This window comes from Robertmurraya sp. FSL W8-0741 (assembly GCF_038004005.1).
GTDB classification, from domain to species: Bacteria; Bacillota; Bacilli; order Bacillales; family Cytobacillaceae; genus Robertmurraya; species Robertmurraya siralis.
Genome location: NZ_JBBOQG010000001.1, coordinates 3418203 through 3533545 on the forward strand (window position 1 = coordinate 3418203; position 115343 = coordinate 3533545).

Here is a 115343-nt window from a genome sequence, read left to right on the forward strand (position 1 = left end):
CAAGGCTAATTCCTGATAGATAATGGCGATACCTGCTTTCACACTATCACTGATTTTATTAAATGTTTGAATTTTTCCTTCAAATATAATATCACCACTATATGTCCCGTATGGATGGACGCCGCTAAGCACTTTCATTAAGGTTGATTTGCCCGCACCATTCTCGCCAATTAAACAGTGAATCTCTCCCTTCTCCACTTTAAAATTGACATCACTAAGTGCCTTAACTCCACTAAACTCCTTGGAGATCTGGTTCATTTCTAAAATGTAGTTCTGCAACCTTAGGTCCCCTCCAATCAATTACAATTCTTGGAAACGGGAATAGTGATAGACGAATCTATCACTATTCCTCAAGCAACATTTATGGTCGAGCTTATAAACCTGTAAATTCACTTGCTTCATAATACTCGGAATCTATTAATTCCTCTTTTACATTTGCTTGATCGACAACAATTACATCTGTTTGTTTCGCTTTTACTTCAATTTCACCATTATCATAGGTACCAGTTGTCTCAGGCGTTTTACCATCAAGAATCTCAACCGCCATACCCATTGCATCCTTAACTAAAGTTCGCACATCTTTAAAGACTGTCATCGACTGTTTTCCGTCAATAATATATTGAATCGAAGCCTTCTCAGCATCTTGACCAGTAATGATATAACTTGAAATCTCAGAGTCTGCGGCAAAGGTATCAGCAATGGAACGAGACGTACCATCATTTGGTGCAAGGATTGCAACATCCCCTTTCATCTCTGCCCCTGCTGCAGTAAGATGTGTTTGTGCTTTATTAATCGCTTCATTAGGGTCCCAGTTAGTCGTGACCTGTCCGAGAATTTTACTCATCTCATCACGAGTCAGCTCAGACTTGTCTTGCAAAGCTGTCGCTTCACTTGAGTTGGCAATTTTAAATGTTCCATCAGCAATTTTCGGCTGAAGGACACTCCATGCTCCCTCAAAAAATAAAAATGCATTATTATCTGAGGCTGCACCGGCGTATAAATAGAGAGGTACACCTGAGCCGTTTGTATTGTCGACTAAGTACTGCGCTTGTGCAGCGCCAACAGCTACACTATCAAAGGTTACATAATAATCAACTGCATCTGTATTCGTAATTAAACGGTCATAGGCAATTACCGTTACACCATCTTTTTTTGCAGCTTCAACCGCAGCCCCTGCTGCCTCGCCATCATGCGGACTAATGATTAACACATCAATCCCTTTATTTAATAATGTTTCAACATTTTCTTTTTCTTTAGCAGAAGAACCTTGGCTGAACAAAATCTCCGTTGTATACTCAGAGTCAGCTAAAGCATCCTTGAAACGTTGTTCATCTTGGACCCATCTAGGCTCATCCTTTGTCGGCAAAACGATCCCTACGCTCACACCTTTGCTGCTGCCGCCAGTGCTACTGCTGTTACATGCAGCTAAAAAAGCCACAACAAAAAACGCAACAAATAAGAAAGAAATGACTTTAAACCCCTTTTTCATCATAAAACTCCTTTCATTTCCCAATATTTTTATTTGGCTTCGCTATTGGCTCATTGTTTGTGAAATCAGGGTATCGAATGAGCGAAACATCACTACTATGATTTAACAAAGCCTTTTTTAATTACAACTAGATTATATCCCTATAACCCAATTATGAAAGCGTTAACAAATGGTAATATTTTGATTACTTCCTATACTTTTTTAACCTTTTATTTAACAACCGCCCTTGAAAAGAGGTAATATAATACTGAAAGCAAAGGAAGGGATGAGGATATATGGAAAGATTAATGTTTATAGAAACTGGCATGGGAATTGATGTCCACGGTCAGGATATTACGACAGCAGCTGTAAGGGCAGTAAAAAATGCGATTCATTTTAACTCGATGCCAGGAATTCGCTCTGTTTTGCCAGATAACAGTCTTGATAATATGAAAGTGAACGTGAAGCTAGCTGTTCCATGTGATAAAGATAAGCTCAATATTGAAGATGTGAAAGCAACATTGCCATATGGACAAGTTACAGTGGAAATTATGGATGGTGGCATGCTTACTACTAGTGGAATCGTTCTTGAAGAAAAGGGCGATAAAAATGATTTAATGTACATAGTTGTCGCTTCCGTTGAAGTTGGTTATTAATTTTGGAAAAACCAAAAAGCAAGAGAAAAACACGTTATTTTCTCTTGCTTTTTTAAATGGATATTTTTTTGTTGAAAAGGTTTCACCCGAAATAAACGAAAAATCGGTAATCAACAATGTAATTTATCTAGGCCGCTGAAAAATCCGCCTTCAATACAAATGACAAAAAGTTGGAAATTCAGAGTGAGTTTGATGGATAAGTCTGACTTAATGGCCGAATGGTTCCTCTATTCGGACTGAAACTTGACAGTAAAACGGTCTTGGCGCAGAATAATCGCTCTATTCGGACTGAACGTACAAGCAAATCCCTCCAAACAGACAAATGTCCAAAACCATCTCTTGTTGCAACTCAAGATTTTGCTAAAAAATTGACTTTGGGTGCATTCTTGTCTGAATCGTCTTTCTTATACAGATGGCAAGCCACATAATGATCCTGCTCTATTTCCTGCCAATTAGGTTTTATTTGAGAGCAAACCTCCATAGCCTCAGGGCAACGGGTCCTAAATACACAACCGCTTGGCGGTTCAATTGGACTTGGAATATCACCTTCTAAAATAATACGCTCACGTGTATCCTCTATATCTGGATCAGGAATTGGAATAGCCGATAACAATGCTTTTGTATACGGATGAAGCGGGTTTTTGTAAAGTTGCTTACTTATTGTCTGTTCAACAAGATGGCCTAAATACATAACACCAATACGATCGCTAATTTGTTTAACCATTGACAGGTCGTGAGCAATAAATAAATATGTTAATCCTTTTTCTTTTTGCAGCCTTTTTAACAGATTGACAACTTGTGCTTGAACGGAAACATCTAAAGCAGAAATTGGTTCGTCTGCGATGATAAAGTCTGGATCCAAAGCCAAAGCGCGAGCAATCCCTATTCTTTGCCTCTGTCCACCACTAAACTCATGTGGATAACGATTGGCATGTTCGCGATTTAAGCCCACATCCTCCAGCAATTGATAAACTCGTTCTAGTCGTTCCAGCTTATTCGCATATAACCCATGAACCTCCATCGGCTCTGAAATGATTTCCTGTACAGTCGACCTCGGATTTAACGAAGCATATGGATCTTGAAAAATCATCTGCATTTTTTGATGCAATTTAAACTTTTCCATTTTAGTGAGCGTATGGACGTTTTGTCCGCTAAACTTAACCTCTCCATCTGTTTGTTCGTATAAACCAATAATTGTCCGTCCGGCAGTTGATTTGCCACAGCCTGATTCACCGACAACTCCAAAGGTCTCTCCTTTATGAATATGAAAAGAGACTCCGTCAACCGCTTTTAGAACTGTTCTTTTTGAAAGTGGAAAATACTTTTTCAGGTTTTTTACCTCAAGCAGAATCTCTTTTTTCATTTTTCATTCCTCCGCATCACCAATAGCGCCTTGCTGCACACAGTTCTTTTTCATAAAAAGTATCCTTCAGTTCAATGATTTCAATTACTTTTCCAGTCTTTGGCGAATGCAGCATCTTCCCATCACCATAATAGATGCCGACATGATGTATTTTTCCTTTTCCTTCTTCATAAGCAAAGAAAAGGAGATCCCCTGGCTCAAGCTCAGATAATTTCACCGGGACTCCATCCTGAGACTGATCCACTGCATCACGAGGGATTATGTATCCATTAGCTTTACACATATTGTAGGTAAAGCCAGAGCAATCATATCCAAAGCTGCTCATTCCACCCCAAAGATATGGTAAATGTAAAAATTTTTCCCCTTCTATAACGATGTCTCTGCCTGTGCGTTTTGTTTGTTCAGACTGGGGAGTGACCAGCGCTACATCAACCTTTTTTAACAAGCCTAACCCTATTGGTGTCCGTACCTTCACCCATTCCCCTTCATGACGAAGTAAAGGTAATCTTGTTTGGTAGCTTAATAGGGTGACACATCTCTCCTCAACATCGTAAAGCGTTGCTTTATTGCTTCTTACTACAGCGATTGCACCGTTTTCCACTTCCCAATCCTCAATCTGAACCAATTGTCCTTTTGGTATCCAGCCTGGATAACCTCGCTCGTCTTTCGATGTAGGCTGACTCGGCACCAATACCTTTAACCACTCAGCTTTCTCCTCTAGCACTTTTACTTTTTCACCAAATAAAACCTGTGTTTGCACTAGATTTGCCTGGTGAAGTTCCAATAATTCCCCATAGGATTGCCCTTCAATCCAGTCTTGGATATCTACTGGGTTCGTAATCGCCTTTTTATCAAGGGGACGAGGTGAACTAGGCAATGTCCATATTGTCGCAACTGGCACATTGACTACCCAATTGTTATTCATCTCAGCCATCTCCCTTCACCATTATTTGTGAAATGCCTAATCCAACTTCTTTTGGAAAAGTAATCCTCCTTCCATTGTAAATTAGGCCTCCTTTTACAATTTCTTTGGCAAGCATAAGCGGAGCATCAAAATCGTAGCGCGTAATATTCTTTTTACTTGCTGCAAAATGAGCAGCCGCTGTAATACCGAGACGGGTTTCAATCATACTTCCAACCATGCATTCTACACCACTGACTTCCGCCAATTGGTTAATAATAGTAGCTTGATAGATTCCCCCCGCTTTCATTAATTTAATATTAATTAAATCAGCACTTCTTGTTTTCACTACTTCCAATGCCTGTTTAGCCGTAAAAACACTTTCATCCGCCATAATCAATGTATCTACCGAATCTGTTACTTTTTTTAATCCTTCTAAATCATGGGCCTTTACTGGCTGCTCTACCAGTTCAATATTTAAATCCAAGTCTTCCATTTCGCGAATCGTTCTTATTGCATCCTTTGCTTTCCAGCCTTGATTGGCATCGAGTCGAATCTTAATGTCTTTTCCGATACGTTTTCTTATTTCAATGATTCTTCTGAGATCAGTTGCTGCATCATCCTTGCCAACTTTGACCTTTAAAACATTAAAACCTTGCTGAATGTAATGAACGGCATCTTCTCCCATTTCTTCCGGTCCGTTCACGCTTACGGTAAAATCCGTTTCAACTTCATCCCTATACCCTCCGAGAAATTGATAAAGGGGCATTTTGCAATATTGTGCTAAGCAATCATACATCGCCATATCAATTGCCGCTTTTGCACTTGAATTCCCGACGAGAATATCCTGTAACCCTTGAAAGAGAGCTTCATAGTTGAGGAGATTTTTATTTTGTAAAAACGGCTTCATGATATGTTCAATTGCCGCTTCAATACTCGCAAGGCTATCACCGGTAATGACATGAGTCGGAGGTGCTTCTCCCCATCCACTGATCCCATTGTCGCAAATCATTTCAACAATGATTGACTCAGCGACTGTAACCGTTCTTAGTGCCGTTTTAAAAGGTTTGTAGAGAGGGACGGCTACTTTAAACGTTTTTATCTCAACAATTTTCATCGCTACCATCCTTTTTTCTCGGACGTGATAGAAAAGGGATGCCTTGAAAGAACATCCCTTCTTATCATATTTATTGCTTATCTGCCCATTTGAATTCAATATACCCAACAGGATGACGAATAACACCTGTTACCGCATCATTCTGTAAATATGGTTGGTTATAATAATAGAGTGGAAAGATAGGCGCTTCTTCCATTAAAATTTGTTCTGCCTTATAGAGGAGCTCAAAACGCTTTTCTTCCTCTACCTCATTTTTCGCATCTGTGATTAATTGATCGTATTCAGCATTGCTCCAACCAGTACGATTCATCGAATGACCTGTTTGAAAACTTTCCAGAGAATTAATCGGATCGGCAAAATCGTTTAAGAATGAGCTTCTTGAAAGTTGGTACTTTAATTGTTTTTGCTCATCTAAAAATACGCTTGACTCTACACTTTCAAGCTTCACATCAACACCTAACGTCTCTTTAAACATCGGTTGAAGCGCTTCGGCAATCTTCTTGTGCTGTTCACTTGAACTATATGTTAAAACCACTTCTGGAAGGGTATCATAGCCCTCTTCTTCCATCCCTTTTTCAAGCAATGCCTTTGCTTCTTCAATATTTGTTTTAAGAAGGTCCCCGTTTGTCTCGCGAAAATCCTGACCGTTGGCATCTGTGAATCCTGGTGAAACAAAGCCATATGCTGGTTGTTCACGATTTTTCGTTACAAAATCAACAATTTGCTGTTGATCGACTGCCAGTGCAAAAGCTTTACGAATATTTTTATTTTGGAAAGGTTCCTGAGAAACATTAAACCTAAAAAAGTACAGTCCTGCCTGATCAACAATGTCGACTTCACCTTCTTCAAAGAGCTTTTCACTCAGTTCTGCGGGTACATCAGATGAATCTAACTCCCCTGATTGATACATTTGATATTCAGTATTTGAATCATCAACCATTGCCCAATGAATTTTATCGACTTTGACCGTTTCAGCATCCCAATATTGTTCATTCCTTTCCATAACAAGATGACTATCATGCTGCCATTCAGTTAGTTTAAATGGTCCATTCCCAACAAATGTCGCTGCTTCAGCAAACCATTGTGGATTATCTGCTGCAACTTTTTCGTTAATCGGAAAGAATGTTGGGAGTGAAATAATGTTTAAAAAATATGCTTGCGGACTTGTTAACGTTACCTCTAAAGTTTTTTCGTCTAATGCCTTAACAGCAACGTCCTCCGCTGATCCTTCTCCGCTATTGTAGCTTTCTGCCCCTTCGATTAAATAAGCCAAAAAAGCCGATGAAGCTGCTAGCTCCGGGTCTAATGCCCGCTTCCAAGCAAATTCAAAATCACCTGCCGTGACATCATCCCCATTCGACCATTTTGCATCATCACGAATATGAAATGTATAGGTTTTTCCATCTTCCGAGACATCCCAATTCTCCGCAATGGCAGGCTGTGGAAGATGTTCTTCATTTAAGCGGGTAAGTCCCTCCATAATGTTATTCAATGGACTCCATGACACAGCATTAAATCCCACTGGTGGATCAAATGTCGTTGGCTCCTCTCCATTATTCCAATAAATCACTTTTTCACTTGTTTCTTCCTGCCTGTTTTCATCAGAGTCACCATCGGTCTCAGTACCAGCATCTTCTCGTGCCGTACAGGCTGCAAGTAAGAAGATTAAAAGAATAGCCATTAAAAATTGTGACGAGCGTTTTTTCATTTGTTTTCCCCCTTACTTTCTATAAAAATATATAACTTCTAGAGAAAAACTAATTCTCCAAAAGAAGCTACCGTTGTGAAGCAAGCATCTGTTTTGCCCGTTCGTCCTGAAGCCAGCAATTTACGTGGTGTTCTTTCCCATATTTCGTTTTTAACGGATAAACTTTATCACACACTTCCATTGCATATTGACATCTGGCTACAAATGGACAGCCAGGCGGTGGAGCAAATAAATCGGGAGGTGAACCAGCAATTGGAATCAGCTCTGCATTTTCTAAATCCAAGCGAGGAACAGAATTTAACAATCCTTTCGTGTAGGGATGTTGAGGCTTATAAAAAATATCCCTTCTTGTTCCCGTCTCTACCACTTTTCCGGCATACATAACTGCTATTCGATCTGCAACTTGAGCAACTACACCTAAATCATGAGTAATGAGAATAATCGACACTCCTGTTTTCTTTTGAATATCTCTAAACAAATCAAGAATTTGAGCTTGAATGGTTACATCGAGCGCTGTCGTCGGTTCATCTGCAATCATCACTTCAGGTTCACAAACCAACGCCAGCGCTATGACAATTCTTTGTCTCATTCCCCCGCTAAACTGGTGAGGATACTGTTTTAGACGACTTTCCGTACTGGGTATTCCAACTAAGCGCATCATTTCCAGCGCCTTTTTCTGCGCTTCACTCCGTGAAATTTTCTGATGCTGAATGATTCCCTCAACCAGTTGAGTTCCGATCGTCAAAGTTGGATTCAAAGCAGTCATTGGATCTTGAAAGATCATCGAAATATCGGCCCCGCGAATTTTACGCAAATCCTTATCCTTCAATGCCGCTAAATTACTTCCTTTAAAAAGAATCTTTCCATCTGTTATTTTCCCTGGTGGATTTGGAATTAAGCCCATAATACTTTTGGCAGTCACACTTTTCCCACAACCGGATTCGCCAACAATCGCAAGCGTTTCCCCTTTATATAAATCAAAGCTAACACCGCGAACTGCTTGAACCTCTCCACCAAATGTTGTAAAGGAAACATGCAGTCCCTTTACTTCAAGAATTTTCCCCATGATGATTACCTCCTTAACTTCGGATCTAATGCGTCTTGTAATCCATCTCCCAAAACATTAAAAGAAAACATTGTTAAAGAGATGAAAAATGCAGGAAAAAACAGACGCCACCAATCTCCTGAAAGAATGACAGGCAATGCATCACTTGCCATTGAGCCCCAGCTCGCTAACGGAGGCTGGATACCAATTCCAAGGAAGCTAAGGAAAGCTTCAGCGAAAATAGCTGAAGGTACCGTCAATGTCATTTGAACGATAATCGGACCCATCGTATTCGGAAGAAGGTTTCTGCGAATGATTCTAGACGTTTTCGTACCAAAGGTTTGCGATGCAAGGACAAATTCATAGTTTTTGATTTGCAGAACTTGTCCTCTTACCATCCTGGCCATTCCTACCCAGCCTGTAATGGAAATGGCAAAAATGATCGAAAACAACCCGGGCTCCAGAACAACACTTACTAAAATAACTACTAATAAATAGGGAAGACCGTAAAGAATTTCTACAAAACGCATCATGTAATGGTCGATCTTTCCACCTTTATAGCCTGCAATTCCTCCATATGTAACGCCAATGATAAAGTCGATGAGCGCTGCAACAACACCAACAAAGAGTGAAATTCGCGCCCCTTCCCATGTTCTCGAAAAAACGTCACGTCCTAACTCATCGGTGCCAAACCAGTGCTCAGACGAAGGAGGCAAATTTTGTTGTTGAAGCACTTGATGGGTTGCGGAATGAGGCGAGATGATCGGTCCAAAAATAGCCATAAATACTAGTAAAATTAGACAAACCAAACCAACCATCGCCAGTTTGTTCTTGAGCAAACGACGCCACGCATCCTTCCAATATGACACACTTGGCCGAATGACAGTCTCCGCTTCTCCTAATGTTCTTTTTTTAGGTACGAACCACTCATCCATAACGCCGGCTCGTTGACTCTCTTGCTGCTTCGGTGCTTCCATCATTTCGCCTCCTTCTTGTGCAGCTTAATTCTAGGGTCGAGAAGACCGTAGGCAACATCCACTAAAAATAAGAGAAAAATTAATAATGTGCTGTAAAAGATCGTTGTTCCCATAATAACCGGATAATCGCGGTTATTAATGCTGTCAACAAAATACTTGCCCATTCCTGGGATCGCAAAAATCTTTTCAATTACGAAGGTCCCTGTTAATATTCCTGCAGCCAGTGAGCCGAGCACAGTGACAACTGGGAGCAGGGCGTTTTTCAAAGCATGCTTTAAGACAATTTTTGCAGGAGTCAACCCTTTCGCTTTTGCCGTTAAAATATAATCCTGAGTCAATACTTCCAACATACTTGAGCGGGTTAAGCGGGCAATAATGGCCATTGGACCAGTGGCGAGAGCTAAGGTCGGCAGCACCATATGCCTCCAGCTTTTCCACGTCGCAACAGGCAATAGTTCCCAATTGACGGCAACCTGTTGAATAAGTAAGGTTGCAAAAACAAAGTTTGGAATTGAGATCCCTAAAACGGCAATCGTCATCGCCATATAATCAATAAGCCCATTATGGCGAAGGGCAGCAAGGACTCCCAACGTTATTCCTGAAAGAATCGCTACCGTTAAAGTTACGAATCCAAGCTCAAATGAGACGGGAAAACCTCTGCCCAACAATTCATTAACCGTCTGCGAGGATTTTTTTATTGACGGACCAAAATCAAACTGAATAACAGATTTTAAATATTCTATGTATTGGACTGGAACAGGCTTGTCTAAATTAAAATGGGCTTCCAAATTCTTCTGAACTGCCTCGCTTGTGCTCCTTTCCTCATTAAAGGGAGAACCAGGAAGAGCGTGCATCAGAAAAAAGGTTAATGTAATAATAAGCCACAAAGTAATCAGCATAGCGATGAAGCGTTTTACTAAATATTTCGTCATTGTCTCACTCCCTAACAGAAATCGGTATGCATCGCTAACTCAGTCATAACAAGCATTGCTTGATAGGCTTCTAATATATTTTTTGCTTGATAACGCACAATGGTTGAATTTGCTTCAATTTCTGTTCCTGGCATTAAATGGGCCCATTCAGCCTGCCCGTAATTGGCGAATTCAATTCGTAATAAAGGAGCTTCTGGAGGGATGAGTGGTTTAACCAACGCTCTATTTTTCAAAGCGATTTCTGTCTTTTCTTTTAAAAGTTGGCCAGCCTTTGTTGGGGTAAGAGTTTTTACTGCAGAGCGTGTAATCGTTTCTTTCACTACGGCTGTCGTTACGTTAGGAATTAATTCTTCAGCTTCTTTCGCAGCCTGATCATCACCTGCGACCATTAAAACAGGAACACCGTAGTAACCGGCGACATAGGCATTAAAGCCCAGTTCACCAACAGGAATATCATTTATGTAAAAATGTCGAACGCCAAAAATCATCGAATGACTCATAACGCCTTTCATGGAAGCTCGGGCGTGATAACCGACAAAGATTGCCCCAGAAAAACTGTTATCTAAACCTTCAACCATTGAAAAAGGTTTAACACCACCATTGATTAACTGTGTTTCTGGATGAAGTTTTTCTACTAGTAAATTATTCATTTTGGAATGGCTATCATTAACGATTACTTCTTTACAGCCTTGCTCGAAAGCCGTAGTAATTACATAATTGGCTTCATCTGTCATGATTTGGCGCGAACGCTCATAATTATGGGCAGAGGAGTCAACATGAGTATAATCTACTAATCCCGTTATTCCTTCCATATCAACGGACATATAAAGTTTCATACACGAACCCCTTTTTAAAATTATTTTAATATTTTTAATTATTATAAATTATAGAATTATCTTATTCAATGAAATAAAAATAAAATAACTAATTTTTCTAAAAAATTTGAATATAAAGACCTATACTATAAGCTATAGGTCCTAACTTCTCGACAACTTTATAGTTTTCAACCAATGGATGAATGGGAAATCGATATTTGCTTCGCGATTCCCGTACTAACAATTTTGTTATAACTGGTATTTCTCTTCATCATTTTTATTTAGGCTTTGTTAAACAGAATTTTTTGATAAAAATCAATACCGACATTTAACAAAACTTGATTTTAATAAAAATGACCGCTGGCAAGCTTGAATTGATCGAGTTTGCCAACAGCCTAAGTTCTACAATGCTATAGGTCCACATTTTTTATAACTTTCTCTTTGGATAAGAAAGAATTAGTCTTAAAACACTGCCGAAGATAACAACGAGTACAGCAAGATTGACAAGTGTATTTACCCCAACTAAAATGTATGCAAAAACAAACAATAGTAATGGTTTCGTTAGTGTGAAAGCAATCATTTTCCATAATAATTGAAATTTTAATCTTCTCTTCATCAGTTTTCCTATAAGAACACTTAAAAAGGATAACAGAGAAATCCCAATTACAGCATAAAAAACGATAAAAAATGGATATAGAATAAGAATTTGGGCCTTGTAAACATAGGCTGGCACCTCATTCATTACTCTAGAACTTTCCTGCAATAAGATTATTTGCAGCGGTATAACCAGAATCAACAATAATATGAAAAAATAGCCTGCTGCTGCCTTTAGATCAATTCGATTTAAACGTACTACCGCTTCTTTTTTTGGCAACAATAAACAATCTCTAAAAATATCTAATGATTTCAATTTCCTTCCACCGTCTCCCCCTCATGGAACATTATTATGATTAATTAATGGCAAAATTTTTCCTGCTTCTAATTTATCTTTTTTCATTTGTTCAATTAACGGGTCCAAGCCTTGAAATTTAATTTCTTCCCGTAGGTAGTGAAGAAAGGAAACGGCAATTTTTCGTCCATAGAGGTCATCATTAAAATTTAAAAAATGAACTTCAATTAAATAGTGATCACCGTTAACAGTCGGGCGATAGCCCGCACTTATGAGAACATTCCACTTTTTTGAATAAGCATCCACTGTCGCCCGACCGACATAAATACCTGGTTTAGGAAGGACATAAGTATCTGTTAATTCCATATTCGCAGTAGGAAAACCAAGTTTTCTTCCAAGTGCCTGACCACTAATTACTGTTCCAATAATGGTAAACGGGCGATAGAGCAGAGCATTCGCTTCCTTAATCTTCCCTTTTCTAATAAAAGCTCGAATCAAACTGCTGCTCATTTTTGCCCCATTTTCTGTTTCAAGCGGAACGACAATAACTTGAATATTTAATTTTCTGCAATATGTACTGAGCTCCTTAGTCCCACCTTCTCTACCCTTCCCAAAAACAAATCCTTCTCCAACGATGATTCGCTTCACATTTAAGCGTGCAATATGCTCAAGGATAAATGTTTTTGCTGAAAGATTCGCATATTCCTTTGTGAATGGAATACGATAATATCGCTTTACTCCAAACTCTTGAAGAAAACGGATTTTCTCCGGCTCTGGCGTGAGCTTTTCCTTGTATGCAACATCACCTGTCAATATCCAAAGCGGATGCTCTGAAAAGCTCATGACAGCAAGAATTTCCTCTTTTTGTTTGTATAATTGAGCTGTTTCAAGGATTTTTTGATGACCTTTATGAATCCCATCAAATTTTCCAATCATCAATACAAGCGGTTGAGAATCATCTGGAGGCAGTGTTTCAACTTCGATTATCTTCATATAAAAAACTCCTTATTATTTTTTGAAACTTTTTATATAAATTAGTATAAAAATACCGTAAACTTGTTATCAATTAATTAGAACATATTTCTCTCTCTAAAAGCAACAATCTCAGTTAATATTCGTTTTCTCAAAAATAATGTTTAATAATGCATAGGTATAGAAAAATGCTTTGTTGTTTCAGCCAAGCTATTGTTCCTTTCTGAAAAAATAGTATCAATACAGAAGAAATGCTACAGGGATTAATATAAAGCCTTCCCCGTGTTTTAGGGCAACATAAACTATGAAATGCTGTTCTTTCAAGCCAAGAAACCAAGCATACGTAAGTAATTATGACTCTTCGGAAATGAGAAACTAAGATTTTTAGGGATTAATCGTAGTTACACCAATTTTAATGAGTGATCTAATCAAGAAAAAGCTTAGTATCCCAAACAAAAAAACAACCTAGAATTCATCACTGGAATTCTAGGCTCTAACATTATTTCTCAACAATCTCAGTTTGAATTTGCAGTCCTCTTCTTAGTGTATTCCCTATTGTACATGCACGTTCTGCCGAAACTACGAGCTTATTTTTATACTCTTGAGAAAAATGCTGAGGCAATGATATGTTCACATTGCATTGTTCAAAACGTGACGGACTGTCACTCGCCTTAATCGCATTCACTTCTATCGATATATCATCATCTTGCACTTCAACCCCATCTCTTTCAAGCATCCGATTAAGAACTATCGTAATACATAAACCTAACGATGCTTCAAATAATTCTTTCGGGTTTAATCCATCACGATTCGCGGAAAAACTTCCTTCTACTTGAAATCCTGCATTATTATAAATACCAACTTTACCTTGCTCCTTTTTAATAACAGTCACCCAGCTCACTCCTTCAATACTTGTCCAAAAATTATTCATATAAATGACATGCTACATAATGATCTTGTTTCATCTCTTTTCGCTGCGGCACTTCGATTCGGCATTTTTCCAGTGCAAATGGACAGCGAGTATGAAACATGCAGCCTGATGGAGGATTTAATGGAGAGGGAATTTCTCCTTTCAAAACAATTCGCTCCCTTTTTCCACCGCGATTCGTACGCGGTACAGCGGAAAATAATGCCTGGGTATAAGGATGAAGAGGCTTGGCAAAAATGTCTTCATTTCGACCCTCTTCAACGATATTTCCAAGATACATGACCCCAATTCGGTCTGATATATGCCTGACAACACTTATATCGTGGGTAATGAAAAGATAAGTTAAATGCAAATCATCCTGTAATTTCTGCAATAGATTAATTACTTGCGATTGAATTGATACATCGAGTGCAGATACCGGTTCATCGCAAATAACAATTTTCGGATTGACAACCAACGCCCTTGCTAACCCGATTCGTTGTCTTTGGCCACCGGAAAATTCATGAGGAAAGCGGTAATAATGCTCCATACCTAAGCCAACTTTTTCTAAAATATCAAAAACCCGTTCTCTTCTTTCGTTTTTACTGACATTGGTATGGATTATTAATGGCTCCTCTAATATTTTTCCAATTCGCTTTCTCGGATTTAAGGATGAGTATGGGTCCTGAAACACCATTTGTATATCTTTCCGCAAACGGCGAACTTCCTTCTTCGAAGCTTGAAAAATATCTTTATCTTGAAAAAGTACCTTCCCACCCGTTGGTTCAGTTAATCTCAAAATCGTACGCCCGGTTGTACTTTTACCGGATCCAGATTCTCCAACAAGGCCATAGGTCTCTCCCTCATATAGCTTAAGTGTCACATCATTTACAGCTTTTACCTGTCCTTTTATTCCCCCTAAACGTCCAAATGGACCGGTAACAGGAAAATATTTTTTCAGATTTTTAACTTCTAAAATGGGGTCGAGAGTTCTATTCGTTTGATGATTCATGAACAGCCTCCTTTTTGAGGATCTCTTTGTAATGCCAGCACCTAACCTTTTGAGTGGCACTATAGGCCTCCAATTCTGGAGCCTGTTCCTTGCAAAGCTCATCTGCATATGGACAGCGCGAGGCAAAACGACACCCGTGCGGAACTTTTTGCAAAGAGGGCACTGTTCCATCAATGGTATAAAGCTTTTGTAAACGCTCCCCTTCCAATTGTGGAATTGATTTAATCAAACCTCTTGTATATGGATGAAGCGGCTCTGAAAAAAGGCAATCCGTATCCGTCTCCTCCACAATCTGACCAAGGTACATGACCATCACTCGAGTACAGATTTCAGCAACAACTCCTAAATCATGCGTGATGAAAATAACCCCCATGCCAAGCTGAGCATTTAGCTCAGCGATTAAATCCAGTATTTGCGCTTGAATCGTAACATCCAATGCTGTTGTTGGTTCATCTGCTATTAATAATTTGGGCTGACACGAAAGGGCGATCGCGATCATAACCCGTTGCTGCATCCCTCCGGACAATTGATGCGGATATTCATTTATCCTTTTTTCTGGAGCAGGGATCCCGGTCAATCCAAGCATTTCAATTGCCTTTTGCTGCGCTTCTCGCTTATTGAGATTTTGGTGGATCATTAAAGATTCGCGAATTTGATCACCAATCGTGTACACAGGGTTTAAAGAGCTGAGCGGATCTTGAAAGATCATCGAAATATCATTGCCACGAATTTTCTGCATCATTGCTTTCGATAAGTTTAATAGATTTTCACCTTGAAAAAGAATTTCACCCTCATACTTAGCCGTGTATTTTTCATCGTATAGCCGCATTATCGACTGTGACATTACGCTCTTTCCACAGCCTGATTCTCCGACAACACCTACAATTTCGCCTTCATTCAGATGAAATGTGATTCCATCTACTGCAGTTATTTGGCCACGCTCGGTATGAAAATGAGTTTTTAAATTCTTTACTTCTAAAAGAGGCTTCTTCTCCATTCTTTACCTCCTTGCTTTCTAGAAATCATTTGGATTTTTTTCCTGAGCTGTGCGGATCAATAAAATCTCTCAGCCCGTCACCTAGTAGATTTAGTCCTAATACTGACAAAACGATCGCCAAACCTGGGAATACAACCATCCACCACGCCTTAAAAATAACTAATTTCCCAGCTTGTAAAATATTTCCCCAGCTTGGGTCTGGTGCCGCTATCCCTGCACCTAAAAAGCTGAGTGCCGCTTCTGAAATGATCGCTTCTGCAAACACAAACGTTGCTTGTACGATCAGTGGAGAAATTGTATTTGGTGCAATATGTTGCCAAATAATTCGTGTCGCACTTGCTCCCTGTGCATGCATCGCCTCAATAAATGTCTGTTCTCTAATTACTAATGCTGAAGAACGGACAATCCGTGCAATATTTGGAGTAAAAACAATGCTTAAAGCGATGATTACATTAAGGGGGGACGGACCTAAGGCAGCCATTAATGCGATCGCTAATAAAATTCCCGGAATAGCCATTAAACCATCACATATTCTCATTAAAATATGATCAAGAGCAGCATAATAACTAGCATATAAACCGATGACCAACCCTAAAATGGAGGAGATCAACGTTACGATTAAACCAATCCCCATAGAAACTTGGGCACCATAAACAATTCTTGTAAGCAAATCCCGACCGAATTCGTCGGTTCCGAGCCAGTGCTCTCCGCTCGGTGCATTCAACCTTTCCGCAACCTTCATTTCATATGGATCATATGACACGAGCATTGGACCAATTAAAGCAATGAGCCCTAATACGATGAATATGAAACAGCCCATCACCATTAATTTATTGGCAAAAAATCTACGAAAAAACAATTGACGTTCTTGTTTTTTGAGACTTGCTTTAATAGTGCGAACCCTGTCTACTTCTTTTACAGCGGCCACTCTCTCACCTCCTTGCTATTTGCGTTCGAGCCTTACCCTTGGATCGATCACACCATATAATAAATCCACGATCAAATTGATAAATACATATATTAAAGTCACAAACAGGACAACTCCTTGAATGACAGCAAAGTCTCTGCGTTCAATGGAATTAATAATCAACTGGCCTAAACCTGGTAAATTAAAAATCGTTTCAACAACAACAGCTCCTGTAACCAATGTACCAAAGGACTGGCCGATCACCGTTAAAATAGGGAGAAATGCGTTTCTCAAAGCATGCTTCGTTATGACTTTATGCTCTTTCACCCCTTTTGAACGTGCTGTTTTCACGTAATTTTTATTTAAAACCTCCAGCATTGAAGAGCGTGTCATTCTGGCGACAAGTGCAGCCTGTATGGCTCCTAAAGAAAGCGCAGGTAAAATTAAGTAGCGCAAATGTGTCCATAAGCCTTCAGTTAATGGCTTATATCCAGCAATAGGCAACCATTGCAAATAAACTCCAAATGATAACATTAGCAACAGTCCAAGTAAAAAGCTAGGGACAGCCATTCCTAATAAAGTTGCCACCATAAGGGTATGATCGGTGAAAGAGCCTCTCCGGTAAGCAGCAAAAATGCCAATTGGAATGGCAATAATTAACGCTACAATTTCAGCTAAAATGGCTAGAGAAATAGTCGGACCCAGATGGCTCAAAATCGAATCTAACACAGGTTCTTTCATGAAGTATGATTGGCCGAAGTCTCCTTGAAGAACGCCCCCAACCCAAAGCAGATATTGCTTAACTATTGGTTCATTCAACCCCATTTCTTCATTCAAGCTTGCTATTTGTTCTTCTGTAGCTTCCATTCCTAAAATAATCGCAGCGGGATCTCCAGGAGTAATATGTACGATTAGGAAGATAGCAACCGATACAACAAATAATACTGGGATAAGTGAGTAAATTCGTTTGAAAAGATAACTGAGCAAATGAATCCCCCCTTTATTAAAAATAAGGCTTTGTTATGCTGGTACTGATTTTTGGTCATTTTCTCTTCTTTCAGTCATACAAAAAAAGGTGTACGATATCAATGTCAAAAATCGTTATATCTTCAATTCCTTTTAAAAAGCAAAAATAAAAAAAGAATTAAGCATAGCATGAATCCTCCATCGCAAACAAGCAATGGAGGATTCATTCTATTCGATCACTTTCGTATTCCAAATTATAGGGGCTTCAAATACTTCTAATCCTTCAAGTTTATCAGTAGTCGCTAAAATGCTGTTATATTGACCAATAACCGTGGAAGAAAGAGTTTCATATAAATATCCTTGCAATTCATCCCACTTCGCCTTCGCTTCTTCTGGACTATCGGCTGCTCTAATTTGCGTCAATAACTCTGCAACATTTGCGTCATTTAATCCTGCCCAATCAGGATTAACAGCCAATAACTGCGGCGGTGTTAATTGGTAACCATTGCTTGTGATAAAAATATCCCATTTGCTCAAGTCATTCTTTGTTTCCAAGAAAGTTGGAAAATCATAGTTTTCTATTTTTACATTTAAGCCCAATTGTCTTAATTGTTCTTGCACAACAGTAGTGGCTGTATACATTTCAGCATAATCTTGCGTAGTTAATAAAGTAATTTCCTCACCATTGTAGCCAGCATCCGCTAGGAGTGTCTTAGCTTTCTCAAGATCAGCCTGATTATAGTACTCTTTACCAGCATCACTAGCCCACTGAATTTGATTTGGATTCATATAACTTGGATCTAAGCTGTACAATTCTTCATTGACAAAGCTCGCTAGCAGAATCTCATCCATATTAAATGCAGCATTTATCGCCTGACGAATATTTACATCTGCCAATACGCCTTCGTTAGTGTTAAAAAACATCGTCAGCGTTCCTCCAACAAATGTATATACCTTTATATCATCGATGCTATTTAATTGCTCGTAGCTTTCTGTTGGAATGTTATCAGCAATATCATATTCGCCAGTTTGAATTCCAGCAATGCGTGTAGAGTGGTCTGTCACAAAGTGATAAAACACATCTTCCACAAACGCTTCTTTTTTGCCTGCAAATCCACTTGCTTCTTCGTCGACTGCCTGATACTCATCATATTTACTCAACTTTATATATTGGTCTTGCTTCCATTCTTCAAATTGAAAAGGACCCGTTCCGATATACTCAGTTACGCCTTCAGCAGGAGCAGAATCAATAATTTCCTTAGGCATAATGGCTGGAAAATTAGCCTGAGATGCCATAATAATCAAAACATCTGACGCTGCGTTTTCTAAATTTAAAACTACCGTATACGGATCTTCAGCCACAAAATTAGCATTTTCTAATAGAGATTTTGCACGTGAAGATTTTTCTAACCAACGATTCATTGAAGCTACAACATCCTCGGAAGTCATCTCTTTTCCATTATGAAACAGTATTCCTTCCCGCAGCTTAAAGGTATATGTCTTTCCATCATCGCTAATGTCCACTGATTCAGCTAACATTGGCGTAGGTTCATAGTCTTCATTCAAAGTGTAAAGCGTTTCAAAAATATTACCTGCGATATCTAAGGCAACTTGCGATACAGTCATCGCCGAATCAAGTGTCGGCGGCTGAGCCGTTACTGCAATATTGATTTCATCTTTGTAGCTAACATTTGCGCTGGAATTATCATCTGACTTTCCAGCTTTGCTATCATTATTGCTGCAACCGATCGCTGTCAAGGCTAATAACGCCAGCAAAAATACAACCCCCAAAAATTTCCTATTCATATGTATTCCCTCCTGTTGATTATAATATTTTAGTTTTCTTATAATTCTTACCTTTTTAATAGGTTTTGTAGGTTAGAAGAATCATAACCTATTGCCTATGCAGTGTCAATGTATAAAAACTGGATATTCCTACTGTTTATTTTTATTTCACAGAGAGTTAATCGGATCTCAAAAAAAATTTTTTTATTGAAACTGCTTTAGATCAAACATGGTCGATGGCCTTAACTATTCTTCATCTAAAAAAATATTTTATTGTAATTTTGCATTTTTTTGAAAAACATATTATGTTAGGACGACATAGAACAAAATCTAATAATAACATGATTTATCATTTTGCTTAGCCGTCACCATAGCTTTTTTTGATACAAATAGTGAACAAACCATCGCAGCAATGGCGGCACGACAAAAAAGATAAAAAACAAGCGAAACAATTGATAACCAGCTACAATTGACAAATCTGCATGGATTTCAGCAGCGATAATTCCCATTTGATCCATCCCACCTGGCGCAAGACTAAGAGTGCTGGTAGAAAATGATATGTCTTTAACATAGGATAAGAGCAAACTCAATCCCCAAGAGCCAAACAGTAATAAAGCACCTGAAGCAATAGCTATAGTCAACATTTTAAATTTATCTTCTATTTGCTCTAAATCGATTAATAATCCAATGTATGCTCCGATCATTAATTGGGAAACGTCCAATAGCGAAGATGGAAGAGTCGGACCAATATAGCCGAACAGCCCTATAATAGCCGTTGCAAAAATTGGACCGACCAAAAACGGTGTAGGTAGTTTTATTTTCCTCGCGATAAAAATGGACAGGATCACGCCAGGAATAAATAGTAGGATATTGGGAAATAAATTTCCCCAGCGGATGGTTGAAGAGTGGATTAAATCTGCGGCTCCAGTTGTTCCCGTTCCCACAAAAGGACTAAATACGAACAAAGGAACAAAAATAATAATTAGAATCAGTCTGGACACTTGCAGAAATGTGACAATTGAAAGATTGATATTTTTAATCTCTTCGCCAAGAAGAAGCATTTGCGAAAGTCCACCGGGAATGCTGCCAATCAAAACTGAAGGAAAATGTAATTTAGTTATTTTTGAAATAACAAAAGCTAGACCGACACAAAAACAAATCACTACGATTGTACTTAGAAAAATCGCTGGAAGTTGAGACAGAATGAACATGATAGCTTCTTTTGTAAAAGATAATCCAATTGAATACCCAACAATAATGATCGCAATATCTCTGATTGCACTCGGCCAGTATAACTTTAATCCAAAACTAGAAGCAATTAAAACAGCAGTCATTGAACCAAGCAGCCATGGAATTGGAATATGGATTAAATATGCAATCACTCCACCAGTTATGGCAATAATCAACGTTTTTATAAAAACAAATGGTAAAGTATGATTCTTTTTAACCAAAACACGATGCACCTCTTTATTACTTATAGATGAATTACAGTTACTAGTATAGGGCAAACCAGTAACAGATACCACCAGCAATCCACAATTGAAATAATTTGCTTTAATCCCTCAACTTTTTGCGAATGTTAGGAAAAATTGTAAGTTTATTAGAGCTTTTGAAGGATTATATCTGTTATTGTAGAAATTAAGAACTATATAATCAGAAGCTTTGGTTGTTGAGGAGGTATTTCTATTTTGCTGGAAAATGTTGGGTATATACTCTATCATGTATTAATTGTAATATTTCCAATACTCTTATATTACTTTTTTGCTATCCTCAAGAACATTTATTTCAGTAAAGCTCATAAAGGCATATTATTGGCACTAACTTTTATAATTCTCCTATTAACCATCTCATTTCCAGTGTCTTATGCGAATGGCTTTGTTTATGACCTTCGCATTATCCCTATCATCATTGCCTTTATTTATATCGGTTTTTGGCAGGGAATCGCAGCTATTTTTATAATGCTGCTGTACTTACACTTTTTAGGGCAAACGAATTTATCGATCACTCTATTAAATTATGGCATCATTACCGTCATTTTTTATTTGACCAAAAAAAAATTAAGAACTTTTTCTTTTAAGAAAAGCCTTTTATACATTAGTGCACTCTATTGGCTTATAACTCTTACTCGAAGTTATTCCCTAATACATAATAAACAATATGACCATCTTCTAACAATGTTTCTTTTCTCAATCATTACTTGGATTACTCTAATCCTTGTCATCCTTCTTATCGAAACGTTTAAACAACATATTAAATTACATCAGGAACTACAACGCTCTGAAAAACTTAATATCATAAGTCAACTTGCCGCTTCTGTTGCACATGAAGTTCGAAATCCTATGACCACCATCAATGGATTTTTACAGTTAATGAAAAAAGACGACAACATTAATGAACAACAGCTTGCATATATTAATATTTCCCTATCTGAATTAAATCGTGCCCAGGACATCATTAACGACTATCTTTCATTAGCAAAACCAAACGATAAAACGATCCGTATTGTCAATATTAGTGAGGAGCTATTAAAAACGATTGAATTGATGACTTCCTATACGAATATACAAAATATTGAAGTGCAATCTATTATCGAACCATCCCTTTATATAAAAGGAAACGCCGATGAAATCAAGCAAGTTTTTATCAATATTATTAAAAATGGAATTGAAGCCATGAATAATAGTGGACTTTTAAAAATTGTCGCTTTTACTGACGATGATTATATTATTATCAAAATCTCAGATAACGGTGAAGGAATGTCAAAAGAACAGCTTTCCAGAGTAGGAACTCCTTTTTATTCCACTAAAGACAAAGGGACCGGTATCGGCTTAACCATTTCATTTCAGATAGTAGAACAATTAAAAGGAAAAATAACGGTTGAAAGCGAGGTTGGTTTTGGGACAACTTTTATTCTTTCAATCCCGATTTGCAAAATAGATGGGAATGGGCATCAGGCTGAACATCCTTTGTCAGCAAACTACTAAACTTTAGGCTTTGTTAAATAGAATTGTTGATAAAATGATTTTGGGCTCATTTCATGTGAAACCAAAGTTTCACATGCCTTTCAGTATAACTGAAAGGTCTAGAGAGAAAGTGAGCCAAAAGTCAAAACCAACATATAACAAAGCCAAACGTTAAAAATTAGGTTTTTTCAAACAATATGCTCGCTTATTTCCTAAATAATAAGAGAGTCCCCCAACATAATACTGCATTGGGGTCGCTCTCTTATTCTCTATAACCTACCTTGATGATGCCGTTTTAGCATAACTCTTTTTAAACTTGACATTAAACATTTCTTTCAACAGCAAACCGGGGCCACCAAGAACCAATAAATAGCGTGCTTCAATAACCTGCTTCATAAGAGACGCGAGACGTCCTGTTAATTTAACGCCAAAAACATTGCCAACCGCCGCACGGCTCCCAATTGATGCAACCGTACCTTTATGATGATAGATAAATGGTTTAAGAGCATTGCCACGAATAGCAGCCACTAGATTAGAACTACATACTTGTGCTTGTTGTATAGCCACTTGAGCAGTTGCTGGAAGAGGAGTATTTTCTTCAACTTCAAAATATGCTGCATCCCCTACACAAAATACATCCTCAAATGTTTTTACACGGAGATATTGATCTACAGGAATTCGTCCTTTCACAAGTTGTAAATTCCATCTTTCAAGAAGACGATTAGCTCTCACCCCTCCAGACCAAATAAGGGTTCTTGCTGGTACTTGGTAGCCGTTATCAAGGATAACGGCTTCCTTATTACATTCGACGATTTTAGTAGATGTTACTACCTCTACACGATTCTTTTTCAAGTAAGAGGTTGTAAAATCAATTAACTTTTGATCAAAAAATGGAAGAATGGAATCAGACGCCTCCACATTTACAATTCTAGTATTCTCTAAAGGAATTTCATATTTTTTGCAAAGCTTTGGCAATTGATCAATTAGCTCCCCGACCATCTCAATTCCTGTGAAACCAGCTCCTGCCACGATAAAAGTAAGACGAGATAAATCGCCGTCCTCATTATATTTGTTAAACTGTTCCTGTATATGCTGCTGAATTGCTTTGGAACTGCGAAAGCTTCTAATTTTAAATGCATTCTCCTCTACTCCAGGTATTCCAAAGGTATCGACGTCAAATCCGAGTGCGATTAACAAATAATCATATTCATATATTTCATTGTTTTCTAACATAACTTTTTTATTTACAAAATCGACATGGTCAACTATTCCCTTTTTAAAATTGACAACATTTTTCTTTAGTAAATCAGCTATATGTAAAGCAACTTTCTCATCAACTGCAGTTCCAGCACTCGTTTTATGCAACTGTGTCGAGATATAATGATAATCATGTTTATTAATTAAGGTTACTTCGGCCTCTCCTTTGTTTAAAATAGTTTCCAGTTCCTTACTGGTAATAATCCCACCATATCCAGCACCTAGAATAATCACTTTTGGCTTTCTCATCCTGCTTCATTCCCTCTTTGTACTATTTGTTCCATTTCTGAATTATCATTGTGATTATTTTCACATAATGTAACAAAAAAAGACTTCGTTAAACACTATAGTTATAAAAGCGATTTTTAGCTCATTTTGTGTGATCCCTTGGTTTCACATGCCTCTTTTTGTTGTGCTGAAAGAAAATAATTCAAAATCAGCAACAACATTTAACAAAGCCTCAAAAATAACTTTTTATATGTGAATAACTTCACAATAAATAAAACATAATATGATAGTACTTCACAATATTAAAAATTTCAAGGGAATTTTATATTTTATTGCTTAAAACTTCATAATGAACGTTTTTAGTTATAAGCGCAGTTTCATAAATTCCAAACATTTTCTCCCTGTTTCCTAATTTATATCTTGAGAAAGCCTTATCATATCTCGACACCAAATTTCATTCTCAAAAATAGTTTCTTCATAATGTCGAGTAAAAAAATCAAAATCAACTGCTACAATTCTGAAACCACATTTCTGATACAAAGCTAACTGTGCAATGCTTGAATTACCAGTACCTACTTCAATTGTTTTAAAGCCTTTTTCTTTCGCTTTCAATATGGCATCTTTGACAAGCAGCTTGCCTACCCCATTTCCCTGAGCATGTTCGGAAACGGCAACGTTTACCAACTCCACCGTCTCTGGTCTTGTTGGGAGCAGTACATACACACCTACTATTTCATCGTTATTCTCCGCGATATAGCATTCTCCTCGCATTAAATAATCGTTTATTATCTTTGTGGATGGATCAGCCAATCGCAGCAATTCCATCGGTGGCTCTTGCTCAACAGTTAATTTTCGAATATTCATAAATATCTCCTCCAACTAAAAAACTCAGCTCGTATTTATTATAATTGCTTTAAAGGAAACGGGGAAATTCATTGTTCCATCATATTTAACTCAGACTCTGAGAAAACATGACAAAAAAGCTGATTTGTCTGTCTATCATCTAAGACAATCAGCTTCTTTATTCGCATTCTCTCATTTGAAAATAATTTTTTCATTTGCTATTTTCTGATACAGAATTTACTAGCTCAACCATTTTTTCAACGAAGCTCTCCAATAATTTTTCACCCTTTGCTTTACTGGCCAATGTAGCATCACCGTAAACTCCACTTTTGCTCAGTTGCCCTAATGAAATGGAAGATTTTCCATATAAAGCAGGTTTTTCGGGATATTCCCTGACCGCTTTCGACATATTTACTAACTCCGGCTTAAGAGCAAGCATAAGGGATGTTTCTAATTCACAAGCGTGAATCATTCCATGCCATGTCTTTGATTCACAATGCTTTGCCATCATTGACTCAAGCTCCGGGTAAAATAAATAAACTACATTCATGTCTAATTCATCGGTTAATTCTCTAGTTGCATACTTCATACTAGCATTATTGGCATCATGACCATTAACAATAATTAGCGTCTTAACCCCATAACGATTGACACTGTGAGCAACATCTTTAATGATCGCTTCTACATGATGCTGTTGGAGAGAAATAGTACCGGGAATGTCACGCCAAACCCAAGAATAACCAAAGGGTAAAGCTGGTAAGAGCAGGGCTCCTGTCCTTTCACAGATTCTTTTTGATATCCCCTCTGCTAAATAAATATCAACACCTAATGGAAGATGATGTCCATGTTGTTCAGTAGCTCCGATAGGTAAAATAGCTACTGGATACTCTTCTATTGCTGCTTGTACTTCATCTCTAGTCATGTTAATAGCTTCTTTTACCTTTGACATATAATCAACTCCCTAATTCTTGGATGAGATTCGTATATTGTTGAGCTTTTTCTTCAATTTGTTGCAAATTATCCCTTGTTGCCCCCCTCGGAACTAGATCACTACCAATTGCAAATGAGGAGCATCCAGCTTCGTAGTAAGCTTTCAAATTTTTATCATCCACACCGCCAACTGCCATGATATGAACATTTGGAAAAGGGCCTCGAAGATTTTTAATATATGAAATACCTAAATCATTTGCTGGAAATAATTTGACTACATTAATATCATCTTGTACTGCTTGAAGAATTTCCCCCGGTGTGAATACGCCAGGGAAAATTTCTACATTTTTTGCCTTCGCATAACGAACCAATTCTCGCTCCCAGCCTGGAGTAATAATGTATTTCGCTCCTGCTTCAAGAACTTGATCGATCTGTTTTTGGGTGATGACTGTACCAGCTCCTAACTGAATGGTATTTTTAAATTTTGAATGGATTTTTTCAATACAGCGCAACCCTTTTGTTTCATCACTTAAAGATACTTCAACCCAAGTAATTCCATTTTTTTGCAATACTTCTACAATTGAACAAGCATCTTCTGGCTCAATACCGCGAAGTATAGCAATAATTGTTCCTTTACCAACTGACATGATTCCTCATCACCCTTCAAATTGTGCTAACCACCGTGCTGGATTTTCAACAAAAATTGTCTGGATGTCCTCTTCACTAATTCCTTCATTTCTTAATCTTGGAATATACTTTTTCAAAATATACTCAAATCCAGGTCCGCCACCATAAGCATGTAGATAGCTTTGTCTTCCCATATCTGCTGAAATCAAAAGCTGCTTGACAAATCCATTTTTTATCATATTCTTAATCAGTTCAATTCGAGTACTATCAGGGTAATACTTTATTTTACTTGCTCCATCAAATTGAACAAAAGCTCCTCTTTTTGCAAGCTGTAAATGATAATACGGATCGGCATTACGATCGCTATGCCCAACAGCAACCTTCGTTAAGTCAACTCCTTCTTCTTCTAAAATATCCAACATCTCCTCGCCCATTGTTCCAGCTTCTGTATGAAGCCAGACTGGTGCTCCTGTATCTTTTTGCGCACGAGCAACTGCTCTAGTAACCTTTTCTTCCAGTGGATGTATTAATTGCTCCCAAGAACCTGACTTAAGAAAGCCAGCTTTTGCATCTGTTCCATCCATTCCGATCGTAATATCTCTAACAAGTTTTTGTTGTATTTCCTCAATTGAAAGTGCATTAACCCATGCTGGAAAATATATATGTTTATTAAATCCAGTAGTTGCGATGACATGAACATTCGTTTCAATAGCCATTTGTTTCATTTTTGCAGCATTTCTTCCATAATCAAGTGTCGTTGCATCTACAAGCGCCTGCCCACCTGCTCTCTTAAATCTAAATAGTTCACTAACAGATGCTTCATAATCCGTTAATTCCAAGTCCCGATCTTTCTGACTCGGAGGCGGACACGTCCATAAATGTTCATGGCTATAAGTAAATCCTAAGTCCTTTGCATCAATATCTCCTAAAACAGTTCTGATTTTTCCCATCTTAAAGTTCCTCCTTTTTGAAAGAGCAGCTATAGCAAGTCCCTTGAGCATGACAGAAAATCGTAGTATACGACGAACTAAAATGCTAGACGTTATATAAATGTTTTTAGTCTATCATTATTGTTTTCATTAATCTTCGATACATATGAAAAGGCTGGCATTAAAGGGTATAGCTGCTCGATTCGCTCTAGTATATGCTTTATATGCCTATTCCGAATAATAAGCCGATTAAACGAATAATCACTACAACAATAATGGCATCTGGGGAAGCAAACCATAGACCTTCCACACCATAAGCATTCATATCCACTAACGGATACGCAAGGGCAACAAGAAGTGTCCATGAAACCCCTAGGAAAAATCCGGATATTATCGCACCACGTCTCCCTCCTGATGCATTACCAAATACACCAGCGGCACCGCCCATGAAAAATAATCCAATAACAGAAGGTAAAACAACAACTGGTAGCATTGTAGAAATAAAGGTTACTAGTAAGCTACCTACTAAAGCTGACAAGAAACCAAGAGTTACTGCGATTGGTGCAAAGGCGAAAAAAATTGGGACATCGAGAGCTGGCTTTGCACCTGGTACGATTTTTTCCCCTATTCCTTTAAATGCGGGAACAATTTCTCCAAGAAACATTCTTACCCCTTGAAGCAATACTAGTATCCCCGCAACGAATGTCAGTGCATTCATAATTGAAAATTGAATAATATCCTGTCCTCCTGAGATTTCAGCTAACACATTTTTATCAACAAATAATGCCGTGACCAAATAGATAACAATCATGACAATCCCCATGAGCACACTCATGTCTTTTAAAAAATCTAAAGTTTTGGGTACTTTTACATCTTCAGAAGATTTTTCCTTATTTCCCGCTAAGCCTCCTACCCATCCAGAAAGACTAATCCATGAACTGCCCCAGAAACCGAAAGCGATATCATCTTTACCCGTGATTTTACGGACAAATGGCTGCGATAACGCTGGAAATAATACCATTGAAACCCCTTGAATAATTGAACCTAAAACGATCGTCATCGTGCTTGATAACCCCATTTGGTTAAACACTATTGCCATTGTACCGGCAAATGAAAACATCATATGTCCTGTTAAGAAAATGTATTTCCATTTTGTTACTCTTGCAATTAATAAGTTGATTAAAAACGAAAATACTAGAATAAGAGCTGTCTCTTTACCTAATAAAGTTTGGACGGCAGCAACTAGAGCATTATCCTCTGCAACAATTCCTGTTAATCCGAAGGCTTCCGTAAACATCGTACTAAATGGAACTAGTGCTGAAACGATAATATTTGATCCTTGCTGTAAAATAATAAATCCAAAAATTGTCTTTAATGTTCCCTTTATTACATCAGATGTTGTTTTGCGCAAGGCTACTAATCCAACAAGTGCAATAATACCAAGAATAATAGCTGGATTGCTTAAAACGTTTACAATTATATCAAGCATATTTCCCTACCCCCTTTGATGCAGTTTTTGAATAACTGGCATTACCTTCGCTTCTATTTCATCCTTATCTAGTAAATTATTAATCGAGATTACTTCTACAGACTCATCACTAAGCTCTGCTGATATTTCACTTGAAGCAACCATAAAATCACAAACTTTTCCTTTAGCAGAACCTAAATCTACAGCTTCTCCCTGAACTTCATATCCATGGTTCTTGGCAATCGACTGAATATCCATAAGCAGCATTAGGCTCGTTCCAAATCCCATTCCACAAACTGTGACAACTTTCATAATAAACACTCCTTTTTATATAATTGATAGGATTTCTTCTTTTGAAGTCGCTGTATTCATAATTACATTTAGTTTTTCTTCATCTCTTAAAATATCTGCGAGAGCCTGTAACATTTGAATATGACTTGTACTATCAGTTCCACAAAGGGCGCAAACAAGTGTTATAGGATCATTAGTAGGGTGCCCGAATACGACTGGTTGACTTAATCTTATTAACGAAACACCCTTTTCTTTCGCACCAAGTTCTGGTCTTGCGTGTGGAAAGGCAATGTTAGGGGCCACTACAATATATGGCCCAACTTCTTTAAACCCCTTGACCATTGCGTCTACATAGCCTTGATCTGCTAATCCTTCATTTACTAATAACTGACCTGCTTTTCGTATTGAATCCTCTGCATCTTTTGCCTTTACATCCAATTCAATTAATCCTTCAGTTAATGTGAGCATGTTAACACCCCTTCTAAGTTAATCAATGGCCAAATGATACTCTTCAAAGTATCGAAGCAAATTATAAACTTAATTGATATGTTTTATTTTGTTTCTCCCATTCAGTTCAATATGATAGTGATATCGATCTCCGCGGTTCGACATTTCAACTAATTCGAATGGAGTTCCATCCTTTAAGTAAGACACCCTAGTTAAGTGGAGTAAGGCTGATTCCGGTGGAATTTGCAGTTCAACTGCTTCTAAGTCAGTAGCAACTCTTGCTTGAATTCGTTCATAAGCTTTCTCGAGTCGAATATTGTATTCTTCTTCTAAGGTTTCATACAATGATTCTCTTTGCAGACCTTTTTCTAGAAAGCCAGGAATAAACTTCCCACGCATATAATTAATCATGATCGCTATAGGTTCACCATCAGAATAGCGTGTACGCTTAAGGCAAATCACTTTCTCATTTGGGGATAGTTTTAACTCTTCTCTTATTTTTTGAGAAGGCTCCAATTCTAACAATAATGTATTATCAGTATGAATTTCTTTTCCCCTAAGTCGCATTTCTTCTGTCCAGCTCGTAATCGATCCCGCAGTCTGAACTATTTTTTTTGATTGAATAAAAGTTCCTTTTCCCTGAATTCTTTTTACTACACCTTCAGAAACTAATTCATCAATCGTTTTTCTAACAGTAGCCCTACTTACCCCGTAAAGCTTTTCGATTTCAGATTCAATCGGCAGAGAATCACCTTCGGAGAGATTTTCCTCTATATAGCGCATTAGCAAAATTTTCAATTGCTTATACAGCGGCAGCTTTGACTTTTTATCAATGAAACTTTTACTCATTTTACCATCACCCCTAAAATGAATACCTTTACATCATGATGTATTTATAATTACACCTTATATTTTCATAATACATCATAATGAATTCGATTACAAGTATCATTCTTCAAAAATTGATCATTATCTATATCACTATTCCAAACAATAAATAGATATATTATCATGATCTATTTATTACGTATTTCTTATGAAAGAGAACATGACCTTTATTAAAAGGCTTTGTTATTTGTTGATGTTGATTCTTGGCTCATTTTCTCTCTGATTTTATGAATCAGAAGACCTTTCAGTATAACTGAAAGGCGTGTGAAACTAAGGTTGCACACGAAATGAGTCAAAAATCGTTTATATTGTTTAACAAAGTTTATTTAAAAAAAGAAACCCCCCTTTTTGTTTTCAACGGTCAAATACCCATTTAACCTAAAAGAGAGATTTCTTTATATACACAAATTATATATCACAACCAATTTTTCCTACCCGTCTGTATTGAAGCCCTTATTTTGAAAGCTGTTGTCAAAAGAAGATGTTTCCTATACTATCAACAAAATTATTGAGCCCTCTTAATTCACTCTAATGACAATTTTCCCGAAGTGATTTCTGTTTTCTAATAAAGCTTCTGCTTCCGCGATTTTTTCCAATGGAAAAACAGCACTTACTTGAGGATTCAGCTTTCCTTGCCAAACTTGCTCGGTAACCTGTAAGAAATCTCCCCAATTTCCCATTGGCGCCCCTAATACTTGGCGATGCCATTGGTATATTTCACGAATGCTAATCTCAGGAAAATCACCTGCAGTTGCTCCAGATAACACTAGCTTCCCACCCATTTTTAGACTATTTAAGCTTTTAGTGAATGTAGGTTTCCCAACTGAATCGAATGCGATATCAACCCCTTCACCTCTTGTCCATTCCTTTACTTCCTTTAGCCAATCTCCATTGGAATCAAACATGGCTATGGCACCCAAATCAAGACATTTTCTTCTTTTCTCCTCACTACTTGCAATTCCAATAACTGTTGCCCCAGCGGCAACCGCTATATCTAATTGGGCAGAGCCGAGACCGCCCGATGCCCCAATTATCAGCACCGTATCAGAAGACTTTATTTGTCCAACATTGACCACTCCTCTCCAAGCTGTCGTATAGACGGCCGGAATAGCCGCTGCTGTCACTGAGGGGATATGCTCAGGAATGGGAATAATATTTTTTACAGGAACGACTACATACTCTGCTAAACCTCCCCATAAATGTTCACCAATGATTTTATAATCTGGACACATGCTCGGTTCACCAGCTCTACAAAACCGGCACTCTCCACAGCCAAAGGATGGGTTTATAAGAACGCGTTCTCCTTTTGCAAAGCTGTTCACTACATTTAATGTTGTTTGTCCAAATTCAACCACACGACCAACGATATCGACACCAGAAATATGTGGTAAAGTTAACTTCGGCACCCCTGGTCCTTTAAGCCCCTCTCGAGCAAATATATCAAGATGATTTAATGCCGTTGCTTCTACTTTAATCAAAACTTCATGTTCTCCCGGTTTTGGAGTGGGAATTTCTTCAATGTTGAGCTTCTCAGGTCCTCCATGCTCACGAATCACAGCTGCCTTCATCTTTAGAGGAATTTCAATTTCTTTCATGTAGACTCCTCCCTTTTATCACAGTTTTCCATAAAAACCTCTTTTCCCTAAACAAGCTATGATTATATGCTAAGGAAAATAGGCGCACATATTTAAGGAGGAAGAATAGAAGCTAGAGTATGGTTGGTTAGCTAAAAGCATTCTTCTCACTGCTTTCCAACGCTTACCGTTAACTCTAGCTTCTTTCTTGCTTCTTCCATCTTATTCAATTCATTTGCAGGAACTCTCGAACCAGTTTTAAATATTTCTCATTCTCCTCATTTTGCGGAGAATGCCCACTGTTTTCAAAGATTACAAGCTTTGAATTTGGAATTTTCTCAGCAATTAACTCAGAACAAACAACCGGCGTAATCCAATCGTGTCTCCCGACTGTAACAAGTGTAGGGACTGATATTTTGTGCAAATCTGGAACTAAGTTAAAGTTCGGCTTATTGTATCTAAAGGCATAGTTATGAGTTTCATAACGATAATAAATCGAATCGATTCTCTTTTTAACGGCCTCTTCATCAAATTTCACTGTATAAAGTGGTTGAATAGCGGCAAACATCTCTTTTAACTCTTCATTTGACTCTACTTTTCCATCGAAAAGACGGCGAATCCCAGCTTCTGTAATCCCAGGCAAATCGCTTTCCAGTGCTTGATCAACGGAAAGATGATCAAATTCACTATTGGCAGCAGTATCTCTTAGTAAAACATGGGTCACGCTGTCAGGGTATCTAAGGACATATTCAAGGGTAAGAAAGCCGCCATATGAACCTCCTAATATTTTGATTGGCGCGCCAACGAGCTCCTTTCTCAATGCCTCGATATCGGCAGTCCACTGTTCATGGGTAAAAGGTGGCTTTCCTTCAGAACGTCCCGAACCTCTCATATCCATAAAGATTAATCGATATTGATCACCAAGAGGTGAAAATGCTCTAATATCACTGCGACAATCCCCTAACCCAGGGGCACCATGAATAAAAAAGATTGTTTCACCATCAGGATTCCCATGAATTTCATAATATAATTGATTATCATTAATTGTTATAAACAAAATGTTTAGCTCCCCTCATTATTTCTTAACATATTTTGGATCAAGCGCATCACGCAGGCCGTCACCTAAGAAATTATAGGCAAGAACAACAATTGTTATCGCTGCTCCTGGTAATATTCCTAAAACAGGGGCAGTCCAAATATATTGCTGTGAATTTTGCAACATATTTCCCCACGTCGGGGTAGGTGGCTGAATCCCCAACCCTAAATAACTAATTGCACTTTCCGTCAAAATCGCCGCTGCAATTGTTAATGTACCTGAAACAATAATAGACGGTATGATTTGGGGAATAATGTATTTCGTTAAGATCCGAATACTTCTAGCCCCTGAAGCATTAGCCGCTTCTACAAACTCATATTCCTTCCATTTTAATGTCTCGCCGTATACAACCCTGGCAATTTCCATCCAGCCGCATAAGGCAATGACGACAACGACCATGACCGGGCTTGTACCTAGAACTGTTAATGCAACGAGGACAAAGAAAAAGTTAGGAATCGCCATCATTGCTTCCGTTATTCTCATTAAGACTGATTCAACAAATTTGCCAAAATAACCGGCACACGCTCCGACCAATGTCCCGATCAGTAAAGCAAATAACATAGCTGCCAATCCAACTAGCAATGTAACTCTTCCACCGTGAAGCATTCTTGCAAAAACATCTCTACTCAGATCATCAGTTCCAAAAGGATGCTGTAAAGACCAGCCCGCTAAAGAGCCAACCTCCTGCAACTCTTCTGGATTAATCGTCCAAAAAAATGGACCTAAAAAAACGATTAAGTGTAAGATAATGAGGAACCATAATGAAAAATAAGCGATTTTATTTTGTTTTAAACGTGCAAGGAGCGTGTCTTTTCTTTGTTTTACTTTTGTCATTGTTTTGCTTCCATAATCTTGATTTGTTGATACCTCCATTTTCTCACCCCCATTATTTATACATTTTTAACGCGTGGATCGATACGTGAATAAATAAGGTCTACAATCAAATTACAAAGCACAACAACAACTGTAATAACTACTGTAACCCCCATTACCAGTGGATAATCCCTTCCTCTTGCCGCCTCCAAAATAAGTGTCCCAATCCCTGTCCATCCAAAGATTGCTTCTGTAATAACAGCTCCGCTTAGAAGTCTTGGAATCAGAACGCCAATAATTGTAACTACTGGAATTAATGCATTCCTTAGCGCGTGTACATACAAAACGATTGATTCCTTTGCCCCTTTTGCGCGAGCAGTGCGAATATAATTTTGAGATATAACCTCCAGCATTGAAGAGCGGGTAAAGCGAACAATATTAGGTAGAACAGTAGTTGTTAAAATTAATACCGGCATAATTAAATGAGAAATCCAGCCCCAGAAATTAAAATCCGCCCCACGAGCGCCAACTCCAGAGGATGGCAGCCATCCAAGGTTAATAGAAAATAAAAGAATGAGCATGAGTCCAAGCCAAAACGCAGGAACTGATAAACCGAGGACACTAAAGAAATTAATGACATGATCCTGTGCCTTTCCTCGCTTTATGGCCGAAATAACCCCAAATAATATTCCAATCGTAATCGAGAGAATTATTGTAAATACGGTTAACTCAATCGTGTACGGAAGACGTTCTGCAATTCGTTGAACAACCGGTTCACTTGATGTAAACGAAACACCGAGGTCACCCTTAAGAGCATTCGTTATCCAATCAATATAGCGTATGTGGATGGGCTGATCTAAGCCTAACTTTTCCACCATGGCTTGCCTTTCCTCTGGAGATGCATCCATTCTCATCGTGCTTGCTGGACCACCAGGAGCTAGGTTGATTAGAAAAAAAGTGATGATCGTGACGATCAAAAGTAGAATCGCACTTTGTCCTAATCGATTTAGTAAAAATCTCAGCACTTCATCGCCCCCTGAATACTTCTTATTAGGAATAGAAGTGTGCTTTACGCACACCTCCACTCCTTCATTCGTTTATTTTATTCTTCAATGTACCACTCATGGATATAGTGAAGTGCATCTCCAAACGCTAAGTCTGGAACACCTTTAAGTTTGTCAATCCGCACTTGTGCTTCTTGTGGATACCAAAGGAAAATATACGGTAATTCCTCTGCCATTAGTTTCTGCGCTTCAATATAAATCTTTTTACGCTCTTCTACATCACTTGTTTGAGCTCCTTGATCTAATAGCTTATCTAACTCAGGATTTTGATAGTGTGGAATATTATTTCCCTTCACATTCGCTGAGTGCATATAGGCAGATAAATCAGGGTCCGCAGGATATCTCCACCAATTTAAGCTCATTTCATAATTACGATTGACAACAACATCCTGAATCATAGCGTTCCATTCCATCGCATTTAATTTGACATCAAGACCAACTTTGACAAGATATTGTTGCACCATTTGCGAAACAGCCTCTAAATCACCTTGAATCCCGATTTTAAAATCGATTGAAAACGGCTCTCCATCTTTGTCAACAATTCCGTCTCCATCTGTATCGGTCCAACCTGCTTCTGCAAGAAGCTCTTTCGCCTTTTCAGGATCATAATCATATCGTGCGACATCGTCTGTATAATACTCTTCAAGCGCTGGGGCAATTCCCGCATCAGCAATCGTTCCATATCCTTTAAGTACCGTATCAATAATATTTTGTCTGTCGATTGCATGAAGGATTGCTTGCTTCACTCGCTTATCTTGATATTTTTCTTCCTCATGATTAACAATAATCCAAAAGAATCTTGGAGTCTCTCTACCAAAGACACTTACTCCATCTGCTTGTTCAATACGCTCGATCGATGCCAAATCATCGAGAGCAAAGATGGAAAGCTCACCACTTAAAATTTGGGCTACATGTGTATTCACATCTGGTAATACCTTATATTCAATCTCATCAAGTAAACCAACATCTCCATAAAAATCATCGTTTCTCTCTAAAATTACACTTTGTCCTGAAGTATAACTCTTCAGTTTATATGCACCTGTTCCCACTGGATTCACTTTGTTGAAGGATGTTAATTCCCAAGGGTCCTGCCCTTCAAAAATATGTTTTGGGACGATCTCCGTGTTGAAGCTTAAATAAGCAGGTAGCGCTGCAACAGGACTTTCCATTATGAACTTAACCTCATAATCATTAACAACTTGAACCTCTTTCACCTTTTGGAAATAAGATGAATTATTCGCTCCAAGCTCAGCATTCAAGACAATTTCATTAAACGTATATGCAACGTCTTCAGCTGTAAACTTTTCTCCATCATGCCATAAAACATCATCACGTAAGTAAAAAGTCCATTCTAATTCGTCATCTGATGTTTCCCATTTAGTTGCTAAATCTGGAGAAGGTGCTAAATCCTTTCCAGGTTGTGTTAATCCAGAGAATAACACTCTGTTAACAACATTCGATTCTGCATAAGCATTTGGATGCCACGGGTTAAACGTTGGATCGGCCACGATCGGGATGGAAACTTTTCCACCTTTTTTAGGATCACTTCCTGTTCCTTCTCCCTCACTTTGATCACCGCTGCTATTCGAGCTATCTCCTCCGTAGGAACATCCTGCAAGAAGGAGGAAGAATACTAAAATAACACTCATAAATCTCCATTTTTTTGTTTTCATCTCTATCTATCCTCTCTAAAGAAAATTATTTTGCCCAAGTAGCTTCCAGCACTCTCAAAATATTCGCCCCTGCTACTTTTCGAATATCCTCGCGGCTGTAACCTTTATTAACTAACCAGCGAATAATATTCGGGAAGCATTCAGCAGGATTCTCAAGCCCTTTCACATACTCGACTTTCGGATAGCTGTTTGCTCCATGTGAACTTTTAATAGAAAGCTGGCCTGATAAAAGATCGTGAATTCCCACATGGTCACCGAAAAGAGTGTCAGGGCCAAATGCGACATGGTCAATCCCTACTAAGTTGGCAACATATTCAAAATGCTCCATGTAAGATTCAATGCTGTGAGTCAGGTTATTTGGCGTAATCGTTGTATGTGGTGCTGCTTCAATTGCGATTACCCCACCCTTTTCTGCACAAGCTTTTATAACATCATCTGGCTTTAGACGTTTCGTATCCCATAATGCTCTTGCACCAGCATGATTGATCGTAACTGGTTTTTCACTTGCTTCAATGGTGTCTAATGACGTCTTATCTCCAGCATGCGAAACGTCAATCGTAATTCCGAGCTGATTCATCCGTCTCACTGCTTGCTTTCCAAAAACGGTTAACCCTCCGTCGTTTGGTTCCCTTAAACCAGAACCCAATTGATTCGCCTCCGAGTAAACAACTCCCATCGTTCTAATACCAAAACCATATAAAATATCTAATCTATCAAGCTCATTTTCGATCATTGTGCAAGATTCTAACGCTCCAACAAAGGCAATTTTTCTCTCTTTTTTAGCGCGATATAAATCGGATATGCGCTCCGCTTTAATGACCATATCCTGATGAGCAATATCGCTGAAACGAATTCCAATATCGTGAATAACATCTGACCATTTCCAGCCCGCTTTCGACGTAATCATCGCTGTCCCATCCATAAAATTCTCAAAAATAACGTCCAATCCTGACTGGCTTAACGCCTCAAAGCCTGTCCAATCTCGACCATGATGTCTAAATTCATAAAATTCTTCTAGTTTTTCTGGCATTACAAATGTGTGCTCATGCATAGAAATGATATAGTCTTCCTCTAGTATTTGCTGTACCGTTTCTTCTTGAGTTTCTGATACAGGATATGTGTAAGGTTCTACACGATCGTTTTCTTTCGAAAGCTTGAACTCCTTATAGTCAATTCCTGGTTCTAAATATTGAAATGATTTATATCCATCATAGATTTTTTGATTTCCTTGTTTAATTGTCTTTGACATGTCATAAACCCCTTTACTTTTTTATAATCCGAAGATTCAATCAATTCAATTTGCAATTTTTTCTTTGTTTAATAACTCTATTGCTTCTTTTAACGATTGTCCCTTTTCTAAAGGAAAATGGCAGGCAACAAAATGTTCATCACGAATCTCCTTTAACGGTGGAGCTTCTTGCACGCAAAGCTCGGTAGCCAACGGGCATCTTGTCCTAAATCGACAACCGGATGGAGGATTGGCTGGAGATGGCACCTCCCCTTTTAAAACAATCCTTTCCTTTCTTAATTTAGGATCAGCCTCTGGAACTGTTGATAATAAAGCTGCTGTATAGGGGTGGGCAGGATGATCAAAGATATTATCTGTTTCGGACAGCTCTACCAGCTTTCCAAGATACATGACGCCAACCCGATCTGATATATGCCTGACCACATTAAGCCCATGGGCAATAAAGAGCATCGTTAAACCAAGTTCTTTTTTTAATTTCATAAGTAAATTAATGACCTGCGATTGTACAGAAACATCTAAAGCTGATACCGGTTCGTCCGCAACGACAAATTCTGGATTTAAAGCCAGTGCTCTCGCAATTCCTACCCTCTGCCTTTGCCCTCCAGAGAATTCATGGGGATAGCTATGGTATCGGCTCGGGTCTAGCCCAACAAGTTCAAGCATTTCTTTAACCTTTGCCTCTTTTTCCGGGCCACTTGCGATTCCATGAATTTCGTACATCTCACCAATAATCTGGCCAATTGTAAATCTAGGATTCAGGGAACCAAAAGGGTCCTGATAAATGATTTGAATCTCTCTCCGAAGTTTACGGAGTTCACGATTGTTTTGCTCTAATATATTCGTATCTTTATAGAATACCCTTCCCTCTGTCGGTTCCTGTAGCCGCAAAATATTTCTCCCTAAAGTAGACTTTCCACACCCTGATTCTCCGACAAGTCCCAACGTTTCTCCTTTATAAATATGAAAGGATACGTCATCTACGGCTTTGACGATTTTTCGTTTGCTATTAAACATTCCACCTCCTTTAATTGAAAAATGTTTTTTCAAGTTTTCTATTTTTAGAAGCGGTTCCTTCGTAGCAACAGATATTTCCTCTTGGCTATGATTCAATGGAAATCCCTCCTTCCTCTTCAACATCAAGCAGGCTATGTTCAAGAAGATAATCTACATGCCAGCAGGCAACCTGTCTATTTCCTCTTGTCTCCAATGCGGGAGCTTCCTGATGGCATTTTTCAGTAGCGAAAGGGCATCTTGGTGAAAATCGGCAGCCTTCTGGAATTTCATTCAGACTTGGAATGGAGCCATTGATCGATTTAAGAGGAACCCCTCTTTGCCCATCCATCTTAGGCACAGATTCTAGCAAACCTTTCGTGTAAGGATGTAAAGGCTGTTCAAATATATCAAACGTATTGGCAATTTCCATTATCTTTCCTGCGTACATAATAATGATTCGATTGGCCATTTCCGCTGCCACTCCAATATCATGAGTGATTAGCATGATTGACATCTTTTTTTCTTCCCTTAAATTTCGTAATAGCTCTAAAATTTGCGCCTCTATCGTAACATCAAGGGCCGTTGTTGGCTCATCTGCAATTAATAATTCGGGTTCGGATGCTAATGCCATCGCAATCATTACCCTTTGCCTCATTCCCCCAGACAATTCATGCGGATATTGTTTTAATCTCCCTACTGGATCTGATATTCCGACAAGGCGAACAAGCTTTTCTGCCTCTTTCCAAGCCTCTTCTTTACCAATTTTATGATGGAATAGAATCGCCTCGGAAATTTGCTTTCCTATGGTGAATACTGGATTAAGGGCCGTCAATGGTTCTTGGAAGATCATCGATATTTTTGAGCCTCTTATTTGCCTCATTTCGTCCGCTTTTTTAGTCGTTAAGCTTTCCCCTTTAAATGAAATTTCTCCATCTAAGATCTTCCCATTTTCAAATTCAACTAGTCGCATAATACTCATTGATGTAACACTTTTGCCACTTCCAGACTCTCCAACAATACAAATTGTTTCTCCTTTATTAATATCAAAGGATACACCATCGACTGCTCTGACAAATCCATTTTTTCCTTTATAACCAACAACAAGATCTTTTACTTCTAAAATCTTGTCCATGCAACTACCTCCTTCCACTTAAGATAGGGTATTCATTAAAAACTTTCTTCTCGATGGAAAAAAGGATTTTCTTAAAACAGAACTCAAAGATTGATAGTTTTCTTGTAAACTGATTAACATTCTATCTGTTTCCTCAATCGTTACTCTATATTTTGGTCCAGCAACAGAAATTGAGCCGAGAATATTCTTTTTATGATCGAATAGAGGAATGGAAATGGCGGCAACATCATTAAAGGTTTCTCCTGCAGTATAGTACCAGCCTTGGTGTTTGATTTTTTCAAGCACTTCAAAAAAGGCTTCTTTTGATTCAATGTGCTGCGCGTTATTACTTAATCCATCATCAATAATTCGATTCTGAATTTCTTCAGGCAGGTAAGCTAAAATCACTTTATGTGATGCACCAATATATAAAGGACTTCTCTTTCCCACTGACTCTGCAAACCTCACTTGCTGTTCACTCTCAACAATTTTCAAGAAAACTCCTTCTTCATTGTCTAAAATGGTAAACACAACACTTTCACCTGTTTGCAAAGCGATTTTTTTCATGATCGGCTCAATCAATTCAGCAAATTTCAGATGTTCCTCGACCACATTGCTCAGTTCAATTAACTTAATGCCAAGTTCATATTTTTGTGTATCTGGGTTATGAAATACGTACCCTTCCTCTTCTAATGTACTGAGCAAGCGATAAACAACCGTATGGTTCATATCTAAATGCCGTGCAAGTTCTCGCAGCCCCCAGGATGGGTTTTCAGAGGTGAAAGAATTTAGTACACTCAAAGCTTTACTTACTGTTTTTGATGTCATTTCATCTCCACTTCTTTCTGGTTCTATAATAGAACCACTGTTACGAATTTTGTAATTTGTTATAATAATACCACTTTTTGAATTAATATCAATAAAATTATTAGAATTTTTTATACTTTTTCAAAAACTTTGTTCGTTTTTTTCGACATAAAGCGGTTACATTTTGAGATTTTAAAAAATCGATAAAAAAAGAGCGTTCTAAAAGAACAGCATTTAGAACACTCTCGCACAAACGAACCACCTAATAAAATGAATTTAAATATCATGAGCTTATTTTCAAACGAGCTTGTTCGACAAAATAGGCAACAAAAGTTCCGATAAGAAGTGAAATAACAGGTGCGCTTATACTCATAATGGAAATGTTTGAAAATGCGATAATGAAAGCAAATGTGGTGCTCATTTTCATCGATTCCTTTGCAAAACTTTGATATAAACAATTTCCAAACACTCCAATAAGAGAGAAACCAACAACTATTGCAATAAACTCCTGCGGTAATACTTGAATCACAGGAATCAGTTTCCAAGAAAACAGACCGAATATAAGGATAAGTATTCCCGTGACTACTGCCCCCATATATCTTTTTTCTTTTGGACCAGCTTCCTCCCCTGCGCAGATAACTGTCGCCATTCCAGCCGCATTTGCTGATTGGCCGCCAAAAAAACTAGTCAAGATCGAAAAAACCCCACTTAATGAGACAAGTTTATTAATCGGAGTTTGATAGTTTTTTTGTCGTAATCCACCAATTGCAACTGCAGCATCGTTGCTTAATATAAGAAGGGCAGAAGACCTTTCAGTTATACTGAAAGGCATGTGAAACCAAAGTTTCACATGAATGAACCCAAAATCATTTTAACAACCATTCTATTTAACAAAACCAAAGGATAAAATAAAAGCAATATGACAAAACCAACCACAATCGACGCAATTACAGGCGGAATTCTTAATTTCCATTTACTAAAAGCAAAGAATGCGATTATTGATATACTTCCCACAAGCCATAATTGATTTACAGAAACAATGAAAAATTCACCATATATTTCATAATCATTCCTGCCAGCATAGCTGAAATGATTTCTTTAGGAATCAATTGTACAAATTTAGAAAGTTTGTGGGTTTAGATCATTGATAGGAAACCACGATTCCGAAAGTGTATTTTTCACATCTATTAATCTCCTTTTCATCATTGCCAGTTTGGTGATTTAGATAACTCTACTAAAGCCATCATCACATTGAGCATAAAGATAGCCAGAACAATAGGCACAGCAAGTAAGACATTTCTTCCTAATTTCATTCTTATAACAGCGGCATAATACCCACAAAAAAATAAAACAATGCCCGAAACAAGCAGCATAATCAATAAAATGATAAACATCGGCTCACTCCTATACTTATGAATCATCGTAATCTATTTCGCTCTCAATTTTGCCATTTAGTCCTCCCAATAAAAAATAGCATCCATAATGATATAATCTCCCGGTTCCTTGTATATGGTTGGAATTTTTGCTTGAAATGGCAATGGTGCGCTAATCTGTTCAAAATCAAGAAGAGCGTACTCATACTCTTCTAATGCTAGTTTTAATTGTCTTCCAAGTTCATGAAATTCTTCTCTTAAATACAATTGATTTGAAGCACTAATGATCGACCCGTATCCACCGCTTAATATTTCATTTGATTCGATCCGTATCGTTTTTGAACGATCATCTTCTCCCATGATCGCAACAGGCGCTAACCGACAGATATCAATGATAATTCCTTCTGTCTTTTCCTTTCGAATTCCGTATTTTTCACTCTCGACTGTTACATTTTTTTTCGTATAGCAAAAGAATTCAACAAAGGAAGCGTATCCACTTCCAAAATGATTCCACTCTGCTTCACAGATGATATGAGGAATTCGATTAATTCGATGGAATAACCTCCTTATATGCGCTTCAATTTCTTGCTCATTGCCAGTATCATAAGGAAATTTATCCCCAATCGCTTTCCCTGCAATTAAATCTTGCAATTGCTCATTCGTAAACATTTGATTATGCTCACCTCCATTTTTAATTTCCCTATTACTTTCACTTTTTTAAAGATGTAAGAGCTTCTGCAAATCTCCTAACACCTTCCCTAATCTCCTCTTCCCTCGCTCTCGCATATGTAAAGCGGACATAACCATTTCCCGATCCCATTACAGAACCTGGGACATAAATGACTCCTCTTTTAATGGCATTCTCTAGTAATTTCATTTCCTCTACATCTTTTTTCACTTTGCACCATAAATGTATTCCACCATGAGGGACAGTAAATTCCACTTTATCATGTAAATAATTGTTCAAGCTCGTGACCAACTGCTCACAGTGACTTTCTAACTTTTTCTGCAATTCATGTATATGAGTTTGAAAATACCCATAATCCAAAAACTCATTAGCTAGCCATTGCATAATTCTCCACTTGCTAAATTAATTAAATTCTTCTCTTCCATTTCTCTGCGCAATCTTTGCGTAACCGGTAAATTTGGCAAAAAAGGACCCGATTCAATATAACGATGCCACCTTGGAACACGCTTTTTCGTAATGCCCCAAATATCCTTGCTAATCATCGTACCGCTTCCTTAAATTCTTTGAATTAAGCCAACTGCTTGAAGTTCATCATAAGCAGCGACAACTGTACTCCTGTTTACCTTCAGCTCCTTTGCTAAAGCTCTTTCTGAAGGAAGCTGTTTTTCTGGTGGAAAAGCCCCATTCGCAATATTATTTTCAACATATTCAGTTATTTGTTTATATAGTGGCTTCTTCGATGCTCGATTTGGTTCCCAAGCCATTTGGCACCATTCCTTTGCAAAAACGTTGATACCGCAATCCCCAGTTAGCAATTATGAATAGATAGATATCCATGCCATTTAGTGAGAGATACTAATATATAGTCCTAAAGCGACTAACGAAAGAAGGATGACAACAGCATAAATAATGGTTAAATTCTTTGTATTCTTTTTTGTAGAGCCACGATAATCTTCATCGCTTCTTCTCGTTAGCCATAACGTTCCCAATAAAGCGGCAATCAAGAGCAGCAACACGATGGCAATAAGCATATTCATAGTTAACCCCCATTATTGAACAGAGTTTTTTTTTCAGCTCAATGATTCATTCAAATATTCAGTATAAATTAGAAAAAGCCTTTTTTCACCATCCATTTACCATTATTTTTCACCATCCACTTTGAAGCCGATAATTGTATTTAATCAAAAAGTTAAAAACACCTCTACAAATGTAGAAGTGTCTAACCCCCTCGTCAAATCAACCAATCTTCGCTTTCCGAAAACCATCGAAAATGCTCATTGCCGAAGATATAAGTAATATGAAAATCCCCCCACCAATAATTAAAGACATAAATTGAGTGGAAGTTATTGAAAATAACTCCGTCATATAGTCAATAAATTCTAAGGTTAGTAAATTTGGCGTTACAATTATGATGATAAATGCAACGGCCCCAACAAGTTCTTGTACTGTATTGAATATCGCCACTCTCTTTGTCCATTGCCCCTTAATTAATTTGTAAAGGACAAAAGTTAATTCAAGACCAATCACGATTATAATCAGTGGCCAATATCGCAACAAAATCTCTTGATTAAACATTGGAGCAACTAGTTTTAGACCTTCTAAACTACCAGTATAAACACCTAATAAACGTTCCGCATAGAAATAAAGTGTTGCCCATATACCAATCCACAGTAAACTGCCAAATATCTCAATTCTTGAAATTGTTTTTTTCTTAGGAATGTACGGAATATCCTTCAAATCTTCCGGCTTCCATTTTTTAAATGTTGCAGTTAATGGCTGCCCATTATTTCCTTTATCTGTTCTCTCTAAAATAACAAATACAAGAGTGATCCAAAATAAGAATTGAATTCCCACCTCGAATATAGTCAATATCCCTTTGCTTAATAGGCTCACCATTACTTTTATGAGCGATTCTTCACTGTATCCAGTCGTATATTCCGCAAAAATGGAAATAAACGATACGATTAAAGCAATTGGGAATATCATTTTTAATAGACTGACATACACATCAAAGTAACGAGGACCGATCAAATACATTGGTTTATCACGATATCCATACGCTAATGCTACCGGACTCCCTAGCTTTTCTAATACTGAGTTAACATCTTCATCACTATACTCATCAGGTAGCATATCCCCTATCGTGGAAGATAGCTCAAGGGCGATATCCTCACGATTTTTTTCGGGTAAGCGCCTAGTTACTTCCTGAATATATATTTTAATTAAATCCATCCTTCTCTCCCCCTTCCAATAAACTGTAGAGTTCTTTTGCGTTTTTCATCCATTCTTCTTTTAACTTTAAAAATATTTCTGCTCCATATGCGCTTAAAACATAATATTTCCGAGGTCTACTTTCTGATGTATCCCAGCTACTTGTCACCAATTCCTGCTTTTCTAGGCGTCGAAGTAAAGGATATAAAGTGCTTTGATCGATAATAATTCCTGAACCTTCTAATAACTGAACAAGCGAATACCCATACTGGGGTGTTCGCAATTGGCTTAAAACAGCCAAAGTCAAAGTTCCTCGCCTAAGTTCAGTTGTTAACGAATTTAATAACTGACTCACCTGTTCACCTCATCTTTAAAATACTATATAACGTACAGTATTTTTTATATACTATCTATCATACAGTATTGTTGCAACAAAATCAATTGCTCATGTTGATTTACTATGAATTAACCAAAAAATGGGTAGAATGTTGGAATGAGAACAGTTTAAAGCATCACTTGAATATCTTGTGATGCCTCATTTAAATTTTTCCACAACTATACTCACACTTCCAGTCATTTAAAGCAAAAAAGCTGAAATCCTCTATCATCAAGAATCTCAGCCTCTCTACCATATTCGTTTTTCACTTCGCTACAAGCAAATAGACATAAAATGGCTGGATGCTTTGCAAGCGCACATTCTTTTTCTCTGTAATTCAATCTTTTTCTGATCTTAACTTATCATTACGATAAAGAATTCTCATCCTCAACTTTTTCAATTTTGACCGCACAAGCTTTAAATTCTGCTGTTCCAGCTAGTGGATCGGTTGCGTGATTCGTAAGAAGATTCGTATTAGCCTGATCGGGAAAATGAAACGACATAAATACTAATCCCCTTGGTTGTTTTTTGCTGATTCTGATTTTGGTAACGACGCTTCCTCTACGCGAGGTGACTCGGACTGCTTCTCCATCATGAAATCCGAACAATGCTGCATCATCCGGATGAATTTCCAATGCTTCCTCAGCATTCTTCGCCTTTTTATAATAGCGGGTTTGTACGCCTGTATTATAATATTGTAGCCTCCGTCCTGTCGTCAATGTCAATGGATATTCTTGATCAGGAACCTCTGCTGGAGGCTGATAATGGCTTGGTACAAACCTGGCCTTCATTCCTACTTGATCAGACCAAAGGCGGCTATGAAGGTAGGGCGTGCCCGGATGACTTTCATCATAACATGGCCATTGCAGTCCACCCTCTTTGTCGATTCGCTTATACGTAATTCCGGCAAAATTAGGTGCGAGTATTCGAATTTCCTCCCATATTTCTTCGGCAGATTGATAGCTCCAGCTTGCTCCCATTTTATTGGCAATATCCTGAACAATGACATGGTCATGGCGCGCTAAACCTGGACCTTTTAAAGCAGGGCGTACTCGCTGAATGCGACGTTCAGAATTAGTGATTGTGCCATCATTTTCAGCCCAACCTGTAGCCGGAAGAACGACATCAGCAAGCATGGCTGTTTTCGTCATCAAAATGTCTTGAACAACTAGAAATTCAAGATTATTGAACACCCTTTGTACATAGTTTCCATCAGCATCGGATTGGACGGGATTTTCTCCGATAACATATAGCGCCTTAATTTCCTTCTTTTCCATTGCATCCAACATTAAAGTTTGATGCTTGCCTATTTTTTCCGGAACCGGATTTCCCCATACTCGCTGATGCCATTCTCTTCCTTGAGGGTCATCGTAATTCCAGCCGCCAACAAGGCGATTTGGCAATGCTCCCATATCTCCCCCGCCCTGAACATTATTTTGACCTCGAAGGGGATTTAAAGCAGAACCATATTTGCCAATATGCCCCGTCAATAATGCTAGATTAATTAACGAAAATACATTCTCTGTTCCATTATGATGTTCCGTAATTCCCAATGTCCAACAGATTGTTGCTTTCTCCGCGGTTGCATATAAACGAGCAATTTCTCGAATGTCATCTGCAGGCACTCCTGTAATTTTTTCAGCATATTCTGGTGTGTATTGTTTCACCGCATCTTTATACAACTCAAACTCCTTCGTAGCATGTTGAATGAATTTAAGATTGACTAACCCTTCGTCAATTATGACATTACCCATTGCATTCGCTAGAGCTATATCTGTTCCAACACGTACTGGCAAATACTTGTGAGCAAGCTTTGTTTGATCAATTTTACGCGGATCAATCACAACCATTTTGGCACCATTCTTAATTCCTCGGCGCATGTGATTAAAAATAATCGGGTGACATTCCTGGGTATTGCTTCCCCAAACAAGGATCACATCCGTATTTTCCAATTCATCATAGGAGCCCGTCGCTGCACCTGTACCAAACACCGTCACCAGACCGGTGACACTTGGGGCGTGTCATGTTCGGTTACAGCTATCAATATTGTTTGTTCCGATGACCGTACGCATAAATTTTCCAGCTAAATAGTTTAATTCATTGGTTGATCGCGAAGAACTGAAACAGCCGAAAGCATCTGGTCCATACTGTGCCTTTAAAGCAGAAAATTTCTCAGCTATTAAGGTTAGTGCTTCATCCCAGCTTGCAGGTGTAAGCTTGCCATTTTTCCGTATTAATGGTTCAGTTAACCTTCTCTCACTGTTGATATATCCCCAACCAAGAGCGCCCTTGACACAGGTTTCCCCATGGCTTGATGGATTTTCTTTATGACCCTTAACCTTGCTGATCTTTTCATTCGCGACTTCCACTGTCAGGCCGCAGCCTGTTCCACAAAAACTGCATATCGTTTCCACCTGTTTTGTTTGCACATCCATAACGAAACACCCCTTTTTTCAGTCAATGATTCTGTCACTTCGTGTATAAACATTTAACGATCTGCTTCGAATAAACCCCACTGTTGTAATTCCCAACTCTTCAGCGAGTTCAAGGGCAAGTTCAGTTGGAGCCGATTTAGACAAAACAATTTCACAACCAATTTTCGCTACTTTTGCTAGTATTTCAGACGATATTCGTCCGCTAAAAGCCAACACTTTATCCTTTAATGAAATATGGTTTCGTAAACAATAACCATATATCTTATCCAATGCATTATGCCTTCCGATATCAAGCCGCAAAAGAAGCAGCTGCTCTTTACTGCATAATGCGGCATTATGAACACCACCAGTCTCCGTAAATGTCTTCGAACCCTTGCCCATTTCTTCCATTATTCGAAAACAATCCTCATATGATAACTTTACGTTCACATCTTGAAATGAGTGCGACATTCTAGCATCATTAAAAAAAACAAAACTTTGCCTACTTTTGCCACAGCAAGAGGTTATATAGCGTTTGGAATGAAATTTCTCGTAAAAATGATTGATATAGTTTGTCTTGACATGAGCAAATCCTTCCTTTTCTTGAATCCATATATCATCAATATCTTCAAAACCTCTAATGACCCCTTCTGAGGCTAAAAAACCAATAACCATGTCTTCAACATATTCCGGTGTACAAACAAGTGTCGCAAACTCACTTTGATTCAATTTGATTGTAATAGGATGTTCAGTAACAATGGTATCTTCTATTTCTTCAATGCTTCCTTGCGTATAACGGGTGATGGTTCTTTTCGTTATGCTCTTCTTCACCTATTCATGCTCCCTCCCCGTATACCACTTCATAAATTTAGGTTTAGGCCGTTATACTGGATTCTTTTTGCTTACGAAGTTTAGATATATCCATTCTTATTAACAACGAAACGATCAGGGCGAAAATAAATAGACAGGCAAAAATATTTAAGCTGCCTGCATACGTCCCCGTTGTATCCTTGATATATGCAGCAAACATTGGTCCAACAAGACCAGCCGCGGCCCATGCAGTTAAAATGTAACCATGAATGGCACCGAGCTGTTTCGTTCCAAATAAATCGCCAATATAAGCAGGAATTGAAGCAAATCCACCGCCGTAACAGGTATAAATAATCGCTAGCATCACTTGGAATAACAGAACGTTGGTCGTTAAAGGAAGTAAGAAAAACAAGGCAATTTGCAAAATGAAGAAGGCAGTATACGTATTTGGTCGGCCAATATAATCTGAGATTGAAGCCCACCCGATTCGCCCTAAACCATTAAACACACCAATTGCACCAACAAGAGCAGCCGCGGCTACAGTATCAATTCCGATAGTCTCCATTGCTAATGGCTTCGCAACAGCTAAAATCGCAATTCCACAGGTTACGTTAATAAAGAGCATAATCCACAAATACCAAAAACGGCTCGTTTTTACGGCCTCATTTGCTGTTAATTGAGATAAATCAAGGCGAGGCTTTGCTGTACCTGCAGCGACCTTCTCCTCAAACCCCTTTGGCATCCATCCTTCAGGCGGCTTTTCTAAATATAATGATGAAGCCAGCATCACCAAAAAGTAAGCGCTTCCTAAAATAAAAAAGGTGTTTGCTACCCCTACATTTTCTATCAAACTATTCATAATTGGACTTGCTACTGCTGCTGCAAAGCCAAAACCCATAATCGCGAGACCTGTAGCAAGACCACGGCGATCCGGGAACCATTTAACCAAGGTTGAAACCGGTGCAATATATCCAACACCGAGCCCGATCCCGCCTAGGACCCCGTAAAATAAATAAAGCAATAACTTTGATCCTATTAATACAGCAACGCCAGAGCCAGCTATACCAATGCCAAAAAATGTTGCTGCCAACAATCCAGCTTTTCTAGGTCCGTGTTTTTCAACAAAATGACCTAAAAAGGCGGCCGACAGCCCTAAAAACAAAATAGCAATACTAAAGGTCAACGCCACTTCTGAATCAGACCAGCCGAACATATTTTTAAGGGGATTCGTGAAATTGCTCCAAGCGTATACGGAACCAATTGAGATGTGAATCCCAACAGCCGCCGCTGCAATAAGCCAGCGATTTTTCTTTGTTTGTACCATACCGTCAGACCTCCTTGGTGATCACTCGCTTTTTTGTTATTAATTTGCTACATATCCTAGGAGATACTTTTTTAAGGATTAAAGATTGATTATTTTGACTATTGAAATAATATTACCATGCAATTATTTCTATTTACAACATGAATATAGTTCTATCTTTAAATGACTCTCGGTTTAGTTTCGAGAAGTTATTCCACATCCCATTCAGAAATTCGCACTGCCGCTATTTTTATAAAGAAACATATTTCATTATCCAATAACAAAAGCATGGGACACCTTTGAAACAATCAGAAAGCAGATTGTTCCTGCGATGATCAGTCTAAGAAGCTTTTCTTAGTGCCCTCGCCGTACAAACAAAGGAAGGACCTTGTTCTTTCGATTAAGAAAATCTCTTGTTTTTCATTAACGATTGAGTTTGTTAGAAGCTAGAGCTAAACACACTCTTAAAAAAACCAAACAATCAATACCTCACATCCTAGAACTTAAAGAGATGTATACAAATAATAAAATGAAGCAAACTGAAAAATCATGAAATTTTAATTTAGGCTTTCGTTATATGTCAGAGTTGATTTTGACTCAATTTTATCAACAATACGATTAAACAAATAAATGAAAGATTTTATAGAGTTACTGGATAAATGATGGTGAGGAATAGGTTGACCACAAGCGACCTGAAAGTACCACTAAATCATTGGGACGGAAGCTCGGAGCAGCATTCAAATTTTTCGTTTCTTGCTCCATTGGTTGATAATGTATAAAAGAGGTAAAAGAATTAAATGTGCGTCATAAAGAGTCTTTGCCGCTGCAAAAAAAAAAGAGGTAGCATGAAATAGTAATGTTAGAGGTCTAAAAAACAAAGGCGATGGAGGTGCTGCTTGCTTTCAGTACAATGAATTCCTGTTAGACTTGGCATCTCCTTAAAAAAGCTCAAAAATTGATTGCAACTCTTACTGCCTTTTGTCAACAAACTGATGCAATTCAAATGTGAAATGCATCAGCTCGTCCAAGTGATTCCTGTATTTAATGATGATGGTGGTGATGGTGATGCTCATAACCATTTTCTTTTGCATATTGGCGAAAGTTTTCTAGATCTTGCATTCCTGTCGAAGTTCCCTCTAAAGCTTGATTCATTCTTTCCAATAAGACTTTTTTTAATTTCGGATGGTAACCAAAATATTCAGCAATATCAATTGACACATTTGGATAAGCTAGCCGAAATTGTTCAGCCATTTTATTCATTCGCTCCATTAAAATGCCCGTAAATAAAAAATAAGGAAGCATAATGATCTTTTTTGCACCTAATTTAATACAGCGATTCATTCCCTCTTCAACAGTTGGAGTAGTGACCCCCATGAAAGCACTCTCAACGATCGGTACGTCTAATTTTTCCCATAATAGTCTGCTAATTTTATAAAAATCTCCATTGGCATAAGGATCGCTTCCACCGCGCCCAATTAATAATATGGCAGTATCCTCATGCTTTTCATTCACATTTAAGCCAACTTCTGTAAGTCTTGTTTTTAATATCTCAAAAACTTCTTCATGTATTCCGATCGTTTGGCCATAAGTAAAGTGGACATCCGGAAAATGTTCCTTCGCATGTTCAATTTCTGCAGGAATATGCAGTTTAGAATGCCCTGCATGGAGAAGGATAATCGGTATTACATGAATCTCATCAGCCCCTTTTTCCACACATTTTTGAATCCCTTCTTCAATATTTGGTGCAGCAAACTCTAAGAAACAAGTTTCCACGAGAAGTGCAGGATCAATGTCCGCTTTTGTTTGTTCTACAAATTGTCGAACTTCTTCATTGCCCTCCTCCAGCCTGCTTCCATGGCCAACAAATAATATCGCTTTTTTCATTGCTCCATTTCCCTTCTTGTACTTATTAATTCCTTCGACACGATGAGTAGCACGTTTCCGTTCGCCGTTCTCGACAGAATATATAATCGCATCCTCATCTACCGTTTCATGAACAATGGCACGGGCTGTTTCTTCTTGTTGAACCGAGTACCATGTCCCTTTCGGATAATCAATAACCACACATTTGTCCTTACAGCGGCCGTTGCAGCGCGTCCGCGATGTATGGATTTTTTCATCAAGATGATTGCTGCGGATTTCATCGCGAATCTGCATAGTCACATCTTCCGCGCCAGCTCTCATACAAGTCGCTCCATTACAAATCAATAAGTGTCGTTCCATTTGCATTAAATTCCATGTAGTCATCATTTCCCTCCCTATTTAGCCATTCTTCGTATATCGTTTCTATTCAAAAGCTTCCGGGTAAAACCCTCTTGCTAAAATATCAAGCGCCTCTGCGACACGAACACCTTCTGAAGCTGCTGATAAAGGCAAAATAACGAAATGTTCATTCTGAACAGCAGGTGTTTGGCTCAATGCAGGATCCGTTTTTAGAAATTCAATTTTTTGCTCTGCAGTCGTTGTTCCATAATCAATTATGACAATGACGTCAGGTTGACGCTCGACAGCATCCTCTTTTGAAACAGTAGCCCAGTTTCCTTCCACATCAGCAAACACATTATGACCACCGGCCATCGTCACAAGTGTATTCATAAAATTTTGCGTCGCTGTGAATACCTCCGTCTCGCCACTATCAAATACTAAAACATCAAGGGGCTCCGTCACCTCCGGCAATTGCGAAACAATTTTTTCAATATCGTCATCCATTTGCTTAATCAACGATTGACCGCGTTCTTCTATTCTAAAAATCTTTGCGATATTGTTAATATCCTTATAAATATCCTCTAGTGTTGGTCCAACCTGTACCGATGATGATTGGAGATAGCTATCAATCCCTAACTTCTTTAACTCCTCACGTGTTGCAATGCTTTTTTCATTGAATGCACTAGCCCATCCGCCATATAGAAAGTCTGCTTCCACCGCGATAATTTCCTCTTTGGAAGGATATTGCTCTGCCAGTACTGGAACTTTCTGATAAGCTTCCTGTAAAGGCTCGTATATTTCATTGTCTAAATAAGCAGTCCCTACCATGGAATCCTCTAACCCAAGGGCGAGCATGATTTCAGTTACATGTTGGTTTAAGGATACAGCCCGTTTTGGTGCAGCAGCGTATTCAATTACAAAACCTTCATTATTAATTACGATTGGCTCGAGCTTCTCCTCATCTTTTACAGCTTCAGTTCCCGCCTCTTCATTTGAACAGGCAGAAAGGATAAATGCTGCTGAAAATAGCAGCAAAAGCCACAGTCTATTCATTTTCATATTTTATATCCTCATTTCTATTTACTGTTCCGTATAGAAAAATAGATGCAATTTCTCCGTGAATGGATTTTTCGAAACGAATGCATTGACACGAAACACCTCTTGCAACGTCTCTTTCGTTAGCACTTCTTCTGGAGTTCCAGACTGGAAGAGAGCGCCGTCCTTCATCACGAGCAGTTCATCACAATACCCAGCCGCTAAATTCAGATCATGAAGCGCTGCAACAATCGTGATTGGCAACTCTCGAACCAAGTCCATTAATTGATATTGATGCTCAATATCTAAATGATTTGTTGGCTCATCTAGAATTAATATATTGGCTTGCTGAGCAAGAGCACGGGCGAGCAAAACTCGTTTCTTTTCCCCACCAGATAATTCACTAAAATAACGATTTGCTAAATGAGTAATATTAGCCAAGCGCATGCTATCACTCACAATTGCATAATCCTCATTCTTATCGCTTGCCAGCCATTTTTTATATGGTGTTCTTCCCATCATCACTAGCTCTTTTACGGTAAAATCAAAAAGAACAGGAGCTTCTTGACTGACGACTGCAATATTTTGAGCCAATTCTTTTTGAGGGAATTGAAGAAGATCTTTCTCAAACAAGGTTACAAGACCGCTTGTTTGCTTTAAATGGCGGTAGATGATCTTTAACATCGTTGATTTACCGCTTCCATTCGGCCCAATAACACCGATAAATTGACCTTGAGCAACCGAAAAAGAAATATCATCGAGAATTTGCTTGTCCGATATTGAATAAGAAATACTTTCCACTTGAAGCAAGATCACTCACCTTCCCCAAAAGAATATCGTCTCTTTCTCAGCATCCAAATAAAGAAAGGCCCTCCGCAAACAGCAGTAATAATCCCAATCGGCATTTCTTCAGGCGCTATAACGATACGGGCAACCATGTCTGCCCAAACTAAAAAAATCGAACCAACGAGGGCACTAGTTGGAAGAACGTACTTATAATTAGAACCGACGACCATCCGAACTAAATGTGGAATAATTAAGCCAACAAAGCCAATGCTGCCACTGACTGCAACAACAACTCCAGTTAGTAGTGAAACAAAAATAATGATAAAAATTCGAAAGCGATCAATATTGACCCCAAGTGTTCCAGCCGATTCTTCCCCCAGAAGCAAGGCGTTAAGCTGGCGGTAGTTCATAAATAATAAAATAAACACAACGAGCAATGTACCAAACGGAATGGCAATATTTGACCATTTCGCTCCAGCTAAGCTGCCGAGCATCCAATGCATAACCGCTTGGATTCCCCCTTGCTGCTTCGACATCATCAGCATAAAATTGGTGATAGCAGAAAACACCATCGAAATCGCAATTCCTGCCAGCAGAAGGCGGATAACTGAAGTTCTACCATTCACTCGTGCCAACAAAAATACCATTGCAACAGCAGAGATTGCTCCTAAAAACGCAGCTAACGATAAAGCATACATCCCAAGGGCACTAAATGCACCTAATAAAATAACGGCAGTCGCTCCGACTGATGCTCCTGAAGAAACCCCTAAAATATATGGGTCTGCAATCGAATTTTTCACTAGTGCTTGAATCGCTGCCCCGCAAATAGCAAGGGAAGCACCAACAAGTGCGGCTAATAACACCCGCGGTAATCGAATTTCCCAAATAATAATGGCTTGTGCTCTCGATGCCGATGTCTCGACTGGGATACCCAGCTTTGCAAAGAGAATTTCCCAAATGATTCGAGGAGTTATCCCGACAGATCCTAACATTACCGCAAAGGTTATTGAAATAAGCAGGACTCCTACCAATATCCACAGTAGTAGCATAAAACGTGTCTTTGTCATTTTAGGAATAATAGTACCTCCTTAACACCTGCTTTTTTTCAAAACTCTAATCCTTTTAAAGCGTTAATGTTTTGTTCGCTGTAATAATGCTTCGTCGCTTCGATCGTTGACACTAAATCGGCTAGTGCAAGAATCGCTGGATGGGCATTGCGCCCAGTGATGACAAGATGCATTTTTTTCGGGCGGTCCTTGATTGCCTTTACAACTTCTTGCAGCGGCAAAACGTCATTAACAGGAAAACGGGTGATCGCAAGCGCATTATTCAATTCATCTAATACTAATAAATCAGTCGTTTCATTTTGCAGCTCCGTCTTTACGAGCTGCCATGCTTGTAAGAGGGCGGTCCGATGCTCCTCAGGTGTTTTCGTCCATGTAAAGCCAACACCTAATTGAATCGTCTCAACCCCTAATTTTCTTAGAGCGATTTGCTCCCCATATGTACGTTCCGGAGATTTAATAAATTGAAAATACTTAACCGTCATTCCACGGCCGATTGCCCTTAACGCAATGCCGAGGGAAGCAGTCGTTTTTCCCTTACCATCTCCGGTATAAACTAACACCATCCCCTGACCTGCCATGCTTATGCCTCCTTAAAGCCATGTTGTTTTTTCTGTATACGAAGTGCGTTTTTTCGGGGAGGTGATCTCTTCAGCTGGATAGCCTATGCACAATGTTCCTACTAATTGCTCTTCATCAGTCGCACCAATAAACGTATGCAATGCCGTATCATGAACAAAACCAACTCCGCGAGTTCGCCATACCATTCCTAGCCCTAGCTGTTCGGCCATTAACCACATCGACATGATGGCGCAACTAACAGCAAATGTATTATCTTTTGTTGCTCCCTCATCACCAGTGACAATAGCAGAAGTCGCGACGATAACAAGCGGCGTTTTCGTGATAGCAGCCATTGAGCTCTCCACTAAATGAGGTTTGGTCGGAAAACGCTTTTGGAGATAATGCAGCGCCACTTCTCTATAACCTTTTAAACTGTCACCTTGCAGTACATAAAAATGCCAAGGCTCTCTCATTCGATCATTAGGGGCATATGTGGCAGCTTCTAGTAATGCCTCGATTTTTGAGCGTTCCACCTCACGTGTGTCAAATTGACGAACTGCTCGACGTTTTTTTAGAATTTCTAGCATAATTCTTGCTCCTTCTCTGCAAACCAGGCAATCTGCTCCCTTAGCTGAACCACATCCCCGACTAAAACAAGGGAAGGATTGGTAATGTCGTGTTTTCGTATATCTTCAGCAATAGTGGCAAGCGTTCCCGTAATCGTTCGTTGCTTTTCAGTTGTCCCCCATTCAATAACAGCTACAGGCGTTTTTTCGTTTTTGCCGTAATGGATTAAGCTGTTTGCAATGTGGGCAATATTGCCAATACTCATATAGAAAGCAACCGTATCAATTTGCGCAAGTGCGGACCAATTTAAAAAGTCTTCTCCTTTTTCTGCTCGTCCATGACCTGTAACAATGGCATAGCTTGCACCATGATCACGGTGTGTAACAGGGATGCCCGCATAGGCAGGGGCGGCAATTCCAGCAGTTATTCCAGGAACGACTTCATAAGGAATATTCTCTTCCCGTAAAATCGCTGCTTCTTCCGCTCCGCGACCAAAGACAAAGGGATCCCCGCCTTTAAGGCGTACTACTTGCTTGCCTAGCTTAGCCTGCTCAATAAGAATACGATGAATTTCTTCTTGAATGAGCCTATGTTTTCCCGGTTCTTTCCCGCAATAAATGAGTTCAGCACTCGCCTTCGCATGTGTTAATAACTGAGGATTTACTAAGCGATCATATAAAATCACATCAGCAATTTGAAGACACTCCAGTCCCCGAATCGTCAATAATTTAGGGTCTCCAGGACCAGCACCTACAATATAAACATATCCGCTCACTGTTGTTCTCCTATCTTTTGTTGTAACCATGCATTACATTTTTCCTTTTCTCCTTGTTCAATCCACTGCAAAACTTGTGGTTCCAACAAATCTGCAAGCAGCTGCTTTTTCTTTTCGCCTGAAAATAATCTTAAAATTTGCTTGCGCGCTTGCTTTAAAAAGAAAACGTACTCCGCATATGGTTCACCAAATTGTTCTTCCAACTCCGCTTTCATCTTACGTGTTAAACCTGGACTTGCACCAGATGTCGAAACGGTGACCACAAATTCACCGCGCCGAACAACGGCTGGATTGATGAAATCAACGCGCCCTTTTGCATCGGCACGACTAAGCAGTTGCCAATGCTGGGCAGCTTCCTCAACCGCATTATTAACTTCTTCATCATCCGTAACAGCAAAAATAAGGGATGCGTCATCTAAATCAGCCGGTTCAAACTCTTTGTTTCTCCAAGTAACAAAACCTTCATGAACATAGCGTTGTAATGTTTCCGTTATCTTTGGACTAACTACTATTAATTGTGCTTTAGTTGGTAGTAACGCTTCGACTTTTTGGCGAGCGACATGTCCTCCGCCAACTATTACCACCTTTTTAAAGTCGATATTCATCAACAACGGGAAATAATTCATTTACATCCCTCCAAACTCATAGATTAATTAATTTACATATCATAAGGGACTATACCCGGATAAATTTAAGTTCAGATAGAATAAATAATCTATTTTAATTGATACTGCTAAATTTTGAATGCGACGCAGTTAACCAATTTTCCACTAACTTTGGGTTCGAAGCAAAATGAAAATGGGTATATCCAGCAACAAGATTTTTATAAAGGTAGCCTTCTTGTCGAGCACGAAAACGCCCTTTATTAAAATATGCGGGTGTTGTATACTTTCCTTCATATTGGGAATAGTGGAATTCATGCCCCTTTGCCGTTTCTCCTTCCCCAATTAAGAAGTTTCCAGCAAGCCCTGTAATTTCACGATAGCCAAGGGCGGCCAGCTTCTCCTGCATCCGTACACGCCCAGGTATCACTCCAACCATCGAATAAGGCTCTCCACTGCGATTAATAATTTCCTCCGTTAAGTACATAAACCCACCGCATTCTGCCAATGTTGGGAGACCACTTTCGATAGCGAAGCGAATGGACCGTTTTGTTGCTTCGTTTTCTGCTAAGCGTGCAGCAAATTCTTCCGGAAATCCCCCACCAATATACAGTGCTTGTGCAACATCGGGAACCACCTCATTTTGCAGCGGGGAAAAGAAATGTAATTTAGCCCCATATGCGCGGAGGAGTTCAAAGTTTTCCTCATAGTAGAAATTAAAGGCTGAGTCTTTTGCTACCGCAATATGAACAGGCTTCCTCTCTGTTTGGGCATCAAAAATAGAGGAAAAAACTTCGATAGGTTCCGCCTTCGTAATTTTTAATAAAAGCTCGAGATCGACGGTCTCCTCAATCGCCTCGGCAAGACGAGCAAAATAATAATCTAGATCACCACGCTCAATTGCTGGAACTAATCCTAAATGACGACTTGGCAATGGGTCCACCGCTCCCTTTTGCAAATAACCGACAACAGGGATCTCACATTCCTTTTCAATTGCCGTTTTTACAATTTCATAATGGCTTCTGCTTCCCAACTGATTAACCAGAACGCCCACAATATTTGATTTTTCATCGAGCAACTGAAAACCTTTCACGACAGCAGCGACACTCCTTGCCATGCTCGCCCCATTCACGATTAAAATCACTGGACTTTCAGTTATTTCACTTATATGGGCAGCAGAGCCTTCATTGGATAATGGCGATTTCCCGTCATAAAAACCCATTACTCCTTCAATCATCGCAATATTCGCTTCTCGACTGGCTCTAGCAACAATCGCACGAACAACTTCTGCCGACATCATGAAACTATCAATATTTCGAGAAGGGCGCTTTGTAACCGCGGTATGATAAGTAGGATCAATATAGTCCGGTCCACATTTAAATCCTTGGACATTGAAACCACGCTTCATCAATGCACGCATCATCCCAATCGTAAATGTTGTTTTTCCAACTCCGCTTCCTGTACCTGCCAGCACAAAACGATTCATTTTAGCCCTCCTCAAAATTAATGCGTGCAACAGAGATGGTTACATTTCCGCTTTTCTTTTTCTCTAATACTAATGATTTCGCACGCGCATAACGCAGCGCTGCCGGCTCACTAACTCCGTATGCACCAGTATATTTATAAACTGTTTCCGAGCGGTTTTGTATCGGCATTTCATTCAGTTCAATTGCACTGTAAGTAACAAATGACCAATTATGCTTTGCTGTTAGCGCAAGTAACCCCTGTTCATCTTTCTTTAAATCGATGGAAGCAACTGCCTTAACACTTTTTATACTTAAGTTTAACGCGGTTAATGTGTCCCTCACCACTTGCTCAAGTTCCTCAACTTTCGTTCCCCGATTACAGCCGATTCCCAAAACAAGGGATTTTGGTCGATAGACGACTCCGTTTTCAAGCAATACTTCTTCATGCGGAGCAATTAGACGATCGGTAATAAGAAGAGTTGCTGCTGGCTTTGCTTCAATTGCTGCTTTTGTGGAAGGATAAAGTTTTAGATGAGCCGGCATTGGATGATCGTATATCCACCACTCTTTTTCTCCTGCTTCTTGAACGATCGCAACATGCTCTTCATTTACAACTGCTGCACTTACAGGTGTCAGCTTCTCGTCACTATCCCACATCCAGCCAAATTGTGCTCCAAATAAATCAACAGGGATCGTCTTTTGGACATCTGAAGCTGTTGTGATGACAGATAACGCTCCAATTGCACGGGCCAATTCTCCCGCTAAAGCATTAGCTCCACCGATATGACCAGATAAAACGCTGATGACGTACTGACCTTTATCATCAACTACGAGCACAGCAGGATCTTTCTTTTTATCTTTTAATAATGGAGCAATCATGCGCACTACCGCGCCGAGCGATATAATACAGATAATCCCTTTATAATGCTGAAACAGCGCTGGTAGCAATAAGCGCACCGTGCCATCAAACAATTGAATTTGACGCTCATCCTCATCTCCATAGGCAAATTTCTTCATATAATAAAGATCAGCATATGGAAAAATTTCCGTATAGCGCCTCGCATTCTCCACTCCATGTTTTGTAATGGCAACAAGGGCATACGGTTTTCGTTTTGCAATAGTCGGGATCACACCCTCGTGCAAGCTAATCATTGGTCTTCACACCTTTTCGAAAACCGTGAGTAAAGGTTTTATCATATAATCTCGAACGGTATTCCTTTTCATGAATATTCGGATCCAAAGCCCAACCAGCTAAAATCATTGCATGTTTCCTAATACCATTGACGCGCATCGCCTCATCTAATTCAATCAGTGTGGTACGAACAATTTTTTGATCTGGCCAAGATGCCCGCTGAACGACAGCAACTGGTGTATTGTCAGCCCAACCAGCCAACTGCAATTCTTTCATAATTTTTTTAGTTAAAGTAGCACTTAAAAACATCGCAATCGTACAATGATGCTTCGCTAATTCTTGCAGTCTTTCACGTTCTGGTACAGGGGTACGCCCCTCTGCCCTTGTTAAAATAAGGGTTTGTGTTAAATCGGGAATCGTTAGCTCAGCCCCTACTGCAGCAGCGGAAGCAAAAACAGAGCTGACACCTGGGATCACCTCATATGTGATACCATGTTGCTTTAGTAAGGCAACCTGCTCCATCGTTGCTCCGTACATTGCCGGATCACCTGTATGGAGGCGCACTACCATTTTTCCCGCATCTATTCGGTCTACAATGGTTTCCACCATTTCTTCAAGATGCATACCAGCTGTACGGATAATTTCTGCCGATGCCTTTGCTTCTGCCACTAATGTTTCACTAACAAGCGAATCCGTGTACATCACTACATCCGCTTCCTTTAAAAGCTTCAACCCTTTTACCGTAATTAAGTCCGGATCACCTGGTCCTGCTCCAATAATCCAAATTTTCTTCATTATTTGCGCACCACCATGCACGACAGGTAATTTAACTCCGCTCCCCGAAGGTCATGGACATTCCAGATCACTTCTTCATCAGAGGTCACCTTTGTTACGACATGGGTCCTTTCTAATAGATTCATTTCCTCTAGTAGATTCAACATATCATCTATTACTTTTGCAACCTTAATAAAGACAATTGAATGATGAGATTCAATCACTTTTCGCATTTCCTCCATATTCTCTGTCGCCGGGATCATTGCAACACACTCGTCCCCGTCTGCCAATGGAATTCCTAAACGATTCGCAGCGCCATTAAAGGACGAAATTCCTGCCACTGTTTCTATTGGCACTTCTGGGAATTTTGATTTCATTAAATTCATAATATGAATAAAGGTGCTAAACAACATCGGATCGCCTTCTGTCACAAAAGCAACGTCTTTTCCTTGAACTAAATAGCGATAAATAGCATCAACCGATCTTCCCCACTCAATTCTTAATGTATCTTCATCTTTTGTCATTGGAAATACTAAGCCGAGCATTTCTTTTTCCGCTGTGTTAATATACACTTCGACAATTCGATGGGCATATGATTTACTGCCTTTTAATTTCTTCGGATAGGCAATAACAGGACACTCCTGCAATTTGCGAAATGCTTTGACAGTAATTAATTCTGGATCTCCGGGTCCTACACCCAAACCGTATAATGTACCTATCGTCATCATTCTTTTCCTTTCTGTGCACTCACAATAAAAATCGGATTTAATGGCTCAAAACGAGTCAAATTTAATATTGGTTTGCTTTTTGAAATTTGCACCTGCGTGACCGTTACTTCACAGCCTAATGTTTTTAAATGGCGCATCGCTTCTGCCAAGTTTTCAATTGTGGCAATATTCATGACGAGACGACCGTTTGGAAGCAGGCGTGAAATACATATTTTCAATAGTTCTTCCATATTGCCGCCGTTGCCGCCGATAAAAATAGCATTGGGATCAGGAAATTCATCGAGACGTTCTGGTGCTTTTCCTAACACTGCAACAAAGTCAGCACGATGTTTCACTTGATTTTGCAAACAGTTCTGCAAATCATTTTCATTTTTTTCAATCGCATAAACTTCACCTTCGCGTGCCATTTTCGCTGCTTCAATGGCAACAGAGCCCGTGCAAGTGCCGATATCCCACACAATGCTATTATCTTTAAGCTTCAATTCTTGCAAACTAAGAATTCGCACTTCTTTTTTCGTAATAAGTCCTTTATCCGGTTTTCGTTGTATAAAGGCTTGATCGGGAATACCTAGCGATGAACGCTCCACTCGCTCACTTTGTTTTAATATCACGACATTCAATGGCGAAAATGTGGCTTGCTCCATTTCATCTAATGTTAAATGGCGACATCGTTCATCCACACCTTGCAAATTTTCCGCTACGAAAGCAACATATTCTGTCATGCCAAAGCGTTTTAAATACTTTGCTATCGCTTGAGGCGAGTTTATTGGATCCGTTAAAACAACTATTTTGTGACGCCCATCAATTTTCTGGGCAAAACCCTTTATAGAGCGTCCGTGTAAACTGACGATAAATGCATCCTGCCAGCTTTCTTTCATTTTTGCAAAGGCCAATTGAATTGAACTCGCATAGGGGTATATTTCTAAAGGAAGTTTCTTGGCGAGGACACTGCCTAAGCCAAAAAACAGCGGATCACCTGATGCCAATATGACGACATTTCTCTTTTCCTTCAGCAATTCAGCCATTAAAGACGTTAATCCACCCTTAACCACTTTCTTCTCTTTTGTAAAGGTTGGAAAAAAGCTCAAATGGCGTTCTCCTCCGACAAGAAGCTCACATTCCTCAATCCATTGCAAATATTGAGGAAGCAATCCATCAGCGCCATTATCACCGATACCAATCATTTTCATCCAATTTGTCAATATTCTCAGCCTTTCCTATACATTCTCCGCTAAGTGTATACAACGTTGTCGAAACATTCATATTGCTATTAATGTGATTCAATGCGTGATAACAGCAGTTCTTGCAAAGTGCTGCAAAAAAGGCTTCATTGCCTTTAAGCAGGTCAGCAACTTGCGAAGCGGTGTTTGCTTGTAAAATTTCTTTTTGAACGGCTTCTTCTACGCCTACTCGTTTTGCCATTCCCGCTAAAAACTCAAAGCTGACCGGTGCACTTTTTGAATGAACCATCATAATACCTTGAGCAATTTTTGAGAATTTCCCGATCATTCCGACTAGCGAGACATTGGGAATCTCCTTTTTAGCAATATGTTTTAGTGTAAATCCAACAAAATCGCCCATTTCAATAAATGCTTCTTCCTGTAAATGAGGATATTGCTTCATCGCATATTTCTCACTTCGGCCACCTGTTGTAATGACTAAATGATCACATCCTGCTTCTTTCGCAACGTTAATTGCTTGTACTATGCTTGCCATATAAGCTGAACTGGAAAACGGAACGACAATGCCGCGCGTTCCTAAAATGGAAATCCCACCAATTATTCCTAATCGCCCGTTTAATGTCTTTTTGGCGATCTCTTCACCATCCGGAACAGAAATAATAACGTCTATTCCACAATCTAATTGATATTCGTCAAGCGCTTCTTCAACAACCGCATTGATCATTTTTCGCGGTACAGGATTGATCGCGGCTTCACCAATTGGTACTGGCAGTCCAGCTTTTGTCACCCGCCCAACGCCAATTCCACCATCTAAGTGAATACCCCTTCGCTTTGAAAAACGGACAGTGCTTTGGATTCGAGCTTGATGTGTAGCATCTGGATCATCGCCAGCATCTTTAATGGTTTCACACATTACTTCGTTTTCTGTCTTTTCAAATCCTGTTACTTTAAATGATGCGTATTGGCCAACCGGCAAATAAATCATGACTTCATTCGGTACTTTTCCGGTGACAAGCGCTTGCAGGGCCGCCTTTGTCATCGCTGTAGCACAAGCTCCAGTCGTGTAGCCATGCCGCATTTGTGAAGGATCTTTTTTATTTCGTTTCGTTTGCGCGCTCATCAGCCATAATCGAGATGGCATTAAGTGCCGCCACAGTCACTGTACTGCCACCCTTTCTTCCTTTATTAGTAATGAATGGAATTCCTTCAAGCACGGCTAACTCCGCTTTTGATTCTGCTGCTGACACAAATCCAACTGGCATGCCAATAATTAAGTCCGGTTTGGCTATTCCTTCCTTCACTAAGCGGATTAACTCCAACAATGCCGTTGGTGCATTGCCGATCGCATAAATACCGCCTTCATGTAAGCGTACTGCCTTTTGCATAGAAATAATCGCTCGCGTCGTTCCTTGCGCCTTTGCTTCCTTTGCAACATCCTCATCTGCAATATAACAATGCAAATCACCGCCATGTTTTTGAAATCGTTTACGTCCTGATCCACTTTCAATCATTTGCACATCAGCAACCACATGGCGACCAGCAAGAATGGACTGAATTCCTGCTTCAATCGCATTTGGAGTAAAAATCATACTCCTTCCTAATTCAAAATCTGCTGAAGCATGAATGACACGTCTCACTACCAGCCATTGCTCATCTGTAAAAGAATGTTCCCCCATCTCTTCCTTAATGATCGCAAAGCTGTGATCATATATTTTGTCCGGGTCGACCGTAACAGGGGTAAAACTCGTATTAAAATTCATGTTTGCCATTAATAAAACCTCCTAATAAATGAGTCACTTCATCAAAACAAGTACAATAGTTTTCATACTGGATGGAAGGCCGCTTTATTAAAATGACGGGTATTCCCATCTTTATTGCAGCGGTCATCTTTTCGTCAACAGAGCCGACTTTGCCGCTTTCTTTTGTAATCATTAATGTCACTTTAAACTGCTCGTACAATGATTGGTTTAATGATTCTGAAAATGGTCCTTGTATGGCGATAATATCCTTTTGTTTAATTCCTAATTTGTCACATTTTTCCATATTCTCCCTATTTGGAAGCATCCTGCAAATAAGTCGAATATCATCCTTCATTAAATATTTTGTAAAAATATCTAACGTTTTACTACCTGTCGTCAGCATAATGGTACCTTTATGATTTTGCGCTAGTTTCGCTGCTTCTTCATAGCTGTCAACTTCTGTAATGTAGGAAGATTGATACTGTTCTTGCGGCCGCTCATAACGTATGTAAGGAATTTTGCAGTGAGCGCTTGCAGCCATTGCTGTTTTCGAAGCTTCCTCCGCATAAGGATGACTGGCGTCCACCACAACATTTATTTCATGCTTGGAGATCAGTTCCTTCATATCATTCTCGCTTAAACGACCTACCTGATATGGAATATCGTTTTCTCTTAAACTATCAGCGGCAGATTCCGTCACAACGGTTGCTAATATTGAATACCCTTGATTTTGCAAATGAACCGCTAAAGCTCTTGCGTCACTTGTCCCCGCTAAAAATAAAATCATCGTACCCTCCTAATCTCCACACGGTGCTGGCTCAACTTCAATTTTCGAACTCATATCATGATAAATAAAATCTTGAATTCTCTTCACTCGTTTAAAATATTTAAAAAGGCGTTCATTCGGATGTGCATTTTCTTTATACTCATTAATTATTCTCGTTAGCAGCGGCAATAAGTTTTCCGGCTCTATTCCTTCCGCAACTGGCTGAGCTGCATGAGCCGTTCTCCCCACTGGCTTTGAGCCAATAAATAAGTCAAACTTTTTTTTGCGATAGACGATCCCGATGTCATCAAAGACAGCACGATAACAGGCCATTCCGCAGCCATTAAAGCCGATATGTAATTCCTTCGGAAGCTTCAAACCCCCTAGTTGCTCTGCAATTTCCTCTGCGTATGGGATAGACTCCGCTTTTTCACCATAGCAAAAGTCACAAGCCTTTACGTTTAATACATCGCCAATCGGCATCACCATTAATCCATTTTGTTTAAGTTTTTCAACAATCACATCAGGCTCCTCTGTTGAAAGCTTGACGATAAAACGATGATCTGGCGTGTATTCTAACGAACCTTGCTCGCTAATAATTTCTGCCAATAGACGCATTTGCTCTGGTGTAATAAATTTATTCGCAACCCCTGGAGAGACGGCAAATTCAAATATTTGTTCAAGAGGCTGCTGCACTATTAATGGATGATCAATCTTCGTTTTTGTCACCATCGCTACGGCCATAAGGGCCATGTTTAACGAACTCGTTTTTTTTTTAGCTTCACGCTCAGTGCTAGTTGCTGCTTCCTTTTCTTGCTCTAGCGCCCATGGTTCAGCCTCTTTCTTTAGACGTTGATGCGGTTTTAAACTTTGCTTTTCTTCACCTAATGTATATTTCCGTTGATACCCCCGCGGTGTTATGATCTTGTTGTCATAAAAGAAAGTGGAGGAATTGCCGATGATGACTGTCGTTAGCATGCCAATATCATGCTCTAACATTTCCGCTAAATTCGTCAAAACGACGCGCTGATTGTCACGATATGCGCTTTTTACTAAGCCTACAGGTGTATCAGGAGAGCGATACTTCAACAAAATTCTTTGTGCCTCCACTATTTGCCGCGTTCTCCGCCCGCTTTTCGGATTATATAAAGCAATGACAAAATCAGCCATCGCCGCTGCTTCAATCCGCTTTTCAATCACCTTCCACGGCGTCAAATGATCACTTAAACTAATCGTACAGGCATCATGCATAACCGGGGCACCTAGTAAGCTTGCACACGAATTGATTGCCGAGATACCTGGAACAATTTCTACCCCGATGCCGTTTTCCTCCGTCCAGCCTTTTTCAATTAATACTTCATACACTAAACCTGCCATTCCATAAACACCAGAATCCCCACTTGAGATCACTGATACTGTATGTCCAGCTTCAGCTTGCTTTACTGCTTCTTGTGCTCGAGAAACCTCTTCTGTCATCCCTGTACTTACAATTGATTTCGCCGTAACTAAATGCTCGATAAGATCCACATACGTCTTATACCCAATAATATAGTCACTGTGCTGCAGAGCATATATTGCCCTTGTTGTAATATGTTCTTCTGAGCCTGGACCAAATCCTACTACATAAATCTTTCCAACTTTCATTCGCTAACCTCCAATAAATTAAGAAAAGTACAAGCACCTTTTCTGAAAAGCCATCCAAATGGGCTGTGAGAACGCAAATTTCCGATGTAAGCACCCTAATCAACCTTTTCTTGTGGAAAACTTGAGGAACATCGTGCAGAAACCGGAGCTAGTCAATTCTTAAAATTTTCTGTTACAAGAATACAAATGCGCATGGAGCGCGTCTTCGGAACAATTAAAAGTTGAAATTGCTCCGATGAGGATGTAGGAAAAGGGTATCCTTTGTCCTCATCGCCATAAAAAGCGCTAAAGGGTCTGTTCTTTCCATAAGACAACAACAATTTGCTTGATTTTCGGCGGGAGGAGTTGAGACAGGCTGCTTGCTCTCGGCGTAAATAAAAAAGCCTGCACTCCTTTCATAGGAATACAGGCATTTTAAGATACAATAGATGAAATACTATACTTAAAACATAAAAACAATAGAAACACTACTGTTCCGCCTATACTTCTCCCTCCGAAAAGTAAAGTGTCGTTTAAATAAGCAGGTTTCCTGACTTAAGCATCATCTTACTCTTACACCTTCCCGATTTCTCAGTGGTCATGTAATTTCATCAGCTCTTACAGTAGCGGGGGCTGTACTAGATTTTCACTAGTTTCCCTTTTACCTCACAAAGTGAGCACTTATTTAAATTAAACTATTAAATTGGTTTTAATATATCATACAATCTCAATTGTTAAAATCCATTTTTCAAAAATTTTATAAAGATTGTGTGAATAACACTATTCTCACATAGTTAATTATTAAAAAACTTCCTTCAATAATCTTTTACAGGTAATCCTCTTTTCGAAATTAAATATCCGTTAAAGAAATGAAATCGAAGGCAAAAACAGCCCTTGTAATGTGTGAAAAAGGCAGTTATCTGCTCAACGTAAAATTGAGGTAGGAAGTGCGCTCGGTCACATCAAGGGCAATCGCTCGTTCCGTAGTTTTCCCTACGGGGTCCTGATAAAGTCCATGTCGAGTTTGGAATTGTGGCATTAGCCCACAATATACTGAAAGTTGCCGGCATCCGCCAGCTTCTTTCAGGAAATGATCCATATAATACAAAAGTAATGGGAGGAAGACGAGCTGTTTTTCTCCCATTGCTTTATTTTAGGGACTTATCAGACAGCCTTCTTCTTACCCAGGAAACTAATAATATTTCATTATAAAAAAATGACCGCTCCCTATTTTCCATGAATTCTTCTTGTTTCGAGAATTTGTTCAATATGACCAAGCGCGTGAGACATTAATAGACGAATTCGCTCCCTTACTGTTACAACTGGGCCACTCGAAATTTGTATCGTTCTGTCCATTGCGTTAGGAAGATGGCGAAGCAAGCCGGAAATATGTTTTCGAATCGCAATAAAAAGTGCTACCTCTGCCCCAATAGTACGATGTTGATAATCTAAGCCTTCCACCCATGTATCCGGATTATAACCATTAGCATTAAATATTCTTCCAGGTTCAGCTAAAGCAAATTTGACCATAGCCAGTGAGGACGCATCTGAATCAACCATGTGCAAAACCGTTTGTCTAATACTCCATTTTCCCGGAGCCCTTACTAGATCCAAGTCCCTTTCGTTTAACCCCTCCAATGCTTTTTTTAGTCGAATGGGAGCAAGTTCATAAAATTCCAATAGTTCTAAAAAGCTGAGTTCTTTTCCTTCCCAAAATGAAAGGATATATCCGTTTGGATCAGTAACTTCTAAGATTGTGTCTCCCCATTCTTTTTCAATCTTTGTGACCTCAACCTCATTTAATTTGACCGACGCAATATGACTACTGTTGCCTCTGAAATAGAGCCTCTCCCCCGAATTGACAAGATGATAAGACGGTGCCAACCACCTTGTTACATCAAGGCTTGAATCCTCAACGAGCAAAAGATTCTGTCCAGAATCAAACTCTACCATTGCTGCCTTTTGGCGATCATCAAAAAATAACACATTAAATTGCAAAATATCTTTATAAAATTCTAAGGTTGAAGCGATTGATGGTACAACTACTTTAATGTTTGCCAAGTGATTCATCGTATTTCCTCCAACCCAATTATTGTAACGTATATTTTCTAGGAAAAACCTTCATCATCAACTGATTAGCAGCGGCACGAAGCAATTCAGGACAGAAATAATAGTCTTTTATTGCGACTATTTTTCCATTTTCCCAATCAAGGCGATTTAAATTATAAACAGCACGATCACCGTTCGCGAATGCGACTTGAACAATCGTAGGACGCCCCCACAAATGATGAAGTTCAGCTTTCATATCTACTGGATCATTGGCCCAATCGGTTAGGGAATGTTTTACTACAACCTCTTTTCCTAATTCTTGCGCAATATGAACGATATCCGTTCTTACATTATGTTCTAATAATTTCGCAATCCCTTCTGGATCCCTTCTATTAAAAGCAGCCATGTAATTCGAAATCAATTCTTTTTGTTCGCTAGTAATCTCATCATTTTTGCTCTCTTTATTGCTCTCTTTCGCTTCCTTTAATTTTTTTCTAGCACGATGCAGCAACGCTTTTACCGTCCCTTCGTTGGCACCTACTATTTCTGCAACCTCCTTCAATTTAAAGCTAAAGACATCTGCTAATAATAGAGCAACCCTTTGCCGAGGTGCCAACGTAGTTACTAAATGGGCAAATGCATCTTCAATCTCTCCAATGTAATGGTCTTCATATGATGGAAGTTCATAAGTCGTTTCGATCGGTTCCAGTTTCAGTTTCATCTTGCGACATTGGTCGATCCATGTAGTGGATGCAATCTTAAATAAGTAACCTTTCGGATTTATCGGCTGCCATAAATGTGATAATGATGAAAAAGCTTTCAGCAATGTATCCTGAACCAAATCCTCCGCATCCCATGGCGAACCCGTAATATGGTAACAATATCGCCATAGCTCCGGCCTATAAGGAATCACCATTTCATCGAAAATCTTCTTTATATCCCGAAGTTGTCCACTTAATAACTCCGTCTGTTCACTTACTTTTAGCGTCATGGTCGCTCCTCCTTAATAAAGCTATTTGTTATGTAAAACGTAAAAAATATGAAAAAGGATACGAAATATCGTAAATTTTTTTTATTTCAGGATATAAAGAAGCTATTTCAGATGTAATTCACATAATATTCCCAAAAAGAATGATACTAAATTAAATCAATTATGAGGAGTTGATTTCAAATTTGAAAGACTCACAACACGAAGACACAAAAGCAAACGACACCGTTATAATTTGGAATATGGCCATTGGCTCTGCTTTAGCGTGGGAAATTGCCAAGCTTTTAGGATCTAAACATCCTTATCTAGCTCCACTTTCTGTTATCCTTTGTCAGCAAACCACATTCAATCAAACGGTTCAACTTTCACTTCGGCGAGCCGTTGGAACCATTTTAGGAATCCTTCTCACTGTACTGATCGCAACCCATATCCAATTAAATGGATGGTTTTTAGGATTACTGCTTCTTTTAGGTTCTTATTGTACAAAGTGGTTGAACCTGGATATGAAAGTCCTTCATCAAGTTGCACTCACGATATTATTTGTGTTCGTGTTCGAGGAGCATTCAAAAAGCTATGCCCTCGATCGAATGAGAGATACCTCGATTGGGGTTATTGTCGCAGTAGTTCTTCAATTTATATGGTTTCGTTTCATTACTTGGAAAAAGAGGAATCCATGATATAAAAAAGGAAAACAAATAGTTTTTGTTTTCCTCAGCTCATTTGCTTCTATCTACGATTGGGGTAAGTGAATGCTCAAGTATTGTCAATAACTCTTCTTTTGAACGGGGACAGGTTGACATCTTTAATGGCTCCTTAATTTTGGCAAATACTTCAAGTACCCACGGTTGTCGCAAGTGGCTTTTTGCTAATAAAGTTTGGTCTTGGAATATTTCGAACGGAGCATTTCTGGCAATTAGCATCCCTTCCGATAGTAGCCATATTTCATCAGCCCATTCATATGCGAAATCAACATCATGTGTTGAAACAAGAATAGTGCGTTCCTTCGTCGCTAGTTGATTAAGGATATTTAAGATCCTATTAGTGTAATAGGGATCTAGTCCCGCAGTCGGTTCATCAAAAATCATTAAAGCTGGTTTCATTGATAAAACAGAGGCAATGGCCACTCGTTTTTTTTGACCAACGCTTAAAAAATGTGGAGGTTTTTCTTTTAAAGACATGGTATCAGTCATCTCCATTGCCTCGAGAACACGCGATTCTACCTCCTCTTTTGAAAGTCCCATATTCCGAGGACCGTATTGAATATCATCATAAACACTTGACGAAAAAAGCTGCGTATCCGGATCTTGAAAGACAATCCCAACATCTCCACGCAGTTTATTTTTTTCCTTACGTTTATAAGTAAAATCCTTCCCCTTATAATATAGCTGTCCCGTTGTGGGAGCTAGTACAGCATTTAAATGAAGAAGCAATGTTGATTTCCCTGCTCCATTATTTCCCAGCAGAGCAATCTTTTTTCCTGTTATTATTTGAAGCGATATATTATTTAATGCGAGCGTCCCATCAGGATATTGATAGGAAACATTCTTTAATTCTAAAAATGGCTGTACCATTGCTTTTTTCTCCTCTTTTTCCAAGATGACAGTTCTCTCCTAAACATTTTTGCCAAGGAAAAAAATAAAATAAGTGAGAAAAACTGTGCAACCAATCGTAAGCCAATTTCTTTTGTTAAACGATTGTTGTATTTCAACTTGTAAAAATTGCCCACTATTATTTCCTCGGGAATCACTGGCTTTTTGTACATCTTGTGCTGTTTTAAGCGATTTAACAAATATACTGATGATAAGCTGTGCCAAAGAATAAAAGCTCTGTTTTATCCGAAAATATCCGAGTCTGCTTGTTTGTGCAATGCGAATTTCATTCATATTTTCAAGCAAAACGAAAATAAATCGGTACGTCACAACGAAAAGTTCAATAAATAATGAAGGCAGGCGCATTTTCTGCAATAACCAAATGATTTGTTGCATCGGAGTGGTCAGGATTAAAAAATACATGCAACTTACCCCAGCCATTACGGACAAAAAAAGCTCCAAAACTTGCTCAGCATTGTCGACACTGATATAAATTCTCCAATTTGCGATCTCTATTTGAAAAAGAATGTTTAATATTTCCGTGCTCACTGGTGCCACGGAGAAAAGAATGAATAAAACGCTTGTACATAAAAAGAAAGAGGGCAATAGCAGTAATTTTATATAATACAACAGTGGAATCTTTGCCCCTTTAACAATAACAATACTCATGAACACAAAGATGAAAATGGCACTAGCAGCGTTTTTTAATAATAAAGAGAAGAAGAGAAGGGAAGCAGCAAAGATTCCTTTCTCTAATGGATGAACATTTCTAAATGCATTGCAATACGCCATTTGGTCAATTGGCAACATCTTTTTTATTCACATTCTCCTTATATGAGAAACTCTTTCTTGCTTTTGAGTAGCCGAATATATAGCCAATAATTAATGCACCGATAACCGCTTGCAAGGCAAATAGCAAACTTTCCGTTTCCCCGCCAGGCGGCTCCCAAATTGAGTCAAACCATGGCTCATAGTCAGGAGCAATCTCAACGATTTGTTCCTCAGCTTCTCCATCGGCTCCCGCAAACTCAGAATCATTGACGATATAAAGAGGAATAATCGCTAACAGAACGACAATTAGAAAAAGGAACGCATTCTTCATCATCATCGAGCCTCCTTATGCAAAACATTCAACAGCTTTAATTCATCAGTATTATATTTTCTAATCAAGTTCATCACAATGACAGTTAATAATCCTTCACTAATTGCAAGCGGAATTTGCGTAAGAGCAAAAATACTCGCAAACTTGCTGAAAGAAGCAGCTATTCCTCCAATCTCACTCGGAAAAGCTAGAGCTAGCTGCAAAGAGGTAATAACGTAGGTTCCCAAATCAGCAAACATTGCTGCCAAAAAGACGATAATAGAAAAAGACCATTTCCATTTTGTACCCAGCTTATAGATCGCAAAGGCAATAAGCGGACCCACAACAGCCATTGAAAAGGCATTGGCTCCTAATGTCGTTAGGCCGCCGTGTGCAAGCAATAACGCCTGAAAGAGTAGCACAATCGTTCCAAGCACACTCATTACTAATGGGCCGAAAAGGATGGTTCCTAACCCCACCCCGGTTGGATGAGAACTACTACCGGTTACTGAAGGAATTTTTAAAGCAGATAAGACAAAGGCAAAAGCACCTGCTAAGCCTAACATCATTTTCACTTCAGGATTCTCTTTTACGATTTTCTGAATTGATCTCATTCCAAAAATGAGAAACGGAATGGTAACAATCCACCAAAAAACAGCCCACCCCACCGGAAGGAAACCTTCCATAATATGCATGGCATAAGCCGGACGAGAAGAATTGAACCAAAAATAACTTACAAAAAATAAAATGACTGCTGCTGGCACAAAAATAGATTGTTTCTTCATCATAGATCCTCCTTTTCAAATGGCAGAACAAAAGTGCAAGGACACATCTTCAAAACCATTTCAATTCGAATGATTCCTGCGAAGATTAGTCAGCGAAGCTTTCCTTCATGCTGATCGCCATTCAAACGACTAAAAATGTTAATTTTACTTATCGTTTGCTGCTCTTGGACCGCAGATACACGGATTACTAGCAAGACCCTCAGCGATTAGGTTGTATATTTCCTGATGCAAAAAAGGCATTCAAACCATAGGTTCGAATGCCCAGAATATATTTGTATATGTTTCCAATAAACTTGCAAACATATGAAACTACCGTATTCTTGCAAACACCTCCCTATTATCCCGTAGGTTTCGTTGTGTTCATTGATTAGGCAGGTCTCCTGACTTATCTTCAACACTTCCTGCGCCTTCCCTTCTCCGTTAAGAAAGTGGCATTAAAGCAGGTCGCTTCGAATTACAGTGGCGGGTACCGTGACGGATTTTCACCGAACTTCCCTCTTAAATTGGATAACGATGTATCCAATACCTATCAATGGAAACTATTAAATTACATTCAGTATAAAATTCTATCAGGGGGTTGTCTAGGTGCAATCAGCCATAATTTGTGACAAAAAATCAAGAATAAATAAAACCAATAAAATATTATTTCTCCTTTTTGACAATCGCTCTCACGAAAATTCTCATGGACTAAAAAGACATGAAAAACGCGCCCTTTCGGTTTCCCATTTATTAAATCCCACTATGAAAGATAGTTTGCAGTTATTTCTAACTTAATACAAGGGTTTGTTAAATGTCGGTGTTGATTTCTGGCTAATGTTCTCTTTGATTTCATAAAATCAGAGAGAACCTTTCAGCAAAACTGAAAGACGTGTAAAACTAAGGTTTCACACAAAATGAACCAAAAGTCGTTTTATCTACTTTATTATCTAATAAAGCCTAAATAAATGAGTAAAAACCTCCCATGAATCAGGGAGGTCTCTGACCTTTATGAGAGCAGTTTTTCAAACGTGTTCTTTCCAACAATTCCATCTTGCGATAACTTCCGATCCTTTTGAAAAGCCTTTACAGCGAACCCAGTGTTATCGCCAAAAACCCCATCAAATCCTTGTGGGCTATAACCTAAGCAATAGAGCAACCCTTGAATGATAAAAACGATGTTTCCTCTTGCGCCTTTACCAACTGAACGAATAGCAGCTTTTGTTTTTGAACCCCAAACTCCATCAACAACTAAACGAGCGTTGTATTGTTTATTAAGTTCCGTTTGCAGCGCCTTAATAGCTGCGGTCTTTGTCTTTTCCCCATAGATTCCATCAACAACTAAACTAGTTTTATATTTTTCATTTAACCACTGCTGAAAAACGGAGACTGGTTTGCTGACAATCCCTGATGGTCTTGTTACAGGTTTTGGTGTTGAAACAGGCTGCGTCCCGCTCTTTTGTTTGAGCGCAAACGCTTTAACCAATCCGGCCACATGCCCCGTGGCAACCTTATTCAAGAAAGCAGTTGTTTTTAATTTATTTGCATCATCCGCATGATCAATAAATCCATTTTCCGTTAAGATTGCCGGCATATTCGTTTCTCTTAAAACCGCAAAATTAGCTCGTTTTTTTCCCCTGTCGCGTAATCCTAGTTGACTTAAGATTGCCGGATGAATCACATTTTGATAAGATAGTGTGGCACTGCTCGGGCTGTTATAAATAAACGTCTCAAAGCCTGTGCCTCCTCCACTGTTAATATGAATGGACAAGAAGTAATTGGCTCCCCACGAATTAGCTAATCGTGCACGTTCAGATAGTGATACAAATATATCGTTAACCCGACTTAATCTTACTTCCGTATTTTCATAATTGAGGAGTAAATTGCGTATTTTTAATGCAATGGCTAAAGTCAAATCCTTTTCTCTTAATCCGTTACCGACAGCACCTGAATCCGACCCACCATGTCCAGGATCTATAAAAAATTTAACCATATTCATCACCTCTGATGCCATTGTATGCACCATCATCTCTTCTGAACAATCGTGTTATTTTTTACCAATTTCACTTTTCAAAAGCAATGGTACGATAGTAAACGAATATTCAGTGTCCTTCGCTTATGGTCAGGAGAATTTTCATTCCCTCTTAATTTATTAGGCGGTTACGCAAAATCACTGCGCCAATTTTTTCCTAAGCAGAGCTAATTTGGCTAAATAACCGATTTTGTCAAATTTTTCATCATTAAAAGGCAATAAAATATAACAGATCCTGAAGTCGATTATTTTTTAATGTAGCTTCTCTTCCTTACATCGCCGTTTAAGCAAAAGGATGCCGTTCACCCACCAAGCTTTCTTCATTGCTTTAAACAACGCCTTCAACTAATCATTGCTGGACCTGCAATCTTACCAACAATCCAAATAGGAAAGAATATATTTGAACATTTTGTGAAATCTCAATAATTATCATCTACTTTTAAGACCAGGCATTATATTTGTCACTATTCAATTAGCGATAACCATTGAATAATAAAGAGAAATAAAAATACCTGAGAAATGGGGTTTTCCTATGAATTTTCCACAATTAAAAATCGGGCATATGGCTCCTAAATTTCCAATCCTTCAAGGTGGTATGGGGGTAGGCATTTCGTTAAGTGGTTTAGCATCAGCTGTTGCAAACGCTGGAGGAATTGGTATTATTTCTGGAACGGGCATTACGATCGAGGAATTGAAGCTACATATAAGGAAGGCAAAAGCAGCCATTAAAAATGAAGGCTATATTGGCGTAAACGTTCTATTTGCGATGAACGATTTTGCAGAAAAAATGAAAGTGGCACTCGAAGAAAAAGTGGATTTTATTATCTCTGGAGCTGGAATTTCTAGGGATATGTATAGCTGGGGTAAAGAAGCAAACATACCCGTCATCTCTATCGTCTCAACCGCCAGACTGGCAAAAATGTCAGAACGGCTCGGTGCTTCAGCTGTCGTAGTAGAAGGTCATGAAGCAGGTGGACATTTAGGAACTGAGCGACCGCTATTTGCGATATTACCGGAAGTTGTTGAAGCTGTAAAAATTCCAGTGATTGCTGCTGGGGGCATCATGACGGGAAAGGACATCGCTCGTGCGGTGCAAATGGGAGCATCCGGCGTTCAAATGGGGACTCGATTTGTTGCAAGCAACGAATGCGATGCACCACTCACTTTTAAAGAAAAATATGTTCAGGCAAAAAAAGAAGACATCATCATGGTTAAAACTACCGTAGGGCTGGAAGGACGAGCAATTAAGAACCGATTTTCTGAGCTGATAAGTGGCGATAAAAAGGTGAAAATCAAGAAATGCATTGATTGCCTAAAAAATTGTTCCTATCGCTTTTGCACGATGGATTCTTTAGTCACATCCATGAACGGAGATTGCGAAAATGGCCTCGTATTTGCAGGGGCAAGAGTCGCTGAAATTGAAGACATTCTTCCTGTGCAGACGATCTTTGACAACCTGAAAATGGAATATGAGTCTTGCAATTAACAAAAAATGGACATTTCTTCTATTGGAAAAGGCGCTTTCTTTGGCTCCTTTTCCATCAGTTTTCCCCATCTTTCCCATACATTTTTACCAACATCATATTGGCAATATTCCCTTTGAGACTCTCATTAAAGGAAATTCAAAGACACCACCAGCTATTTCAATCTTTTTCTCGCTTTCCTCCTTTAATGCTCAGTGAGGTATAACGATCGGTTATGCAGTCAACACCATCCCTAAATGAAGGAAAATCCATACTCTTTGCATTTAGTACCTCGTCTTTTTTTTTCAGATAACTCCACTTAACAAATCACTTTGATTTTTGCATGATTGAACTTGTAACCATTGTGCAAATTAGAAATAACAATGAAGCGGGCCTATTTTTTTCAACCATTCATCAACAATGAGATGATGAAATTATGACAGTGTGTCATAAATCATTTGACATATGACACACTGTCATATATTATTAAAACAACGGAAATATGACACGATGTCATATGGATCGAGGTTGGAGGAAAGAACATTGCCTAAACAAACGTTTTTTAACCTTTCACAACAAAAAATTCATACATTGATTGAAGCAGCAGAGAAGGAATTTGCTAGAGTCCCTCTTTTTGAAGCTTCTATTGCCAATATTATCAAAACTGCTGGTATTCCAAGAGGGAGCTTCTATCAATACTTTGAGGATAAAGAAGATCTCTATTCATATTTATTAGAAGAAAAATTAAAAAAGACGAAGGTGTATTTTCTAGCATTATTAAGAAGACATAATGGAGATATGATTGAGGCTATGAAGGAAATGTATCATTACTTCCTCACTATTTTACCAAATGAAGAAGAGCGAAATTTTTTACGGAACGCTCTCTTATATACGACAAATAAAGTGGAAAATTCCTTCACCAATATGTTTGATGTAACTCGTGATCATACAATCTTTAAAGAAATAACCGAATTAATTGATACAAGTCGATTTAATATTAATGACCATCATGAACTAGTACATGTCTTTAAAATTATAACTGCTATTGCCTTTCATAATTTCGTTGAGAAAACATTAAAAGGGTTAACAGATGAAGAAGCTATACAAGCATTTTCAACCAGCATGGATCTAATAAAACGTGGCATATATCGACAATAAAAAGATTTTTTAAAAAATTTAATGAGGAGAATGCACAGTGACAGTAACCATTTATGGCTTAGAATGTAAATCAACAAGGAAAGCAAGACAGTGGATGAAAAAGAATGAAATCTCTTATGTTGATCGGAATATTATTAAAGAACCTCTTACAATAGGAGAATTGCAAGCCATCCTTCGAATGACATTAGACGGAACTGAAGGAATTATCGCGACAAGATCAAAAATCTATAAGGATATGAACTTAGATCTTGATGAATTATCTTTACTCGAACTACTTGAAATCATCCAGAAGCATCCAAGATTACTAAAAAGCCCGATTATTATGGATGAAAAAAGACTGCTGGTTGGCTACAACGAAGAATATATTCGACAATTTCTTCCAAGAAAAACTCGTAAAATCGAATGGTTAAAATGGCAGACCAAAAATAATCTTTTAGTTGAAGGATAGAGTAACGACTCTTTTTGACACAAGTACTGAATAAAACTTAAATTCTTACCAATAGAAAAAGGATAGATAGCCGTAAAAAAGCTATTTATCCTTTTTCTATTTTTCTCATGAAGCCTTTACGCTCCCTCTCTTTCCGTCAAACTCCTCGTCATCGGTAATAGCCAAGAAGAATGCGGTATTCTATGCTCTAACACTAAAAACATTACAGCAACCACTAATACAAAATACTTTAATTAAATTGAGTCATTAATCAAACAATAGTGAACCGAATTTTCTTTTAGAACTCTTTTTGTTTTTTATGAATAACTCGGAATATAAACAAAATAAATAGCACAATTTAAGAAAAACTGGAGGTGGCAGCTATGCTTGTTAATTTTTTTAGAATATTTAATGCCATTGTTTTATGGACCATTTTATTTATTTTTCTTCCAAAACAATCTTTCAAAAGATTCTTACCCGTGACATTGTTTTGTTCCTCCATCCTTTTAATCCAAACTCTTTTAAATCCCATCTTTAACTGGTGGCGAGTTAAAGGTGGCTATAAATATATGGTCTTTGATGCACTAGCTTTTATATTAGGTCCATTCTTTACTATCAATTTGTGGGTGTTCCATTTTACATATAAAAAGTTTTCATTATATGCTTTTCTAAATTTAATTATTGATTTTATCTTTGCGTATCTTTTGAATCCTTTATTTCAAAAATTAGGACACTATAAGTTAAAAAAATACACACCAACAACGATTTTTATCATTTTCTATTTACTTTCATTAATAAATTATGCTTTTCAAAAGCTTTTTGAGAAGCGCAAGATACTAGAAAGTCATTTCCATCAATAATGCATTTTGCCGAACAAGTTAAGCCTAACAATGTTCGGCACTTTTTTATTAGGCTTTGGAAATTCCGGCGCTCTCATTACAACCTCGGAAACTCTTTCCTTAAAAACATCTTTAGATGGGCATGAAAAAGGACTAATCGATCATTATTTGATCGACCAGTTTAGTAAATTCTCCTTTTAATTTTCTTTCTTAAGTTTCCACTTCTGCCCTATTTTTATGTTCCTTCAAAAGGGCCACTTGCGACAATATTTTATTTTTCAAAATTCCTGATAAAAACGAGCAGAAATATACTAAGCTTTTTATAAAAGAGTGTTAAAATAACAATTGTTCAGAAAATGTTCAGAAAGGAAGGTTAAAATTGGAATAATGGACAAATTGTCATCAAATAGAAATTCTATATTTTGGAGTTGACTATAGTGAACGTGGAAGGCAGTTATAATTACTATATTGTTGCGCTTTCAGTTTTGATTGCGATCTTAGCATCTTATTCCACCTTAAATATCACATCAAAGATTTCGAATTCAAGCAGAAAACAAAAATATTTTTGGTTATTATCAGGCTCCGTAGTGATGGGAAGTGGGATATGGTCGATGCATTTTATCGGAATGCTGTCATTTCACCTCCATACGAGTATGAAGTATGATGTTTGGCTTACTTTATTTTCTTTAGTAGCAAGCACTGTTTCTTCATTTATTGCCCTATACATTACTATGCCTAAAAATATTAATATGTTTAAAATTGCATTAGGCGGCCTCTTCATGGGTTCTGGAATTGTAGCGATGCATTACATAGGAATGAAAGCAATGATAATGCCCTATGAGCTTTCATACGATCCCGTCTTAGTTGCTGCTTCTATTGTTATTGCCCTTATCGCTTCTTATGCAGCACTATTTTTGTTTATTCGTTTCCGGAACCAGTCCTCTTCCAGTTGGATCAAATGGTTATCTGCAATTATAATGGGCATTGCCATCTGTGGCATGCATTATACAGGTATGAAAGCAGCTAAATTCTACACTCATAGTGAGATGACACATCATAGCCAGACAATCGAACCTATTTTACTTTATGGAGTAACGATTACGATCATCATTATTCTCTTGGTTTCTTGGGGCGCGATGTTCTTTGACCGCAACGTATTGGAGAAAATGGCCTATCAGGATACACTAACAGAGTTACCCAATCGTCATCAAATGAATCGTTTTTTTGAAAAAAATGTCGGTTTTCAAAATATCGGGGTTTTGTTCATTGATTTAGATCAGTTTAAAGCAATTAACGACACGTTGGGCCACGATATAGGTGATTTACTAGTAAAGGAAGTTGCTGTTCGCTTACGCCACTTCGTTAAGAAAGATCAGCATGTTTTTCGAATCGGCGGTGATGAGTTTTTATTTATTGTGGAAAATTGCGAACAAGAACGTGCAGAACAACTGGCTAAAAATATTTTACAAGTTATAAAAAAAGTCTATCACATTGAAGGAAATGAATTGTATATTACAAGTAGTATTGGGATCAGTGTAGGTTCTATCGAGAACTCACATAGTTCTGTTCTCCTGAAAAAAGCCGATACAGCGATGTATAGAGCTAAACGATTAGGAAAAAACCGTTATTGTGTCTATACTGATGAAATGGGAATAAAAGAAGTACGAAAAATGGAATTAGAAAAAGATATTCGCCTCGCTCTTGAAAATAAACAATTTTATCTCGTCTATCAACCAAAATGGAATGTAAAAGAAAATCGTTTATATGGTTTTGAAGCACTGTTGCGTTGGGAACACCCAAAACTGGGAACGATCTCTCCAAGTGAATTTATTCCGGTTGCAGAAGAAACAGGATACATCGTGTCGATTACTCGTTGGGTTTTAGAGGAAGCATGCATTCAATGCAAAGAATGGCAAACGAAAGGGATTATATATCCTGTTTCTGTCAATCTTTCCATACGGCTCTTTCAGTTGGATAGCTTAAGCGAATGGGTTCACACAATACTAGAAAAGGCAAAATTGGAACCACATTTACTTGAATTAGAAATCACTGAATCTATGGTGCTTCACGACGTGAACGATGTAATCTTCCAGCTCCATAATATTCGTTCCTTAGGTGTAAAAGTCTCAATGGACGATTTTGGAACTGGTTATTCATCTATCGGTCTCCTAGATCTAATCCCCATCGATACGCTAAAACTAGATCGATTATTTACACATGACTTAGATAAACCTAGTAAACGCGCCATTATCAATGCAATCGTTTTGATGGCGGAAAATCTCGGTCTTGAAGTGATTGCTGAAGGTGTAGAGAAACAAGAGCACGTTGAATCACTAACACAACTGGGATGCCACGTCATGCAGGGCTATTTTTACAGCAAGCCGATGAAAGGAATAGAGGTTGATAAATGGATTACCAATCATACTGCAACTAAAAAGGAACATTCAAACACCTCTTTCTAAAAAATGATGTAAATTATTCATAGTGGATACTAGACAAATAATAAGTGCTCGATTAAAAGTCTTCCTCCAGTCTCATAAGTGGATGTGATGCTTACTTTTGCGACGTTTTGGAGAGGACTTTTTTTGGCTTTCCGAATTGAATCGCTATTCGGAAAGAATGAGATGGATTTTCCTACTATGTGTCCGAATTGAACTGCTATTCGGACAGATCGTGATTCACTTTCCTACTGAATGTCCAAATTGAACTGCTATTCGGACAGATCGTGATTCACTTTCCTCTTGAATGTCCGAATTGAATCGCTATTCGGACAGATCGTGATTCACTTTCCTCTTGAATGTCCGAATTGAACTGCTATTCGGACAGATCGTGATTCACTTTCCTCTTGAATGTCCGAATTGAACTGCTATTCGGACAGAACGTAATGCACTTTCCTCTTGAATGTCCGAATTGAATCGCTATTCGGACAGAACGTGATTCACTTTCCTCTTGAATGTCCGAATTGAATCGCTATTCGGAAAGAACGTAATACACTTTCCTCTTGAATGTCCGAATTGAATCGCTATTCGGACAGAACATAATGCACTTTCCTCTTGAATGTCCGAATTGAATCGCTATTCGGACAGATCGTGATTCACTTTCCTCTTGAATGTCCGAATTGAACTGCTATTCGGACAGATCGTGATTCACTTTCCTCTTGAATGTCCGAATTGAACTGCTATTCGGACAGAACGTAATGCACTTTCCTCTTGAATGTCCGAATTGAATCGCTATTCGGACAGAACGTGATTCACTTTCCTACTGAATGTCCGAATTGAATCGCTATTCGGACAGAACGTGATTCACTTTCCTCTTGAATGTCCGAATTGAATCGCTATTCGGACAGAACATAATGCACTTTCCTCTTGAATGTCCGAATAATATAGACATTCTACCAAAAAGGTGAAAACTTCTGGCTATCCAAATTGAACAGCTATTCGACCGAAAAGAGATGGAGCATACAACTTTCTAAATTATTCCACAGCACTATCAAGGATCGAAAAAGTCTTTTCGTCACAATTAATTTCTGCCATTGCGCCATATGGCAAGATGAATTTTGGTTCAGTATGACCAAAATTTAAGTTATAAAGAATTGGCAAGTTTTGTAAATTAAATTCTTTCATCACTTTTCGTATTTCCACTTTATACTCATCGTAAAAAGCCTCGTCCTGGGGTTTACCGAAAATAATTCCATTTACTTTGTTGAGAATGCCTTGTACAGCATAATTTCGCAACCAATATTTTATAAGGTTTGGTTCTGGTTTTTCTTCTGAAGTTTCAAAAAATAGGATGCTATTTTCCCAATATTTATTTTCTGGCCAAAGCTCCGTTCCTTTTACAAACTCTAAAACTTCAATACAACCACCAATTAAATACCCTTGAACGATACCCGTCCCTTGAAGTACTTCATAACCACTGTTCTTCCGCATCGTTCGTCGAAGCTCCTTATTTTCTTCAATCCACTCTAATCTCTCACTCGTCCATTCTTTTGCTGGTTTAATTTCACCAATCCGTTCATTTGAAAAGAGCGTTCTTTGTACCATTTCAATTGTATATGGATCCATTTCCACGTTTTCGGCAAAATCAGTTAAAATCGCTGGACCGTAAAAAGAAGATACACCAGCTTTATGACAAAACAAATGCGCAATGGTCGTATCAGAGTATCCCATCAGTATTTTCGGGTTCTTATGTATAACGTCAAAGTCTATATAAGGAAGTAATCGAATACTATCTTCTCCGCCTATATTTGCAATAATTGCTTTTATCCGTTTATCGGTAAATGCAGTCATCAAATCCTCCGCACGTGCTTGTGGACTCTCGTAAAGATAGTCCTCTCCCTTTAAACTATTTGGCATTGGAATAACTTTCAATCCAAAAATGTCTTCTAGCCTTTTTACACCTTGTTCATAACGCCATTTAAGTAGTGGCTCACCCGCTCCTCCCCAAGAAGGACTTACTGTTGCCACACAATCACCCGGCTGTAATTTTTTCGGCTTTATTAACATGCTCAAACTCCTTTCTTAAAAACAATAATCGTTATAAATATGCTTTTCTCCTTCGGCAACATCATTATACAATGAACTCTTATAAAAATTTTCCCAAAATTAAAGAGGCAAGGTCTTGCTTCGACTGGATGTCCAAATGCGGTAGCCCCCGCCATTGCATTTAGGTATCACCTTTTTGCATAGCACTAATTTCAATTCCATCTTCCCAATAGTCTCTTTTCTGCAAACTCCAATTAATCATGACTGAAAAGTCGATTTTTACATTGAAATTTGAAATGGTTGAAACTTTTTAACAGACAATTTATCAAGCATCGTATGTTATACTGGAAGCACAACTATCGAAGGGACTGAACTATGCGCAGATATCAATATTCATCGCCAAAAAAACATTCTGGAGGTAAAATATTGATTACAGAAATTAAATCACCACGCTTATTTTTAAGAAAAATGAATTTTTTAGACAAAGCTCAACTTTTTGAAATTTGGTCTGATCCTGAAGTAACGAAATATATGAATATTGATCGCTTTACAAGCATGAAACAAGTTGAAGAAATGATTCAATTATTTGAAACACTCTCGCAAAATAATGAAGCGATTCGCTATTCAATCATTGAAGCAGATTCAGAAGAAATAATAGGCACTTGCGGCTTCAATGCTATCGACTATGACAATGCTAAAGCGGAAATTGGCTATGATCTGAGGAGGAAATATTGGGGGAAAGGTTACGCTGCGGAAGCCATCACTTCTCTCATTCATTATGCCTTCAACGATTTAAACATAAATAGAGTCGAAGCCAAAATTGAACCTGAAAACAGAAATTCCATAAAACTAATTGAAAGACTTGGATTTATTTATGAAGGAACATTAAGAGAAGCAGAGAAGTCGAAAGGGCAATTTATTAACCTCAAGCTTTATTCCAAATTAGCTTCAGACAAATAACATTCGGAAGAGTGGTTCGACCACTCTTCTTTTTTCAAGCTGCAAATTCGCTCTATATTACATGAATCAATTCATGCTTGCTCTTTTTATGGACAGCAAAATAAGAGCGATCCATCTGAACAATCACCAAGGCAAATAAAACCTCACTTTAAAAACAGATAACTTGCTATCCTAAAGCGGAAGATAATATTTTCTCCGCATCAATCCATACAATCGGCTCTTTCATGACGCAGTCGATATGTACACCAGCTTCAGTTCTACCACCAAAGGATTTATTGCTTCCAAATGCAATATGTACTGTTCCAAATACTTTTTCATCTTCTAAAACGTTTCCTGTTAACCTCGCTTTTTTATTGGTACCGATTCCAAATTCCGCGATCGTTCTACCAGCTCCATCACCTAATAAATGCAGTAATCTTTGCCCCATTTCACCTGTGGCCTGAACCAATCGGCCTTGTTCAATCTTTAACATAATCGGTTCATCAAGAACACCAATGTTACTGATCGAACCATCAATCAGTAAGCTGCCATTCGCAGAGTCTTCAATCGGTGCAATATAACTTTCCCCTGACGGCACATTCCCTGACTCCCCTTTTTCCTTAAAAACTCCTGTACTTCTAATTCCTTTCCTTCCTTTAATAGAGAAAGTCAGCACATGTCCATCCTTCTCAATTCTGACCTCTTCACCTTGATCTAATCGTTGAGCATACATTTCCGTAAGTGCTTCAACCTCATGATAATCAGCAGTAATTGCACCATTTTCCAGCATATCTAACGTAATTCCAGGCATCGTCGCTATTCTCGCGCCAGATTCGGATGCATTCTTTCTAGCGTTTGTATGTGTCAACGAATGTTCAGTCACGCATAATATCACGTCAGCACATTTCATTAAAGAACTTATCATCTGTGGAGGTTCTTCACCAGATTTATTTCGCGTTGGCATTTTGACTAGAACAGCTTCTTTTGAAACCCCTTTACCAGCTTGATAGAATAAGTTGGCAATTGCCTCTTTGTCATCATCCGTAATAATGAGAACGGATTCATTTGTTTTAACTGTTAAATTTTGTAGCAAAACAGATTTGGCATTCTCTATTAAACTCATATTTACTTTCTCCTTTCTTTACAAAGAGAGCAAGGTCATAATAAAAACTACTGATCTGTTCTCTTTTAAAATAAACCAAAGTTTGCTCCATGCTTTTCTACCACTTTTTCAACTTCATTTTTTGCTTCTTGTAATCTTGTAATAAACATTTCGATCTGTTCATCGTTTATGCGGTATTTTGGGCCTGACACAGTAATCGAGCCAAATATCGTATTTTTATAGAATAGCGGCATCGCAACAGCAATCACATCTTCCGTATATTCACCTTTGCTTACAGCATATCCGTTTTTACGAATTAACTCCAAATCTTCCTTAATTACCTTTGGGTCTACCATTGTTTTATCCGTGTATTTAATCAGTTCCCGTTCTAAATACTGCTCAATATATTCTGACGGCAAATGTGCTAATATGGAGCGATATGAAGCGCCAGCATATAAGGGAGAGCGACTTCCGATTGAAACGGAAAATCTCACTGTTGTTCTCGCCTCTACTGCGTCAAATGTTACTGCCTCATCTCCATCTTTTATCATTAAAAATGTTGATTCATTCGTGCTTTCACTTAAATCTTCTAAAATGGGATGTATTAGTTCGTTTATGTTGAAAAGCTCTGTTACTGTATTCGCAAGTTCCCATACAGCAAACCCAAGCGAATACTTCTTTGTTTCTTTATTTTTGATTAAAAATTTGTGCTTTTCGAAAGTCTCTAAAATTCGATAGGTTTTCGTATGATTTTCGTTTAGTGCAGCTGCTAATTCTCTTCCCCCCCAAGTTGGTTTTTCTTTTGTAAACATTTTCAATACCTCTAATGATAGGCTCAATGTTTTCAACATCTAAAGAATTGCCTCCTAAAAATAATAAATGGTGCATATTAGAAATATGCCAATATGCACCATAGTAGTATTTTACATTGTTTCTTGTTCGTAAAGGTAGTCAATGACTGCAGCAATATAAACCTTACAACATCTTACAATATCTTCTACCTTCACTTTCTCATTATAACCGTGAATACTTGGCAAATAAGCAGGTCCATATTGAAGTACCGGAATATGATGATTTCTAAAATGGCGAGCATCACTGCTGGCCCATTGCATGACACCATAGGCCTCATGTCCTGTCACGTGGGTAATATTATCGACAATGGCTTTACATATAGGTTCTTCGTCGCTTGTATAGTTGGCATTACTGCGGAAGCCAAAACGAGTCAATTCATATTCAATTCCTAATGAATTGAGCTTTTCGTGTAAAAATGCTGTTACCTCCTCCTGAGTAATACCGAACGGAAGCCTGCAATCAACTTCTACTTCACAGCTCTCAGGAATCATATTCGACTTTGTCCCACCTTGAATTTTCCCAATATTTACAGTGACATGATCCAATACGGCTTGGAAAGGTTCACGATCCTTCTCAACTTCTCGCATATATCTCTTCGATCTCTCTATTAATGGCATAACCTCTTCAGGTATGTCAATATGTAATTCCCATAATTTTCGGATTTCATTAATCGCATTAATCATATTAATAATGGCGTTATTTCCAGCCAGCGGAGATAGACTACCATGCCCTGGTTCTCCATATACTTTAAGCTTAAACCAGTACGAACCCTTTTGACCAAGTGTAGGATTATAGCGAGAGGAAGGCTCCGCTATTAAACAGCCATCTCCTTGAATAATCTTGCGTTCTAATAACCAAGGAACACCAAATTCTCCACCTGTCTCTTCATCAGGGACAATGGCTAAGGTCAATTGACCCGGGAGGTTGATATTTAACTTTTTTAAGAGCGCAAATGTAAAAATGATCCCTCCCAAACCAGCCTTCATATCACTAGCTCCACGTCCAAGCAACCATCCATCTACAACTTCACCAGAATTGGGATTGAAATCCCATTTTGTGTGATCACCTGTCGGAACGACATCAGAATGACCACAATAAATTAAGTGTTTTCCACCTTTATTTTCGCCAATCGTTGAAACAAGATTGTACATTTTATCTGTTGCCTCATGCCAAGCGGTTTCTGCTCCCACATTTTTCAAATATTGATCAATAAAAGTAGTAATCTCTGTTGAATCTCCTGGTGGATTTTCACTAGGAATTTTAATTAGTTGACTACATAAGTCGATTAATTCATCTTTATGGTTTTCTATTTCTTGAATTAAATAGTTTTTTAGTTCTTGTTTTCCGGTCATTCTATCATTAGCCTCCTACTTGAATTGATTTTTAAGATTGTACACCCGCATTACATTTAAGCTTTTATCTGAGCATTTACTAAATTAAGATTAAATGCGAGATAATGAAATTATTTTTAATTTCCTAATGATTGTAAATGTGTCATCTTCCCATATAACTTTTCTAAATGATTGAACTCCTGTTCGTCGTAGAAATTACATTTTGATTGACCAAACATTTTGGCTACCTCGATACAATAGCGAACCGCTTCTTCCACATCCGTGACGCGACTTGCACCGGTACCACATCCTGCAACAGCAGTTTCAGCCGTTATTGCAACACCCACTACAGGTTTGTCCGTTGCAACGGCTGGCTGAAGGATACTGTTAATATGATAAACACCATTCCCATAAGGTGTAATGTCTTGTGTGGTAATCGGCATTGTAACAGGTAATTTTCCAACTGATTGTGAATAAATATGAAGGAGGTCATCGCTTACTTTAAGAATATAGCCTTCTTTTACAGTCGGAGTAATTGCAAAACCTCGATGATTAATAATTTGATTTCCTTTTGTCGTATCAACAGAAAGAATGGCATCCATTTCCTCTGTCACTTCATATTCATTCATTGTTAAAATATCTACAGGGGAATCCATGAATGGAACAGGATCATGCGGTCTCGTTGGTGCATTTGGACAAATATGTGTTGTTAATATGACATCACCCTCTAATTGATCACCTTTATTTGACATGTCCAAAAGTTTCGCAGCAGATGACATACTCGTTAGTGCACCATCACCATCTGATACATAGCCTATCATTTCTGGACGTGCTCCAATTCCTCCTAATCGTCCAATTATTCCAAGGGTTGGCGCACTTCCACCTTTTGATTTTCCATTTTTCCCCGGAACCACTACTTTAATGAAATCAGTTGAGCCCTCTTTTCCTTCAATCGTGTGAATTGCGATTTGCCCGTTTTTACTAATGCTAGACAAATACTCTTTCACTTTTTCTCCTGTTACCGTTTGATCATCCATTATTTCGTACATTTCCATTACATATTTTAATGACATCTTTATACCTCCAAAATTAGTTAATTAAATGACATGATACTTGATGTGTATTTTCTGGTGTCACCACTTTTGGTACTGTTGTTTTACAAATATCTACCGCGAATGGGCAACGTTCGTGGAAGCTGCAGCCAGAAGGCGGATTGAGCGGACTTGGAACCTGCCCTTTTAAGATGATACGCTCTTTTTCTTCAAAAGGATTTTCTTTAGGAATTGCTGAAAATAAAGCCTTTGTATATGGATGTCGGGGATTTGAATAAATTTCTTCATATGTTCCAATTTCTACAATTTTTCCTAAATACATCACGGCAATTCGATCACACATATAACGTACGACATTTAAATCATGCGAAATAAATATATATGTTAAATTAAATTCTTTTTGCAATTTTTTTAATAGATTAATAACCTGTGCTTGGACAGAAACATCTAATGCCGAAACAGGCTCATCACATATGACTAACTCGGGATGCAGAGCTAATGCTCTAGCTATATTGATACGCTGTCTTTGCCCCCCAGAAAATTCATGAGGATATCGTGCCGCATATCTTTTGTTTAGACCTACCGTTTCAAGCAATTCTTCTACTCGTTCTCTCCTGCTTTCTTTGTTCCCTACATTGTGAATGACAAGAGGCTCTGCGATTAGTTCACCAATTTTCAAGCGGGGATCAAGGGAAGCATAAGGATCTTGAAAGATCATTTGAATTTTCTTTCGTGTCGCTCTTAATGTTCGTGCATCCATTTCAATCAGGTTTTTCTTTTTGAAATTAACCTCGCCACTAGTTGGCTTGATCAATTGATTAACAAGACGCGCCATCGTAGATTTACCACAGCCTGATTCACCGACGATTCCTAAAGTCTCGCCCGGATAAACTTTAAAATTAACGCCATCAACTGCTTTAACACTTTGCGTTGATTTTTTAAACGGAATATGATTTGATACTGGAAAATGCTTTTTCAAATCCTTAACTTCAAGTAGTGCTTCCATCAAAATATGCATCCTCCTTTCGTTCCAGCTTCTGATCCGATGTTTGAAAATGACAAGCAACCGCATGTCCCTTCGTTGGTTCCATTAACTGAGGGGTCTTCTCAAAACATACAGTTTGAGCGTACGGACAACGCTCTACAAATGGACATCCTTTGACTTCGAAGCTCAAGTCAGGCGGACTACCAGGGATTGTAGCCAGTGGTTTCAAATTATTTTGAGATTCAGTAATTTGTGAGTCTAATAACCCCCATGTATACGGATGCAACGAGTTCTTATATAGCTCCGCTACCGTCCCCGATTCTACTACTCTCCCTGCATACATGACGATGATTTTGTCACATGTTTCCCATACTACCCCTAGATCATGTGTAATCATAATGATCGACATGTTTAACTTTGCTTGTAATTCCTTCATTAGATTCAGTATTTGAGCTTGTACGGTTACATCTAATGCAGTCGTTGGCTCATCAGCTATTAAAAGCTTTGGATCACATGATAAAGCGATGGCAATCATCACTCGTTGACGCATTCCCCCAGAAAATTCGTGCGGATACATATCAATCCTTTTTTCCGGAGCTGGTATACCGACCAACTCTAACATTTTAATCGCTAATTCTCTTGCTTCTTTTTTCGAAACAGCCTTATGTGTTCGAATCGATTCAATAATTTGATTCCCAACCGTAAATACTGGATTTAAACTAGTTGAAGGGTCTTGAAAGATCATTGATATTTCATTTCCGCGAATCTCTCTTATTTCCCGATTTGATAATGTCAATAAGTTTTTACCTTTAAAAATAATCTCTCCACCTGTTATTTTCCCTGGAGGATTCGGTATAAGACGCAGGATGGAAGTCGCTGTCACACTTTTACCAGAACCAGACTCTCCAACAATGCCTAAACTTTCATTCTCATTTAGTGAGAAAGTAACCCCATTTACCGCTTTCGTAACAATGGATCCAGATTTAAATTCGATTTGTAAATCTTTTACACTTAAAATTGGTTCTGACATACTTTTGCCACCCCCATCCTATAACTTCATTTTTGGATCAAGAGCGTCCCTCAATCCATCCCCAAATAGATTAATACCTAGTACTGTAATCAAAATGACTAACCCAGAAAAAGTTGCTAGTTCTGGACTTAGCACGAGAAAGTTCTTACCTTCTTGAAGCATGCTACCCCAAGATGCAGTTGGTGGCTGTACTCCCAATCCTAAGAAACTCAATGATGCCTCTGATATGATCGCTCCCGCAACACTCATCGTTGCATAAACGATTAAAGGAGCAACACTATTGGGAACGACATGTTTAAATAAAATTCTTCCGTGCTTAGCTCCTAAGGAGCGAGTTACTTCTATAAATTCTGATTCTTTAACAGTTAAGACTTGACCTCTAACAACCCTAGCAAAACCAGGAATATTCGATATTCCGATCGCAATGATGACATTCACTAACCCTTGTCCTAAAACAGTCATTAAGACGATAGCTAATAAGATAAACGGAAAAGCCATCATTCCATCAATAATTCGCATGATAATAGCGTCTGTTCTTCCTCCGAAATAACCCGAAATTAACCCTAGTAATGATCCAAGGACAGCTCCAAATAATACAGCAGCAACTCCAACTAATAGCGATATTCGGGCACCAAATACAATCCGACTAAAAGTATCGCGTCCGTAGCTGTCTGTTCCTAAAATGTGGCCGTCCTCTCCTGGTCCTAATAATGTTTTTGTGACATCCATCTCATACGGATCATGAGTTGCGAAATACGGGGCAAAAATTGCTGTCGCCGTTAAAAGTAAGATCACAAATAATCCGAGTGCAGCAAAACGATTTCGCAGCAATTTACGAATAAAGGATTGTTCTTTTTTTGATTTTCTATATTGAATGTCTCTCGCTTCTTCGATTCCTTGAACATTGTTCATTCTTACTTTCCACCTCCACTATTGGAGTCAAGATTAACTTTTGGATTCACAACTTTATAGAGGATATCAACGATTAAGTTAATCACTACGTATATAACGGCGATGAAAATAACTGTGCTCTGAACGACGACAAAATCTCGCTTTTCTATCGCATCTACGATCAATAACCCCATTCCTGGCCAACTAAAAATTGTTTCAGTTAATACAGCCCCACCTAATAAGCCAGAAAATTGCAATCCGATAACTGTTAATAAAGGGGTCAACGCATTTTTAAAAGCATGTTTATTAATCACTTTGAATTCTTTTAATCCTTTTGAACGTGCTGTTTTTATATAATCCTGTGAAATGGTTTCCAGCATACTTGAACGTATAATTCTCGCAAACTCAGCAGTAGGGATAGTCGCCAATGCCACACTAGGCAAGATTAGATGGCGGATAAAGCTCCCGAACCCTTCCTCAAGAGATCCCATTCCTGTTGCAGGAAACCATCCTAAATTAACACTAAAATAGAGAACTAACATGACACCTAACCAAAATATCGGCATCGAAACCCCAATTAAAGAGAGAGTTGTAACAGAGTAATCGATAATGGTGTTTTGTTTTCTTGCTGCAATAATCCCTGCTGGCACACCAATCATTACCGCTAGCAATAAAGCACTGACTGCAAGAATAATAGTGTTAGGAAAACGTTCAATAATTAAATCCATAATTGGCCGGTTATACGTAAGTGAATTTCCAAAATCGAACGTCGCTAAGTTTATTAAATAATCAAAAAACTGTTTGTGAAGTGGTTCATTTAACCCCAGCTTTTCCGAATACGCCGCTATATCCTCCGCACTTGCCTGTGGCCCAAGCATAACGGCAGCTGGATCACCTGGTAACATTCTAGTTATAAAAAAAACGATAATCGCTACGATTAATAAAGTCGGTATTAGTTGCAGTATTCTTTTATAGAGAAAACCTTTCAAAATATCCCCTCCTTGATTCATTATCTGAACTATTGTTTTATTATGTGAATTAATAGAATGTTATCATCCTTTTTTTTGTTCGTAAAGTAAAATTAAAAATTTTTTGACTATACCAAACAATTTATATTTACATTATTAAAAATTTTGTGTAAATTATTTATATATTCATTATTTGAACTTTTGTATCACTATGTGAATCAATTAAAAAGGGGGAAAACTAGTGAAAAAGAAAATATGGAGATTAGCACTATTGTCTATGATCATCACGATGGTATTAGCAGCATGTTCTTCTGGAGAAAATTCAACGGAAAATAAAGGTACTGAAAATGAAAGTTCAAGTAATAGCGGCGGTGTTTTAAATATCGGCCTATCATCTAATGCAGCCACTTTAGATCCGACCCTATACACTGGCGTATATGAATCTCAAATCATGCGTTCAATTGCGGATACATTAATTGTCTATGATAAAGATTTACAGAGCTTCGTACCGTCATTAGCAACTGAATGGGAAGCAGCTGATGATATGATGTCCTACACATTTAAATTGAGAGATGATGTACATTTCCAACCAGGTGAATATCAAGATGGTAGACTAATGACGGCAGAAGATGTGAAATACAGCTTAGAACGCTCCGCTAATAAATCAGCACAAAATCGTCTATCTGGTGTCGCAGGTGTCGAAGTTGTGAGTGAGTTTGAAGTAGTAATCCACTTAGTGGCTCCTAATTCAGCTTTACTGGCTATGCTAACTGACCAAGGAAATATCATCATTCCAAAAGAAGAGGTCGAAGGTTGGGGCGATCAATTTGGGGCACACTTAGTCGGGACGGGGCCCTTTATGCTTAAAGAGTGGAAAACAGATCAACAAGTAGATTTAGTAAAGCATGAAAACTACTGGGGTGAAGAGCCTAATTTAGATGGGGTAACTTATAAATTTATTTCTGATCAGTCCATGATGACGAATGCTTTACGTTCCGGTGATATAGATATTGCTACAGATATTAAAGGGCAAAATCGAGAAGTCATTGAACGTGATGAAAATCTAGAATTGCTTTCAACTCCAGGTCTTTCTATTACGTATCTTGACATGAACTACAAACAAGGTCCTACAGCAAATCCGAAAGTCAGGGAAGCTATTTCAAAAGCTACTAACATCGACGAAATTGTTCAAGGTGTTCACCAATGGGGCGGTGGGACTCCAGCATACGGTCCACTCCCAAAAAGCTCTTGGGGCTATGATCAATCTTTCGAATCATTGCGACCAGAGTATAACCCTGAGGAAGCGAAAAAAATCTTAGATGAAACTGAATATGCTGGTGGATTTGAAATTGATCTTTACGTATTAGAAACGCGCCAAAACTATGCTACGATCTTCCAAAATCAAATGAAAAAAAATCTAAATATTGATGTTAATATCAAGGTCTCTGAATGGGGAACATTAACAGAAACAATCTCTAAAAATAACGCGCCAATGAACATCGGTGGATGGTCTTGGTATCCTGACCCATATTTCTTCCTTAACCCACGCTTTCACTCTGACCAAGTAGGAAGCAACGGAAATGGAAAAGCTTACACTAATGAAAAAGTTGATCAATTACTAGACAGAGCGGTATCTGAGACAGTGGACCAAGAAGAACGGGCTAAGTTATATCAAGAGGCAGTCACAGAAATCTTAAATGATTACGCTACTATTGAATTCGACTACTTAGATATTGCAACAGGCATCAACCCAAAGGTAAAAGGATTCAACCTTTCTCCAGATGGAACAATTTCTGTTGTCAGTCCAAACGGGGTCAACATTTCGATAGAAGAATAACAACAGAGAGAAGCAGGAGTGACTCCTGCTTCTCTTTAATTAAAGGAGAGGAATAAATGTGAAAAAACAAATCGGTGTGATTACCATTGGCCAAGCTCCACGAACTGATCTATTACCTGAGATAGAAAGATTCTTTCCAACAAATGTTGAATTTATTCAACGGGGGGTTCTCGATGATTTTAATCAGGAAAAATTACAAAAAATAAAACCAGAATCCGGTCAAACAACACTTGTGTCAAGACTTAAAGATGGAACATCAGCCACAATGGCAAAAGAGAAAGTAATTCCGATTATTCAACGAATCATTGATGATTTTAATCAGAATCAAATCCAATTGATTATTGTCGCATGCACAGGTGAGTTTCCTCCTTTTGACTCGAAAATTCCAATCATCTATCCAGATTATTTATTAAACCATGCAACTCAAGGTATTTTTAGAAAGAAAGAGCAAATAGGTGTCATCATTCCTTTACCTGAACAAGCTGACTCTATTCAGAAAAAATGGCATACTGCAGGCTTCAAAACAATAACGGTCGCCAGCTCTCCCTACCAATTCGACGAACAATCACTTATTCGCGCAACAAAATATCTCGAACAATCTTCCATCCAGACGATTGTACTTGATTGTATCGGTTATACACAGAAAATGAAAGCAATAGTTAGAGAACATTCAACTAAAAATATACTATTATCACGAAATATCGTATTTAAGAATGCCGGAGAATTGTTTTAACGATAAGCTATGCTACATCATGAGAATGACAATTTAAATATACCGATATTCATAAACTGCATTCCAAATGTTAGCCTAACATATAGAGTGCAGTTTTATTTTTTTACCTAATAATTTTCAATCGCCATTTTCCTGTGCAGACGATCATGATTGAATAAGAGACTTGTGATTGCTTAAGCATTTGAAATGGAACTATCCTTAAAACCCTTTTTCTATACGGCCTATAAGCTTTCTGCCTCTCCACTTTTTCATTATTTACACATTTCAAGCTGAATAATTTTTTAAAGCGGACATCAAATAGCTGCTCGTCTATTTAATTTGCAGTTGTGAAGTTCATTCAATGGACTGGACAAACTGAATAAGTAAGTGATTAAACTCCTCATAGTTGTCATAATTTGCATTATGAGAGGCATTCGAAATTATTTTCAACGGATATCCTGTTTTTTCAGTCCATCGATTGCAGTATTCTTGAACATACCCTGTATGATCATATTCTCCATAAGTAATCAAAACAGGACAATTAAATTTTACTTCGTCTTCTATCTTAAGAAACTCTCCATATACTGCACTACTAGCATTTAGCATGCCTTCCTTACCCAATTTTACTAATGACCGGTACATACTTTCTCTCGCTTCATCAGATACAGTAATACTTTTCGCAACAGCTTTACAGTAGTAACGATAGGGATATAAACGTGCAATGGTCGAATAATGTTTTAGAAAAAAAAGTTCTGAACTCTTATAGTAATGTTTACCAAAAGGGGTTGTACCGATTCCTAAAAACCCGATCACTCTCTCTCCATGCTCTTGAATAAAGGACTGAGCGATATACCCCCCTGCCGACTGCCCTACCAGAACTATTTTTTCAATCCTCTCCTGTTCAAGGATAGCTAATAACTCTTCGTTTACGTTCTTGAAGCTGAAATTTGCATACGGTCTCGACTTTCCATGTAAAGGATAATCCCAAGTAATTAACGGATATTCAGGTTTAAGATGATCGACTTGCTTATCAAAAAGGGTATGATCGGCGGTTAATCCGTGACAGAATACAATCGCAAATTTATTTGATGCCACCATTTCGTTCTTCCAATAATAGACGACTCCCCTTGATGATTGTATTCTTCTTTCCCTCATTAACAGCCCTCCAGATAATAATTTCGTTTTAAACTTGTTAAATACAAACGAAACTCCTCTAATACCACTTCTTTCTTCGTTTCACCCTGATCAAAGACTCTAACATAAAATCCATTTGATAAATCTAGGAGGATATCATAGAGTATCCCTAAGTCCTCTTCAAATTTAAATTTAGATTTATCAACAAGATTTAATACTTCGGTTTTTCTTCTACTTATATCTTCCAATATAATCCGATTGATTTCTTCATTATTAATTAAATTATTTTCATCGTATACCCTCATAATAAATTTGTATTGAAACGGGAACGTCTCAACTAATTTTACACGTTGATTAACTTCATTTTCTATTAGTTCAAAAAAATCTTGTCCTCTATCTATTTTGATTCTTTTTTCCCCTTGAATTATTTCCATAGCTGATTGAAACAAAAATTCATATAATGTTTGCTTGTTACGAAAATAGTGGAACAATAAAGATTTAGATATTCCAGCATCATCTGCAATCAGTTGCATGGATGCTTTTTTGTAAGTATGACTTGAAAATACTTTAAAACCTGCGTTAAGTATTTTCTGTTGCTTTAATTCAGGTAATGTTAAAAAACGTTTATTCATTTCCAACCTCTTTTGACCGAATCGGTTTATAATTATAGGCTTTGTTTAATGTCGGTGCTAATTTTCTCTTATCATAGAATCAGAGGAACTTTTTGCATGGTGTGTGAAAACAAGGCTTCACACAAAATGAGGCAAAAATCGGCCACAACATTGCTTAACATAACGTAATTATAAAAAAGATACACGGATTGACCGATTTTGTGAAGGGGACAAATCTCTTTTCACGTCAAAATTCCGTTACGAAAGTACTTTTGTTTGAAATAAAAGGAAAAATAAATTGACAGGAAACACCGTGTCATAAAAAAAGAAAAGACCGGTTACTTGATAAAATTCCTTTCAAGTAACGGGTCCTTAAAATCAGCATTCGCATTTCTATCTAGCTAGTTCTTATTTTCCAGCGGCAAGGCCTTCCTTAGTAATGACTTCGTCAATACGTGCCATTGCCTCTTTTTCATCTTCACCTTTTGCCATTACTTTGACATTCGCCCCTTTTGGGATTCCGAGCGACATAACACCCATAATGGACTTCATATTCACCTGTTTACCGTTATATTCAAGAGTTACTTCCGACTTAAACGGTGAAGTACTATTCACTAATAATGTCGCCGGTCTCGCATGAATACCTGCATCATCAACGATCGTATAATTTTTTTCTATCAATGTTTACTCATCCTCCTATAAACCTTTAATCTAATTGCTCTCCATTACTTGCTATTACGTTTTTATACCACTCAAAAGATTTCTTTTTAATACGGCGTTTCGTTCCTCTGCCCAGATCATCTTGATCTACATAAATGTATCCATATCGTTTCGACATTTGGCTAGTTGAAGCACTTATCATATCAATACAACCCCAGCTCGTATAGCCAAATACATCGACTCCATCTATGATGGCTTCTTTTATTTGCTTGATGTGATCCCTTAAGTAGGAAATGCGATAATCATCAATAATTACATCGCCTTCTTCAACAACATCTGCTGCGCCCAATCCATTTTCGGCAATAAATAATGGCTTTTGGTAACGATCGTATAGTTGGTTTAATGCGGTTCGCAATCCTTTAGGATCAATCTGCCATCCCCAATCACTAGTTGGCAAGTATGGATTTTTAATTCCTCCCGTTATTAAATTCCCCACTGCTCCTTCTAGATTTTCAGGATGGGCGCTTACTGCACTAGACATATAATAACTAAAGGAAATAAAATCAACCGGAAACTCTTTAATCATTTGTTCATCTTCTGGCTCTGTTTCGAGTTTAACACTCTTTTCAGCAAACATCCTTGCTGTATATGCTGGATAATAACCTCGTGCCAGAACATCTGTAAAAAATAGGGATTCACGCTGCTTCTCTATTGTTTTTTGAATATCATCTGGATCACAGCTATATGGAACAAGGAGTTGATAACTAATCATACACCCAACTTTTGCAACAGGGTTAATTTCTTTACAAGCTTTAGTTGCCAAAGCACTGGCAACAAATTGATGATGCGCCCCTTGAAACTTTGCTTGTTCAATATGAGGGTGATTTTCCTCAACAACACCGATACTGACAAAAGGATGATGTTTCACGCAATTTATTTCATTAAAAGGAATCCAATATTTTACTTTACCTTTGTATCGATTAAAAACAGTCGTTGCAAAACGGACATAGAAGTCGATTACTTTACGGTTTACCCAACCGCCGTACTCAGTGGCTAAATATAGGGGCATTTCATAATGTGATAAAGAAACGAGCGGTTCAATGCCATATTTCTCTAGTTCATCAAAAACGCGATCATAAAAAGCCAACCCCGCTTCATTCGGTTCCAGCTCGTCTCCATTTGGAAAAATCCTTGTCCATGCAATCGACATTCGGTATACTTTAAATCCCATTTCAGCAAATAAAGCGATATCTTCTTTATAGTGATGATAAAAGTCTACTCCATGTCGCTTCGGATAATATTTATCACTGGAAGGATCTTGAGCTTCTTCAACTTGTCGGTGGGTCATCATATGCCATTGATCCGTCCAATTTTCTTTCGGCATGCTCTCATCAAAAATATAAACATCAGAGACAGATAAGCCCTTACCACCAACATCACTCGCTCCCTCTACTTGCATTGCAGAAGTGGCTCCTCCCCATAGAAAGTTATCTGGGAATTTGGTTCTCAAGTGAAACATCTTCATAAACCTCCACTTTTTTATTTCTCACATTTGAATCGATTTCATCATCTACAACTGTTCATTCATTTAAACGAATTTACTTATTAACGTTCGTTTTTAATTCCTGACGAATTGACTCCGTTACAAACAGGCACTCTTCCTTTACGTCAAGCCATTCCTTTTAATCACATCTTGGTACCAGTAGAAACTTTTCTTTTTAATTCGGCGCAAATCTTTTTCATCCACTTCATTGCGATTGACATAAACAAAGCCGTAGCGTTTTTGATAACCATTCAACCAGCTTAACAGATCGGTGAACGACCAAGCACAATACCCTATTACATTCACTCCGTCCGATATTGCATCCTGAATGGCCGATACGTGGGATTCCAAAAATTTAATGCGGTAATCATCATTGATGACATCACCTTCTTCAACCGTATCAAATTCACCAAGTCCATTTTCTGTAATTAATACTGGAAGATGATAGCGTGCTTCGATACGTCTAAGAGCAATACGAATTCCCATTGGATCAATCTCCCAATCCCAATTCGTGGTTTCAACGAAAGGATTGTCAGTCGTTTTGTACATACCAGGTACTCCAGAATGCTTCGTAGAGCCCTTTTTGCCGGTTGTATTTTTCACGCCCGCACCGACTCCGCCTACCAATGGATTCTTCTCGACAGCAGTCGTACGGTAGTAGTTTACTCCCATAAAATCAGGCTTTGCTGAACTCAATAATTTGAAATCTCCTTCTTCAACTGTCGGAGTAAGGCCATTCTCCTCTAGGTATTTCCAAGCGGCAGTCGGATATGTTCCCCAAGCGTAAACATCCATCCAAAAATAATTAAGGAGATCCTCTGCGTTTTCAAACGCCATAATATTTTCCGGGTTTGAATTGATTGGATAGTACGGTCTATACGCAAAACTTGGTCCAATTTTGCCATCTGGAACATATTTTCTAAACGAATGAATGACGGTAGCGTTGGCTAAGTTTGCAATATGGTTTGCTTCATACATTCTCTTTTTATCACGAATCCCAGGTGGATGAAGCCCCGAGTCATAACTATAACCTACAAAATAATTTTGCTCATTAAGCGATACCCAGTATTTCACTCGGTCACCGTAGCGCTTGTAGAGAATGACCGCATATCGATTGAAATCCTCAATAATCTTTCTTGATTCCCAGCCACCATACTCTTCAAGAAGTGCTTGTGGCAGATCCCAATGATACAGAGTTAGAATGGGCTCAATATCATATTTCAGAAGCTCGTTAATTAAATCATCATAAAACTGCAAACCCTGTTCATTGACCTCTCCATTACCATCAGGAATAATACGGCTCCATGCGACCGAGAACCTGTAAGCTTTAAGACCCTGTTCAGCCATCAGCTTTACATCTTCTTTAAAACGGTGATAATGATCAACAGCCACATCTCCATTAGAGCCTTTATACGTTCTCCCTTCCTCTCGAACAAAAATATCCCAAACAGATGGACCTTTACCATCTACATTCCATGCACCTTCAACTTGATAAGCAGCAGAAGCCGCTCCCCATAAAAAATGAGGTGGAAAATCAGCCTTATTTTTATGTTCCAAGATAAACCCTCCTTCAATAATCTTGATTTTCGGTTCTTGTGTGGCAAAAAATGAGGTTATTTTTTTTCGTTCCTCTCATACAACGCTCTGCCATCTGTTTCAATCACATTCTTGTACCATCCGAAGCTCTTCTTTTTTCTACGTTCCAGTGTCCCATTTCCATCATTATCTTTATCGACGTAAATATAACCGTAGCGTTTCTCCATTTCTCCTGTTCCAGCACTGACAATGTCTATTGGTCCCCACCATGTATAACCGATAACTTCACACCCATCCTCGATCGCTTCCTGCAATTGAATTAAGTGTTTACGGATATAGTCAATTCTTGCGTCATCATGAATCTCGCCATTCTCGTCAATTTCATCACGTCCACCATAACCATTTTCAACGATGAATAGTGGTATTTGGTAGCGATCATATAGTTCATTACATACGTACCTTAAGCCTTTTGGATCAATGGGCCATCCCCATTCCGTTTTTTCCAAATATGGGTTTTCAAGACCGATAATGCCGCCCGTGTTTCCTAGGATTGGCATCCCAGCTTTATGGGTGGAACTTCTGTAATAACTGAAGCCAAGATAATCCACCGTGTTTTCCTTAATTAGTTCCAGATCTCCGTTCTCCATCACTACTGAGATTCCATGCTCCTTCCAAATCCGCTTCGCATAGCTTGGGTAATAACCTCGAATCATCACATCTGAATAAAATAGCGATCTCCTTCTCAATTCATAAGAGTCGAAAATATCATCCGGATTACATGTGTGAGGATATATCGGACTTAAAGAAAGCATGCAGCCCATTTTGGCATCTGGTGAGATTTCATGGCAGAGTTTCTTAGCAAGAGCACTTGCGACAAATACATGATGTGATGCCTGGTAAATATCTTGCAATTTCTGTTCTTCATCCTTTATCAAAATTCCCCCTGCTGCAAGTGGAATGGTATGAAAATGATTTATTTCATTGAAGTTCATCCAATATTTAACTTTATCCTTGTATCTGGTAATGATCGTTCTTGCATACCTTTCATAAAAACCGATTAGTTGCCGATTCTTCCAACCATCATATTTGAGTATTAAATTCAAAGGGATTTCAAAATGCGAAATAGTGATCACTGGTTCAATCCCATATTTCAGAAGCTCATTAAATAGATCGTCGTAAAATTGCAACCCTTTTTCATTGGGCTCTTCTTCATCACCATTGGGGAATATTCTTGACCACGCAATCGAAGTTCTAAAGCACTTAATCCCGCTTTCTGCAAGTAATGCAATATCCTCTTTGTAACGGTGATAAAAGTCAATCGCTTCATGACTGGCATAAAAGTGTTCTTCATGCACTTCTCCATCAAAATGCCCGCCTACTATCCCGTTTCGATACACATCCGATATAGCCGGTCCTTTACCATCTTCGTTCCATGCGCCTTCCGCCTGATTCGCGGCAATGGCTCCGCCCCATAAAAAATCTTTTGGAAATTCCTTCATACTAAAACCTCCTTAGTTTTCACTAAGAACCGCTGCGCTGAATTTACACAGCGGTCCTCATTGCTTACAAAACAACTGCGGTCAACAATACATCTTGCTTCTTAACCGATTGTTGCTCGGTTTCTATGACATCTGTATAATCATTTGAATTCGTAATAATAACAGGAGTGGTCACATCATAGCCAGCTTCCTTGATTTTCTCTAGATCAAATTCAATCAAAAGTTGACCTTGCTCAACATCATCATCTTGGTTGACATGTGTTTTAAAGAATTCTCCCTCTAGTTTGACAGTATCAAGGCCGATATGAATTAAGATTTCAGTATTAAGATCTGAAGTTAGACCTATTGCATGTCCTGTGTGAAACAGGGTTGTTACTTTCCCTGAAACTGGAGAGAAAACTTTTCCATCCTCTGGCAAGATAGCAATGCCTTTGCCCATCGCTTCAGTAGAGAAGACAGGATCATTTACTTGGTTAAGTGGAACAATTTGTCCAGTCATTGGAGAAAGAATTGTTGAGCGTTCAACGGGCTTCGTTTTTTTCGGTTCTTCTTTTGGTGAAGGCTCTTCTGTCCCTTCTTCATCAAAACCTAAAATATAAGTTAATGCAGCAGTTACAGTAAATGCGATCGTAATACTAATAATGTAATACACAAACGTTCCTGTCATAAATGCAGGGAGAGTAGTTAACGCAGGGAAAACATATGCCATTACCGTTGTATTCATTGCCCCTGCAAAACCTCCACCAAGCATTCCCCCAATTACTGCCGCGATCATAGGACGCTTGTATTTAACCGATAAACCATACACAATCGGCTCGGTGATACCAGCAAGAATAGCAGGCATTAACACTGATATCGCTGTTGATTTTAGCTTTTTATCTTTTGCTTTCAAGAATACACCAAATGCAACACCAGCTTGGGCAAACGTTGCATTCGCAACCGGTGGGCGAATCGTATCAAAACCGGTTGTACTAAGGTTGTTAAGCATTGCTGGTACAATCCCCCAGTGAATACCAAACATAACAAGGAATGTCCAGCCGGCTCCTATGACAGCACCTGTCACCATACCACTAGTGCCACTCAAGTAAGAGATCGCATCACCAATCCAGTTCCCAAGGAATACACCTACAGGACCGATCACACCGGCTGTGAGTGGGACCATAATTAGAAGTGATAACATTGGGACCGCAAACATTTTGATTAAATTAGGAATGTAACGATTCAAGAAACGCTCTAAATATGAAAATGCCCAAATCGCTAAAATAGCAGGGATGACGGTTCCGCTATAACCCATTAGAACGATAGGAAGTTTCGCAAATTCAACGACATCACCAACTTCACTCATTAGACCCGTAAACTTTGGTTCAAGTAGAGCCGCCATAATCGCAAATGACACAAATTGGTTTGTGCCAAATGCCTTCGCTGCTGAAAAAGCGAGCACAAGTGGGAAAAAGTAAAATACTGCGTTAGAAGCTGCACTTAATATCAAATACGTACTGCCTTCTTCAGACATCCCGAAATAGGTTGTCATGATTACCAGCAGAGCTTTCAGCATACCTGAACCTGCCAGTAATGGGACTATCGGGGTAAAGATACTTGACATGATATTAAACATGCGGGCAATTGGATTGCCTTTCTTTTCATCTGTTGCTTTCTCTGAAGATGCTACTTCAATTTTGTACATGCTCTTAATCGTTTCAAAAACATCCGCAACATGATTGCCGATTACAACCTGAAATTGACCGTTGCTTTCGACAACCGTGATAACACCATCGGTATTTTGCAATTCCTTTTTATTGAACTTGCTTGCGTCTTTAAGTTTAAAACGTAGGCGTGTCATACAGTGATATAAGCTTTGTACATTTTCTTCTCCACCTACACCATCGATAATTGACTTAGCCAGATTTTTATAATCTGCCATTGTAGTTTTCCTCCTATCTGTCATCTTTCTTAGTTTTTCAATAAAAAAACCTGAAATGAATACAGAGTCCACAGCTTGCGACCGTTGTTGATCGCTGCTGTTTCCTTCTCTGTTTCATTTCAGGTAATGCCTTTTACAGTAACACCCTGAATAATTAAGTTGTTTGTATCGTTATCCTTCGTTTCGGCTCGTTACACGGTTTATATGAAGGACTAGATAGACCATTTCTGCTTTTGAAAGAGAAACCCCATAACCATTTGCCACATATTTTTCAATCTTCTTGATACATTCAAAAGCTTTTTTATACTTATGCTGAACTTGCTCGTATAAATAGTCATCATCCTGATGTCCGGTATCACCGGAAAGTATTCGTTGTGCAAAAAATTTAAGATGGGTGACAAGTCTTCCATAATTCCAGGAATCCTCATCGAACTCAATTCCAAAGTGGTATTTTATAATTCCGAGAATATCTTGAACGAATTGAGTAATTTTCACCGTCCTGTTGACTTCCTCCCCTTCCATTTGTGCATTGGCAAAATGAAAGGCGATAAACCCCGCTTCATCCTCACTGAATTCGACACCGACTTTAGCCTTGATAATCTCGAGTGCTTTCAGGCCAATCTCAAATTCTGTCTTGTACAATTTCCTCGCTTCCCATAGCAATACGTTATGGATATCTAGGCCATCCTTATATCGTGAAACAGCATAGTAAATATGGTCTGTCAAAGCCAAGAAAAGATAGTCACCTATTGGCGTTTTGATTTTTGTCCTTGCATACTTAATAATTTCTTCGGCAATCTCAGCGTACACAACCGGAACTTCTTTTAGCAGATTTGCCATTTTCAATGAAAGGTTCTGGGATTGAAGGGTAAACACCTTGCTGATCTTCGACTCATCAATAATATCTCCCGGCTTACGATTAAAGGCTATCCCATTTCCGAAAACAACAACTTCCTGGTGGTTTTCGTTTTTGGCCAGTACAACATTATTGTTCAGTGTTCTCTTAAGAATCACAGCACCATCCCCCCTTTTCATTTCAACATTGCACTTGATTCTAAAAAATTTACCCTTTTAATTTGGACAAAATAACCTATTTTTATGTTCCCACCACAAATCAAGAATAAAATAAAAAACCCGAATCTGCATGCAAGAAAAAATGTTCCCTTGCTTGTTTGCAAATTCAGGTTATGCCTTCTTCAGTAACACCCTGATAATCATTAAATTATAAGTGAAGCGCTTACTTATGTCATTATTTTAATATATGATGAAACTCTTGTCAAATATATTTTAGATCGCTCTTAATTCGTCCAATAAAAATGGGTCACGTTTGCTTTCCTGATTAGAAAAAAAGAACTTTGCCGAGAGAAAATATGAAAAATAGCTATTAATATACTTGACTACCATTGTCTTGTTATACTAATTAAAAAAGGAGTTTGCTAATACATATGTTCATTCTTATTTTGCTCATCGCCATGCTGTTGTATGGCGCGATTGTCTACTATATCGGTTGGGTAGGCTATCGTTGGATTCGACCAGAATCATCAAGCCGGCGCTTTAAAGCGCTTTATATTATCATCGTTGGATTGACAGCAAGTTCATTTATTGTCGGCCGCATGTCTGGACTCACATTTGTAAATATTGTTGGCGCATATTGGATGGCTTGCTTGTATATGTTAATACTTTTAGTTCCACTTGCCCATATTACGGTTATCCTATTACGATTCACCCCATTACCAAAGAAGAGAACGCAAAAATGGGCTGGTTATGTTACGCTTGGCCTACTCATATCTTTTTTAGGATATGGCAGCTTTAACGCGTACAGCCCTGTTGTTAACAGCTATGAGATTACAGTCGAAAAAGGTTCTTCCTCACTTGATAATCTGACAATTGCAATGGCAGCTGATACTCATTTCGGTCTGCTCTCCGGAAAAGATCACGCAGAGCGGTTTGTCAAAGAAATAAATGCACTTCATCCAGATTTAGTCCTTCTACCAGGTGACATTTTTGATGATGATATCCAGCCATTTCTTGATCAGAAGATTGATCAAATCTTAAGGAAACTCGAAGCACCTTATGGTGTCTATGCTTCACTCGGTAATCACGACAAACATGATGGCATGATGCAAGAGCTTATCGATGCGTTGGAAGGCAGTGGAATTCATGTGCTATATGATGATGCAGTGAATATTGAAGATCAATTGACCATTATCGGTCGAAAAGACAAAACGGATACCAACAGGCTTTCTTTAAATGCCCTAATGAATGATGTCGATCTTACAAAACCAACCATTTTACTTGATCATCAGCCATATGAGCTTGATATTGCCGAGCAGGAAGGCATTGATTTAATGGTGTCCGGTCATACACACGGAGGGCAGGTCTTTCCCGGAAATCTAATTACGAATGCGATGTATGAAAATGACTGGGGCCATTTGCAAAAGGAGCAGATGCACTCGATCGTCACAAGCGGCTTTGGTTTCTGGGGGCCTCCTATTCGGATTGGGACACGTTCTGAAATCGTCAATATTCAAGTAAAATTTGAATAAAATTTTGTATTAATGCTTTCGCAAAAAACTATTCTCTGCCAATTTCAAACAAAAATAAGCAATGAATGATGATTGTTCAACTAGAGAATTAATTCACTTATCCAAAAATCAGGAGCTTGTGTATTGACACACAAGCCCTTTTTTGAGTTCCCTATCCAAGCTTGCGTTCTTCTTTATCTTCTTCCTTCAATTCATCATACCAACGGCCATGATGCTCCTCCGCATACTTCTCTGTCACATCCCCTTTAAAAATTCCATTTAATGATGGTTTTGCTAGCTTTACAGACATATAAATATGAGCAATAGCAACAGCTGCTGAAAGTCCTAAGCCGACATTATGGACTGGATATGCCCACAACACAAAACCTTGAGGGAAATATTGAGGGAACCACATTACAATACCAGAGCCAATTAGCATAATCGCTGTCACAATCATTAACCAAGAGTTAATTTTTTCTCCCCCGTTAAAAAAGTCTTGCTTCGGCGTCTTAGCCTTCAAACCAAAAAATTCTTTAGGAAATTGGATTAAAAACTGAATATCATGTTTTTTCCATGAAAATATATTTTTGCTCCACCTTCTTAACCCTTGGCGGTCAAAGAAAATTAAAATCGGGAGCGGCAGCATAAATGTCACTGCTGCAATACGGTGCACTAAACGGGCGCCAGCTGGACCACCGAACACAGGGTAAAGCCAATCGAAAAATTCAGTGTACATTGGCAGGGCAGAAATATAGAGTATAAAAAATGAGCCTGCATTTACCCAGTGTGAGATAATAAAACCTTTATTAAAGCGTTTTACCATTCTCGGATTGCCTCTATTGCTCATGATCCTCTCCTCCTTCTGCTCCTCCTTTTTCTTTTTTCATCGCATGGGTGATAATGGAGCCGACAACCGCCATTGTAGTTGCTCCTAACATCATTTTTCCTGCTGGTTGAACGACATCTTTCCAGATTGCTAGACTCGTAGGAACTTTTGGACTTTCAGGCAGGCCAAACGTTGAAGGATGATCAGTCAAAACATACATCATTGTTGTCCCTCCAACACCATTAGACTGATCGACCCCATAAAGCTGTGCATTCGGGTAATCCTTCTTAAGCGCCTCTAACCTTTTTTCTGCTATCGCTGTCATTTCTTCTCTTGTCCCATACAAAATTGCATCCGCAGTACAGGTTTGTGCACAAGACGGCACCATCCCATTTGCAATTCTATCCTCGCACAAATCACACTTGGTGCTCTTATTTGTTGTTTTATCAATTTTGGGAACGCCAAATGGGCAGTTGGTTGCACAATATCCACAACCGACACATTTATCATAATCAAAGGAAACGACACCGTTATCTAATTTTGTTAATGCATCCTCCGGACATGCCTTCGCGCATGCAGGGTCGCCGCAATGCATACACTGGAACTTAAGAAAATCCCAGCGGAATTGGCCATTTTCATATGTTTCTTTCATTTTTATTAAATTATAAGTTGTTGGACTTAAATCACTATGGGACTGAAATTCTCCCTCAAATGGCGTAGGATCTGCTGGGAGGTTTTTCCATTGTTTACATGCAACCATACAAGCTCTACAAGCGGTACATTTCGAGATATCATGCAGCATTGCTATTTCCTGTGCCATACATTCACTCCTTTCCTTAATACCAACCTACTTTTGTTGACGTTATATTTTTTATCGCCTTTAGGAATTCTTTTAATTCTAATTTAGTCGTAAAAAAACCTGGACTGACTCGTATTGTTCCTTCTCCATCATCACCGTATGTGCCGATTGTTTTATGTGCTGACGGAGCACAGTGAAGACCCGTTCTCACATATATTCCATAATTTTGATTAAGCATATGTCCGATATCCTCAGGATCCCAGCCTTTGATTGTAAAAGATAGAACGGCTACTCTCGCTTCATCGGGTGAAGGCCCGTACAGGATAACTTCCTCGTTATAAGATAGCTTTTCCCAAAGATAACGTAAATGGGCGAGTTCTGTATCCGCAATGGTCTCTATACCAGTATTTTCAATAAAGGTTAGCCCTTCTCCAAGGGACAGTATTCCTGGAATATTATGTGTTCCAGCCTCGAAGGCTTCCGGCCAATTAACAGGCTGTGATTCAGATTTAGAGTCAAAGCCTGTTCCTCCTTCTCTCCATGCTTTCAAGCCTTCAATACGAGAGCCAATCACAAGTCCTCCTGTCCCTTGCAGCGCAAATAATCCTTTATGTCCTGCAAAAACAAGCATATCGATATGCTGCTTTTCCAGATGCAGAGGTAAAACACCAGCTGTTTGAGCGGCATCAACTAATAGAAAAGCACCGCGCTTCCGTACCTCTTTCCCAATTTCTTCAATCGGTTGAATTGCCCCTGTCACATTTGACGCATGACTGACAACAACCAACCGTGTTTTTTCATTTATTTTTTCATATAAAGCTTTCGTATTGAGATATCCTTTCTTATCACAAGGAATAATATCTAAAACAATTTTTCCTTGTGATTCAAGGCCACGGAGCGGACGCAGGACAGAATTGTGCTCCATGCTCGAGATGATGACATGGTCACCATCTCGAACAAATCCCTTTATTGCCATATTTAAAGCATCTGTTGCACTATAAGTAAATACAACGCGAAAATCCTCTAGAACGCCAAAAAACTTGGCTAACTGCTTTCTTATCACAACAATCTCATCGTTTGCTTTTGCTGAAATTTCATGCATGCCTCGACCAGGTGTTCCAACGCCACGCGAAATCGTTTCAAATACTCTTTCTAAAGAATGAGGCGGTTTTGGAAATGATGTAGCTGCATTATCTAAGTAAGCTTTCATTATATGTTTATTAAGTGAGTACCCATTTTTACATACCCACGCTCCTTAAGTAATAAATCGAGATGTAAAGTCATCCAATCAAGAAGTGCAGCCTCTTCCTCTCCTTTATTGGTATAGACTTTGATATAACTGTTGCAGCTATTGCATACATCAACACGTATATCCTCTTCCTCATTTATTTCCATAATGCGCAGCAAATTCGGATCTTCATTTTTACAATAAGGGCACCCCATTCTTTTATAGAGCCATTGTGACCTACAGCATCCACAAATTAAATGTCTTTTTCTCCCTTTATTGCTTCGTTTTAATTGAGCCATATTAGGAAGTGCCCCACAAGTAGGACAGTACTCTCTATTCCATGATTGCTGCCTTTCCCATTGTTGTAGCTCTGATAGATGTGGCTGTAAAACATAAGAAAGTGCCGTCCAGCCTAGAAACCAAATGATCCCTTCATTCAATTGATGCTTTTCAATGATTTCACCGAGAGTTTGATAGTCTTCATTCATTAAAGAATGAATAACAGCTCTTATAAAAGCTTCATCCTGCTCCATCACTTTGCCTAAACTCGAACAACTGGCTCGAAACGGCTCAGGTACCTCTTTGTAGTCTGCCAATGATGTTAAAGCCTTCAACGCTTGACAAGCTTGTTCAAAAATTGGAACAGTTACATGTTCACACTTTAAAACGGGTATCCCTCTATTAAATTCATCCTTCGCCGCATCTAAATTTTTCATTTTCTCCACCTTAAATGGTACTTGGTCAAGAATCGTTTCAATGACTTCATGAAAACGGGCGATATCCTCTAAAAATGGCCGATCTTGCAACCATTTTTCTTTAAGTGTAAGTTGTTTCGTCATAGTCATATTGAGTCCCCTATTGCTTTATTAAGCTTTCTTAATGTTAACAAGACAAGCTTTTGTTTCTTGAATCCATGTGTTTGGATCACCTGCATCTATCGTTAATAGATTTGTACTAGCAGCCGTACTTAAACCTTTATAGCCCCAGTTGTAAGGCATCCAAACCACCGTAACTTCCTCACCATTGATCTGCAACGGTTGAATGCGATGTGTCACCATCACTTTTACCTCAATTTCACCACGTGCTGAGCTAACTGCCACACGGTCACCATTCTTAACACTTAATTTATCAGCTAACTTCACCGGCATTTCGATATAAGTCTCTTTCACCAATTCATTCAGCCAAGGTACATTTCTTGTCACTGAACCTGCACACCAATGTTCTGCAATACTTGAAGTGCAAAGGACATATGGGAAATCTTCTTTCTTCCCAATTGGTTGTTTCGCTTCTATCCTTGGATATTTTAAGCAAGGGTTGATAGCGACATTAGGATGAAGAATATTTGTTGTCGGACTTTCCACTGGCTCGTAAAATTCCGGAAGCGGACCATCTGCTGGAACGCTTGAAACATCACGTGGCAAAGGCTCATAAGTAACATCCGGATCATGATAAGTATTGGCAATGAGGCGGCCAACACCTTCCCCTGTCATTCTGAACGGCTTGCGTCCTCCTGGTTGATCTGGTCCATCATTGATATTTCCAACGTCTGGTATATCATATCCCGTCCATCTTCCTTCAGCAGCATCCCACCAAATGTATTTATTTTTTTCGTCAAAAGGCTTTCCATTTATGTCAGCCGAAGCTCTGTTGTAAATGATCTTAATATTTCCAGGCCAGCACCACTTAAATTCAGGAAACACACCTAACCCACTTGGATCGCTATTTCCAGTACGCATAGAATGATTTCCTTCTTCTGTATATACACCTGCGTATAACCAGTTACCCGAGCTTGTTGAGCCATCATCTTTTAAGGCGCTAATTCCCGTTGCTAGTTTGCCTGTTTTTAAATCATAGCCATTAATCTCTTTTAATACTGCATCTGCCATACTCGTATTTTCTTTTGGGTATTCCCATGTCATTCTCTTAAATATTTCATCTTTTGGATCAGTAGAATTTTTATATAAATCTCTCATTTTTGTATAAATTAAATCGAATATTTCGAGATCGCTTTTTGCTTTACCGACCGGTTTGATTCCCGTATATCGCCATTGAACAAGACGACCAGAGTTCGTTAATGTCCCCTCTTTTTCCAGGAAGGAAGCAGCAGGGAGGAAAATAACCTCTGTTTTTATTTCAGAAGGATCAACACCTGGTTTTTCCCAGAAACTTGCTGTTTCTGTCATAAATAGATCATTGACAACAAGCATATCTAGTTTACAGAATCCTTCGTGTACGAGATTCAAGTTAGGACTTGTCACCATCGGGTTTTGCCCAACGATATACATAAATTTCATCGTGTTATCTAACGCTGTTTCAAAGATTCTATAAATTGAATAGTTTTTGTTGGCATCCTTTTTCGGCAGCCAACCATAACCAAAGTCATTATCAGGCGTTGCATTTTCACCGAACCATGCTTTTAGAAGGTTAACAAAGAATCTCCTTCTAAATGTGCCGTTTTTCTTTGTCCAATCTTCCAATGTAGGTTGATTCGAGTTCGGCCAGTTAAAATACCCAGGAGCATAATTAAAAAGTAAGGCAAAGTCTGTTGAACCTTGAACATTCGGTTCACCGCGCAAAGCATTAATGCCCGTTCCCGGCTTCCCAACATTTCCTAAAAGTAATTGCAGCACTCCAAATGAACGAATATTTTGAACACCTACCGTATGCTGCGTCATTCCTAAAGCATACATAATGGTACCTGGTCCAGCATTCACATATGTATCCGCTATCAACTTGATCGTTTCAACGGGAATGCCGGTAATATCTGAAGCTACTTGAAAAGTGTAGCGACTATAAAATTTCTTTAATTTAGTAAATCCACATTGCGGATCATCAAGGCTCGTGCCGATGATTGGTGTTCCTTCCTCATTAAGCTGATAAGACCATGAGTCTGTTGCATATTTTTTTTCTTCCTCATCATAGCCAGAGAATACCCCATTATCGAACGAGAAATCTTCGTTCGTATAATACAATGCATTTGTATGAGTTCTTACAAATTCCTCATTGTATAATTTATTCTCCAAAATATAGTTAATAATGGCACCTAAAAAAGCAATATCCGTTCCTGGGCGAATTTGTGCATAAATATCTGCTATTTTTGAAGTTCTCGTATAACGAGGATCGACATGAATAACCTTCGCACCATTTTCCTTTGCCCTCATAATCCATTTCATGGACATGGAATGGTTTTCAGCGGCATTACTGCCTTCAATTAAAATAACTTTAGCATTTTTTAAATCGATCCAATGATTTGTCATCGCGCCGCGACCAAACGAAGCCGACAAACTGCCGACTGTTGGACTGTGTCATAATCGGGCTTGATGCTCGATATAGGTAACACCTAATGCACGGGCCATTTTTGCTAACAAATAACACTCTTCATTATTATTTTGTGCTCCACCTACGATGCTGATCGCTTCAGTTCGATTAGCCGGATAATCCTTCCCGTCTTCGCTGTCCTTAGTTATCCAATTTTCATCGCGAACTTCCTTCATCTTTTTCGTCACTTTATCAATCGCTTCATCCCAGCTAATCTCTTGCCATTTATCACTCCCAGGAGCACGATATAATGGGGTTTTAACACGTTGGTCAGAGTTGGGCACAACTGACATGGATGCTCCCTTACTACAAAGAGAGCCTTCATTAATGACATGATCAGGGTCACCCTCTAAATTGATTAATTTCTCATCTTTCACATGGCAAATCATTCCACAACCAACTGAACAAAACGTACAGACAGATGTAAATTCTTTAGAATCTTCCAATTTAAACTCTTTTGTCGAAGCCTTTATCTTCTTTACATCAAATCCAAGCTCTGTTATCGCCAAGCCTACCCCAAGTACACCGGAAAGCTTCACGAATTCCCTTCGATTTATCTTCATCCCTTAACCTCCCCAGCGTGAACGTTCTTTTTCAATGTCATGAGCAAACATTCCTCCCTATGAAAAGCTTTATATGTCTTTTTAGACATATATAAATCGCTTTCATTTTTACAGAATATAAAAAAGTATTCTATAACATATGTCACAGTAGACATATATGGAGGAAAGGCTCTTATTTTTTGAGATGATCGAAAGAACTATACAAAAGGCGAATAATTTCATATTTAAGACAAATTAACTGGTTTAAATTCCGAACAATCAAAAAAATAATAAAATTTTTATTCGCAAATAAACGATAAACTGTTTAAATGTCGGTACAAAATAATTTTACGGTTGCAACCGTATAAAATTACAAATTTAATGTAATTGTGACCATTTTTTGAAATTTACCTTTACTCCGTTAACCACTTGTAGATTTCTAGTAACGTTTTTTCCATATTGCTGTGTCCACCCAAATAAAAAAGCGGTGTTCCTTTTTTGTTCATCTCTTTCATCACTTTCTTATAAAATGCATGTGATAACACTGCTGTATTAATAAAAACCGCATCAACTCTTTTTATCTTGGAGATATCTCTTGTAATTTCATCCGTTTCAAACAATTCAACAGAAGGTAACCATTCCTTTAATTTTTGTTGCCAATTAAGAGAACCGCCAATTATGACAATATTCATAGATTTTATATACTCAATCATCGTTCTAAGAGAGGGAGCTTTCTCTTCCACATTTTCTTCTGTTCTCTCCACTTTATAAGCATATTTTCTAAGTGCAAACACCTCTTCAGAATAATCTTCCATATTCTCAATTTGCTGCTCTAATTGCCGAATCATAGAATTTTTTAACCGAAGTTCCTCTGTAAGTCCCTCAACCTCTCGCTGCAATTGCTGATTTTTCAGCTTCCATTCCCTTTCCTTCCTAGAAAGTTCAGCTTCTTGCTCTTTAATGCGCGACTCTTTTGCCTTTAACCCCAAATAGTACTCTCTTTTCGATTGTTCTAAATACATTTGCTTTGTTTCGTGGTAAAGTGAAACAAGACATTTTTGATAAAGACATGTAATCAGAAACAAATCTTGATCGTCATTTGTTATATAATGATATTTTTGCGCATACAAAAGCTCCAAAAAAACAGTATCTAATTCCATTTTGGAGAAGGGGATTTGATTAAGCGCATCCATTTCGTGAATCTGAAGCGTCTTCAGCCACCCTCCAACTGCTCCTATATACCGGGTTGGCGAAACTTCAAATACTTTTTTCTCAGCATCTTCAACGCCTATTTTTGGGTTAGCTTCCTGAATTTTTTTTAATCGGACTGAAATAAGATAGTCTAAAAAAGTGCCGATCGTATCGAAACGAATATTGCGCGGAATCTCGTATTCTCCATATAGCCTCTCTATAGCTTTCTTGTTCTCAGCCAAACTTTTTTTGGAAAACATGACTTTTTGAATTTTCACTTCATTGAAGGTGGCCAATAAAACATTCTGAAAAGACTGCCAAGCAACATTTTCCGTATTAAATGGTTTCCTGTATTGTTTACAGAGGTACCAAAGAACGATATTTTGATAAATCAGATCTATTTCTTTAACTACTTTTATCTTTTTCCTCTTAGCGTAGCTTCTCATGAAATGTTCAAAATCAATTCGTTTATTCAAATGAAAATATTGATAGACAAATTTATATCCTTTTTTAATCAATTTTTCAATTTGTGCAAATTGTTGTGATCTATTGCTCCATTCTAAAATCGCTGCTACTTGTCTAATCTTCTCTTC

At 38.5% G+C, this 115343-nt stretch carries 106 protein-coding genes, 2 pseudogenes and 2 riboswitches (2 of these 110 cut by a window edge); of the genes and pseudogenes, 13 read left to right on the forward strand and 95 right to left on the reverse strand.

Translation table 11 applies throughout. The annotated features are described in order from the left end of the window. Together NST02_RS16525 and NST02_RS16530 are read right to left on the reverse strand one after the other, a co-directional pair. Positions 1–279, reverse strand: the 5' end (the start) of a protein-coding gene (locus NST02_RS16525) for a sugar ABC transporter ATP-binding protein (protein WP_095310959.1). The gene continues 1242 nt to the left of window position 1, outside the view; 279 of the gene's 1521 nt are visible here — the first part of the coding sequence; the start codon lies at positions 277–279; its stop codon lies off the left edge, out of view. A gap of 94 nt (positions 280–373) precedes the next feature. After that, positions 374–1489, reverse strand: coding sequence for a sugar ABC transporter substrate-binding protein (locus NST02_RS16530; RefSeq protein ID WP_095310961.1), 1116 nt, complete (start codon positions 1487–1489; stop codon positions 374–376). Positions 1490–1764: 275 nt separating this feature from the next. Here NST02_RS16530 and NST02_RS16535 point away from each other — a divergent pair, with 275 nt between their 5' ends. Then, positions 1765–2124, forward strand: coding sequence for a Lin0512 family protein (locus NST02_RS16535; RefSeq protein ID WP_095310963.1), 360 nt, complete (start codon positions 1765–1767; stop codon positions 2122–2124). 349 nt (positions 2125–2473) lie between these two features. Here the strand turns inward: NST02_RS16535 and NST02_RS16540 are convergent, their stop codons facing one another. The 17 genes from NST02_RS16540 to NST02_RS16620 all read right to left on the reverse strand — a co-directional run bounded on the left by NST02_RS16540 (position 2474) and on the right by NST02_RS16620 (position 20868). After that, the gene (locus NST02_RS16540) at positions 2474–3487 is read right to left on the reverse strand and encodes an ABC transporter ATP-binding protein (RefSeq protein WP_095310965.1); all 1014 of its coding nucleotides are present in this window, start codon (positions 3485–3487) and stop codon (positions 2474–2476) included. A gap of 16 nt (positions 3488–3503) precedes the next feature. Further along, the gene (locus NST02_RS16545) at positions 3504–4412 is read right to left on the reverse strand and encodes a C40 family peptidase (RefSeq protein WP_340949295.1); all 909 of its coding nucleotides are present in this window, start codon (positions 4410–4412) and stop codon (positions 3504–3506) included. 1 nt (position 4413) lies between these two features. After that, positions 4414–5505 carry a dipeptide epimerase gene (locus NST02_RS16550; RefSeq protein ID WP_095310969.1) on the reverse strand — a complete coding sequence of 364 codons (1092 nt, stop codon included), beginning with the start codon at positions 5503–5505 and terminating at the stop codon, positions 4414–4416. A gap of 70 nt (positions 5506–5575) precedes the next feature. Further along, positions 5576–7213, reverse strand: a complete 1638-nt coding sequence (locus NST02_RS16555) for a peptide ABC transporter substrate-binding protein (RefSeq protein WP_340949296.1) — start codon at positions 7211–7213, stop codon at positions 5576–5578. Between the two features lie 67 nt (positions 7214–7280). After that, complete coding sequence (locus NST02_RS16560; protein ID WP_095310973.1) at positions 7281–8279, reverse strand: ABC transporter ATP-binding protein; 999 nt, start codon at positions 8277–8279, stop codon at positions 7281–7283. A 5-nt stretch (positions 8280–8284) separates the two neighbouring features. Then, on the reverse strand, positions 8285–9238 hold the full coding sequence (locus tag NST02_RS16565; protein ID WP_373315037.1) for an ABC transporter permease: 954 nt from the start codon (positions 9236–9238) through the stop codon (positions 8285–8287). Beyond that, complete coding sequence (locus NST02_RS16570) at positions 9235–10167, reverse strand: ABC transporter permease (RefSeq protein WP_095310978.1); 933 nt, start codon at positions 10165–10167, stop codon at positions 9235–9237. The genes NST02_RS16565 and NST02_RS16570 overlap by 4 nt, the downstream gene beginning before the upstream one ends. Positions 10168–10178: 11 nt before the next feature. Continuing rightward, positions 10179–11003 (reverse strand): M55 family metallopeptidase, encoded by an 825-nt coding sequence (locus NST02_RS16575; RefSeq protein WP_095310980.1) that lies wholly within the window; start codon positions 11001–11003, stop codon positions 10179–10181. A gap of 406 nt (positions 11004–11409) precedes the next feature. Beyond that, positions 11410–11892 carry a hypothetical protein gene (locus tag NST02_RS16580; RefSeq protein ID WP_137742750.1) on the reverse strand — a complete coding sequence of 161 codons (483 nt, stop codon included), beginning with the start codon at positions 11890–11892 and terminating at the stop codon, positions 11410–11412. A gap of 21 nt (positions 11893–11913) precedes the next feature. Beyond that, positions 11914–12864 carry a riboflavin biosynthesis protein RibF gene (gene ribF, locus NST02_RS16585; RefSeq protein WP_137742749.1) on the reverse strand — a complete coding sequence of 317 codons (951 nt, stop codon included), beginning with the start codon at positions 12862–12864 and terminating at the stop codon, positions 11914–11916. Between the two features lie 478 nt (positions 12865–13342). After that, positions 13343–13735: an OsmC family protein gene (locus NST02_RS16590; RefSeq protein ID WP_095311128.1), complete on the reverse strand. Its 393-nt coding sequence runs from the start codon at positions 13733–13735 to the stop codon at positions 13343–13345. A gap of 31 nt (positions 13736–13766) precedes the next feature. Further along, the gene (locus NST02_RS16595) at positions 13767–14762 is read right to left on the reverse strand and encodes an ABC transporter ATP-binding protein (protein WP_095310989.1); all 996 of its coding nucleotides are present in this window, start codon (positions 14760–14762) and stop codon (positions 13767–13769) included. After that, on the reverse strand, positions 14743–15759 hold the full coding sequence (locus NST02_RS16600) for an ABC transporter ATP-binding protein (RefSeq protein ID WP_095310992.1): 1017 nt from the start codon (positions 15757–15759) through the stop codon (positions 14743–14745). Before NST02_RS16600 ends, NST02_RS16595 begins: the two co-directional genes overlap by 20 nt. A 25-nt stretch (positions 15760–15784) precedes the next feature. Further along, positions 15785–16687: an ABC transporter permease gene (locus tag NST02_RS16605; protein ID WP_095310994.1), complete on the reverse strand. Its 903-nt coding sequence runs from the start codon at positions 16685–16687 to the stop codon at positions 15785–15787. Positions 16688–16702: 15 nt separating this feature from the next. Next, positions 16703–17653, reverse strand: coding sequence for an ABC transporter permease (locus NST02_RS16610; protein WP_095310996.1), 951 nt, complete (start codon positions 17651–17653; stop codon positions 16703–16705). Between the two features lie 207 nt (positions 17654–17860). Beyond that, positions 17861–19438 carry an ABC transporter substrate-binding protein gene (locus tag NST02_RS16615; RefSeq protein ID WP_137742746.1) on the reverse strand — a complete coding sequence of 526 codons (1578 nt, stop codon included), beginning with the start codon at positions 19436–19438 and terminating at the stop codon, positions 17861–17863. 344 nt (positions 19439–19782) lie between these two features. After that, positions 19783–20868, reverse strand: coding sequence for an AbrB family transcriptional regulator (locus NST02_RS16620; RefSeq protein WP_340949298.1), 1086 nt, complete (start codon positions 20866–20868; stop codon positions 19783–19785). A 237-nt stretch (positions 20869–21105) separates the two neighbouring features. Here NST02_RS16620 and NST02_RS16625 point away from each other — a divergent pair, with 237 nt between their 5' ends. After that, positions 21106–22401 (forward strand): ATP-binding protein, encoded by a 1296-nt coding sequence (locus NST02_RS16625; protein ID WP_340949299.1) that lies wholly within the window; start codon positions 21106–21108, stop codon positions 22399–22401. A 255-nt stretch (positions 22402–22656) separates the two neighbouring features. Here the strand turns inward: NST02_RS16625 and NST02_RS16630 are convergent, their stop codons facing one another. The 47 genes and pseudogenes from NST02_RS16630 to NST02_RS16860 all read right to left on the reverse strand — a co-directional run bounded on the left by NST02_RS16630 (position 22657) and on the right by NST02_RS16860 (position 69887). Continuing rightward, entirely contained in the window at positions 22657–23886 is a 1230-nt protein-coding gene (locus NST02_RS16630) for an NAD(P)/FAD-dependent oxidoreductase (RefSeq protein ID WP_095311005.1), read from the reverse strand. A 387-nt stretch (positions 23887–24273) separates the two neighbouring features. Then, positions 24274–24729: a GNAT family N-acetyltransferase gene (locus tag NST02_RS16635; protein WP_340949301.1), complete on the reverse strand. Its 456-nt coding sequence runs from the start codon at positions 24727–24729 to the stop codon at positions 24274–24276. Positions 24730–24919: 190 nt separating this feature from the next. Then, positions 24920–25657, reverse strand: a complete 738-nt coding sequence (locus tag NST02_RS16640; protein WP_095311009.1) for a creatininase family protein — start codon at positions 25655–25657, stop codon at positions 24920–24922. A gap of 4 nt (positions 25658–25661) precedes the next feature. Further along, entirely contained in the window at positions 25662–26285 is a 624-nt protein-coding gene (locus NST02_RS16645; RefSeq protein ID WP_095311011.1) for a bifunctional 4-hydroxy-2-oxoglutarate aldolase/2-dehydro-3-deoxy-phosphogluconate aldolase, read from the reverse strand. Between the two features lie 9 nt (positions 26286–26294). Then, a complete protein-coding gene (locus NST02_RS16650) occupies positions 26295–27215 on the reverse strand; it encodes a phosphotriesterase family protein (RefSeq protein WP_212933377.1) in 921 nt (306 codons plus the stop codon). A 199-nt stretch (positions 27216–27414) separates the two neighbouring features. Next, positions 27415–28683 (reverse strand): PTS ascorbate transporter subunit IIC, encoded by a 1269-nt coding sequence (locus tag NST02_RS16655; RefSeq protein ID WP_095311016.1) that lies wholly within the window; start codon positions 28681–28683, stop codon positions 27415–27417. 6 nt (positions 28684–28689) lie between these two features. Then, positions 28690–28974: a PTS sugar transporter subunit IIB gene (locus NST02_RS16660; RefSeq protein WP_095311019.1), complete on the reverse strand. Its 285-nt coding sequence runs from the start codon at positions 28972–28974 to the stop codon at positions 28690–28692. A 15-nt stretch (positions 28975–28989) separates the two neighbouring features. Continuing rightward, positions 28990–29421 (reverse strand): PTS sugar transporter subunit IIA, encoded by a 432-nt coding sequence (locus NST02_RS16665; protein WP_137742745.1) that lies wholly within the window; start codon positions 29419–29421, stop codon positions 28990–28992. A 69-nt stretch (positions 29422–29490) separates the two neighbouring features. Further along, positions 29491–30249 (reverse strand): GntR family transcriptional regulator, encoded by a 759-nt coding sequence (locus tag NST02_RS16670; protein ID WP_095311025.1) that lies wholly within the window; start codon positions 30247–30249, stop codon positions 29491–29493. 557 nt (positions 30250–30806) lie between these two features. Continuing rightward, positions 30807–31883 (reverse strand): zinc-binding dehydrogenase, encoded by a 1077-nt coding sequence (locus NST02_RS16675; RefSeq protein ID WP_095311028.1) that lies wholly within the window; start codon positions 31881–31883, stop codon positions 30807–30809. Positions 31884–32088: 205 nt separating this feature from the next. Next, positions 32089–32919 (reverse strand): alpha/beta fold hydrolase, encoded by an 831-nt coding sequence (locus NST02_RS16680; protein WP_137742744.1) that lies wholly within the window; start codon positions 32917–32919, stop codon positions 32089–32091. Between the two features lie 18 nt (positions 32920–32937). Then, positions 32938–33831 (reverse strand): ABC transporter permease, encoded by an 894-nt coding sequence (locus NST02_RS16685; RefSeq protein WP_095311032.1) that lies wholly within the window; start codon positions 33829–33831, stop codon positions 32938–32940. Between the two features lie 17 nt (positions 33832–33848). Beyond that, a complete protein-coding gene (locus NST02_RS16690) occupies positions 33849–34796 on the reverse strand; it encodes an ABC transporter permease (protein ID WP_095311034.1) in 948 nt (315 codons plus the stop codon). Between the two features lie 77 nt (positions 34797–34873). Then, complete coding sequence (locus NST02_RS16695; protein WP_095311036.1) at positions 34874–36508, reverse strand: ABC transporter substrate-binding protein; 1635 nt, start codon at positions 36506–36508, stop codon at positions 34874–34876. Between the two features lie 25 nt (positions 36509–36533). Then, positions 36534–37757: a dipeptidase gene (locus tag NST02_RS16700; protein ID WP_212933373.1), complete on the reverse strand. Its 1224-nt coding sequence runs from the start codon at positions 37755–37757 to the stop codon at positions 36534–36536. A gap of 45 nt (positions 37758–37802) precedes the next feature. Next, on the reverse strand, positions 37803–38867 hold the full coding sequence (locus NST02_RS16705; RefSeq protein ID WP_095311040.1) for an ABC transporter ATP-binding protein: 1065 nt from the start codon (positions 38865–38867) through the stop codon (positions 37803–37805). Further along, positions 38857–39882 carry an ABC transporter ATP-binding protein gene (locus NST02_RS16710; RefSeq protein ID WP_212933372.1) on the reverse strand — a complete coding sequence of 342 codons (1026 nt, stop codon included), beginning with the start codon at positions 39880–39882 and terminating at the stop codon, positions 38857–38859. Before NST02_RS16710 ends, NST02_RS16705 begins: the two co-directional genes overlap by 11 nt. 18 nt (positions 39883–39900) lie before the next feature. Further along, a complete protein-coding gene (locus tag NST02_RS16715) occupies positions 39901–40689 on the reverse strand; it encodes an IclR family transcriptional regulator (RefSeq protein WP_095311045.1) in 789 nt (262 codons plus the stop codon). Positions 40690–40951: 262 nt separating this feature from the next. Then, the gene (locus NST02_RS16720) at positions 40952–41518 is read right to left on the reverse strand and encodes a benzoate/H(+) symporter BenE family transporter (RefSeq protein WP_212933371.1); all 567 of its coding nucleotides are present in this window, start codon (positions 41516–41518) and stop codon (positions 40952–40954) included. 352 nt (positions 41519–41870) lie between these two features. Continuing rightward, the gene (locus NST02_RS16725) at positions 41871–42062 is read right to left on the reverse strand and encodes a hypothetical protein (RefSeq protein ID WP_095311047.1); all 192 of its coding nucleotides are present in this window, start codon (positions 42060–42062) and stop codon (positions 41871–41873) included. A gap of 57 nt (positions 42063–42119) precedes the next feature. Next, positions 42120–42710, reverse strand: a complete 591-nt coding sequence (locus NST02_RS16730) for a hypothetical protein (protein WP_095311049.1) — start codon at positions 42708–42710, stop codon at positions 42120–42122. 40 nt (positions 42711–42750) lie between these two features. Beyond that, a pseudogene (locus NST02_RS16735) lies at positions 42751–43493 on the reverse strand (aminotransferase class I/II-fold pyridoxal phosphate-dependent enzyme). Positions 43494–43571: 78 nt separating this feature from the next. Next, the gene (locus NST02_RS16740; RefSeq protein WP_212933370.1) at positions 43572–43766 is read right to left on the reverse strand and encodes a hypothetical protein; all 195 of its coding nucleotides are present in this window, start codon (positions 43764–43766) and stop codon (positions 43572–43574) included. A 199-nt stretch (positions 43767–43965) separates the two neighbouring features. Further along, complete coding sequence (locus NST02_RS16745; RefSeq protein WP_137742741.1) at positions 43966–44961, reverse strand: hypothetical protein; 996 nt, start codon at positions 44959–44961, stop codon at positions 43966–43968. Beyond that, a complete protein-coding gene (locus NST02_RS16750; RefSeq protein WP_095311054.1) occupies positions 44948–45295 on the reverse strand; it encodes a PadR family transcriptional regulator in 348 nt (115 codons plus the stop codon). The genes NST02_RS16745 and NST02_RS16750 overlap by 14 nt, the downstream gene beginning before the upstream one ends. A 386-nt stretch (positions 45296–45681) precedes the next feature. After that, positions 45682–47751 carry a formate dehydrogenase subunit alpha gene (gene fdhF / locus NST02_RS16755; protein ID WP_340949304.1) on the reverse strand — a complete coding sequence of 690 codons (2070 nt, stop codon included), beginning with the start codon at positions 47749–47751 and terminating at the stop codon, positions 45682–45684. Between the two features lie 18 nt (positions 47752–47769). After that, positions 47770–48561 carry a formate dehydrogenase accessory sulfurtransferase FdhD gene (gene fdhD, locus NST02_RS16760; RefSeq protein ID WP_095311058.1) on the reverse strand — a complete coding sequence of 264 codons (792 nt, stop codon included), beginning with the start codon at positions 48559–48561 and terminating at the stop codon, positions 47770–47772. A 43-nt stretch (positions 48562–48604) separates the two neighbouring features. Beyond that, entirely contained in the window at positions 48605–49864 is a 1260-nt protein-coding gene (locus NST02_RS16765; protein ID WP_137742739.1) for an L-lactate MFS transporter, read from the reverse strand. A gap of 1020 nt (positions 49865–50884) precedes the next feature. Next, positions 50885–52090, reverse strand: a complete 1206-nt coding sequence (locus tag NST02_RS16770; RefSeq protein WP_095311063.1) for a CbiX/SirB N-terminal domain-containing protein — start codon at positions 52088–52090, stop codon at positions 50885–50887. A gap of 39 nt (positions 52091–52129) precedes the next feature. Continuing rightward, entirely contained in the window at positions 52130–53107 is a 978-nt protein-coding gene (locus NST02_RS16775; protein WP_340949305.1) for an ABC transporter substrate-binding protein, read from the reverse strand. Positions 53108–53128: 21 nt separating this feature from the next. Continuing rightward, a complete protein-coding gene (locus NST02_RS16780; protein ID WP_373315053.1) occupies positions 53129–53896 on the reverse strand; it encodes an ABC transporter ATP-binding protein in 768 nt (255 codons plus the stop codon). Continuing rightward, complete coding sequence (locus NST02_RS16785; protein ID WP_212933366.1) at positions 53896–54936, reverse strand: FecCD family ABC transporter permease; 1041 nt, start codon at positions 54934–54936, stop codon at positions 53896–53898. Before NST02_RS16785 ends, NST02_RS16780 begins: the two co-directional genes overlap by 1 nt. A 38-nt stretch (positions 54937–54974) precedes the next feature. Beyond that, the gene (locus tag NST02_RS16790) at positions 54975–55514 is read right to left on the reverse strand and encodes a cob(I)yrinic acid a,c-diamide adenosyltransferase (RefSeq protein ID WP_095311074.1); all 540 of its coding nucleotides are present in this window, start codon (positions 55512–55514) and stop codon (positions 54975–54977) included. Between the two features lie 12 nt (positions 55515–55526). Continuing rightward, positions 55527–56081 carry a nitroreductase family protein gene (locus NST02_RS16795; protein ID WP_212933365.1) on the reverse strand — a complete coding sequence of 185 codons (555 nt, stop codon included), beginning with the start codon at positions 56079–56081 and terminating at the stop codon, positions 55527–55529. Then, positions 56075–56836 (reverse strand): uroporphyrinogen-III C-methyltransferase, encoded by a 762-nt coding sequence (gene cobA / locus NST02_RS16800; protein WP_095311078.1) that lies wholly within the window; start codon positions 56834–56836, stop codon positions 56075–56077. The genes NST02_RS16795 and cobA overlap by 7 nt, the downstream gene beginning before the upstream one ends. Continuing rightward, entirely contained in the window at positions 56833–57462 is a 630-nt protein-coding gene (locus NST02_RS16805; RefSeq protein WP_095311080.1) for a precorrin-2 dehydrogenase/sirohydrochlorin ferrochelatase family protein, read from the reverse strand. The genes cobA and NST02_RS16805 overlap by 4 nt, the downstream gene beginning before the upstream one ends. 94 nt (positions 57463–57556) lie before the next feature. Next, positions 57557–58924 (reverse strand): cobyrinate a,c-diamide synthase, encoded by a 1368-nt coding sequence (locus tag NST02_RS16810; protein ID WP_340949306.1) that lies wholly within the window; start codon positions 58922–58924, stop codon positions 57557–57559. A 1-nt stretch (position 58925) separates the two neighbouring features. Further along, positions 58926–60056, reverse strand: coding sequence for a cobalt-precorrin 5A hydrolase (locus NST02_RS16815; RefSeq protein ID WP_212933363.1), 1131 nt, complete (start codon positions 60054–60056; stop codon positions 58926–58928). Beyond that, on the reverse strand, positions 60049–60831 hold the full coding sequence (gene cobM, locus NST02_RS16820; protein WP_095311087.1) for a precorrin-4 C(11)-methyltransferase: 783 nt from the start codon (positions 60829–60831) through the stop codon (positions 60049–60051). The genes NST02_RS16815 and cobM overlap by 8 nt, the downstream gene beginning before the upstream one ends. Then, on the reverse strand, positions 60831–61535 hold the full coding sequence (cobI, locus tag NST02_RS16825; RefSeq protein WP_095311089.1) for a precorrin-2 C(20)-methyltransferase: 705 nt from the start codon (positions 61533–61535) through the stop codon (positions 60831–60833). Before cobI ends, cobM begins: the two co-directional genes overlap by 1 nt. After that, complete coding sequence (gene cbiE, locus NST02_RS16830) at positions 61535–62728, reverse strand: precorrin-6y C5,15-methyltransferase (decarboxylating) subunit CbiE (RefSeq protein WP_212933544.1); 1194 nt, start codon at positions 62726–62728, stop codon at positions 61535–61537. Before cbiE ends, cobI begins: the two co-directional genes overlap by 1 nt. After that, entirely contained in the window at positions 62706–63839 is a 1134-nt protein-coding gene (locus tag NST02_RS16835; protein WP_321177957.1) for a cobalt-precorrin-5B (C(1))-methyltransferase, read from the reverse strand. Before NST02_RS16835 ends, cbiE begins: the two co-directional genes overlap by 23 nt. After that, the gene (locus NST02_RS16840; RefSeq protein ID WP_095311093.1) at positions 63814–64488 is read right to left on the reverse strand and encodes a precorrin-8X methylmutase; all 675 of its coding nucleotides are present in this window, start codon (positions 64486–64488) and stop codon (positions 63814–63816) included. The genes NST02_RS16835 and NST02_RS16840 overlap by 26 nt, the downstream gene beginning before the upstream one ends. After that, the gene (cobK, locus tag NST02_RS16845) at positions 64469–65245 is read right to left on the reverse strand and encodes a precorrin-6A reductase (RefSeq protein ID WP_095311095.1); all 777 of its coding nucleotides are present in this window, start codon (positions 65243–65245) and stop codon (positions 64469–64471) included. Before cobK ends, NST02_RS16840 begins: the two co-directional genes overlap by 20 nt. Before the next feature lie 9 nt (positions 65246–65254). Then, positions 65255–66868, reverse strand: coding sequence for a precorrin-3B C(17)-methyltransferase (gene cobJ, locus NST02_RS16850; RefSeq protein ID WP_212933362.1), 1614 nt, complete (start codon positions 66866–66868; stop codon positions 65255–65257). 502 nt (positions 66869–67370) lie between these two features. Continuing rightward, positions 67371–67547: riboswitch (cobalamin riboswitch) on the reverse strand. A 527-nt stretch (positions 67548–68074) separates the two neighbouring features. Next, positions 68075–68917, reverse strand: a complete 843-nt coding sequence (locus NST02_RS16855) for a DinB family protein (RefSeq protein WP_095311099.1) — start codon at positions 68915–68917, stop codon at positions 68075–68077. Positions 68918–68936: 19 nt separating this feature from the next. After that, positions 68937–69887 (reverse strand): RNA polymerase sigma factor, encoded by a 951-nt coding sequence (locus tag NST02_RS16860; RefSeq protein WP_137742730.1) that lies wholly within the window; start codon positions 69885–69887, stop codon positions 68937–68939. 182 nt (positions 69888–70069) lie between these two features. Here NST02_RS16860 and NST02_RS16865 point away from each other — a divergent pair, with 182 nt between their 5' ends. Then, the gene (locus NST02_RS16865) at positions 70070–70561 is read left to right on the forward strand and encodes an FUSC family protein (protein ID WP_340949307.1); all 492 of its coding nucleotides are present in this window, start codon (positions 70070–70072) and stop codon (positions 70559–70561) included. 39 nt (positions 70562–70600) lie between these two features. Here the strand turns inward: NST02_RS16865 and NST02_RS16870 are convergent, their stop codons facing one another. The 4 genes from NST02_RS16870 to NST02_RS16885 are packed head-to-tail and all read right to left on the reverse strand — an operon-like array spanning position 70601 to position 73339. Continuing rightward, positions 70601–71455, reverse strand: coding sequence for an energy-coupling factor ABC transporter ATP-binding protein (locus NST02_RS16870; protein ID WP_212934469.1), 855 nt, complete (start codon positions 71453–71455; stop codon positions 70601–70603). 39 nt (positions 71456–71494) lie between these two features. After that, on the reverse strand, positions 71495–72283 hold the full coding sequence (gene cbiQ, locus NST02_RS16875; RefSeq protein ID WP_137742729.1) for a cobalt ECF transporter T component CbiQ: 789 nt from the start codon (positions 72281–72283) through the stop codon (positions 71495–71497). Further along, on the reverse strand, positions 72270–72578 hold the full coding sequence (locus NST02_RS16880) for an energy-coupling factor ABC transporter substrate-binding protein (RefSeq protein WP_095311106.1): 309 nt from the start codon (positions 72576–72578) through the stop codon (positions 72270–72272). The genes cbiQ and NST02_RS16880 overlap by 14 nt, the downstream gene beginning before the upstream one ends. Beyond that, positions 72578–73339, reverse strand: coding sequence for an energy-coupling factor ABC transporter permease (locus tag NST02_RS16885; RefSeq protein WP_095311109.1), 762 nt, complete (start codon positions 73337–73339; stop codon positions 72578–72580). The genes NST02_RS16880 and NST02_RS16885 overlap by 1 nt, the downstream gene beginning before the upstream one ends. Positions 73340–73691: 352 nt before the next feature. Then, a riboswitch (cobalamin riboswitch) is annotated at positions 73692–73884 on the reverse strand. A gap of 40 nt (positions 73885–73924) precedes the next feature. Here NST02_RS16885 and NST02_RS16890 point away from each other — a divergent pair. After that, positions 73925–74113, forward strand: a complete 189-nt coding sequence (locus NST02_RS16890) for a hypothetical protein (RefSeq protein ID WP_095311111.1) — start codon at positions 73925–73927, stop codon at positions 74111–74113. A gap of 211 nt (positions 74114–74324) precedes the next feature. On the opposite strand, the gene NST02_RS16895 is transcribed toward NST02_RS16890, so the two are convergent. Next, the gene (locus NST02_RS16895; protein ID WP_280526687.1) at positions 74325–74720 is read right to left on the reverse strand and encodes a peptidoglycan-binding domain-containing protein; all 396 of its coding nucleotides are present in this window, start codon (positions 74718–74720) and stop codon (positions 74325–74327) included. Between the two features lie 48 nt (positions 74721–74768). Continuing rightward, positions 74769–75308: pseudogene (locus NST02_RS16900) on the reverse strand (N-acetylmuramoyl-L-alanine amidase); the annotation flags it as partial. 571 nt (positions 75309–75879) lie between these two features. Here NST02_RS16900 and NST02_RS16905 point away from each other — a divergent pair. The 5 genes from NST02_RS16905 to NST02_RS16925 all read left to right on the forward strand — a co-directional run bounded on the left by NST02_RS16905 (position 75880) and on the right by NST02_RS16925 (position 81696). Beyond that, positions 75880–76833 (forward strand): NAD(P)H-dependent flavin oxidoreductase, encoded by a 954-nt coding sequence (locus tag NST02_RS16905; protein WP_137742727.1) that lies wholly within the window; start codon positions 75880–75882, stop codon positions 76831–76833. Between the two features lie 520 nt (positions 76834–77353). Then, entirely contained in the window at positions 77354–77968 is a 615-nt protein-coding gene (locus tag NST02_RS16910; protein ID WP_212934473.1) for a TetR/AcrR family transcriptional regulator, read from the forward strand. A 37-nt stretch (positions 77969–78005) separates the two neighbouring features. Next, positions 78006–78416, forward strand: a complete 411-nt coding sequence (gene spx / locus NST02_RS16915; protein WP_095311119.1) for a transcriptional regulator Spx — start codon at positions 78006–78008, stop codon at positions 78414–78416. A 362-nt stretch (positions 78417–78778) separates the two neighbouring features. Continuing rightward, entirely contained in the window at positions 78779–79255 is a 477-nt protein-coding gene (locus tag NST02_RS16920; protein ID WP_095311122.1) for a hypothetical protein, read from the forward strand. 422 nt (positions 79256–79677) lie between these two features. Next, positions 79678–81696, forward strand: a complete 2019-nt coding sequence (locus tag NST02_RS16925; RefSeq protein WP_137742878.1) for a bifunctional diguanylate cyclase/phosphodiesterase — start codon at positions 79678–79680, stop codon at positions 81694–81696. A gap of 1011 nt (positions 81697–82707) precedes the next feature. On the opposite strand, the gene NST02_RS16930 is transcribed toward NST02_RS16925, so the two are convergent. Further along, positions 82708–83739 carry a S66 family peptidase gene (locus tag NST02_RS16930; protein ID WP_340949308.1) on the reverse strand — a complete coding sequence of 344 codons (1032 nt, stop codon included), beginning with the start codon at positions 83737–83739 and terminating at the stop codon, positions 82708–82710. Between the two features lie 405 nt (positions 83740–84144). Here NST02_RS16930 and NST02_RS16935 point away from each other — a divergent pair, with 405 nt between their 5' ends. Then, the gene (locus tag NST02_RS16935) at positions 84145–84678 is read left to right on the forward strand and encodes a GNAT family N-acetyltransferase (RefSeq protein ID WP_137742724.1); all 534 of its coding nucleotides are present in this window, start codon (positions 84145–84147) and stop codon (positions 84676–84678) included. 166 nt (positions 84679–84844) lie between these two features. Here NST02_RS16935 and NST02_RS16940 read toward each other — a convergent pair whose 3' ends face one another. The 8 genes from NST02_RS16940 to NST02_RS16975 form a co-directional block, all read right to left on the reverse strand. Further along, on the reverse strand, positions 84845–85780 hold the full coding sequence (locus tag NST02_RS16940) for an aminopeptidase (RefSeq protein WP_340949309.1): 936 nt from the start codon (positions 85778–85780) through the stop codon (positions 84845–84847). Positions 85781–85845: 65 nt separating this feature from the next. Next, complete coding sequence (locus NST02_RS16945; RefSeq protein ID WP_095311144.1) at positions 85846–86610, reverse strand: IclR family transcriptional regulator; 765 nt, start codon at positions 86608–86610, stop codon at positions 85846–85848. A 72-nt stretch (positions 86611–86682) separates the two neighbouring features. Further along, positions 86683–87963, reverse strand: a complete 1281-nt coding sequence (locus NST02_RS16950; protein ID WP_340949310.1) for a M20 family metallopeptidase — start codon at positions 87961–87963, stop codon at positions 86683–86685. 116 nt (positions 87964–88079) lie between these two features. Continuing rightward, entirely contained in the window at positions 88080–89015 is a 936-nt protein-coding gene (locus NST02_RS16955; RefSeq protein WP_095311149.1) for a DUF1177 domain-containing protein, read from the reverse strand. Between the two features lie 16 nt (positions 89016–89031). Next, the gene (locus NST02_RS16960) at positions 89032–90000 is read right to left on the reverse strand and encodes an ABC transporter ATP-binding protein (RefSeq protein ID WP_137742877.1); all 969 of its coding nucleotides are present in this window, start codon (positions 89998–90000) and stop codon (positions 89032–89034) included. Further along, entirely contained in the window at positions 89984–91009 is a 1026-nt protein-coding gene (locus tag NST02_RS16965) for an ABC transporter ATP-binding protein (protein WP_137742721.1), read from the reverse strand. Before NST02_RS16965 ends, NST02_RS16960 begins: the two co-directional genes overlap by 17 nt. Positions 91010–91027: 18 nt before the next feature. Next, on the reverse strand, positions 91028–91921 hold the full coding sequence (locus NST02_RS16970; RefSeq protein WP_137742720.1) for an ABC transporter permease: 894 nt from the start codon (positions 91919–91921) through the stop codon (positions 91028–91030). Positions 91922–91923: 2 nt separating this feature from the next. Beyond that, the gene (locus NST02_RS16975; RefSeq protein ID WP_137742719.1) at positions 91924–92889 is read right to left on the reverse strand and encodes an ABC transporter permease; all 966 of its coding nucleotides are present in this window, start codon (positions 92887–92889) and stop codon (positions 91924–91926) included. A 220-nt stretch (positions 92890–93109) separates the two neighbouring features. Here NST02_RS16975 and NST02_RS16980 point away from each other — a divergent pair, with 220 nt between their 5' ends. Both NST02_RS16980 and NST02_RS16985 read left to right on the forward strand, forming a co-directional pair. Further along, entirely contained in the window at positions 93110–94705 is a 1596-nt protein-coding gene (locus NST02_RS16980) for an ABC transporter substrate-binding protein (RefSeq protein WP_373315158.1), read from the forward strand. Positions 94706–94763: 58 nt separating this feature from the next. After that, positions 94764–95438, forward strand: a complete 675-nt coding sequence (locus tag NST02_RS16985) for an AroM family protein (protein WP_170211179.1) — start codon at positions 94764–94766, stop codon at positions 95436–95438. Positions 95439–95771: 333 nt separating this feature from the next. Here NST02_RS16985 and NST02_RS16990 read toward each other — a convergent pair whose 3' ends face one another. The 8 genes from NST02_RS16990 to licT all read right to left on the reverse strand — a co-directional run bounded on the left by NST02_RS16990 (position 95772) and on the right by licT (position 105335). Beyond that, positions 95772–96572: an alpha/beta fold hydrolase gene (locus NST02_RS16990; protein WP_095311164.1), complete on the reverse strand. Its 801-nt coding sequence runs from the start codon at positions 96570–96572 to the stop codon at positions 95772–95774. Next, positions 96572–97183, reverse strand: a complete 612-nt coding sequence (locus NST02_RS16995; protein ID WP_095311166.1) for a TetR/AcrR family transcriptional regulator — start codon at positions 97181–97183, stop codon at positions 96572–96574. The genes NST02_RS16990 and NST02_RS16995 overlap by 1 nt, the downstream gene beginning before the upstream one ends. Positions 97184–97570: 387 nt before the next feature. Beyond that, a complete protein-coding gene (locus NST02_RS17000; RefSeq protein WP_095311169.1) occupies positions 97571–97843 on the reverse strand; it encodes a phosphocarrier protein HPr in 273 nt (90 codons plus the stop codon). A gap of 25 nt (positions 97844–97868) precedes the next feature. After that, positions 97869–99341, reverse strand: a complete 1473-nt coding sequence (locus tag NST02_RS17005) for a glycoside hydrolase family 1 protein (RefSeq protein WP_095311171.1) — start codon at positions 99339–99341, stop codon at positions 97869–97871. Between the two features lie 144 nt (positions 99342–99485). Beyond that, positions 99486–100922, reverse strand: coding sequence for a glycoside hydrolase family 1 protein (locus tag NST02_RS17010; protein ID WP_137742716.1), 1437 nt, complete (start codon positions 100920–100922; stop codon positions 99486–99488). Positions 100923–100978: 56 nt separating this feature from the next. Further along, complete coding sequence (locus NST02_RS17015; protein ID WP_095311175.1) at positions 100979–102400, reverse strand: glycoside hydrolase family 1 protein; 1422 nt, start codon at positions 102398–102400, stop codon at positions 100979–100981. Positions 102401–102464: 64 nt separating this feature from the next. Then, positions 102465–104321 (reverse strand): beta-glucoside-specific PTS transporter subunit IIABC, encoded by a 1857-nt coding sequence (locus tag NST02_RS17020; RefSeq protein ID WP_095311177.1) that lies wholly within the window; start codon positions 104319–104321, stop codon positions 102465–102467. Positions 104322–104492: 171 nt separating this feature from the next. Then, complete coding sequence (gene licT / locus NST02_RS17025) at positions 104493–105335, reverse strand: BglG family transcription antiterminator LicT (protein ID WP_095311179.1); 843 nt, start codon at positions 105333–105335, stop codon at positions 104493–104495. 431 nt (positions 105336–105766) lie between these two features. Between licT and NST02_RS17030 the strand changes: the two genes are divergently transcribed. After that, positions 105767–106867 carry a metallophosphoesterase gene (locus NST02_RS17030; protein WP_137742715.1) on the forward strand — a complete coding sequence of 367 codons (1101 nt, stop codon included), beginning with the start codon at positions 105767–105769 and terminating at the stop codon, positions 106865–106867. A 151-nt stretch (positions 106868–107018) separates the two neighbouring features. On the opposite strand, the gene NST02_RS17035 is transcribed toward NST02_RS17030, so the two are convergent. The 6 genes from NST02_RS17035 to NST02_RS17060 all read right to left on the reverse strand — a co-directional run. Continuing rightward, positions 107019–107693: a formate dehydrogenase subunit gamma gene (locus NST02_RS17035; RefSeq protein ID WP_137742714.1), complete on the reverse strand. Its 675-nt coding sequence runs from the start codon at positions 107691–107693 to the stop codon at positions 107019–107021. Then, positions 107683–108492 (reverse strand): 4Fe-4S dicluster domain-containing protein, encoded by an 810-nt coding sequence (locus NST02_RS17040; protein ID WP_137742713.1) that lies wholly within the window; start codon positions 108490–108492, stop codon positions 107683–107685. Before NST02_RS17040 ends, NST02_RS17035 begins: the two co-directional genes overlap by 11 nt. A gap of 16 nt (positions 108493–108508) precedes the next feature. After that, positions 108509–109681 carry an aminotransferase class V-fold PLP-dependent enzyme gene (locus tag NST02_RS17045; RefSeq protein WP_137742712.1) on the reverse strand — a complete coding sequence of 391 codons (1173 nt, stop codon included), beginning with the start codon at positions 109679–109681 and terminating at the stop codon, positions 108509–108511. Beyond that, positions 109681–110544, reverse strand: coding sequence for a formate dehydrogenase accessory protein FdhE (locus NST02_RS17050; protein WP_137742711.1), 864 nt, complete (start codon positions 110542–110544; stop codon positions 109681–109683). Before NST02_RS17050 ends, NST02_RS17045 begins: the two co-directional genes overlap by 1 nt. Before the next feature lie 21 nt (positions 110545–110565). Continuing rightward, on the reverse strand, positions 110566–113580 hold the full coding sequence (fdnG, locus tag NST02_RS17055; protein WP_137742710.1) for a formate dehydrogenase-N subunit alpha: 3015 nt from the start codon (positions 113578–113580) through the stop codon (positions 110566–110568). Between the two features lie 392 nt (positions 113581–113972). Beyond that, positions 113973–115343, reverse strand: partial view of a hypothetical protein gene (locus tag NST02_RS17060; RefSeq protein WP_137742709.1) — the 3' portion only. It continues 198 nt past the right edge of the window; 1371 of the gene's 1569 nt are visible here — the last part of the coding sequence; its start codon lies off the right edge, out of view; the stop codon is at positions 113973–113975.

Excerpts from the sequence above, each read along its gene's own strand:
- NST02_RS16715 (WP_095311045.1), bottom strand. The coding sequence starts at position 40,689 with ATGACATCAAAAACAGTAAGTAAAGCTTTGAGTGTACTAAATTCTTTC.
- cobJ (WP_212933362.1), bottom strand. The coding sequence starts at position 66,868 with ATGAAAGTTGGAAAGATTTATGTAGTAGGATTTGGTCCAGGCTCAGAA.
- NST02_RS16615 (WP_137742746.1), bottom strand. The coding sequence starts at position 19,438 with ATGAATAGGAAATTTTTGGGGGTTGTATTTTTGCTGGCGTTATTAGCC.
- NST02_RS16600 (WP_095310992.1), bottom strand. The coding sequence starts at position 15,759 with ATGGAGAAGAAGCCTCTTTTAGAAGTAAAGAATTTAAAAACTCATTTT.
- NST02_RS16960 (WP_137742877.1), bottom strand. The coding sequence starts at position 90,000 with ATGGAAGCACTACTTGAAGTTAAGGATTTGAAAAAGCATTTTCCAGTA.
- NST02_RS16880 (WP_095311106.1), bottom strand. The coding sequence starts at position 72,578 with ATGATGAAGAATGCGTTCCTTTTTCTAATTGTCGTTCTGTTAGCGATT.
- NST02_RS16550 (WP_095310969.1), bottom strand. The coding sequence starts at position 5,505 with ATGAAAATTGTTGAGATAAAAACGTTTAAAGTAGCCGTCCCTCTCTAC.
- NST02_RS17030 (WP_137742715.1), top strand. The coding sequence starts at position 105,767 with ATGTTCATTCTTATTTTGCTCATCGCCATGCTGTTGTATGGCGCGATT.
- NST02_RS16665 (WP_137742745.1), bottom strand. The coding sequence starts at position 29,421 with ATGCTCACATTAACTGAAGGATTAATTGAATTGGATGTAAAGGCAAAA.
- NST02_RS16770 (WP_095311063.1), bottom strand. The coding sequence starts at position 52,090 with ATGACTACATGGAATTTAATGCAAATGGAACGACACTTATTGATTTGT.
- NST02_RS16970 (WP_137742720.1), bottom strand. The coding sequence starts at position 91,921 with ATGAACAATGTTCAAGGAATCGAAGAAGCGAGAGACATTCAATATAGA.
- NST02_RS16995 (WP_095311166.1), bottom strand. The coding sequence starts at position 97,183 with ATGAATAAACGTTTTTTAACATTACCTGAATTAAAGCAACAGAAAATA.
- NST02_RS17040 (WP_137742713.1), bottom strand. The coding sequence starts at position 108,492 with ATGGCACAGGAAATAGCAATGCTGCATGATATCTCGAAATGTACCGCT.
- NST02_RS16745 (WP_137742741.1), bottom strand. The coding sequence starts at position 44,961 with ATGGATTTAATTAAAATATATATTCAGGAAGTAACTAGGCGCTTACCC.
- NST02_RS16940 (WP_340949309.1), bottom strand. The coding sequence starts at position 85,780 with ATGAGTTTAATAGAGAATGCCAAATCTGTTTTGCTACAAAATTTAACA.
- NST02_RS17015 (WP_095311175.1), bottom strand. The coding sequence starts at position 102,400 with ATGAAGGAATTTCCAAAAGATTTTTTATGGGGCGGAGCCATTGCCGCG.
- cbiQ (WP_137742729.1), bottom strand. The coding sequence starts at position 72,283 with ATGTTGCCAATTGACCAAATGGCGTATTGCAATGCATTTAGAAATGTT.
- NST02_RS16945 (WP_095311144.1), bottom strand. The coding sequence starts at position 86,610 with ATGTTGAAAACATTGAGCCTATCATTAGAGGTATTGAAAATGTTTACA.
- NST02_RS16685 (WP_095311032.1), bottom strand. The coding sequence starts at position 33,831 with ATGGAGGTATCAACAAATCAAGATTATGGAAGCAAAACAATGACAAAA.
- NST02_RS16955 (WP_095311149.1), bottom strand. The coding sequence starts at position 89,015 with ATGTCATTAAAATATGTAATGGAAATGTACGAAATAATGGATGATCAA.
- NST02_RS16815 (WP_212933363.1), bottom strand. The coding sequence starts at position 60,056 with ATGATTAGCTTGCACGAGGGTGTGATCCCGACTATTGCAAAACGAAAA.
- NST02_RS16555 (WP_340949296.1), bottom strand. The coding sequence starts at position 7,213 with ATGAAAAAACGCTCGTCACAATTTTTAATGGCTATTCTTTTAATCTTC.
- NST02_RS16860 (WP_137742730.1), bottom strand. The coding sequence starts at position 69,887 with ATGACGCTAAAAGTAAGTGAACAGACGGAGTTATTAAGTGGACAACTT.
- NST02_RS16775 (WP_340949305.1), bottom strand. The coding sequence starts at position 53,107 with ATGAAAATGAATAGACTGTGGCTTTTGCTGCTATTTTCAGCAGCATTT.
- NST02_RS16670 (WP_095311025.1), bottom strand. The coding sequence starts at position 30,249 with ATGAGTAAAAGTTTCATTGATAAAAAGTCAAAGCTGCCGCTGTATAAG.
- NST02_RS16595 (WP_095310989.1), bottom strand. The coding sequence starts at position 14,762 with ATGAATCATCAAACGAATAGAACTCTCGACCCCATTTTAGAAGTTAAA.
- NST02_RS16695 (WP_095311036.1), bottom strand. The coding sequence starts at position 36,508 with ATGAAAACAAAAAAATGGAGATTTATGAGTGTTATTTTAGTATTCTTC.
- NST02_RS16650 (WP_212933377.1), bottom strand. The coding sequence starts at position 27,215 with ATGGGAAAAATCAGAACTGTTTTAGGAGATATTGATGCAAAGGACTTA.
- cobK (WP_095311095.1), bottom strand. The coding sequence starts at position 65,245 with ATGATTTTATTTTTAGCGGGGACAAGTGACGCAAGAGCTTTAGCGGTT.
- NST02_RS16950 (WP_340949310.1), bottom strand. The coding sequence starts at position 87,963 with ATGACCGGAAAACAAGAACTAAAAAACTATTTAATTCAAGAAATAGAA.
- NST02_RS16990 (WP_095311164.1), bottom strand. The coding sequence starts at position 96,572 with ATGAGGGAAAGAAGAATACAATCATCAAGGGGAGTCGTCTATTATTGG.
- NST02_RS16675 (WP_095311028.1), bottom strand. The coding sequence starts at position 31,883 with ATGAAAGAAATTGAAATTCCTCTAAAGATGAAGGCAGCTGTGATTCGT.
- NST02_RS16575 (WP_095310980.1), bottom strand. The coding sequence starts at position 11,003 with ATGAAACTTTATATGTCCGTTGATATGGAAGGAATAACGGGATTAGTA.
- NST02_RS16730 (WP_095311049.1), bottom strand. The coding sequence starts at position 42,710 with ATGTTTACGAATGAGCAATTGCAAGATTTAATTGCAGGGAAAGCGATT.
- NST02_RS16795 (WP_212933365.1), bottom strand. The coding sequence starts at position 56,081 with ATGCTAGAAATTCTAAAAAAACGTCGAGCAGTTCGTCAATTTGACACA.
- NST02_RS16710 (WP_212933372.1), bottom strand. The coding sequence starts at position 39,882 with ATGGACAAGATTTTAGAAGTAAAAGATCTTGTTGTTGGTTATAAAGGA.
- cobI (WP_095311089.1), bottom strand. The coding sequence starts at position 61,535 with ATGACGATAGGTACATTATACGGTTTGGGTGTAGGACCCGGAGATCCA.
- NST02_RS17050 (WP_137742711.1), bottom strand. The coding sequence starts at position 110,544 with ATGACTATGACGAAACAACTTACACTTAAAGAAAAATGGTTGCAAGAT.
- NST02_RS16565 (WP_373315037.1), bottom strand. The coding sequence starts at position 9,238 with ATGATGGAAGCACCGAAGCAGCAAGAGAGTCAACGAGCCGGCGTTATG.
- NST02_RS17045 (WP_137742712.1), bottom strand. The coding sequence starts at position 109,681 with ATGAAAGCTTACTTAGATAATGCAGCTACATCATTTCCAAAACCGCCT.
- NST02_RS16790 (WP_095311074.1), bottom strand. The coding sequence starts at position 55,514 with ATGGCAGGTCAGGGGATGGTGTTAGTTTATACCGGAGATGGTAAGGGA.
- NST02_RS16885 (WP_095311109.1), bottom strand. The coding sequence starts at position 73,339 with ATGAAGAAACAATCTATTTTTGTGCCAGCAGCAGTCATTTTATTTTTT.
- NST02_RS16535 (WP_095310963.1), top strand. The coding sequence starts at position 1,765 with ATGGAAAGATTAATGTTTATAGAAACTGGCATGGGAATTGATGTCCAC.
- NST02_RS16570 (WP_095310978.1), bottom strand. The coding sequence starts at position 10,167 with ATGACGAAATATTTAGTAAAACGCTTCATCGCTATGCTGATTACTTTG.
- NST02_RS16965 (WP_137742721.1), bottom strand. The coding sequence starts at position 91,009 with ATGTCAGAACCAATTTTAAGTGTAAAAGATTTACAAATCGAATTTAAA.
- NST02_RS16645 (WP_095311011.1), bottom strand. The coding sequence starts at position 26,285 with ATGTCAGTTGGTAAAGGAACAATTATTGCTATACTTCGCGGTATTGAG.
- NST02_RS16655 (WP_095311016.1), bottom strand. The coding sequence starts at position 28,683 with ATGCTTGATATAATTGTAAACGTTTTAAGCAATCCAGCTATTATTCTT.
- NST02_RS16560 (WP_095310973.1), bottom strand. The coding sequence starts at position 8,279 with ATGGGGAAAATTCTTGAAGTAAAGGGACTGCATGTTTCCTTTACAACA.
- NST02_RS16905 (WP_137742727.1), top strand. The coding sequence starts at position 75,880 with ATGAATTTTCCACAATTAAAAATCGGGCATATGGCTCCTAAATTTCCA.
- cobM (WP_095311087.1), bottom strand. The coding sequence starts at position 60,831 with ATGAAGAAAATTTGGATTATTGGAGCAGGACCAGGTGATCCGGACTTA.
- NST02_RS16785 (WP_212933366.1), bottom strand. The coding sequence starts at position 54,936 with ATGACAAAGACACGTTTTATGCTACTACTGTGGATATTGGTAGGAGTC.
- NST02_RS17005 (WP_095311171.1), bottom strand. The coding sequence starts at position 99,341 with ATGTTTCACTTGAGAACCAAATTCCCAGATAACTTTCTATGGGGAGGA.
- NST02_RS16640 (WP_095311009.1), bottom strand. The coding sequence starts at position 25,657 with ATGTCAAAGGTAAAAGAAGCTATTAACATGACTAGAGATGAAGTACAA.
- NST02_RS17035 (WP_137742714.1), bottom strand. The coding sequence starts at position 107,693 with ATGAGCAATAGAGGCAATCCGAGAATGGTAAAACGCTTTAATAAAGGT.
- NST02_RS16765 (WP_137742739.1), bottom strand. The coding sequence starts at position 49,864 with ATGGTACAAACAAAGAAAAATCGCTGGCTTATTGCAGCGGCGGCTGTT.
- NST02_RS16660 (WP_095311019.1), bottom strand. The coding sequence starts at position 28,974 with ATGAAAGTTGTCACAGTTTGTGGAATGGGATTTGGAACGAGCCTAATG.
- NST02_RS16630 (WP_095311005.1), bottom strand. The coding sequence starts at position 23,886 with ATGAGAAAGCCAAAAGTGATTATTCTAGGTGCTGGATATGGTGGGATT.
- NST02_RS16810 (WP_340949306.1), bottom strand. The coding sequence starts at position 58,924 with ATGAATCGTTTTGTGCTGGCAGGTACAGGAAGCGGAGTTGGAAAAACA.
- NST02_RS16530 (WP_095310961.1), bottom strand. The coding sequence starts at position 1,489 with ATGAAAAAGGGGTTTAAAGTCATTTCTTTCTTATTTGTTGCGTTTTTT.
- NST02_RS16920 (WP_095311122.1), top strand. The coding sequence starts at position 78,779 with ATGCTTGTTAATTTTTTTAGAATATTTAATGCCATTGTTTTATGGACC.
- NST02_RS16805 (WP_095311080.1), bottom strand. The coding sequence starts at position 57,462 with ATGAATTATTTCCCGTTGTTGATGAATATCGACTTTAAAAAGGTGGTA.
- NST02_RS16635 (WP_340949301.1), bottom strand. The coding sequence starts at position 24,729 with ATGAATATTCGAAAATTAACTGTTGAGCAAGAGCCACCGATGGAATTG.
- NST02_RS16840 (WP_095311093.1), bottom strand. The coding sequence starts at position 64,488 with ATGGCAAACATGAATTTTAATACGAGTTTTACCCCTGTTACGGTCGAC.
- NST02_RS17020 (WP_095311177.1), bottom strand. The coding sequence starts at position 104,321 with ATGGCAGATTATAAAAATCTGGCTAAGTCAATTATCGATGGTGTAGGT.
- NST02_RS16930 (WP_340949308.1), bottom strand. The coding sequence starts at position 83,739 with ATGTTAATAAAGCCGAAAAAATTACAGCCGGGTGATTGTGTGGCAACA.
- NST02_RS16545 (WP_340949295.1), bottom strand. The coding sequence starts at position 4,412 with ATGAATAACAATTGGGTAGTCAATGTGCCAGTTGCGACAATATGGACA.
- NST02_RS16725 (WP_095311047.1), bottom strand. The coding sequence starts at position 42,062 with ATGTTTATCATTTTATTGATTATGCTGCTTGTTTCGGGCATTGTTTTA.
- NST02_RS16835 (WP_321177957.1), bottom strand. The coding sequence starts at position 63,839 with ATGAGCGCGCAAACGAAACGAAATAAAAAAGATCCTTCACAAATGCGG.
- NST02_RS16855 (WP_095311099.1), bottom strand. The coding sequence starts at position 68,917 with ATGAATCACTTGGCAAACATTAAAGTAGTTGTACCATCAATCGCTTCA.
- NST02_RS16540 (WP_095310965.1), bottom strand. The coding sequence starts at position 3,487 with ATGAAAAAAGAGATTCTGCTTGAGGTAAAAAACCTGAAAAAGTATTTT.
- NST02_RS16700 (WP_212933373.1), bottom strand. The coding sequence starts at position 37,757 with ATGTCAAAGACAATTAAACAAGGAAATCAAAAAATCTATGATGGATAT.
- NST02_RS16740 (WP_212933370.1), bottom strand. The coding sequence starts at position 43,766 with ATGAATATGCTTATTGCCATCGTGTTGCTGCTCTTGATTGCCGCTTTA.
- ribF (WP_137742749.1), bottom strand. The coding sequence starts at position 12,864 with ATGAAGATAATCGAAGTTGAAACACTGCCTCCAGATGATTCTCAACCG.
- cbiE (WP_212933544.1), bottom strand. The coding sequence starts at position 62,728 with ATGAAAATGATTGGTATCGGTGATAATGGCGCTGATGGATTGCTTCCT.
- NST02_RS16870 (WP_212934469.1), bottom strand. The coding sequence starts at position 71,455 with ATGGTACAGCCATTTTTAGAATTAAAGAATGTTTCCTATCAATATCCT.